Source organism: Salmonella sp. SAL00670 (assembly GCF_046552235.1).
GTDB classification, from domain to species: Bacteria; Pseudomonadota; Gammaproteobacteria; order Enterobacterales; family Enterobacteriaceae; genus Salmonella; species Salmonella enterica.
Map to the genome: position 1 here is coordinate 1,310,654 of NZ_JBGDUO010000001.1, position 115,343 is coordinate 1,425,996.

Consider the following 115,343-nt stretch of genomic DNA (forward strand, 5'->3'; position numbering starts at 1 on the left):
GTACGCCGCCAGGCACGGACTAAATGATCGCTGGATGCTTTTGACGCAGAATAGGGGCTACTTGGCGCATATGCCGTCGTTTCAGTAAATAACGGCAGCGTAACGCTGTTTTCAACTTCATCAGGATGCGGTAAATCGCCGTAAACTTCATCAGTGGAAATATGATGAAAACGAAAATTATTTTTTTTATCTTCGCCAAGGGCAGACCAGTATTTACGCGCAACTTCAAGAAGTGCATAGGTGCCGACGATATTGGTTTCAATAAATGCTGCTGGCCCGGTAATCGAACGGTCCACATGACTTTCCGCAGCCAAATGCATCACCGCGTCCGGCTGGTACTGCTCAAAAATACGCGTTATTTCAGCGGAATCACAAATATCCGCGTGTTCAAAATTGTAGCGATTACTTTCAGAAATATCAGAAAGGGATTCAAGATTACCGGCGTAGGTTAATTTATCAATATTAACTACAGTGTCCTGTGTATTCTTAATAATATGGCGGACAACAGCTGATCCAATAAAACCTGCCCCGCCAGTAATAAGTATCTTCACTTTTCTATTCCATAAGGCGTATTTAATGTGGTATTTAATTTGCCAATAAAAATTAATTGCTCAAGTCGTTACACACGCTACCGCCCCTGGCTCATCAGCTACCAGTGCACTGCGTACATATCGACTTGTTACAGACCTCGCCCGGCAGGGCAAAGCTCACTAAAACTTAAACGCTAATTGTCTTATTAATTGCATCCGGAAACAAGGATTAATCTTATAAAATCAGCATTAAAATGCTCCAGATAACCCCTTGTTACTTAAGCCCTTTATACAAAACTAAAACGGCAGTCAACATTCGTTTCAGCCAACTTGCCGCTTCGAATGTTCACTGCCGTTATTATGTTTATCACCAACCATTTATCACGGTTGTTAATACTTATTCATGCAAAAGCTGCTCTATGCTCTTACGGAACTTGGCTCCTTCTTTCAGGTTGCGCAGCCCGTACTTCACAAATGCCTGCATGTAGCCCATTTTTTTACCGCAGTCATAGCTGTCACCCGTCATTAGCATCGCGTCAACCGACTGTTTTTTCGCCAGTTCTGCAATGGCATCGGTGAGCTGGATACGGCCCCAGGCGCCCGGTTCGGTTCTTTCCAGTTCCGCCCAGATGTCGACTGAAAGCACATAACGGCCTACCGCCATCAAATCGGAATCCAGCGTCTGCGGCTGATCCGGTTTTTCGATAAACTCCACAATCCGGCTGACTTTGCCTTCATTATCCAGAGGTTCTTTCGTCTGGATAACGGAATACTCCGATAAATCACCTTTCATGCGCTTCGCCAGCACCTGGCTGCGACCCGTTTCATTGAAACGCGCCACCATCGCCGCAAGGTTATAGCGCAGCGGATCGGCGGTAGCATCATCAATAATAATATCCGGGAGTACCACAATGAAAGGGTTATCGCCCACGACCGGACGCGCGCACAGAATAGAGTGCCCCAGCCCTAACGGCTGCGCCTGGCGAACGTTCATAATCGTCACGCCCGGTGGGCAGATAGATTGCACTTCCGCCAAAAGCTGGCGCTTAACGCGCTGCTCAAGAAGTGATTCAAGTTCATAAGAGGTGTCGAAGTGGTTCTCAACGGCGTTTTTAGACGCGTGAGTCACCAGCACGATTTCTTTGATCCCTGCAGCCACAATCTCATCGACAATGTACTGAATCATTGGCTTGTCGACGATCGGTAGCATCTCTTTTGGGATTGCCTTGGTGGCAGGCAACATATGCATACCCAAACCCGCTACCGGTATAACTGCTTTCAAATTCATCATTGTTTCTTCCACCTGTAAAATGGTTGCTGAATTATAGCTCTTTAGCTTGTTTTCGCCAGCATGAATTACTCTGCTGCCAGGGATAATGATGGCACGCTCTACATTACGTCTTAGTCGGCACCATGACATTAAGTATGAACAACTTTTTCCCAGGAATTTTCGTAAAAATAGCGGTACTTACCCTCCCCGCTTCGGCAGCGAAAAATTCACTGCTTCGACATTCACGGTTTGGTGATTAATCCTGTCGATATCCACGGAACTCTGCCCGTTTTCATTGATGGCATGAACATTAGCGAGGGAAAGCAGCGTGTCCTGGCGGGCCATAAATTGACCACGGACATCTTTACGCAAATCGAAATGCATTTTTAACGCCGGGCCAATCGCTGAAGTTTGCATCACGTTGATATTACGCAAAAAGAGGTGCTGCGGTTGATTATGCAGTTCCAGCGTAGCACGCGTCATCCGTACATTGGTGATGGCAACAAATGAGGGGGCGTTACCGGATGAAATTTGAATGCCGCGTAATTTATAAGCAACCTGGCGATTATCCAACCGAATAGCGTTTAATTTAAAGTTTTGCGGAATTGACAGGTATTTTCCTTTAACGACGCCATAGCCGATGAGCATCCCGGCACTATTCGTCATATCAATATTATCAATGACGAAATTATCACAGCCATAAATTGCGATCGTTGCGTTATCAATACCCGCATTTTTACTGAAATCGGGCGTGATGTTTTTGGCTTTGACATTGCGAATGACGAAATGTTTGCCATTTTCTACGTGCACCAGCTGTCGGCAATCAGATCCGGTAATATTGGCCACCACAAAGTTTTTTACTGCCTGGTCTTCAGGATAACTGTTGTCATAGGTGCTACCCGCCAGCCCGATGCCGATCCCCCAGTTGATTTTGCCATTGGTACAATCAATGCGTTCGATGACATGATCGGAAATCAGGATGTCGCGGTCGTGAATCGCGACATTCCACTCAATGGCGTCCCCCTGCAAATCGCTAAAGCGGCTATGCGTAATCCGCGCGCCGTCCATTTGGTTATGAAATCCCTGGCGGAGAATGGCGTAGTTGGCGTGGGTAACGGTGATGTCATCGATAATGAGATTACGCATCACCTGCGGTTCCTTACCACCGATGAAAATTTGCGCGACGGGGCCAAAGCCGCTCATCGCCACGCCTTTAATCACACAGTCCGACCCGCGAACATCCAGCGTCACATTGTGCAGACTGCCGCCCTGCTCCCCCACCACCTGACACCCGTCCTGCAAAATAAACCGTCCCCGGCCATTCCCACGCACCGCGCCCTGTACCCGCAGAGTTTTTCCCGCCGGAATCGTTATCGCCGCATTGATATTTTCACACACCCATCCTGGCGGTACGACCACGGTCTGTCCGTCGGCGAAGGCCTGTTTGAACGAGGCGATACCGTCATCCGCCGGATAATCCTTAATATCGACGGTCTCGCGAGGTTCACGCGCCTGTACCGGCAAGGCGCGCAGAAAAGGAAGAACAGCAAGCGCAGAACCTGCCGTCAGGAGAGTACGTCGGGAGAATTTAGTCGCGGGCATACCACCTCGTTTATATCGTTTGTAGCAGGCAGGCTAACTGGCGATTAATCACCTGCTGATTAAAATCTTGCGCCACTTTTTCACGGGCGCGCGTGATCACCGACTCCAGCGTGTCGTGGTCAATCCGGCTGAACTCAGCGAGTCGGGCCGCCAGCGCCTGCGCATCGTTTTCCGGCACCAGCCAGCCGGATTTGCCGGCCTCCACCAGTTCCGGAATACCGCTATGCACGGTAGATACCACGGGAATCCCTACCGCCATCGCCTCCATCAGCGCTACCGGAATACCTTCCATATCGCCATCCGTACCGGTAATCGACGGCAGCAAAAAAACATCGGCGTCATCCAGCATCGCCTTCACTTCATGGCTCGGTTTAAACCCCAGCATCTCAATGACATCCTCTAGCTGATACTGCTCGATGAGCGTGCGCAGCCGACGTTCCCACGGGCCAATCCCCAGAATGCGGTAGCGAAACGCCACGCCCTGCGCTTTCAGTTGCCGACAGGCTTCAATCGCCACATGCAGGCCTTTTTTCTCGGTCAGGCGCGCGACGGAAATCATCTCCAGCGGCATCCCTGGCGCTTTCACCGGACGATGGGTAAAACGCGTCATGTCGACGCCCATGCGCGAAACGGCAATCTTTTCCGGCGGACAGCCCATACTTTTCAGGCGACCGGCCCACAGATCGCTGATGGGCAGCATCAGATCGCCACGACGAAACAACTGCTGATACTCCGGCGTGTAATGACTGAGCACTTCGCGGCTGGAAATATCAATCCCGTGGAAAATAGTCGCGATTTTGCCGCGAAGCACGCCCAGTTCGCGTAGTTTGGCCGCCGTCACGCCCGCCGGACCAAAGTGCGCGATGAACACATCCGCCACAAAAGGGTGGCTCACCTGCGCGCAAATCGCGGAAAGAATCAAATTGCGTGATTCATCGCCATAGCGGGTAAAATTGAGCGCTTTCCAGGTCGCCGCCCGATGCAGCCCCGGCAGCGTTTTACATGCCCGGTAGCGCAGTTTCGCCAGCCGTCCCTGGGGCTCATCCTGTAACCAGCGGGTTTTCGCCGCCAGGCCATACTTCTCCCAGGCGGCGTGAGTATGTTGGGTATCGCCTTTTTGTAACGCGACAATCTCCACCTCATGGCCCATATCAATAAACGCAGTAATCTGATTCAGCACAAAGGTTTCCGATGAGAGTGGAAATTTCAGCAGAAAAAAGCTGACTTTCATTGCGCCTCCCGAATTCTGTCGAGAACGGATTTGATCATCGTGAACCCTTTCGCCCGCTCCTCGGTAACGGCGTTAGCCACTTTTGCCTTTAGCGCAGGCAATTGATTGAGCGTATCGGCCACCACGCTTTGTAATGAACCGTTCAGCAAGTGACGGATATCGATAGCCAATTCCGCCAGGCCTAGCTGCTGCATAATCCCGGCGGATTTATGTTCATAATTAATGGCGATAGCGGGCGTGCCAAAATTCATGGAGATAATGGCGGAATGCAGGCGCGTCCCGATGGTCAGTACGCAGGAGGCGAGGATCTTTCCGATTTCCACGTCATTGAGTTCGTCCATCGCGATATGGAAATGTTCTGAGTCGTTTACATACTTCGCCATCCGTAACGCAACCATCCGGTCATCGCGGTTATAGCGATCGATACTGGTGCAGGTCGACAGCGCCAGTACCTGATAACCGTCCGCAATCAGGCGATTCACGACCTGAGCAAATGCCTGCTCATAGGCCTGCTGAGTGGTGCCCAGGCGTTTATCAAACGGATCCAGATCGCGCAACGTAATCGCGACGGTTTTGCGGCGCGCGGTGACGTCCAGCCAGTGCTGCACAGCATAACTGGCAACAAACTCGTCGTGACGGCGTTCGACTAACCAGGCGGTATCCACCCCCTGCTCCACTTTCCGGGTATCGATCTGCGCGGCGGTCATCATATCGCGGCTGACGGTTTCACGCAGGATCAGCGCACTGGTGCGGCCAAAAACATAATTGGCGAGCTGGTTAAAGTCAGGATTCTGGAAAGGGCCGACGCTATGTCCCACCATATAAATTGGTTTGTTCGCCATAAACGCGCACAGCGGATATTCAAAGTGAGTCAAACCGTATAAGTCGACATAGTTTGAACCGCCCACCTGAATGACGGCGTCATACTGCGCAATAAATTGCGCGAATTCGGCAAATTCCGGCGCGATAGCAAAATTACGCAGCGATCCTTCCTGGGCGACTTTAGACAATAAAATTTTATGCTGAAAACGACGGCGTAATATTTTTTTCACCCGACCGTTAAGCCCTGCCGCCGCCTGCTGTTTCTGGCTTAACTGATACAGCGGGTCGGCAATAATCGGGCGCCCCTGCAACCAGGCGGAACTCACCGGGAAACGGCTCATCACATCCATCTCCGCCTCTGGCGCCTGTTGACGGATGGCATCAAGCAAACCGCGCATAATGGCGCTATCACCACGGTTGCCGCATGTGTGGTTGCCTAAAATTAATAATTTCATAAATAGCCTCTTATATCCCCGTCATCCGACACGTAATAACTTTTTCAGTTTTGCACTGCCAACAAGCTGATTTTTAATTTCCATCACCAGCGCATTGCGTGAAAAAATAATCATTAAAATAAAACTCAAAATACCGACCATAACCTGTAGTGCGAATACCCCCGACAACGGTAAATAACCGTCGACCAGCTTTCCTGCGCCGTAGCTGGTAATAAATGTTGGCAATGAGAGATAAAACGGTAGCCACAGGCTGAGAATATACTGACGATAGCTGGAGCCGAGTACCGGCTTAATCATCACGAAATAGCTCAGAATGGTGTTGATGATTTGCACCACCAGGAACCCCAGCGTCACGCCAATCGCCCCCGCCAGATGGCCGCCAATGAGAATTGCCGGGATAAACAGAAACGTTTTAAAGACGTTGAATTTAAAGCTGATATCCACGCGCGCTTTCGCCATCAGCAGCGAACCAATCGGGTTGCCGACCGAGCGCAACAGCCCCACCACGCACAGCAATTGCAGGATCGGGATAATGCTGTTCCACTTCTCGCCAAACACTAACGGCACAAAATTGTTTGCCACTACCATCAGGCCCAACAGCGCGGGAAAATTGATAATTCCCACCACGGAAAGCAACTTATAGAAGTTGACGCGCAGCTTCTCGGTATCGTCCTGGATTTTGGCGAATGCCGGAAATAGCACGCGAGTAATGATGGGATTAAGCTTCGCCGGCGGCACAACCGCCACGTTGTACGCGAGGTTATATCCCCCGGCGACGCTTGCGCCGAGAATTCTCGCCAGTACCAGCGTCGATAAATTCGTGTTGATGTAATTGACGATACTGTCCGCCGTCAGCCACGCGCCAAAACGCAGGTTCGTGGACACCGATGCCAGCGAAAAATGCAGCCCCGGACGGTAAATCTTGCGGCCAAAGTAACCAAACAGCAGCGTTCGCACCGCACTGTTCACCAGATAGCCGAGAATCGCGGTTAACGCCAGCGGCCAGTAATGGGCGCTAATCACCGTAAAGGTGAACCCCGCCAGCACGGAGGTCGTTTCGATCATGCCGATCTTATTGAACTCCAGCTCTTTTTGCATTAGCGCGCGGAACTGCTGCCCGTGAGGGATCACGATGAACGCCAGCGACAACGTTTTGATTAACGGCGCGAGATCCGGGTTATGCAAAACATGGGCAATCGCATCGCTCAGCCAAAAGACCACCGCAAATACCACAATCCCAAGCCCAACGTTTAGCCAGTAGAGCGTGGTCAGCTCCAGATGCCCAATCGTTTTACGCTGGATAATCGAGTTCGCGATGCCAAAGTCCGAGATCGTGTCGGCCAGCGCGATAATCACCAGCGAGACGGTCAACAGGCCAAACTGGTGGTTGTCGATGATCCGCGCCAGCACCGTCATCTGAATTAACCCCAGACCGATAATCACTATCGTGGCGATAGCCGACCATTTAGCGCCGCTGATCGTTTTTTGTCGTAAACTCATTCTTTTCTCCAGAACCTGCTCACAAGGCGTCATTGGCGCAGCCAGATTGAGCACTGCCCTGGTGCAATATGGCAAGTAAAATACCCTTGTGGGTCAGGTTCTTAATACGCCGCTTTATTAACAAACCCTTTAAAAATCGTCAGAAAAACGATTTTGATATCGAACCAAATACTCCATTCGCGGATGTATTCCAGGTCGAATTCCACGCGTTTTTCCATTTTCTCCAGCGTATCGGTCTCACCGCGCCAGCCATTAATTTGCGCCCAGCCGGTGATGCCCGGCTTCATCTTGTGGCGTAGCATGTAACCTTCAATCAACTGACGATACTGTTCGTTGTGCGCCACCGCGTGAGGACGAGGACCGACGATGGACATCCCGCCGGTTAACACGTTGATAAACTGCGGCAATTCATCCAGCGAGGTACGACGCAAAAAGTTACCTACCCGGGTGACGCGCGGATCGTTTTGCGTCGCCTGGGTAACGACCTTATCGTTCTCCATCACCTTCATTGAGCGGAACTTCCAGACCTTGATCGGCTTGCCGTCCATCCCGTAGCGCGTCTGACGGAAAATCACCGGCCCGGGCGAGCTCAATTTGACCGCCAGCGCAATGCAGCACAGTACCGGTGAGATGAGCAGCAGAATCAGCGACGCCAGCACGATATCTTCTGCCCGTTTAAGCAGACGGTTAATCCCTGATAGCGGCGTGTCATACAGCGGAACGACCGGAACGCCGCTCATCTCCTCCACGCGCGAGTGGAGAATATTAAAGGTGAACACATCGGGAATAAGGATCACCGAGCAGGTGGTGTCGGCCAGCTCGCGCACCAGTTTTTTCACCATGGCGCCGTCGCTCATTGACATGGCGATATAAACATTGTGAATTCGCGAGGCTTTCGCATCGTCAATTAACTGCTCGAAGTTCCCGGCCCAGTCAGCAGAGACGCCGCCCGGTTTGGGATCGTGATAGACGCCCACCACCTCAAAACCCAGCCACGGCTCATTACGGAAGCTATCCAGCAACGCCTGGCCCGCAGGCAAATCCCCGGCGACGGCGACCCGGCGAGTGTTATAACCACGATTGCGTAGCCAGCCCGCGCCGAAACGAATAAATGAACGGCATAACACTAAGCCCAGGCTGGACAGCGCATACCAGGCCAGCCAGGTGGCGAGGCGGTTGTCAAAGTCATCATTAAACGCCACCAGACCGGCGCTGAAGATCAGGCTCAGCGTCCAGTTTTGCAGTAACAGCGTTAACTCTGTCGACATTTTGACGCCGCGCCAGGAGCGATAAAAATCGGTCATCCCGCCCAGCATTTGAAAAACAACCAGCGTAATCAGCGCCACCAACAGGTGCATGTACAGGAATGGCAGTCCACTGACTTCACAGATGAACCACAGCCCGCCAAACATGATGGTGATATCTGAAAAGCGTTGCACCATAGAGATTAACGATGCATTGGTTTTGGCTCGTTCGCGCTTTTTTAGATTTGTCATCGTTGTTCCTGTGATTGGCCCCTTACCCGCAGGCGGTAAGGGGAGATCTGACGTTACTGATTCAGCAGCGCCAGCAGAGTGCGTGTTCGCGCTTCCATCAGCGGAATATCGCCGCGTGATTCCACATTCAGGCGCACCACCGGTTCGGTGTTTGACGAGCGCAGGTTGAAACGCCAGTTGGCGAACGACATGCTGAGACCGTCCGTGCGGTCCACTGCCTGCGCCTCTTCCGCGAAGTGCGCTTCCACCCGCGCCATGGCCGCCGCCGGCTCCGCCAGCCTGCTGTTGATTTCCCCGCTCGCCGGGAACGCCGCCATCCGGTCGCGGACCAGCTCACCCAGCGACTGCCCCTTCAGGCACACCAGCTCCGCCACCAGCAGCCACGGGATCATCCCGCTGTCGCAGTAGGCAAAATCACGAAAATAGTGATGCGCGCTCATTTCCCCGCCATAAATGGCATCCTCCGTACGCATCCGCTCCTTGATAAAGGCATGTCCGGTTTTTGACATCACCGGCGTCCCGCCCGCCGCCGTCACCACTGCCTCCGTGTTCCAGGTCAGGCGCGGGTCGTGGATAATCTTCGCCCCCGGGTGTTTTTCCAGAAACGCTTCCGCCAGCAGCCCGACGATGTAGTACCCCTCGATAAACTGCCCTTTCTCATCGAACAGGAAGCAGCGGTCGAAGTCGCCGTCAAAGGCGATGCCCATGTCCGCCCCGTGTTCAATAACGGCCTTACGGGTGTCGTCGCGACACTCCGGCAGCAACGGGTTGGGAATGCCGTTCGGGAAGGTGCCGTCCGGGGTGTTGTGGATTTTGATGAACTCCACCGGCGCGCCCAGCGCCTTCAGACGCGCTTCGATGGCGTCAATGACCGGCCCCGCCGCGCCGTTGCCGGAATTCACCACCAGCTTCAGCGGGGTGAGATTGCTGACGCTGATATAGCCGAGCAGGTGGCCGATGTAGGCGTCGCGCAGGCTGATTTGTCTGTAGCTGCCGCGCGCGGCCTCGTTCACCGGCGGGAAGTCGCCCGCTTCCGCCAGACGCTGAACGTCGCGCAGACCGGTGTCGCCGCTTATCGGGCGGGCGCCCTCGCGTACCAGCTTCATACCGTTGTAGTCCATCGGGTTATGGCTGGCGGTCACCTCAATACCGCCGTCCACGCCAAGGTGGAAGGTGGCGAAGTAAATCTCTTCGGTGCCGGACATACCGATATCCAGCACGTCGACGCCCGCGTCCTGTAACCCTTTCGCCAGCGCCAGCTTCAGCGCCTCGCTGGTCAGGCGCACGTCGCCGCCCAGCACGATGGTTTTCGGTTTTAAATATTCGCCGTAGGCGCGGCCAATCCGCCACGCGATATCTTCATTGAGCTCTTCGCCCAGCCTGCCGCGAATGTCGTAGGCCTTGAAACAGGTTAATTTTGTCATGTTCTTACCCTTCTTCAGGCAACAGTTAGCCCTGACCGTAAATGGCCAACATCGTTATTGTTATTCATTGCCGGATGGCGCGTTGCGCTTACCGGGCATAATTGCAGGCGTCAGATCCGCCCGTAACGATCCTCGAACCGCACCACGTCGTCCTCTTCGAGATACGAGCCGGAACGCACTTCAATTAAATCGAGCGGTATTTTTCCCGGATTTTCCAGGCAGTGGGTCGCCCCCAGCGGAATATAGATGGACTCGTTTTCACCGAGCAGCTTAACCTCGCCGTTGATGGTGACTCTGGCGGTCCCCGCCACCACCACCCAGTGCTCGGCGCGGTGATGGTGCATCTGCACCGACAGTCCTTCCCCCGGCTTGACGGTAATGCGCTTCACCTGATAGCGCTCGCCCGCGTCGATGGAGTCGTATTTGCCCCACGGACGGTAAACCTCGCGGTGCATGTGGTGCTCATGGCGTCCGTCGGCCTTGATCTTCTCCACCACCTTTTTCACGTCCTGCACCGCGTGGCGATCGGCAATCAGCACGGCGTCTTTGGTCTGCACCACCACCAGATCCTTCACGCCGACGGTGGTCACCAGGCCGGATTCGGCGTAAACGTAGCTGTTTTCCGTTTTATGGCTGATGACGTCGCCGTGGTGGACGTTTCCCTCCGGGGTGTGGGCGCTGATTTCCCACAGCGAGGACCACGAGCCGACATCGCTCCAGCCCGCGTCCATTGGCATCACCACCGCGTCCGCCGTCCGCTCCATCACCGCATAGTCAATGGACTCTTCCGGACAGGCGAGGAAGGCCTCTTCATCCACGCGAATGAAGTCAAGATCCGGATCGACGCCGCGCATCGCCTGCTCACAGGCGGCCAGAATATCGGGGCGGAACTTTTTCAGCTCTTCCAGATAGCGTCCGGCGCGGAACAGAAACATGCCGCTGTTCCAGTAGTAATCGCCGCTGGCGACGTAGGCTTGAGCGGTTTCCAGCCCCGGCTTCTCAACGAACTGCGCCACCTCAAAAGCCACCGCATCCGTCGCGCCCGGCACGACATCACCGCGCCGGATATAGCCATAGCCGGTTTCCGGCAGATCCGGCACGATACCGAAGGTCACCAGTTTGCCCGCGTCGGCATAGGGCATGGCGCCGCGCACCGCGTCGCGGAAGGCCTCTTCATTGGCGATCGCATGATCCGCCGCCAGTACCAGCATCAGCGGATCGCAGTCCGTATGCTGGCGCGTCGCTGCCAGCGCCGCCAACGCAATCGCCGGCGCGGTATTGCGCCCGGCGGGCTCAAGAATAATGTTCTCCGTCAGCTTATTGAGCCGGCGGAGCTGTTCGGCAACGATAAAACGGTGCTGTTCGTTGCAGATCACCACCGGGCTTTCGCACTCCACGCCGTTCAGACGGCAAATGGTGGTTTGCAGCATGGTGAGATCGCCTTTCAGGCACAGAAACTGTTTTGGATAAAGCACGCGAGAAAGCGGCCACAATCGGCTACCGGAGCCACCGGCCATCACAACCGGGTAAAGTTTTGTCTGACGCATTATCATCCCCGAATATCTGCAATAAATTGGCGTAGCACGTTCTCTTTATTGAGCGTGCGTTCGGCGTATTCACGTGCCGTCGTGTTGTTTTTCGGCATGGCGAGCGCCTGGCTAATCCCGTCGACCAGCGCGTCGGTCGACTCCGGCTCCACGCAAACGGCGATGCCCGGATAGCGCGCGCAAAGTTGTCCTAATTCGGTGTGCGGCTCAGCGGTAATCACCGCATTACCGCCGACCGCCAGAATGTTAGTCAGCTTGGAGGGCAGTACCGCATCCGCTGCGCCGCGCTTTTGCACCACCAGATGGCAGTCGCCCATTTTCAGCAGCGCGGGTAAGGCGTCGTAAGGCTGCAGCGGGAGGAATTTAATATTTGCCAGGCCGCGTTCGCGGGCCATGTTCTCCAGCCGCGCCTTGCCGCCCCCCTGGCCGACAATCGCAAAAATCAACGGTCGATCGCGTAATCGTTCCGCGGCGTCAATTACCTTTTCCAGCCCTTGCTTTTCGCCGATATTGCCGGAATAGAGCACAATTTTTTTGCCCTCTGGCAAGCCAAGCTGCTGACGCAAAGCCGTCACGTCAGCGTCATTAACGTCCTGAAAGCGCGCCACTTCCGACCAGTTCGGAAAAAAGAGGATTTTTTCCGCCGCGACGCCTTTTTCCCGCGCTTTATTCATCATGGAGCGAGAAATGGTCGAAACATTATCAACGTTACGCAGCGCGCTGCGTTCAAAGGCCGTCGCTAACCGCGCTACGCTGCCGCGCTTGCCTTTTCCCGCCATTCCTAAGCCGAGCATGGCGTCCACTTCGTAATCCTGAATATGCAGAACGGTACGTGCGCCGGAGAGTGTCGCCAGCAGGCGCATTCCCGGCGTACAAAAGAGCGTCGGTACAACGCCGATAATCCGATCCGGCTTCCAGCGACGCTGCGCCATCAGTGGGAAAAAACTGCTCAATGCAAAGCTCCCCAGATGAAGTAGTCGTTTTAGGGTGGAGGGCTGTTTCGGCACATACAGCGGGCAACGCCAGACGGTAGCCTCGCCCTCTTCCCGGCGATAGCGCCAGGCGGAATAGCGCTCGCCGACCTTCCACTGCGGGTAGTACGGCGGCGCAGTAATGACCCGCACCTCATGGCCTTCCTGCGCCATCCACGCCACCATTTCACCGGTATATTTGCCGATACCGGTCAGTTCCGGCGAATAGTTAATGCCATAGACCAGGATCTTCATAGGCCCACCGCCGGCGCGTCAGGAAAGAAGTAGGCCCGACTGTTCTCATGAACATTGTCGCTTGCCAGAAGCTGTTCCGGCGTCAGCCAGCGGTAACTGCCATGCTGGGTGTCAGGCAGGCGTAAATCGCTCTCCGCCACGCGCAGACGAAAGCCGAGCACGATGTAGTGAGTTGAAAAATCCTCACCGGAAAAGTTGTCGTCATAGAAGTGCTGCCAGACGCCATAAAACGTCCCTGCCGCCAGCGGCAGACGCACGCCCAGTTCCGCCTGCGTCAGGCGTGCAAAGGCGGCCTCCAGCGTTTCGTCTTTGCACACCCGCCCCCCCGGCACAAACCAGTAGCCCTGCGCCGGACGGTTGAGACGCTGACCCAGTAAAATTTCCCCCTGGCCGTTTTCCACAATGAAATCGAGGGAGATGAGGGGCGTGGTCCGCACCACGGCGGCGAAATCTTCCTGACGTAAAAACATTGTCACCCCCGGAACCGTTGCTGATTCTCAAGGAACCACTGGTAAGTACCGGCAAGCCCTGCCTCCAGTGAAATTTCGTGATACCAGCCAAGCTGATGCAGGCGCGTGACGTCGAGCAATTTACGCGGCGTGCCGTCCGGCTTCGCGGCGTCGAACACCACCCGGCCCTGGTAACCCACCACCTTTGCGATGGTCTGCGCCAGCTCGCGAATGGTGCAGTCCACGCCAGTGCCGACGTTAATGTGCGACAGCATCGGGTCGGTGTTCTCCTGCCACACTTCGCGCGCCAGCTCCATCACGTGAATGCTGGCCGCCGCCATATCGTCAACGTGCAGAAATTCGCGCATCGGCGTGCCGCTGCCCCACACCACCACCTCCGGCGCGTGGCTCTGTGCGGCCTCATGAAAGCGGCGCAGCAGCGCCGGGATCACATGTGAATTGTCCGGATGGAAATTATCATGCGGGCCGTACAGGTTGGTTGGCATCACCGAACGGTAGTCGCGACCGTACTGCCGGTTGTAGGACTCGCACAGTTTAATCCCGGCGATCTTGGCGATGGCATACGGCTCGTTGGTCGGCTCCAGCGTCCCCTGCAGCAGCTCGCTTTCCGCCATCGGCTGCCTTGCCAGTTTCGGATAGATACAGGACGAACCGAGAAACAGCAGTTTGTTCACGTTGTGCAGGTGCGCGGCGTGAATAATGTTGCTCTCTATCATCATGTTTTCATAAATAAAATCCGCCGGATACGTGTTGTTGGCGACAATGCCGCCCACTTTCGCCGCCGCCAGATAAACCTGGTCGATACCCGCCCCGGCAAAGAACGCCTGTACCGCGCGCCCGTCGAGCAGATCCAGCTCATCGCGGGTGCGCAGCACCAGTTCCACGTCGCCGCGCGGCGCAAGCTGCCGTACAATGGCGGAGCCCACCATTCCGCGATGGCCCGCCACAAAAATTCGTTGCTTATTCATTCTCAGGACTCCAGCGCGATGGCCACCTCGTAACCGTGAGATTTCAGCAGTGAGTGTTTTTTCGCGGCCTCCAGATCGTTCGCCACCATCTCCGAGACCATCTCCGACAGGGTGATTTCCGGTTTCCAGCCCAGTTTCTCATGCGCTTTGGACGGATCGCCCAGCAGGGTTTCCACTTCCGCCGGACGGAAATAACGCGGATCAACGGCCACAATCACATCGCCCGGTTTCACGCCCGGCGCATCGTGTCCGGTAACGGATACCACAATCCCTTTCTCATTAATGCCTTCGCCTTCAAAGCGCAGTTTTATCCCCAGTTGCGCCGCCGCCAGCTCCACAAACTGGCGTACGGAATACTGCACGCCGGTGGCAATCACGAAATCTTCCGGCTGCTCCTGCTGTAACATCATCCACTGCATCCGCACGTAATCTTTCGCATGACCCCAGTCGCGCAGCGAGTCCATGTTGCCGAGATACAGGCAGGACTCCAGTCCCTGGGCGATATTGGCGATGGCGCGGGTGATCTTACGGGTGACGAAGGTTTCGCCGCGACGCGGGGACTCATGGTTAAACAGAATGCCGTTACAGGCGTAAATACCGTAGGATTCACGGTAGTTGACGGTGATCCAGTAGGCGTACAGTTTCGCCACCGCATAGGGGGAACGCGGGTAGAACGGCGTGGTCTCTTTCTGCGGAATTTCCTGCACCAGCCCGTACAGTTCAGAGGTGGAGGCCTGGTAGAAACGCGTTTTCTTTTCAAGACCGAGGAAGCGAATCGCCTCCAGCAGGCGCAGCGTGCCCATCGCATCCACATCGGCGGTATATTCCGGCGACTCAAACGACACCGCCACGTGGCTCATCGCGCCCAGGTTGTAGACCTCATCCGGCTGCACTTCCTGTAAAATGCGGGTCAGGTTGGAGGCGTCGGTGAGGTCGCCGTAATGCAGATGAAATTTCGGGTTGCAGCTGTGCGGGTCCTGATAAATATGGTCCACGCGCTCGGTATTAAACGATGACGCGCGACGCTTGATACCATGCACCTCATACCCTTTTTCCAGCAGAAATTCTGCCAGGTAAGACCCATCCTGTCCGGTTACGCCAGTAATGAGAGCGACTTTTGACATTTTCATTTCCTCAAATAGTCCCGTTAGGGAGTAACTTTCTGAACGCGCTGGCGCGTTACCACTGCGGGATTGCCCCGACAAATCGCATTTGCCGGTAATGATTTAAATACGCTGCTGCGCGCGCCGACGACGGTGCCATGACCTATCATCACGCCGGGCGCGACAAAAACATCGGTTGCCAGCCAACATTTTTCGCCAATAACAATCGGCGCGGCGTTAATATCGAAATGGGCGCTGGTATAATCATGGCTACCGGTACACAAATACCCTTTTTGTGAAATGACCGCATGTGCGCCAATTTTAATTTCACCCAACGTATATAACACCGCGTCGTCGCCTACCCAGGCATAATCGCCGACGGTTAATTTCCACGGATAGGTAATTTTTACTGACGGTCGAATAACCACATTCTTTCCAATTTTGGCGCCAAACAGACGCAGCAAAAAGGCTCGCCAGCGATACAATATTTGCGGCGATCCGGCGAATAATGTCGCCTGTACCGCCCACCATAATTGTACTTTTAGCGCATTAGCGCCGCGGAACCCTTTCGGCACCGTAAAGCCGCTAAGATCCTGCATAATAACTCCCGGTGATTAGACTTTGTTATACCGCGCTTTTGTTTTACCCGTCGTTTTCAGACGTAATAAATAGGATAATTGCGCCCAAAACCCTGGCACACGTAATATTTTTCGCTGTACGTTTTTTGCATCCTGACATAATTCCAGATTATTCGAGGTTGACACGCCGCCCATCGAAAATTCAGATACCAGTCCGTTAATTCGCCGAAAAGGATAGCCTGCTTTATAGAGACGGGCCGCCAGCGCATAATCTGAAGAGACATGATATTGCAGATCATAAGGATACTTTTTTAACGCTACCGTCGGGAAAAATATCGCCTGATGGCTGGCTGGCAAACTATGGTAGATATAATACCCGGGTTTAGCCTTCCGGCGTATTTTATGCCCGCCGCCGAAATCCAGCAGCGCGTCGCCAATATACATCGCCTCGCCCTTTTGTCGCGCCAGTTGGCGGACAAACAGCGCGGCATCATCATGGAACGCATCACCGGAATTAAGAAACAGGGTATAGCGCCCCTGCGCCAGCGCAATGCCTTTGTTCATGGCATCATAAATACCGCGATCCTTTTCACTGATAAAACGCAGGTTAAACTCACCGTGACGTTTTTGCAGAAATTCGCGCGTGCCGTCCTCCGAACCGCCATCCACTACGATCCATTCAAATGACAGACCCGGATCGCGCGCCAGATTGCGCAGCGAGCGCCAGGTTTTTACCACCCCTTCGTAATTGCGAAAGGCGACGGTAACGACGCTTAAAAACATGCAACCACCCCGTTATGAAATTTTTAACGCCTTGCGCAAAATGAACGGACAGACGATTAAAAAAGCATATTCCGGGCTAAATATTGAACCGGTAAAAAACAGCGACACCGGCGTAAAAAGATAGAGCTGCACCCGAAAATTGCGATTATCGCCAAACGCATTTAGCGCCATTTTTAAAACTTTCCCCATATACCACAGCGTCATTAGCACTGCGAACCAGGAAAAATAAATAATCAGTAGATACAATCCATTGTCTATGGTTTTCCCGACATCCGCACCGTTAAAGATTCCGAATGATGCAACATATTCATAAAGTGAGCCAAATCTGACTACACCATCAATATGGGTCAAGGAATATCCGACCATGACTAAGGGGCCCACAATACGATAATAAGAAGATGAGCCTTCCGTCCCTAAATCGCCAAGTCGTGTCGCGATATAAGGAAATGCAATAATTACCCCAACCAAAAACAGGGTTAATGAGACCAGCGCCAGTGGAAGTTTTTTCTTTATCGCATCCTTATTCAAATATTGGAACGCCCACTCCAGAAGGTAAAACAGGATAAAGGTCATTACCCCTGAAAATGATCCTGATAATATTATCCCTGCCAGAATCATAGCATCGCTTTTCGGTGTTTTGATACCAAACTGTTTGATGCTCAGCCAAATTGAGATTAGTGCCAAAGCGAAAAATGCCGGTTCAAAATAAAGCGCAGTGGTACGCTTACCGCCAAATTTTATGAAGTTCAGTACGTAGCTATTACTGTAAATGAGATATTTCGAAATTCCTTCCATAATACTGCTGCCGCCGGTAAGGATAATTTGCGCCATCTCCACCGCGGCGAGCGCGACCACCATACCCACCACCAGATAAAAAAAACGCAAAATCTTTCGGTGGTTATGCGCGGAAATGGTTTTGAATCGGATACTCCAGACCATCCCGATAATGACCACAATATAGACAAACAGCATCGTGGACGTGACATATTTACCGGCATTCAGCGTCTGGCCGAACAGGAAGTTAAATGCCGTAAGCCCCGCGCCGATGCCTAAGGCGATCATCAATTTTTTTACGCTAATGCGTTCCACAAATAACAGCAGCAACAGCGGTAAAAAAGTGACGATGGTAATGGGAAAGCTTTCCCCCAGTTGGGCAATCTTGACATTGACCAGTAGGTAGATCAGCGGCAGCAGCAGATAGCTACAGATTCTGATAGAACGAGACATACTCCTCCAGCATCTGTTGACCGCTGTACGCGACGCGGCTACGCATACGAAAGGCGTCCAGCGTTGTGCCAAATACCGCCTGAGCAATCTCTGGCTTACGCCGCTGCGCCAGGCGCAGTACATCTGTAGCGGCAAAAGTCTGGCCGCCGGATTTCACCAGCACCTCCTGCGCCGCCTCGCTGTGGGTGGCGATCACCGGTACGCCGATCGAGAGCGCTTCACACAAGATCAGCGGATAGTTATCGACCCGCGAGCTAAAGACCAGCGCATCCATCTCATTGAGTGCGCTCATTAATTTGCGCTTATCGGTTTCAAAACCGTGATTAACAACGTTTTGGCCGGTAAAAGGCGAAAATTTACCGAAGGTATGCAGTTCAATTTTTTCGCCCAGCGCCATCATGTCGTGTACCAGACGCTGGTCAGTTTTGCCGTCGTAACGCAAGTCATGCGCCACAATGGCGATCCGCGGTTTGCCCGGATTCAGCGGCACAGGTGATAGTTGCGCGAGAATCGCCTCGGTCGCCAGATCGATACCGTTGTTAATCACCCGGCAGAGTCCCGCGCCATAAACGCTGTTAAAGGCCTCGGCCACATGCTGGCTCGGTGAAATAAACCGGCAGCCCAGCCGCAGCATGTCCCGAAAGCGCTGACGTTTGCCGTCAATAAGCTGGTGCGCCCGATCCACCCTGACCGGCGGATAATTGCTTAGGGTCGGGCATTTTTGGCAGCCGCTTTTCCAACCCTCGCAACCGTCGGTGAAGGCGCAACGCCCGGTGACGCTCCAGTGATCGTGCAACGTCCAGACCAGCGTGACGTCTGGTTTTTGCGCTTTGACTTTTTCGCAAAACGTCACGATGTCCTCCAGGTTTAGCCAGTAACTGTGGAGAACATGAAAATGCAGCACCAGCGGGCCGGATGTCTGGATAACCGTGCGGTAAAGATTGTCGAGATTGCCAAACAGATCGCGATTCAGGAAACGAAACAGCGCGATATTAGCGATTGCCGTGCCGCGCGGCGTCTGTTTTATCACCTGCGGATAACGGTGGTGGCTGACGCTTTTTTTTCCGCCTTTGCCATAACCATAGACAAAACGCGACGTCAGCCCTTTTTGCAGCGCCCGCAGATGGAGATCCAACGCCACTCCCGCCGCGCCGCCTTCCGCCAGCCGTACATTAAATTGCAGAATATTCATGTGCTGACCTTCACCCGTGCTTTTTCTCCCACCACCAGCGCATGGTCCGGAATACTGTCAAGCACCACGCTACCCGCGCCAATCGTGACGTGATTACCGATAGTAATATCGCCAAGCAGGATGACATTCGCCCCCAGCTCAACGCCGTTACCAATCACCGGACAAGCCAGGCTGTCCGCGCCGCGATTGCCAATGGTGACGCCGTGGCGAATGGTAAAATCGTCGCCGGCGACGACATGTTTGTTGATCACTACCGCGTAACCATGATGGATAGTGAACCGCCGACCAATGGTCGCGGCGGCCTGGATTTCATACCCGAACAGGCATTCCGTGATCACGCGATACAGCACCAGCACCGGCGCGGCCCACAGATTATTCAGCACATTCTTTTTGCGCCAGACGGAACAAAAATGAGCGATACGGTAGGCCAGCACCATGCAACAGGGGCGTAAGCTCCAGCTATTCGCGCGTAAGTCTTCCAACATCGTTATCGCCCCCGCAGCCCGGCCGCCAGGCGTTTGCTGTTACGCACGGAGAGCAACGTCAGCAACGTGCGCCAGGTCATTCGCTTATTGCGAATTTGGTACAGCGTAAAAAGCTGGTATTTTTTGCTGGCGCGATCGAATTTATCTTTGTGCTTACGATAAAAATGGAAATAGCCGGAGAACTTTTTCGGCGAAGAGGTAATCTGCATCTCGCCGTGGTTGATATGTAAAATTTGCGTCGCCTCTTCAACTTTCCACGGTTCGCCATACTCCACCACCATGCGCAGAAAAATGTCGTAATCCTGCGCCGCCTTGAGTTCGGTATCGAACAAACACGCTTTAAAACGCCAGGCCCAGGTAAAAACCTGATTGCCAATAATATTGCGCTTGTAGAACAAGCGGCGCGAATAAGGGGATTTCGGATACAGCGGCAGGCTGGCAGGCTGAGAGTAGACCTCGCCCTCGCACACATAGTCGTTGGCATACAAAAAGGCGTGCGTAGTCAACTGGTGTTTATGGGCCAGAAACACGCTCAGACGGTTTGGCGTCCATTCATCGTCATCATCAATACCGGTAATGTAGTGTCCTTGCGCCTGCATAATGGCCTGGTTGCGAACCGCGCAGGCGCCGGTATTCCTGGCGTTATGGGTATAACGGACGCGCGGGTCGTTCAGCTCCTCAACAAATTGTTGTAGCTGCTGATAAGACGAGGAGCAATCATCCACGATGATCATCTCCCAGTGGCGGTAGTCCTGACGTAGTACTGATTTAATCGCCCGGATAGCCAACTGCTGCCTGTTCCAGGTTGGCATATAAATTGAGATCAGCGGAGTGTCTGTTGTCATGCTTATTCCCCAGATAGTTTTGCCGCATGGCGCTACGCTTGTCCGGCCTACAGTCACAGGCCGCGCCATCCGGCACGCCTTATTTTTTATTTGGAATCTGACTGGTATTCATACTCGTAATAGCCATAATCCTGGTAACCCGTCGCCCGGCGGAAAATGGAGTTGAGAATGACGCCTTTGACCTGAATGCCATTCTGGTCAAAACGGCTCAGACTGGTTTCCACCTCTTTTAAGGTGTTGACGGCATAACGCGCCACCATCAGCGTCGTCCCGACGTGACGACCCACAATCGCGGCGTCCGTCACGGCCAGAATCGGCGGCGTGTCGATTAATACCAGGTCGTAGCGGCTGCTTGCCCAGGCGATCAGCTCGCCGAAGCGCTCGCTCATCAGCAGTTCCGATGGATTAGGCGGCACCTGACCGCGCGGAATAAGATCAAAATTAGCGATCGCCGTAGGTTTCGCGCAGGAGGCTATCTCGCCTTTGCCCGCCAGAATGTCAGATAAGCCGTCCACGTTATTGGTGCCGAGCAGTTCATGGGTGTAGCCCTTGCGCATATCGCAGTCGATCAGTAATACCCGTTTATGCGTCTGGCTGATGACGGCCGCCAGGTTGGCGCAAACAAAGGTTTTGCCGATAGAGGGGCTGACGCCTGTGAGCATGAGTACATTATTTTGCGCCTGCATCATGGCGAAATGCAGGCTGGTGCGCAGGCTGCGAATCGCCTCAATCGCCAGATCGGTCGGATTGCCCACCGCCAGCAGTTGGCTCTGCTTGTAACGCTTAATCCCTTTAATGGTTTTGACGCTATCGCGCGCTTTTTGCCATTCCGACAGCGGAATACTGGCATAGACGCTGATCCCGTGCTCCTCCAGCGCCTGCGGGCTTTCGATACCGCGATTAAACAGCGAGCGCAGCAGCACGCCGACAATCGATAACATTAATCCCAGAATAATGCTGCCGAGAATAATCAACGCCTTTTTCGGCTTCAGCACGCCCGGCTGGGTAATCGCCGGGTCAACGATGCGCACGTCGCCAACGGTGCTGGCTTCGGTGATTTTCAGCTCCTGCTGTTTATTAAGCAGTTGCATATAAACCTGCTGGCCGGACTCCACATCACGGGTCAAACGCACAATCTCCTGCTGGGTTTTCGGCATTGCCGTCACCCGCCCGTTCAGTTTGGCTTTTTCATCTTCCAGCGCTTTACGTTTTTCCAGCAGGGTGCGGTAAGCCGGATGCGCTTTGGTAAAGAGCTTGGAAATTTCCGCCTCTTTAAACGTCAACTCATTCAACTGGGCGTCGATATTAACCATCGAATCGAGCACCGCCTTCGCCTCCAGCGGTAAATCCACCGAGTCTTTATCCTGGCGGAAAGCGTTTAGCTTGTTTTCCGCCACATCCAGACGGCTGCGGACTTCCGGCAGTTGTTTTGCCAGAAACGCCAGGCTCTTCCCCGCCTCTTCAGATTTCCGCGCAATATCCTGTTGCAGATAGTTACGGGTAATACTGTTGAGAATTTCGCGGATCTGGTCGCGATCCTCTCCCGTGAACGTCAGGCTCAGAACGCCGGTATCTTTGCCGGTTTCCGTTACGGTGAGGTTATTTTGCAGGTTATTAATCATGCCAAGCGTTGAGAATTTACTCACCGTAAATTCTGTATCAGGACGGGCGTCAATCGCCTCTACCCGCATCGTCACGCCGTCTTTATTGAGTGGCTGGCCCACAACGCCCTGCGCGCTAAATCCGCCGTCGCTAACCAACTGATAACGTTTGTCGCCCAGCACTTTGAGGGTGAAGATCTGTCCGCTCATCGTCTCTGGTCGGGTGAATGTCGTGACTTTCACCATTTCATTGTGACGCCCCATCAGCCGCTCCCACCCGGCGCCGAACAGCGGAAAGGTGTTTTTGGTGACGGCAATATCCAGATCCAGATCGTCAACGGTCTTCCCAAGCACCAGGCGCGATCGAATGAGCTGAATTTCTGCATCGGAAGCCGGCGGCTTATTCGCTAATGCGCTGTTGATATCCTGTACCAGCGAATTACCGGCGTTTTGTTCAATCTGCACCAGCGCATCGGCGCTATAGATGGGCGTGGCGAAGAACGTATAAATTACCGCGCACAGCGCAAATATGGCCGTCGTCCCCAACACCCACCAACGCGCTTCAATCACCGTTCCGACCAGGCGCCCGATATCGATTTCATCGCTACCCGTAACCGCCGCAGATTGTTTTGCTTTTTCTGTCATGGTTTTCCCTGCTCTGCATTCAGTGCCTGCGCCCACTGGCGGGCAGACCTTTCCAGTAATGTGTACACCGCCTCAAACGCATCGCGGCTTTTGCGATACGGGTCCGGTATTTCACGCTCGCTGTCCCAGTGACCAAACAGCATTACCTTGCCGCGCATTTCCGGCGCAATGTCGCACAGGGCGGCGATGTGACGTTTCTCCATCGTCAGAATCAGGTCATATTCCCGGCACAGACGCGCGGAAATTTGCCTTGCGCAGTGATTTTCCAAAGACAGATCGTGGGCGCTCGCCACGCTCGCCGCCGCAGGATCGGCGCCTTTGCCGACCAGTGCGCCTAATCCTGCGGACGCAACCGTCAGCGAGGGATGAAAGCGTTTTAGCAAACGTTCCGCCGTCGGGGAACGGCAAACATTCCCCACACAGACCACTAAGATTTTGTTAAACATAACGATTACCAGGAATGAATGTCGCTGGCCGTATCCGTCATATAACGGACACCGCTAATGGTTGGCAGCAACTGATTGATCAGACGGTTCCAGCGAGCAACCGGCGCGGTCGTGACGTACACCACATCGTAAGGCTGAAGTCGGAATTCCGTCGCCATCACCAATGACGTGGCGTCAGACATATCAAGCTGGTAGATATTGGCGATCTTGCCGCCGCGTCCCCCCTCGCCTTTCAACGGACGAATCACAAAAATGCCGCTGGCGTTGGAGGTGGTCAGATCAATGCCTTCCGCATTGCCTAATGCTTCGGTGAGCGTCATGCCGCTGAAATCCATTTTGAGGGTGCTCTGTTTTTTCACTTCGCCCATGACAAAGACTTTCAGATCGTCATTGCGCGGCACATACAGAATGTCGCCAGGGTAGAGCAAGCGGTTCTGGCTAAGATCGCCATTTTGCATCAGCGCCTGTAGCGAAATGCGCTGTTCTTTGCCGTTGTGCGTCAACACGACGTTGCGCCAGTCCGCCATATCGGTCAGGCCGCCCGCAGCGTTAATCGCATCCAGGACGGTTAGCGGTACGTTAGTAATAGCCTGCTGACCGGATTTATTCACCTGGCCGGAGATGTACGCTTTTTGCGAGCGGAAAGCGGCGATATTGACATCCACCTGCGGGTCCGCAATGTACTTCGCTAAACGCCCGGTAATATCGCTACGAATCTCTGACAAAGTTTTACCGACGACGCTAACCTTGCCAATGTAGGGATAAAACATGGTGCCGTCCGGCTGTACCCAGTTGCCGGTATCGCTTGAGCTACGGTACTGGCCTGCTGGCGTGGTCAATTCCGGGTGATCCCAGACGGTGACATTCAGCACATCGCCAGGCCCGACGCGATACTGATAGCTGGCGATCTCCTGGTCCAGCGACATATTCGGTTGCGCGACATTGGGCCGCGGGCGTAATTGCTCAACCAACCGTGGCGTCAGCGGATACACATTGACCATCCGGTCGAGATCAAAGTCAGCGTCTTGCTGTTTGATCACATCTTTCCCCATCGTAGACATATTGCTGCCCGGAAGTACTGTGCAACCACTTATCAAGCTGAGCGACGCCAATAATGGCATCAATTTCATTTTGGATTTCATCATTGATTATTTATCACTTTGGCAGAGTCATTATCCTGTGCAATTTAAATAGCGGCTTCGTCCGTGCACATTTACCTTGCAGTTAATAGCAGAGAAAATTAACTGGCATCATTCTGAAAAAAAATCAATTCATCCGCAGGCTATTGACAGAATAATAAAGGCTTATATTCAGGCTTTCAGGCACGCTACCGCCCCTGGCTTCTTAGCTACCAATACACTGATTATTCTAAATTTTCGCATTCCCCTCCGATTTCATCCTCGTTCAGATAAAAATCTTCAGCGAAATAAAGGTTACGTATTAATAGTTTTCTCGATGTCGTGACAGGATATTTAAGCGCGCTATCTTAATCCTGCAAGAATTGTTGCAGCTAACCTAATGACAGGCAAGGTAACAAACCCGCCATTCTATATTTTTAAGATTAATATTAAATGAATTAACAGATGATTTTAGGATTTTATTGATGTTGACAATATTTATTTACTCCACTCCACCTGCGATATTTCCTAAATATATTCTTGACATTATTTAGTTTCTGACAGAAACATTACGGCTATTTTAAAGTTATTTTATAGCCGCGTAACAAAGATAAATTGCGCTGCGGCATTGCATTTTTCCGCCGTATTATCCATGATCGAATTGTGACAATTGTCATATTACAGAAGGTATTGCTCTTACTATGGAATGGATTGCCGATCCGTCAATCTGGGCCGGACTGGTAACGTTAATCGTTATCGAACTTGTTCTCGGCATTGATAACCTGGTCTTTATTGCCATCCTCGCTGAAAAACTACCGCCGGGGCAGCGCGACCGCGCGCGCATTACCGGCCTGATACTGGCGATGATCATGCGCCTGCTGCTGCTGGCGTCAATCTCGTGGCTGGTCACCTTGACTAAGCCGCTTTTTAGCGTACAGGCGTTAAGCTTTAGCGCCCGCGATCTGATTATGCTGTTCGGCGGCTTCTTCCTGCTCTTTAAAGCCACCATGGAGCTCAACGAACGGCTGGAAGGGAAAGATAGCGCCAACCCTACCCAGCGTAAGGGGGCGAAATTCTGGGCGGTGGTCGCGCAAATCGTGGTGCTGGACGCTATCTTTTCTCTCGACTCCGTGATTACCGCCGTGGGGATGGTCGATCACCTGGCGGTCATGATGGCGGCCGTGATAATCGCCATTAGCCTGATGCTGCTCGCCAGCAAGTCACTGACCCGATTTGTGAACAACCATCCCACCATTGTCATTTTGTGTCTTAGCTTCCTGCTAATGATCGGCTTTAGCCTGGTGGCGGAAGGGTTTGGTTTCCACATTCCGAAAGGGTATCTGTACGCGGCTATCGGCTTCTCGGTGATGATCGAGGCGCTCAACCAACTGGCTATTTTTAACCGCCGCCGTTTTCTTTCCGCTAACCATACGCTGCGCCAGCGCACAACGGAGGCCGTGATGCGGCTGATTAGCGGTAAAAAAGAGGATGCCGAACTGGATGCGGAAACCGCCGCGATGCTGGCAGACCATGACGACAGCCAGATTTTTAATCCGCAGGAGCGCAGGATGATTGAGCGGGTGCTGAATCTCAACCAGCGCACCGTAAGTAGCATCATGACGTCGCGTCACGATATCGAGCATATCGATCTCAACGCGCCGGAAGCGGAAATCCGCGCTCTGCTGGAAAAGAACCAGCATACGCGTCTGGTCGTGACGGGTGAAAATGAACAGGAAGATTTACTCGGCGTCGTCCACGTCATCGATCTGTTGCAACAATCGCTGCGCGGCGAACCGCTCAACCTGCGGGCGCTGATTCGCCAACCGCTGGTTTTCCCGGAAACATTGCCGCTGCTGCCTGCGCTGGAGCAGTTCCGTAACGCCAGAACCCATTTTGCCTTTGTCGTAGATGAGTTTGGCTCGGTTGAAGGCATTGTGACATTAAGCGATGTCATGGAGACTATTGCCGGTAATCTGCCGAATGAAGTCGAGGAAATTGACGCCCGCCACGATATTCAGAAGAACCCGGACGGTTCCTGGACAGCAAACGGCCATATGCCGCTGGAGGATTTGGTGCAGTACGTGCCGCTACCGCTGGATGAAAAACGGGAATACCATACGATTGCCGGATTATTGATGGAATATTTGCAGCGCATACCGCAAACCGGTGAAGAGGTTCAGGTGGGCGATTATTTGCTGAAAACATTGCAGGTAGAAAGCCATCGAGTGCAGAAAGTGCAGTTAATTCCGCTGCATAACGGCGAGCCAGACCAGGAGATGTAACGTCTGTTCGCCTGCCCCGGCCTGCTTACCAGGCAGGCCGGAAGCGCGTTAGCCTCGCCATCCGGCTCTGCCCTTTGGCCAAAAACTACAGCTTATTCAGCAGTTTCTTCACATCTTTACCGTTGCGGGTATCTTTATTGCGATCCGCCCAGTCGTTGAGCCGACGCTTCGCCTCATCCTGTAAATGCTTGCGCAATAACTGATCCACTTGCAGGGTATAGTTCAGCTCCTGCCACTTGCCATAGACGCGCAGCGGCACCGGCGTCTCTTTCAGGAAGGTGATCAGGTTGCTATCGCCGTTCCAGCCGCCCAGCACACGCAGATTAAATTGTGTATCACAGCTCTGCTTAACCAGATCCAGCGTTCCGCTGCCGGTTAACGCCAGCATAGAAGATTGCCCGACCATGTCGTCGAGCGTCAGCGTGCCCTTATTTAGCGTCAGATCGGTCGTGAAGCGATCCAGTCGGGTCGCGTTGTCCATATTTTCCTGCGACTGCTGCGCGTCGCCGCCGCTTCGCTCTACGGCCTGCTGCACCAGTTGCTGGAAATTCATTCCTTCGAGGCGCGTATTGCTCATGTCAACATGCGCTTTTCCTTTCCAGCTGTGGCGAAATGCCTCCGCGTCAATATCCGCCCCGGAGAAATCGCCAACCAGCGACATCTTACCGGTCAGGCTAATCGGATAATTGAAGGCTTTCAGGATAGTCCCAATCTCAACATGGTTGAGGCGAGGGTGGAATTCGATGCGCGGACTGGCGGTGCGGGCGTCCAGCGTGCCGGGCAGCGACATCTCTCCGTCGGCCAGTTTCCCCTGCAACTCAGTAATATCCAGCAATCCGGCCTGATTAGACATCTTCGTCGAAACCTGGGTAAAGTCCATTCCCCGCCAGCGAACTGAATCCGCCTGTAAAGCAATCTCCGCCGTAAAGCTTTGCAGCCCCTTATAAGGCGGCGCACCAACACGCGACGCGATAACTGGCCTGGTCAGGGGGAGCGTATTTTGCCCCTGCGACACCGCGCCGCCTGTCTGAGCCACGGCGCTATGATGCGGCAACAGGTTGTCCAGATTAAGCTTGCTGGACTGGAGGTCAATTTGCCATTCCGGCTGCTCCGCCAGCGTTACCTGAACTTGCCCGGTCAGAGAACTGTCATTCGCCGTTAAATTTAAGTGGTTAAATGAAAGACGTTTTTGCGCCTCCTGCCACTGCGCCTGCAATTGTCCCTGCCCCTCAATCCCCTGCGCTGGTAGATCCGCGCCCTGCAATTGCCAGCGCAGTTGCTCAATACCCGCGGTTAAATTATGCGGGTAATCGGAAGCATCCACCGTTCCGCTGAACGATAAAGCAAGATCCCGCTGATCGCGGTTTACGCGTCCCGAAAAATCAAACGTGCCGCGATGCTCGGCATCTTGTTCCATATTCAGACGAATATCGCGCACCGTGACCTGATCATCATTTTCATGCTGGAAAACCAGCACGCTGTCGGCAACGCGCAGGCTACGAATATCAAACGACCAGCCGCGATCTTCCGCTACGTCCGGCAAGGTATTATCTTTCGGCGCGACCGGCGCATCATCGCTGCGTACCGCTTCCGTTTGCGGCGTCAGTTGAATCACCCCGCCTTTCAGCATCACCTGCTTAACATGAAGCTGATGACTCAACAGCGGCCATAAAGCGACATCCAGGCGCATATTGTCAGCCCGCACCAGCGGTTCGCTGGCGCCTCGCGCCGTTAGCGTCATTCGCCCGGAAAGGATGCTGAGTTGCGGCCATACGTGCCAGCGCAGCGGCCCGTCCAGTTGCAACTGATATTCACTACGCGCGGCAACCTGCTGCACCATATAGGCGCGGAAATCATTCGGATTGACCAACAATACCAACGCAGAGAATCCGGCCACCAGCACGACCAGGAGAATCATCAGCGTCGTCAGAAATCGTCTCATGCTACCCTCAATGGACCGGCAGTATTGCGCCGAATGGCTCAGTCTTTATCAATCCGGCTGGCGACAGCGCCCTGCTGATCGCGATATTTGGCATCCTGACGGCGGTTATAAGGCCGCGCCGCCGGGCCGGACAGCGGCTCAAAGCTCAGCGCGCCGATGAGCATACCCGGACGCAACGCCAGCGGCAGCTTCCCGGAGTTGTAAAACTCAAGCACAATGCAGCCCGACCAGCCGGGATCAATACGGTGCGCCGTCACATGCACCATCAGCCCCAGACGCGCCAGCGAGGAACGACCATCCAGCCAGCCCACTAAATCCGGCGGCAGGGTAACGGATTCAAAGGTGACAGCCAGCGCCAACTCGCCCGGATGCAGATAAAATGCCTCGCCGTCCGGCAAAACGATTTCATCGCTCATCACGCGATCCAGCGCCGCGCTGACCTCGTCTTTCGGCCCGCTCAGATCGATAAACGCCGCCGTATGGCCACGGAAGGTTCGAAATTTATTGCCAAGACGTACATCGACCGTCGCGCCGTTAATGCGCTCTACGGGAGGTCGCGGGGTGATAGACAAACGGCCTTCATCCAGCCAGGCTTCAATATCTCGGTCGCATAAACGCATGGCACTTTCTCCTTTCGCGCATCAAGCCCTTAAATCAAGCACATCAAGGGCTAACCAGGTTATCACTGAACGGTACACAATTCGCCAGATTTATTCAAAGAACTGGCTGATTTTCGCTTTCAGAATATCAATAGCGATGCGGTTTTTACCGCCGCGCGGCACGATAATATCCGCATATTGTTTGGAAGGCTCAATAAATTGCAGGAACATCGGACGCACCGTTTTCTGATATTGCGCCATCACCGAATCCATTGAGCGACCACGCTCGTTCACATCGCGTTTGATACGGCGCATCAAACAGATATCCAGCGGCGTATCGACAAAAATAGAGAAGTTCATCTCTTCACGCAAACGCGCGTCGGTCAGTAACAGAATACCTTCAAGAATAATCACTTTCTTCGGTTCTACGCGAACCGTTTCCTGCATACGGGTATGCTCAACATAACTGTATACCGGTAATTCAATCGCCGAACCGCGCTTGAGCGCCTGAAGATGCAGAAATAGCAGGCTGTGATCCATCGCATTCGGATGGTCATAGTTGGTTTTTACGCGTTCTTCCATCGACAGATGGCTTTGATCTTTGTAATAACTGTCTTCGGGAATAACGCCAATATGTTCGTCACCCACTTGTTCACGCAATTCGCGGTAAAGGGTACTGGCAATAAGACTCTTGCCGGAAGCCGATGCGCCAGCGATACCGATAATGACGCACTGATGAGACTGATCAGTCATAAATTTAGCGACCTGATTAACCTGGATGTAAGGAAGGGGGGCGCCGAAACGCCAAACGCGGCAATTATAGGGATTTCAGCAGCGCGATACCAGTCCGGCGCTATGCCACGGTGAATTTGTTGGCGGCGCATTCGACGTCGCGACGTAAAAGCGTTCAGTTTTAACGCGGGCAGCGGTTTTATCGACCCGTCTGGAGGAGGAATACGCCGGGAGCCACAATTTATATTCAGCCAGCGTATAAATCATTACGCGTTTATACTAGCATAATCACAGAGTAAACTGACGCGTCCGGTATTCCGCGACGTTACCGGCGATTCGGATAGAGTGGTAATGAGTAAACCATCCCAACATGTTTTCGTTACCGTCCCCCACCCGCTATTGCGTCTGGTCAGTTTAGGCCTGGTCGCGTTTGTCTTTACGCTCTTTTCGCTCGTATTATCGCGTGTCGGCACCCAACTCGCGCCGCTGTGGTTCCCCACCTCCATTATGATGGTCGCGTTTTACCGCCATGCGGGCCGTCTGTGGCCAGGGATCGCGGTCGCCTGCTCGCTCGGCAGCATCGGCGCCTCACTGACTTTATTTCCTGCCGCCTCGCTTAACTTTAGCTGGACGGCAATAAATATTATCGAGGCGGCCACTGGCGCGATACTGCTGCGAAAACTGCTCCCCAGCTACAACCCCTTACAAAATTTGAATGACTGGTTTCGTCTGGCTATCGGCAGCGCCGTGATTCCGCCGCTACTCGGCGGCCTGTTATTTTGGCTGATAGCGCCGGAAGCGGTCGCCTCGAAAGCGTTTCTGATTTGGGTATTATCGGAAGCCATCGGCGCGCTGACGCTGGTGCCGTTAGGTTTACTGTTTAAACCACACTATCTGTTGCGTCATCGCGACCCGCATCTGTTGCTGGAAACGCTATTGACGCTGGTCATTACGCTGGCGCTAAGCTGGCTCGCTATGCGCTATATTCCGTGGCCGTTTACGTGCGTTATCGTCCTGTTGATGTGGAGTGCGGTGCGCCTGCCGCGAATGGAGGCGTTTTTAATTTTTTTAGCTACCGTTATCGTGGTCTCGCTCATGCTGGCCAATGACCCCACGCTGCTCGCCACGCCGAAAACCGACGTGATGGTCAATATGCCGTGGCTGCCTTTTTTAATGATCCTGCTGCCTGCCAATATGATGACGATGGTGATGTACGCGTTTCGCACGGAGCGTAAACATATCACCGAGAGCGAATCCCGCTTTCGCAACGCGATGGAGTATTCCGCCATTGGTATGGCGCTGGTCGGTACGGAGGGTCAGTGGCTACAGGTCAATAAATCACTGAGCCATTTTCTTGGCTATAGCCAGGATGAATTACGCACGATGACATTTCAGCAATTGACCTGGCCGGAAGACCTGAATAATGACCTTGAACAGCTAAACATGCTGGTGCGCGGCGACATCAACAGCTATTCCATGGAAAAACGCTACTACACCCGCAACGGCGATGTCGTCTGGGCGCTGCTGGCCGTCTCACTGGTTCGTCATAAAGACAATAAACCTCTCTATTTTATTGCTCAGATTGAAGACATTAACGATCTCAAGCAAAGCGAGCAGGAAAACCAGCGGTTGATGGAGCGTATTACACAGGCGAACGAGGCGCTGTTTCAGGAAAAAGAACGGTTGCACATCACGCTTGACTCTATCGGAGAAGCGGTGGTGTGTATTGATGTCGCGATGAATATCACCTTTATGAACCCGATCGCCGAGAAGATGAGCGGCTGGCGGCAAGAGGATGCTTTAGGCACGCCATTATTAACGGTTCTGCGCATTACGTCAGGTGATAAGGGGCCGCTGCTGGAGGATATTTATCGCGCCGACAGGTCGCGATCGGACATGGAACAGGAGATAGTGCTCCATTGTCATAACGGCGGCAGCTACGATATTCATTACAGTATCACGCCGCTCAGTACGCTTGATGGCGATAAGATTGGTTCGGTTCTGGTTATCCAGGACGTTACCGAATCACGAAAAATGTTACGCCAGCTCAGCTACAGCGCAACGCATGACGCCCTCACCCAACTTGCCAACCGCGCCAGTTTTGAAAAACAGCTTCAACAGCGCCTGCAAACAATACAGGAATCGCCTCAACATCATGCGCTGGTGTTTATCGATCTGGACCGTTTTAAAGCGGTTAACGACAGCGCGGGACATGCCGCCGGCGATGCCTTATTGCGCGAGCTCGCGTCACTGATGCTCAGTATGCTTCGATCCGGCGATCTCCTGGCCCGTCTGGGTGGCGATGAGTTTGGCCTGTTGCTGCCGGATTGTAATAGTGACAGCGCGCGCTTTATCGCGACGCGGCTTATCAACGCCATTAATGAGTATCACTTTATGTGGGAAGGACGCCTGCATCGGATCGGCGCCAGCGCCGGGATCACAATGATAAATGAACATAACTGCCAGCTCACAGAGGTCGTGTCTCAGGCCGATATTGCCTGCTACGCCGCGAAAAATAGCGGTCGAGGCCGTCTGACCGTGTACGAACCGCAGCACGCATTAACCTCCTCAAAGGGAATGATGCCGCTGGAAGAACAGTGGCATATGATTAAAAATAACCACCTGCTGATGCTTGCCAGAAACGTCGCGCCGCCGCGTACGCCGGAGGCCACCAGCTTTTGGCTGGTCTCACTCAGGCTGTGGACCAGCGAAGGGGAAGTGTTGGAAGAGCGCGCGTTCCGGGCAGGGTTAGCCGACTCCGCGCTGCATCACGCGCTTGACCGACGGGTATTCCATGAGTTTTTCCACCATGCGGCGACCGCCGTCGCCAGCAAGGGATTAAGCGTTGCGCTGCCGCTGTCCGCCGCGGGATTATACAGCGCGACCCTTATTGATGAGCTGCTGGAACAACTGGAGCATAGTCCACTGCCGCCACGGTTATTACACCTGATTATCCCGGCTGACGTTATCGTTAAGCAGGCGCAGACCGCCGCTGCGACTCTGCGAAAACTGCGGCAACGCGGCTGCCAGGTGATTCTCAGCCATGTCGGGCGCGATTTACAGCTGTTTAATTTACTGCCCCTGCATATCGTCGATTATTTACTGCTGGATAGCGACCTTATCGCCAACGTTCATGAAAGTTTAATGGATGAAATGCTGACCTCGATCATCCAGGGACACGCCCAGCATCTGGACATCAAAACGCTCGCCGGGCCGGTACAAAACCCACAGGTGCTGGATACGCTCTCCCGTATTGGCGTGGATCTAATTTATGGCGACGCTATCGCCGAAGCGCAACCGCTGGATTTGTTACTGAATACCAGCTATTTCGCTATCCATTGACGGTTGCCAGCCGTGGGTATACCAGATATGCAGTAGCGCGTAGGAACGCCACGGTTTCCAGCGCTCCGCGTAGCGACGGATCTGCGCGGGCGTCATCCCGGCGAAGCGCTGCTTAATTAAGTAATCATCGGGTAAAAAGATATCTTTTGCCTGCCAACCGCGCAGGGCGAAATAGTTCGCCGTCCAGCGGCCAATTCCCGGAAACGTTTGTAAATTTTTAACGCTCTGCTCAATATCCGGCGGCGCGGCGAGCGCCAGTTTTCCCGCCAGCGTCGCCTGCGCCAGATGAATCAGCGCTTCGGCGCGCCGCAGCGGCATCCCCAGAGCTTTCAGCGCCAGCGGATCGGCCAACGCCAGCGTTTCCGGACCGGGAAAACAGACATAATCGGGCGCATCCGGCAACGCCTCGCCATAGCGGCGCGCCACTTTCGCCGTCAACCTGGCCGCCATCGCGACACTCACCAGTTGCCCCAGTATCGCCCGCACGCCTTGTTCAAACGTATCAACCGATCCCGGTAAACGCAGCCCCGGTCTGTCCTCGCCCAGTGGCCCCAGCACGGCGGCAACCTGCGCGGGCTGGCAGTCAAGATCAAACAGACGCGAAACCTTCGCCAGACACGCCGGCGCGACGGGAAGTAATCCGGCGCTCACGCTAACCTGCACAGTGTGGGTGGGCAGATGGGGCCTCACGCTGACCAGTCCGCGATGCTCGCCCACCACCAGGCTGCGCGCATAAAAGCCCTCGCCTACTGTTTCCACGCCGTCCACCGCACGCGCGGCAAGAAAGCCCAACATCCACGACCAGTCGTAAGGCGGCTGCCAGCTCAGGGTAAACATACTTTTCTCCTTTATTTGACCTTTCAGCATAAACGCTAATCGCACGTAACGCCTTGCTTTCATATTCCAGTTGTCGCCGCGACGACATTTCGCTAAAGTCACGCCCCTTCTTCACTGGCATGGGGATTTTAAGGTGTTTATCGGATTTGATTACGGTACGGCAAACTGCTCGGTCGCCATTATGCGCGACGGGCATCCACAGTTGCTGACAATGGAGAATAACAGCGCATTACTGCCGTCTATGCTGTGCGCGCCGACGCGCGAAGCGGTGAGCGAGTGGCTGTATCGCCATCATGATGTGCCGGCAACGGACGAAGAAACCCAGGCGCTGCTACGCCGCGCGATACGCTACAACCGCGAGGAAGATATTGAGGTTGGCGCGCAAAGCGTACAGTTTGGTCTGGCGTCGCTGGCGCACTATATTGACGATCCCCAGGAGGTCTGGTTTGTCAAATCGCCGAAATCCTTTTTAGGCGCCAGCGGCCTGAAACCGCAGCAGGTCGCGCTGTTTGAAGATTTAGTCTGCGCCATGATGGTACATATTCGTCATACGGCGCACAGCCAATTGCCGGAGGCCATTACCCAGGCAGTGATCGGTCGCCCGATCAACTTTCAGGGACTGGGCGGCGATGACGCGAACCGCCAGGCGCAGGGTATTCTGGAGCGGGCGGCAAAACGCGCCGGTTTTCAGGAGGTGGTATTCCAGTACGAACCGGTTGCGGCGGGCCTGGACTACGAGGCTACGCTGCGGGAAGAGAAGCGTGTGCTGGTCGTGGATATTGGCGGCGGCACCACCGACTGCTCCATGCTGCTGATGGGGCCGCAGTGGCGTCAGCGCGCCGATCGTGAAAACAGCCTGTTGGGGCACAGCGGTTGCCGCGTGGGCGGAAACGATCTGGATATCGCGCTGGCCTTTAAAAATCTGATGCCTTTGCTGGGCATGGGCGGCGAAACCGAAAAAGGTATCGCCCTGCCGGTGCTGCCGTGGTGGAACGCCGTCGCGATTAACGACGTCCCGGCGCAAAGCGATTTTTACAGTAGCGCGAATGGTCGTCTGTTGAACGATTTGGTTCGCAACGCGCGTGAAGCAGACAAGGTCGCGTTGCTGCTCAAGGTCTGGCGTCAGCGGCTTAGCTACCGCCTGGTACGCTGCGCGGAAGAGAGCAAAATCGCCCTTTCCGGCCAGGCGGATGTTACGGCGAGGCTGCCATTTATCAGCGACGACCTGGCGGTCGCTATCAGCCAGCAAGGACTGGAAGCGGCGCTGGATCAACCGCTGACGCGCATTCTGGAACAGGTGCAACTGGCGCTGGACAGCGCGCAGGAAAAACCGGATGTCATCTATCTGACCGGCGGCAGCGCCCGTTCGCCATTGATTAAAAAAGCGCTTTCCGAACAGTTACCGGGCATACCCGTCGCTGGCGGCGATGATTTCGGCTCCGTCACCGCAGGACTGGCGCGCTGGGCGGAGGTCGTTTTCCGCTAAGCGCCTCGCAAGCCCAGCGCTGATGGATTGACATTATTCTTGATGTGGCTTAACGTCAGGAGTGAGGGTAAGGGAGGATTCCTCCTCCCCCTGGTGTCTTAGTAAGCTGGTAGGCTAATCACTAAGAGTATCACCAGTATGATGACTACCTTCATCATAACCCTTTCCTTATTTTGGCCCCTTCCTCGGGAGGGGCTTTCCCGTTTCAGCGTCCTGCTGAAATCGGTGGCTTACCTTCATTGCCGTGCCGCCACTTTACCGCACTCCGGCGCGTTAACGATTTTCACCGATGAGAGTTGCGTAGCGCCTCGCAAAGCGGGTCGCCATTCAGAATAATCCCGACCGTGTTCCATAATTCCTCCATTTTTCTCCCTTCCCTGCTGACTACAATAGAGGGAGCAACATTCCGCAAAACGTTTCAGGATGAGAAACTTATACCGATGAAAGGCAGTAATACTTTCCGCTGGGCAATAGCGATTGGGGTTGTAGTGGCCGCCGCCGCATTCTGGTTCTGGCATAGCCGTAGCGAAAGCCCGACCGCCGCGCCGGGCGTCACCGCGCAAGCGCCGCATACCGCCGCCGCAGGTCGCCGCGGTATGCGCGACGGCCCTCTGGCGCCGGTACAGGCCGCGACCGCGACCACGCAGGCCGTACCGCGCTATCTGAGCGGGCTGGGTACCGTGACCGCCGCGAATACCGTTACGGTGCGTAGCCGCGTGGATGGTCAACTCATCGCCCTACACTTTCAGGAAGGTCAGCAGGTCAACGCAGGCGATCTGCTGGCGCAAATCGATCCCAGCCAGTTTAAGGTCGCCCTGGCGCAGGCTCAGGGACAGTTGGCAAAAGATAACGCTACGCTGGCGAATGCACGTCGTGATCTGGCGCGCTATCAGCAACTGGCAAAAACCAATCTGGTTTCCCGTCAGGAACTGGATGCGCAACAGGCGCTGGTCAACGAAACCCAGGGAACCATTAAAGCGGATGAAGCCAATGTCGCCAGCGCGCAGTTACAGCTCGACTGGAGTCGTATCACGGCCCCGGTCTCGGGACGCGTGGGTCTGAAACAGGTGGATGTCGGCAACCAGATTTCCAGCAGCGATACCGCAGGTATTGTCGTCATTACGCAAACGCACCCGATTGATCTCATTTTTACTCTGCCGGAAAGCGATATCGCGACCGTAGTTCAGGCACAGAAAGCGGGGAAAGCGCTGGTCGTAGAAGCCTGGGATCGGACTAACTCGCACAAATTGAGCGAAGGTGTGTTGCTCAGTCTGGACAACCAGATTGATCCCACGACGGGAACGATCAAAATTAAAGCGCGCTTTACCAATCAGGACGATACGCTGTTCCCCAATCAATTTGTGAACGCCCGGATGCTGGTCGATACCGAACAAAATGCCGTTGTGGTGCCTGCCGCGGCGGTGCAAATGGGCAATGAGGGCCACTTTGTGTGGGTGCTGAACGACGAAAATAACGTCAGCAAGAAGCGGGTAAAAATCGGTATTCAGAATAACCGAAACGTGGTGATCAGCGCTGGCTTGTCGGCAGGCGATCGCGTCGTTACCGATGGTATTGATCGGCTGACGGAAGGCGCAAAAGTCGAGGTCGTTGAGCCGCAAACCACCGTGGCGGATGAAAAATCCCCTTCCCGCCATGAAGGTCAAAAAGGAGCGCGCGCCTGATGCAGGTATTACCTCCGGGCAGCACGGGCGGCCCTTCGCGTCTGTTTATTCTGCGCCCCGTGGCCACCACTCTGCTGATGGCGGCGATTTTACTCGCCGGGATTATCGGCTATCGCTTCCTGCCCGTCGCCGCTTTGCCGGAGGTCGACTACCCCACTATTCAGGTTGTTACGCTCTACCCTGGCGCCAGCCCGGATGTCATGACCTCCGCCGTCACCGCGCCGCTTGAGCGCCAGTTCGGCCAGATGTCAGGGCTGAAGCAGATGTCGTCGCAAAGTTCCGGCGGCGCATCGGTGGTGACGCTACAGTTTCAGTTGACGCTGCCGCTGGACGTTGCCGAGCAGGAAGTACAGGCGGCGATTAACGCAGCCACCAATTTATTGCCTTCCGACCTGCCAAATCCGCCGATTTATAGCAAAGTCAATCCGGCGGACCCGCCGATTATGACGCTTGCCGTCACCTCAAATGCGATGCCGATGACCCAGGTAGAGGACATGGTAGAAACCCGCGTGGCGCAGAAGATCTCGCAGGTCTCCGGCGTCGGGCTGGTGACGCTTGCCGGCGGGCAGCGCCCTGCGGTGCGTGTAAAACTGAATGCTCAGGCTGTCGCCGCGCTCGGTCTGACCAGCGAAACTATCCGTACCGCAATTACCGGCGCCAACGTCAACTCGGCGAAAGGCAGTCTGGATGGCCCCGAACGAGCGGTGACGCTTTCTGCTAACGATCAGATGCAGTCTGCCGACGAATACCGCAAGCTTATCATCGCGTATCAAAACGGCGCGCCGGTACGGCTGGGCGATGTCGCCACCGTCGAACAGGGGGCGGAAAATAGCTGGCTCGGCGCATGGGCGAATCAAGCGCCGGCTATCGTGATGAACGTTCAACGCCAGCCTGGCGCCAATATCATTGCGACAGCGGACAGCATTCGCCAGATGCTGCCCCAGCTTACCGAAAGCCTGCCGAAATCGGTGAAGGTCACGGTCCTGTCCGATCGCACTACCAATATTCGCGCTTCCGTGCGCGATACCCAGTTTGAACTGATGCTGGCGATCGCGCTGGTCGTCATGATTATCTATCTGTTTTTACGTAACATTCCCGCCACAATTATTCCCGGCGTCGCCGTACCGCTGTCGCTTATCGGCACCTTTGCGGTGATGGTATTTTTGGATTTTTCCATTAATAACCTGACGCTGATGGCGCTCACTATCGCCACGGGTTTCGTGGTGGACGATGCGATTGTGGTGATCGAGAACATCTCGCGCTACATCGAAAAAGGAGAAAAACCGCTGGCGGCGGCGCTCAAAGGCGCGGGCGAAATCGGCTTTACCATTATTTCCCTCACCTTTTCCCTGATTGCGGTGCTGATCCCGTTGCTCTTTATGGGCGATATTGTTGGTCGACTGTTCCGCGAATTTGCGGTGACGTTGGCGGTAGCGATTTTAATCTCCGCCGTCGTCTCTTTGACGCTCACGCCCATGATGTGCGCGCGTATGCTCAGCCAGCAGTCTCTGCGTAAACAAAACCGCTTTTCCCGCGCCTGCGAGCGGATGTTTGACCGCGTGATCGCCAGCTACGGACGTGGATTAGCGAAAGTGCTCAACCATCCGTGGCTTACATTGAGCGTGGCATTCGCCACGCTCCTGCTCAGCATTATGCTGTGGATAGTCATTCCGAAAGGGTTCTTTCCGGTACAGGATAACGGCATTATCCAGGGAACGCTGCAGGCGCCGCAATCGTCATCGTATGCCAGTATGGCGCAACGTCAGCGCCAGGTGGCGGAGCGGATATTACAGGACCCGGCGGTGCAAAGCCTGACGACTTTTGTTGGCGTAGACGGCGCTAACCCCACGCTGAATAGCGCGCGCCTGCAAATTAACCTCAAGCCGCTGGATGCGCGTGATGACCGCGTGCAGCAGGTGATCTCCCGGCTGCAAACCGCCGTGGCGACGATTCCCGGCGTGGCGCTGTATCTCCAGCCGACGCAGGATTTAACCATCGACACGCAGGTCAGCCGCACACAGTATCAGTTTACCCTGCAGGCCACGACGCTCGATGCGCTCAGCCACTGGGTGCCAAAACTGCAGAACGCGCTACAGTCGTTACCACAGCTCTCTGAGGTAAGCAGCGACTGGCAAGATCGAGGATTAGCGGCCTGGGTGAATGTCGACCGCGACAGCGCCAGCCGTCTGGGTATCAGCATGGCGGATGTGGATAACGCGCTGTACAACGCGTTCGGACAACGCCTGATTTCAACGATTTATACCCAGGCGAACCAGTACCGCGTCGTGCTGGAACATAATACCGCCAGCACGCCGGGCCTGGCGGCGCTGGAGACGATTCGCCTGACGAGCCGCGACGGCGGCACCGTACCGCTCAGCGCGATTGCCCGCATTGAGCAGCGCTTCGCCCCGCTCTCCATCAATCATTTAGATCAGTTCCCGGTTACGACATTTTCGTTTAACGTGCCGGAGGGCTATTCGCTCGGCGATGCGGTGCAGGCGATTCTCGATACGGAAAAAACGCTCGCCCTGCCAGCGGATATTACAACGCAGTTTCAGGGCAGTACGCTCGCCTTCCAGGCGGCGCTGGGCAGCACCGTCTGGCTTATTGTCGCCGCCGTGGTGGCGATGTATATCGTGCTCGGCGTGCTGTATGAGAGTTTTATCCATCCGATCACGATTCTCTCAACGCTGCCTACGGCGGGCGTCGGCGCGCTGCTGGCGCTGATCATCGCTGGTAGCGAGCTCGATATTATCGCCATTATCGGCATTATTTTGCTGATCGGCATCGTGAAGAAAAACGCCATCATGATGATTGACTTCGCCCTCGCCGCCGAACGCGAACAGGGGATGAGTCCGCGCGACGCTATCTTCCAGGCCTGTCTGCTGCGTTTTCGACCGATTCTGATGACCACGCTGGCGGCGTTGCTCGGGGCATTGCCATTAATGTTGAGTACCGGCGTTGGCGCGGAATTACGTCGCCCGTTGGGGATCGCGATGGTGGGCGGCCTACTGGTCAGCCAGGTATTAACTCTGTTTACCACACCGGTGATTTATCTCCTGTTTGACCGCCTGTCGCTGTACGTGAAAAGTCGCTTTCCGCGCCATAAAGAGGAGGCGTAGATGCGCTTTTTCGCCCTTTTCATCTACCGCCCGGTCGCCACCATTTTGATTGCCGCCGCCATTACGCTGTGCGGCATTCTGGGCTTTCGTCTGCTGCCGGTCGCCCCGCTGCCGCAGGTCGATTTCCCGGTGATTATGGTTAGCGCCTCGCTACCGGGCGCCTCGCCGGAAACCATGGCTTCGTCGGTGGCGACGCCGTTGGAACGTTCTTTGGGACGCATTGCAGGCGTCAATGAAATGACCTCCAGCAGCTCGCTCGGTAGTACGCGCATTATTCTCGAATTTAATTTCGATCGTGATATTAACGGCGCGGCGCGCGACGTGCAGGCCGCCATTAACGCCGCGCAAAGCTTGTTGCCAAGCGGAATGCCCAGCCGCCCGACTTATCGCAAGGCCAACCCGTCCGACGCGCCGATTATGATTTTAACGCTCACCTCGGAGAGCTGGTCACAGGGCAAACTGTATGATTTCGCCTCTACCCAACTGGCGCAAACCATCGCGCAAATTGACGGCGTCGGCGATGTTGACGTCGGCGGCAGCTCCCTGCCCGCAGTACGTGTAGGCTTAAACCCGCAGGCGCTCTTTAACCAGGGCGTCTCGCTGGATGAGGTCCGCGAAGCGATCGACAGCGCCAACGTACGCCGACCGCAAGGCGCAATTGAAGATAGCGTCCACCGCTGGCAAATCCAGACCAACGACGAACTGAAAACCGCCGCCGAATATCAGCCGCTGATTATTCACTATAACAACGGCGCGGCGGTACGCCTGGGCGACGTCGCCAGCGTCACCGACTCGGTGCAGGATGTCCGTAACGCCGGGATGACGAACGCTAAACCCGCTATTTTGTTGATGATCCGCAAGCTGCCGGAGGCCAATATTATTCAGACGGTCGACGGCATCCGGGCAAAACTGCCGGAACTGCGGGCAATGATCCCCGCCGCTATCGATTTACAAATCGCCCAAGATCGTTCGCCGACGATTCGCGCGTCGCTGCAAGAGGTAGAAGAGACACTGGCTATCTCTGTTGCGCTGGTGATCCTGGTGGTGTTTTTATTCCTGCGCTCCGGGCGCGCCACGCTAATTCCCGCCGTCGCCGTTCCCGTTTCGCTCATCGGCACCTTCGCCGCCATGTATCTGTGCGGCTTCAGCCTCAACAATCTGTCGCTGATGGCGCTGACTATCGCGACCGGATTTGTCGTTGATGATGCCATTGTGGTGCTGGAAAATATCGCCCGCCATCTGGAGGCGGGAATGAAACCTTTGCAGGCGGCATTACAGGGTACGCGAGAAGTTGGGTTTACGGTCATCTCCATGAGTCTGTCGCTGGTGGCGGTATTTCTGCCGCTGCTGTTAATGGGCGGCCTGCCAGGACGATTATTACGGGAATTCGCCGTTACCCTCTCGGTGGCGATTGGCATTTCGCTGGTGGTCTCGCTCACACTGACGCCGATGATGTGCGGCTGGATGCTTAAATCAAGCAAACCGCGCACCCAACCGCGTAAACGGGGCGTTGGCCGTTTGCTGGTCGCCTTGCAACAGGGTTACGGCACGTCGTTAAAATGGGTGCTTAACCATACGCGTCTTGTCGGGGTGGTTTTTCTTGGCACCGTTGCGCTGAACATCTGGCTTTATATCGCCATCCCTAAAACATTCTTTCCGGAGCAGGACACCGGCGTGTTGATGGGCGGTATTCAGGCTGACCAAAGCATCTCTTTCCAGGCCATGCGCGGCAAGCTGCAGGATTTTATGAAAATTATTCGCGACGATCCGGCGGTGAATAATGTCACTGGTTTTACCGGCGGATCGAGGGTGAATAGCGGCATGATGTTTATTACGCTGAAGCCGCGCGGCGAACGCAAAGAGACGGCGCAGCAAATCATTGATCGACTGCGGGTCAAACTGGCAAAAGAACCTGGCGCCAGGCTGTTTCTGATGGCGGTACAGGATATTCGCGTCGGCGGGCGGCAGGCTAACGCCAGTTACCAATATACGTTGCTGTCTGACTCTCTCGCGGCGCTGCGCGAATGGGAGCCGAAAATACGCAAAGCGCTCTCGGCCCTGCCGCAACTGGCGGACGTAAACTCCGACCAGCAGGATAACGGCGCGGAGATGAACCTTATCTACGACCGCGACACCATGTCACGGCTGGGTATTGATGTTCAGGCCGCAAACAGTCTGTTAAATAATGCTTTCGGCCAGCGGCAAATTTCCACCATTTATCAGCCGATGAACCAGTATAAAGTGGTGATGGAAGTCGATCCGCGCTATAGCCAGGATATCAGCGCGCTGGAGAAAATGTTCGTTATCAACCGTGACGGAAAAGCGATTCCCCTCTCTTATTTCGCCCAATGGCGGCCCGCCAATGCGCCGCTGTCGGTGAACCATCAGGGACTTTCCGCGGCGTCCACGATTGCCTTTAACCTGCCGACCGGCACATCGTTATCGCAGGCGACAGAGGCCATTAATCGCACCATGACGCAGCTTGGCGTCCCCTCGACGGTACGCGGCAGTTTTTCCGGAACGGCGCAAGTCTTCCAGCAGACCATGAATTCACAGCTTATTTTGATAGTGGCGGCGATCGCTACCGTCTACATTGTGCTGGGGATACTGTACGAAAGCTACGTCCATCCACTGACCATTCTCTCTACTCTACCATCGGCGGGCGTTGGGGCGCTTCTGGCGCTGGAACTCTTCAATGCCCCTTTCAGCCTAATCGCCCTGATAGGGATCATGCTATTAATTGGCATTGTGAAGAAAAACGCCATTATGATGGTCGATTTTGCGCTTGAAGCGCAACGAAGCGGCGGCCTGACGCCGGAACAAGCCATTTTCCAGGCCTGCTTGTTACGCTTCCGTCCAATAATGATGACCACGCTGGCGGCGCTGTTCGGCGCACTGCCATTGGTGTTATCTGGCGGAGACGGTTCGGAATTACGGCAGCCGCTGGGGATAACCATTGTCGGCGGTTTGGTCATGAGCCAGCTCCTGACGCTCTATACCACGCCGGTGGTGTACCTCTTTTTCGATCGTCTGCGGCTACGTTTTTCGCGTAAAAATAGCAAACCGGTAGTAGAGATATGACAGAACTTCCTGACAACACCCGCTGGCAACTCTGGATTGTGGCATTCGGCTTTTTTATGCAGTCGCTGGATACCACCATCGTCAACACTGCGCTGCCCTCCATGGCGAAAAGCCTGGGGGAAAGCCCGCTGCATATGCACATGGTAGTGGTGTCATATGTTCTTACCGTCGCCGTGATGCTCCCCGCCAGCGGCTGGCTGGCAGACAAAATCGGCGTGCGTAATATTTTCTTTGCCGCCATTGTGCTGTTCACGCTGGGTTCGCTGTTTTGCGCCCTTTCCGGCACGCTTAATCAACTGGTATTAGCGCGGGTTTTACAAGGCGTAGGCGGCGCGATGATGGTGCCGGTCGGACGCCTGACGGTCATGAAAATCGTGCCGCGCGCGCAATATATGGCGGCGATGACCTTCGTCACCCTACCGGGACAGATCGGGCCGTTACTCGGCCCCGCGCTGGGCGGGGTGCTGGTGGAATATGCTTCATGGCACTGGATCTTTCTGATCAATATCCCGGTGGGAATTGTCGGCGCTATGGCAACCTTTATGCTGATGCCAAACTACACCATAGAGACCCGGCGCTTTGATCTGCCGGGGTTCCTGCTGTTAGCTATCGGCATGGCGGTACTCACGCTGGCGCTGGACGGTAGTAAAAGCATGGGGATTTCGCCCTGGACATTAGCCGGACTTGCTGCGGGCGGCGCGGCAGCCATTCTGCTCTATCTCTTCCATGCCAAAAAAAACTCAGGCGCGTTATTCAGCCTGCGATTGTTCCGCACGCCCACGTTTTCACTGGGGTTGCTGGGCAGTTTTGCCGGGCGTATCGGCAGCGGTATGCTGCCGTTTATGACGCCGGTCTTTTTGCAAATTGGTCTTGGTTTTTCACCGTTTCATGCCGGTTTGATGATGATTCCCATGGTGCTGGGCAGCATGGGAATGAAGCGGATTGTAGTGCAGATAGTTAACCGTTTTGGCTATCGTCGGGTTCTGGTGGCGACTACGCTCGGACTGGCATTGGTTAGCCTGTTGTTTATGTCGGTCGCGCTGCTCGGCTGGTATTATCTCCTGCCGCTGGTACTGCTTTTGCAGGGAATGGTGAACTCGGCGCGCTTTTCTTCCATGAATACCTTAACGCTAAAAGACCTTCCCGATACGCTGGCCAGCAGCGGCAATAGCTTATTATCGATGATTATGCAGCTCTCGATGAGTATCGGCGTCACTATTGCCGGAATGCTGCTGGGTATGTTTGGCCAACAGCATATCGGGATAGACAGTAGCGCCACACATCACGTCTTTATGTACACCTGGTTATGTATGGCGGTTATTATCGCGCTACCGGCGATAATTTTTGCCCGCGTGCCGAACGATACACAGCAAAACATGGTCATTTCACGGCGTAAAAGGAGCCTGTAATGAAAGTCTGGCGGCCCGGAATCACCGGCAAGCTGTTTCTGGCGATTTTCGCCACCTGCATCGTGCTGCTGATCAGTATGCATTGGGCCGTGCGCGTCAGTTTTGAACGCGGATTTATTGACTATATCAAACACGGCAACGAGCAGCGGCTACAAATGCTGGGCGATGCGCTGGGCGACCAGTACCAGCAACACGGCAACTGGCGTTTTTTACGCAACAACGATCGCTTCGTTTTCCAGATTTTGCGTTCATTTGAGCATGACAACGACCGCGATAAACCCGGCCCCGGTATGCCGCCGCACGGTTGGCGCACCCAATTCTGGGTCGTCGATCAAAATGGCCGGGTGCTGGTCGGCCCACGCGGTCCGGTGCCGCATGACGGTACTCGCCGCCCCATTCTGGTCAATGGCGCCGAAGTCGGCGCGGTTATCGCCTCTCCTGTCGAGCGGCTGACGCGCAATACGGATATTAATTTTGATAAGCAGCAGCGGCGCGCCAGTTGGATGATCGTGGCGTTATCAACGTTGCTGGCTGCGCTGGCGACGTTTTTGCTGGCGCGTGGCCTGCTCGCCCCGGTCAAACGGTTGGTCGAGGGTACGCACAGACTGGCGGCGGGGGATTTTACCACGCGCGTGACCCCAACCAGCGCCGATGAGCTGGGAAAACTGGCGCAGGATTTTAACCAGCTTGCCAGCACGCTGGAAAAAAACCAGCAGATGCGCCGCGACTTTATGGCGGATATTTCCCACGAACTGCGCACGCCGCTGGCGGTATTGCGCGGCGAACTGGAAGCCATTCAGGATGGCGTTCGCCAGTTCACGCCAGAATCGGTTACCTCGTTACAGGCGGAAGTCGGTACGCTTACCAAACTGGTTGACGACCTGCATCAGCTTTCGTTGTCTGACGAGGGCGCGCTGGCTTACCAAAAAACGACCGTCGATCTTGTCCCCCTGTTGGAAGTCGCTGGCGGCGCGTTCAGAGAACGCTTTACCAGCCGGGGGCTAACGCTACATTACGCGTTGCCGGATAGCATGACCATCTTCGGCGACCCGGATCGCCTGATGCAACTGTTTAATAATCTGCTGGAAAACAGTCTGCGCTACACCGACAGCGGCGGTGGCCTGCATATTTCCGCCGAACAACGCGACAAATCATTATTCCTGACCTTTGCCGATTCTGCACCGGGCGTCAGCGATGAACAGTTACAAAAGCTTTTTGACCGTTTTTACCGCACGGAAGTGTCCCGTAACCGCGCCAGCGGCGGTTCTGGACTGGGGCTGGCAATATGCGTCAATATTGTACACGCGCATAACGGTCATCTTCACGCCGCTCATTCGCCTTTTGGCGGGGTTAGCATTACAGTAGAGTTACCGCTGGATCGCGATTTACAGAGAGAAGTATGACTGAATTACCCATTGATGAAAACACGCCGCGCATTTTGATTGTTGAAGATGAACCCAAGCTGGGACAGCTGCTTATTGACTACTTACGCGCGGCGAGTTACGCCCCCACGCTCATCAATCATGGCGACAAGGTACTGCCGTATGTGCGTCAAACGCCGCCGGATCTGATCCTGCTGGATCTGATGCTGCCGGGTACCGATGGTCTGACGCTATGCCGGGAGATTCGCCGTTTTTCCGACATCCCCATTGTGATGGTCACGGCCAAAATCGAAGAGATCGACCGGCTGCTTGGGCTGGAAATCGGCGCCGATGATTATATCTGTAAGCCTTACAGCCCGCGCGAAGTCGTGGCCCGCGTGAAAACCATTTTGCGCCGCTGTAAACCGCAGCGCGAACTCCAGCAGCAGGATGCCGAAAGCCCGTTAATGATTGATGAAAGCCGCTTTCAGGCCTCCTGGTGTGGTAAAGCGCTGGATTTAACCCCCGCTGAATTCCGTCTGCTAAAAACCTTATCGCTTGAACCGGGTAAAGTTTTTTCCCGCGAGCAGTTGTTAAACCACCTCTACGACGACTACCGTGTGGTGACCGATCGTACTATCGACAGCCACATTAAAAACCTGCGCCGTAAACTGGAATCGCTGGATGCCGAACAGTCATTTATACGCGCGGTGTACGGTGTAGGGTATCGCTGGGAAGCGGATGCGTGTCGCCTGGTATAATGATTATTGGCATAACAATAACAAGGTCGTAAGACGATATTTTCCGCCAACGCTATTCTGGCGGAATTAACACACAGTCCTCTTTCCTTTGGCCGAGCGGTATCCCGAAAACCATGACGAACGCGATCGGGGACAATAAATTATTTGGCCGCTCTTTTTAGTTTACCGATATACTGTGAGTAGTTTTTTAAACTTATTGCGCATTAATTCATTAAGTGAATATAAAAATACATAAACATAATACCAGCTTAATTATACATGGATTTTTATGACAGAAACGTCATCTCACCGCTATAAACCACGCAATATAATAAATGCGCCAAATGTAAAATCGTCTATTTTTTCCCGGAGCCAACAACGCGGCGACAGCGAAATTATCCAGCGCTGGTTAAGCAACCATTTTTATCGTTGGATCATTGGTGACTTTCCTCATGTTTATCCTGTGCGCTCCGTCGCCGATTATGCCGTTTATTTTAGCGCTGATGCAGAAATCCCCGCCTGGCTGGCGCCAAAGCTGGGTGGCGATGAGCGCTTTTACTACCTTAACGTTCAGCACCCGCAACTTGTGGCGATGGAAAGAGATTTAGTGGAATTTCTTTCGCGTCAGGAAGGAACGCGGCTGGAAACTAAACTACAGCGTATCAACTGCTTTACCGTGCTGGCAATGCGCGAAGCGGAGCATCAAAAAATGCAGCGCCTGCGTGAACAAGGTTGGTATCCCTCCAACAGCGAGGCGCTAAAACCGGTGATGACGGTGAATAACGGCGTACTGGTTGAACTTGATGCAACAAATCCCGGCCTGCGCAGTGAGATGGCGTATGAATCCTGGCATATGCAACACTGCGTCGGAGATTTTGATAATAAAGGCGCGCTTTCCGGCGGCTACGGCGATTACTACGCCCGGCAAATTGAACAACAAAAACTTCGCCTGTTCAGCCTGCGCGACGGCAATAATATTCCCCACGTCACAATAAGCCTGGTGGTTGGTAATAACGGCCTGAGCATTGATCAGATTAAAGGTAAGCAAAATCGCCACCCTATTAAGAAATATGCTAACGATGTTTTATCTCTGTTACGCCATCTGCAACCACTTCCTGAGCGCCACGCCGATTGCGAAGGGATGGGAATAGTTTATGAAGCAACGCCGGAATATTCAGGTTGGAAATTTATTACTCATATTCATGACCTCAATTTTCTGCTCAATGTGCTGCATGACAATTTTCATTTAATGGAACACTTCCCTACGCCTCCGGTGGCTTTACAGTGGCTGCTGCTGCACAGCGCCCCGGAGGCACTGCGCTACCTTCAGGTTGTTGATCCTAACGTGGCGACGGCTGCGGAAATGCTGTTTCCGCAGCATGAATGGCATCCTACGCTTGCCGGGAAAAACACCAGTAGCGAACCTTTCGAAATTGAAAGCCTGACGCTACAAACCACGCGCTATCTTTCTGCAACCAGGGAGGAGCGCTAATGTTCTGGATTGTTCTTATTATTGCCGCCCTATTTTTTAGCTGGCGCAACTACAAAAAAAACAAACCGCTGATTGCGGCCCGTATCGCCGAGGAGAAAGAAAAAGATCGTCTGAAGGATCTGCGTCGCGATACCCGACGGCGGCAATGGGCGCTGGCGCTAGCTGATATCCTCGCCCGGCGCAACGGGCTACCGATCAAAGGCGTTGAGCTGGTCTTCAAACTTGACGATGACAAACGCCGCTATCTGGCACAGCAGGTAAAAAAAGAGCTGGGCTTGAGCGAAAACCTCGACGGCGCGGCGTTACGCCACAAGGTCGAGGATATCTTACGCCGCTGGCCTGCGGGCATCGGCAGCTCGCCGCGCACGTTTTATCATCATCTGGCGGCCCAGGGCCAGGTCCGCGACGCGCTGGCTTTCGACTGCATGCGCACCGCCTTTCTGACCCGCTGTATCGCCGGGCTCGGCTGGTGCGACGTACATCAGGCCTGGCTGGTGTTATTACTTAACGCCCAGCGCGCTCAGGACTGTTTTGATTCCTGGGAGGATTACGCCACCGCCTACGTTCGTGCCCGCCGGGTATGGCTCACGCTACGTGACACGCCAACAGCGCTTGCCGGACGGGATTTACAGGAAGCCACCCATTATCTGCAAGACCCTGTCAGCCGCTGGCGACAACTGCCGTGGAATGAATTCAAAATTTTCGAGCCGATTTAAAGGACTATTTATGGAACAGGATGATCGTCTGCTCAACGCTATGTTTGAGATGTGCAACCACAAAAATCCCCTCAATGACGGGCAACGAGAGTGGCATATCGCCGATATTTCCGGCCTGCTGCGCGAAGAACGCTATGACGAACTGGACGAACGTTACAACCAGGCGCTGATGGAGAGCTTTACCAGCCGCGAAGCGGAAAAGCGCTATTTCTTCGCCTGGAATCAAATGGACAACCCTTTTTACGATATGGACACGCTGGTTGAGGCTGGGCCGCAAGGATTAGCGCTGATCAAAAACTGGCAGCGCGCTCGTCCCCGCTCCACTCACGCCTGGCTTGCCGAGGCGCAATACTGGAATCACCGTGCGTGGCTGTACCGCAGCTATGGCTGGGCGAGAGAAACCACCCGAGCGATGTGGATCTGCGCCGCCGCCTGCAACGAACGGATGGTCATCGCCGCGCTCAATGCTATCGACTGTGAACCGCGCCAGTGGATGGCGGCGGCCCTGACCAGCACCAACTCAAAAGTCTTCGGCCAGCCCGACTGGCTGGTTGAGTTCCTCGTGGGCGCGGATGTTGCCGGGCAGCCATTAATGGAAGATCTGGCTGAATATCATCGCCATTCACCGCAGGAGGTGGACGCGCTGATGGCCCATTCCGGGCTGTCGTTTGCCGACGCGGTTTGCCCAAATTTGCCTCGCCCGTCCGTGCTGCCGGAGTGCAATGACGATGCCGGGCAAAAATACTGGCTCGCCGTCTGCCTGGCTATTTTCCCGACGGCATTTTACGTGCTGGATGAATATATCCCGTTTCGTATGCCACGCTGGAGAGGGTCTCACGAGGAGATCCGCGAATTTCTGGAATCAAGCGTATGCGATCACCTTTCTGCCGCAGAACGTGAACATCTGGAGCTATTGATCTGGTGGGACGATCACCGCGATCTGCGCATCAAAGAGGTTGACTCCCCGGCAGAACAGGAACGTATTATCGCCAAAGCCGAAGAGATTAGCCTGCGAGCGCATATCCAGGAATCTCGCCACAACGCGCTGGAGTGGCTGCGGGTCTGCTATAGCGATCTGGACGATAATGACGCGCTCTGGCGAACCCTTCAGCGTTCGATCGTGGAAAAAGTTAAGCTCAACAATTACTTCTCTGATGACACGATAAAGTTCGCCCTGCGCGATTTTCCTGACACCTGGTGGATGTATAATTTTCTCTGTCAGAATGCGCAGCAAACGGAATTCGCAGTGCCGAAAATCCGTCGTGGCTACTTTCAGTACGCCGGGTTATTGGGTTTCGAAAAGGATGAGGCGCAAGGCCTCGCCTGGCTCGATAGCGTCGCCGACATTCAATATAACCATAGCTGGCGGGCGGCGATTAAAAATTTCAACTGGTTCGGGCTCCCGGAACATTTCGTGCCGCTGGCAGAGCTGGGCGCACAAAGAAATATACCCGCCGCGCTAAACCTGCTGGGCCTTGAACACAATAATAAAGAGAACAACGGCCTACTACCTTACGATCCTGCCATCGCGTTAGGGTATTTTCAGCGCGCGGCGGAGATTTTGCACCGGCAGTTAGCGCTGCGCGAGAGCACCCCGTACAAATTAATAGATAACGGAGGCTATACCGACTATGAAAATGACCTGCAAAATATTCATTTCAGCATCGGCGTCTGCAACCAGCGTCTGAGTAAACAAGAACCTGATACCGAAAAACGTTCCGCTTATGAAAAAGAACTACTCGATAATCTCTGGCTGGCGCATCAGTTCGGGCATAAAGAGGCCTGGGGCTTGTTCCTGCTGAATATTTTTGAAGTGAAGGATATTACGCTGGCGCATAAGCATCTGGAACTGGTGCAACAAGAGGCCAACAAAGGCACGCTACATGCTATGGTGACCCTATCGCGCCTGCACGGTAATAAACACGATCGAACGCTGTTTAATATGAAGCTAAGCGCACGCTGGGCGCATTTTGCCTTCACACTTTACCCGGATAATGAAATCGTTATGGACTGCCTGGACCACCTGCATTTCGATTCTTTCTGGAAACGCTTTCGTTTCGCCTGGTATACCGTCCGTATCCCGAATTCAGAGCTGCCGGGACAGGTCAACTCAATGGTGTAAGGTGGTTTACTCCCCTCTCCCACGGCGCTACAATGCCCGCCCTTAAAGTGAGGACTCTCCTCAAGCCGCCTCATCAGGTGAGGCGGATCTGACCTGTCATCAGAACGAGAAAATGATGTTTAAACCAGAACTCCTTTCGCCGGCGGGAACGCTGAAAAATATGCGTTACGCTTTCGCTTACGGTGCCGATGCCGTCTATGCGGGCCAACCACGCTACTCTTTACGCGTGCGTAATAACGAATTCAATCACGAAAATTTGCAGCTTGGCATCAACGAAGCCCACGCGCTCGGAAAAAAATTCTACGTGGTGGTGAACATCGCCCCGCATAACGCCAAGCTCAAAACCTTTATCCGTGACCTGAAACCCGTCGTCGAGATGGGCCCGGATGCGCTGATCATGTCCGATCCAGGGTTGATTATGCTGGTACGCGAGCACTTCCCGACAATGCCGATTCACCTGTCGGTACAGGCTAACGCCGTAAACTGGGCGACGGTAAAATTCTGGCAGCAGATGGGGCTGACCCGTGTGATTCTCTCCCGCGAACTGTCGCTGGAAGAGATTGAGGAAATTCGCCAGCAGGTGCCGGATATGGAAATAGAAATTTTCGTCCACGGCGCGCTATGCATGGCCTATTCCGGCCGCTGCCTGCTTTCCGGCTACATCAATAAACGCGATCCGAATCAGGGCACCTGCACCAATGCCTGCCGTTGGGAATATAACGTGCAGGAAGGAAAAGAAGACGTTGTCGGCAACATCGTGCATAAGCACGAACCGATTCCGGTACAGAACGTTGAGCCGACGCTCGGTATCGGCGCGCCGACGGATAAAGTGTTTATGATAGAAGAGGCCCAAAGACCGGGCGAATACATGACCGCGTTCGAAGACGAGCATGGCACCTATATCATGAACTCAAAAGATTTGCGCGCTATCGCCCACGTGGAGCGCCTGACGAAAATGGGCGTCCACTCGCTGAAAATCGAAGGCCGCACCAAATCCTTTTATTACTGCGCCCGTACCGCGCAGGTCTACCGTAAGGCCATCGACGACGCCGCCGCGGGTAAACCCTTCGACCCTACGCTGCTGGAAACGTTGGAAGGTCTGGCTCATCGCGGCTATACCGAAGGTTTCCTGCGTCGCCATACGCACGACGATTACCAGAATTACGAGTACGGGTACTCCGTTTCCGAACGCCAGCAATTTGTCGGCGAGTTCACCGGCGAGCGTAAAGGCCAACTGGCGGCCGTGACGGTGAAAAATAAATTCTCCGTTGGCGATAGTCTGGAGCTGATGACACCGCAGGGAAATATCCATTTCACCCTGGAACAGATGGAGAACGCCAAAGGCGACGCTATGCCGGTGGCACCTGGCGATGGCTATACCGTCTGGATGCCCGTCCCGCAGGACGTTACGCTGGATTACGCACTATTGATGCGTAATTTCTCAGGCGAATCAACGCGTAACCCCTATGCTAAGTAGTTAATTGCGGTTATTTTTTCATGGCGGGAAGATTCTTAGAAATTGATCACATACCGCTTCGCTCAATGCGGGTATTATTCAACGCGCTGAAAAACATAACCCATAAATGCTAGCTGTACCAGGAACCACCTCCTTGGCCTGCGTAATCTCCCTTACGCAGGCTTATTTTTTGCGTATAATCCATAAAAAAGTGGTACTTCCCGCCATATCCAAAATTGACCACACTAACCAAAGCGCAAATGGGCGCTTAGGTTTAGAGACCTCCCCTATCCATTGCCAGCCAGCAAGTCACAATCCTCCCCGCATCCGGTCGGACTCAGGACTTAGCATTGTGACGTTAACGTTTAAAATCAGTGAATTAAATCAATAACTACTTTGTGAGCACTTACACAAAAAGTTTCCAGGTTATTAAATTAAGGTTAAAAACTGATAATTTAAGCGTGTAAAAATATGGCACGTTTTAATGCCGCTTTTACAAGGATTAAAATAATGTTTTCCCGGATTAGAGGTTTGATTTCATGTCAAAGTAATACTCAAACCATCGCACCTACGCTCAGTCCACCTTCATCAGGCCATGTAAGTTTTGCTGGGATTGATTATCCTCTATTGCCACTAGATCACCATACGCCGCTCGTTTTTCAGTGGTTTGAACGCAATCCAGATAGATTTGGTCAAAACGAAATTCCCATTATCAATACGCAGAAAAACCCTTATCTTAATAATATTATCAATGCTGCTATAATAGAAAAAGAAAGAATTATCGGTATTTTCGTTGATGGCGATTTTAGCAAGGGACAAAGAAAAGCATTGGGAAAATTGGAACAAAATTATAGAAACATAAAGGTTATTTACAATTCTGACCTTAATTATAGCATGTATGATAAAAAGTTAACGACGATTTATTTAGAAAACATCACCAAACTGGAAGCTCAGTCAGCAAGTGAACGAGATGAGGTCTTGCTTAACGGGGTAAAAAAAAGCCTGGAAGATGTCTTGAAAAACAATCCGGAGGAAACGCTTATTTCATCTCATAATAAAGACAAAGGTCACTTATGGTTTGACTTCTACAGAAATCTTTTCCTGCTAAAAGGAAGCGATGCCTTTCTGGAAGCTGGTAAACCTGGTTGTCATCATCTGCAACCAGGCGGTGGGTGCATATATCTTGATGCAGATATGTTACTTACTGATAAACTCGGTACTTTGTATTTACCTGATGGTATCGCTATCCATGTAAGTCGTAAAGATAATCATGTTAGCCTTGAAAATGGGATTATTGCTGTTAACCGCAGCGAGCATCCAGCATTAATAAAAGGACTCGAAATTATGCACAGTAAACCTTATGGCGATCCCTATAATGACTGGCTCAGTAAAGGGTTGAGGCATTATTTTGACGGTTCTCATATACAAGATTATGACGCATTTTGCGATTTCATTGAATTTAAACACGAAAATATCATTATGAACACAAGCAGTTTAACTGCCAGTTCTTGGAGGTAATCATGATAGCCTTGTTTTACTCACCCTTCCCACCGTCACGTATAATCGGTATCCAGAGTTATTCCTTTATCCTGTAAAATGTGATACAGATTCTCCATTGATCTAATAACTACCTCAATTTCACATTCAAGTTTCTCTACAGAACTTTCATTGAGTGAGAAGTTGAGAGCCAGTAATAATGATTGTGAGTTATTATCATAACACAAATGTGGTCCATTATTCTCTGCAAACCATAAATTAGCATTGAGAAATTCAAAAGCAAGATTATTATTATCCGGAGGTTTTCCGCAAAAACCGTATATCATTATATACTCACTGTTAGTGCTTGTTAGTAAGATACGGTAACGGTTATCTATAATAAATGAGCATAATCTGTTTTCGTCAAAGACAATTGAATCGGTATTTAATTTTAGTGAAAACTGTCTTAATAAGCGATCGGCTCTTGAATACATAACACCCCATACTCTATCTAAAGCGTTTCTATATAAGTCATAAGCCTCTGGTCTGGACGATTAACACCCCGTGTCATCGTCGGAATTCGTCTTTTCCCTATGACTTGCTGTGTTTGCTCATTTATGGCCAGGCTGGCCGGGTTCTGATGCCATTTGCGCTAAGGTATAGTCCGGCGCATATTCCCATCATACCAATTCCCCCCATGCCAAACGATGCGCCTAAAACCGTCAGAGCGGTAGTATATGCCGCACCACTACTGACACTGGCGACAGCCCCTGAGCATACCCCACTGAAAACACTTGTAAACAATGCCGTGGTTCCCACGCATATTAAACATCTGGGTTTATTGCCGTAAGCGTTAAACTCAACGATTTCAGCTACCGGTTTTTCGTCATTACCCCGTTCAGAAGGAGGGAGCAATGGCGTTTGCGCATTCACGCCTGAAGTGACATTCATATAAACCTCTTCATGCACATGCCTGTTTATGTTTATGAGAAAAGCGATACATCAGGCAACGGTACGACTATAGGACACCGCGCTAAGCCATCATCTAAATAGGTTTTATTTGATATATAGTAGCGTGCTTCTAATTGTGCGCCGTGTTTCTGCTAAAGAGTCTAAAGAACATTTCGATTTTATGCTATTAAAAAGTATGTTTGGTAATAAATATCAGGTTTTTATCTGATACTATGGTGTTTGAAATTAATACTGATAACTGACGTATGTTCGTCTTGTTAATTCTCCGTTTCGTTATCAAAGGCGCTATATCGGAAAGCGTCTGACTACCCCTTGTGATTTCCTTGCACTCTCACAAGTGCTACTCAATGCGCATAACGGCATCTCTCTTGTCGCCATTTGCCTTAAACCATGCTTCGCTTACCGCTGCGTACAGCAGGAAGAAAAACGGTAAAGCAATAAGTGCGCAACGTTTCAATTTTCATCCTGTTCTGACCTCGCTTTTTCATTTCTGCTATACACTTTCTGGAGATTGTTGTTCAACCTATTAAGGCATAACGGATGGCTAACTTTCCCGCCAGCTTACTGATCCTCAATGGCAAAAGCGCTGATAACCAGCCGCTACGTGAGGCCATTACTCTACTTCGCGACGAAGGTATACAGATTCACGTTCGGGTAACCTGGGAAAAAGGCGACGCGCAGCGTTACGTTGATGAAGCCCGTAGACTGGGCGTTGAAACGGTGATTGCCGGCGGCGGAGACGGTACCATTAATGAAGTGTCGACCGCGCTCATCCAGATCCGCGACGGCGTAGCCCCTGCACTGGGCCTTTTGCCGCTCGGCACTGCCAACGATTTTGCCACCAGCGCCGGTATTCCTGAAGCGCTGGACAAAGCGCTGAAACTGGCGATTGCCGGAAACGCGATGGAAATTGATATGGCCAGGGTCAATGATAAAACCTGCTTTATCAATATGGCGACGGGCGGTTTTGGCACCCGCATTACCACCGAAACGCCGGAAAAACTTAAAGCCGCATTGGGCGGCGTCTCCTATCTTATCCACGGTCTGATGAGAATGGATACGCTGACCCCTGATCGCTGCGAAATACGTGGCGAAAACTTTCACTGGCAGGGCGATGCGCTGGTGATCGGCATCGGCAACGGTCGTCAGGCCGGCGGCGGGCAGCAATTATGTCCCACCGCGCTGATTAACGACGGACTGTTACAGCTACGGATTTTTACCGGCGAAGAGCTGCTGCCGGCGCTGTTTTCCACACTCACGCAGTCAGATGACAATCCGAATATTATTGACGGCGCCTCAGCGTGGTTTGATATTCATGCGCCGCATGAAATCACGTTTAATCTGGATGGCGAACCACTCAGCGGACAAGAATTTCATATTGAGGTGCTGCCTGGCGCATTACGCTGTCGGCTGCCGCCGGACTGCCCGTTGCTACGTTAATAACACCAGTCGCTGGCCGGATGCGCTCACATCCGGCTTTTCTTCGTTGAACTCAGGCGATGGTGACTTTGCTATCCAGATAGACATCCTGTACGGCATTAATCAACTTCACGCCATCAGCCATCGATTTCTTAAAGGCTTTACGTCCCAGAATTAGCCCCATTCCACCGGCTCGTTTGTTGATCACCGCGGTACGAACCGCGTCGCCGAGATCAGTGTCACCGCCGTCCGCGCCGCCGGAGTTGATAAGCCCGGCGCGTCCCATATAGCAGTTCGCCAACTGGTAACGAACCAAATCAATCGGGTTATCGCTGGTCAGTTTGCTGTACACGCGATCGTCGGTATAGCCGAAGTTGACCGCTTTATAACCGCCATTATTCTCGGCCATTTTCTGTTTCACAATATCCGCGCCAATCGTAGCGGCCAGATGGTTGGCTTGCCCCGTCAGGTCAGCGGATACATGGTAATCAACGCCGTCTTTTTTAAAGGAAGAATTACGCAGGTAAGCCCACAATACGGTCACCATACCCAGCTCATGCGCACGCTCAAAAGCGGCGGAGATCTCTTCAATCTGGCGACGAGACTGTTCCGAACCGAAATAGATCGTCGCCCCTACCGCCACAGCGCCCATGTTGAACGCCTGCTCAACGCTGGCGTACAGGGTCTGATCGTACTCTGTCGGATAGCTCAATGTTTCGTTGTGATTCAGTTTGACCAAAAACGGAATACGGTGCGCATAGCGCCGTGAAACCGAGGCCAGTACGCCGTAGGTAGAGGCCACGCAGTTACAGCCGGCCTCAATCGCCAATTCAACAATGTTTTTTGGGTCAAAGTAGCGCGGGTTGGCCGCAAAAGAGGCGCCGGCGGAGTGCTCCACTCCCTGATCGACGGGCAGTATCGAAAGGTATCCTGTTCCCGCCAGGCGTCCAGTATTATAGAGCGTCTGCATATTACGCAGAACGGCTGGTGGACGATTATTGTCAATCATCACCCGGTCAACGTAATCCTTGCCGGGTAGATAAAGCTGATCGGAAGGAATGGTCATACAACGATGCTGTAAAAGGCTGTCGGCGTCTTTGCCAAGCAACTGCGCAATATCAGTCATAGCTATGCTCCCGTAAGTTCCGATAGGGTATCGGAAGATGAATAGTCCTGCCCCGCAGATTGCGGGTCGCAATAAGCCTGGTACTGACCGACCATTTTTGCCAACTTTAGCGCATTTTTTCGGCGCTATCTGCTGACTCGATTCACGTCCGAAAAAGTGTTAGATCGGTCAAAATTAATGCTCAATGGTATTTAAAAGGTATTATTAAATGGTATTGTCATGGCGTACCTTACCTGTCATGAAGGATTCAAAAATGAAAACGACCTTTAAACTGTCGTTCATGATGTTCGTGGAGTGGTTTATCTGGGGCGCCTGGTTCGTCCCCCTGTGGCTATGGCTAAATAAAAGCGGGTTTTCCGCCGGTGAAATAGGCTGGTCTTATGCCTGTACCGCCATTGCGGCGATCCTGTCGCCGATTCTGGTCGGCTCCGTTACCGACCGTTTTTTCTCAGCGCAAAAAGTCCTGGCGGTACTGATGTTTGCAGGCGCCGTGCTGATGTATTTCGCGGCGCAGCAAACCACCTTCGCCGGATTCTTTCCGCTGCTTCTGGCCTATTCATTGACCTATATGCCGACCATCGCGCTGACAAACAGCATTGCCTTCGCTAACGTACCGGACGTTGAACGCGATTTTCCACGCATTCGCGTTATGGGAACCATTGGGTGGATAGCCTCCGGCCTCGCCTGTGGATTCCTGCCGCAAATGTTAGGCTATAACGATATTTCCCCCACCAACATTCCACTGCTCATAACCGCCGCAAGTTCAGCGTTGCTGGGCGTATTTGCGTTCTGTCTGCCAGACACGCCGCCAAAAAGCACCGGCAAGATGGATATTAAAGTGATGCTGGGGCTGGATGCGCTGGTTCTGCTGCGCGATAAAAACTTTCTCGTTTTCTTCTTCTGTTCCTTCCTGTTTGCGATGCCGCTGGCCTTCTACTACATCTTCGCTAACGGCTATCTGACAGAAGTGGGAATGAAAAACGCCACCGGCTGGATGACGCTCGGCCAGTTCTCTGAAATCTTCTTTATGCTGGCGCTACCCTTTTTCACTAAGCGCTTTGGTATTAAAAAGGTATTATTACTTGGTCTTATTACCGCCGCGATCCGCTACGGCTTTTTTGTCTATGGCGGCGCGGAAACGTACTTCACTTATGCCCTGCTGTTCCTCGGTATTTTGCTGCACGGCGTGAGTTACGATTTCTACTACGTCACCGCCTACATTTATGTCGATAAAAAAGCGCCGGTTCATATGCGTACCGCTGCGCAAGGGCTTATCACCCTCTGCTGTCAGGGATTCGGCAGCCTGCTGGGCTATCGTCTCGGCGGCGTGATGATGGAAAAAATGTTTGCTTATCCGCAACCGGTTAACGGTCTGACATTCAACTGGGCGGGCATGTGGACGTTTGGCGCAGTGATGATTGCCGTCATCGCGCTACTGTTTATGATTTTCTTTCGCGAATCGGACAAAGAGATCACTGCTATTGACGATCGCGATATTGCGTTGACACAAGGGGAAGTAAAATGAAAGCAGAACGTATTCTCGGTGCTCTTTACGGGCAAGCGTTAGGGGATGCGATGGGAATGCCCTCTGAGCTGTGGCCGAGAACGCGCGTCAAAGCGCATTTCGGCTGGATTGACCGCTTTCTGCCCGGGCCAAAAGAGAATAATGCCGCCTGCTATTTTAACCGCGCGGAGTTTACGGATGATACCGCAATGGCGCTCTGCCTGGCCGACGCGCTACTCGAATGCGAAGGCAACATTGATCCCGAGATTATTGGGCGTAACATCCTCGCCTGGGCAGAACGCTTTGATGCGTTCAATAAAAATGTACTCGGCCCGACGTCAAAAATTGCGCTGAATGCGATTCGCGACGGCAAACCCATCGCGGCGCTGGAAAATAACGGCGTGACTAACGGCGCGGCCATGCGCGTTTCGCCGTTGGGCTGCTTGTTGCCGCCAACTAACCTGACAGCCTTTATAGCAGAAGTAGCGTTAGCCTCCAGCCCGACGCATAAATCCGATCTGGCGGTGGCTGGCGCCGTGGTTGTCGCCTGGGCCGTCTCGCGAGCGGTTAACGGCGACACGTGGCAAAGTATTGCCGACTCGCTCCCCGCCGTCGCCCATCAGGCGCAGACAGCGCGTATTACCACGTTTAGCGCCTCGCTATCGGCACGTCTGGAACTGGCGCTAAACATTGTCCGCCACGCCGACGGCGTCGAATCTGCCAGCGAACAGCTCTATCAGATCATCGGCGCGGGAACCAGCACCATTGAATCGGTTCCCTGCGCTATCGCCATGGTGGAACTGGCGAATACCGATCCTAACCGCTGTGCCGTGCTGTGCGCTAACCTCGGCGGCGATACCGACACTATCGGCGCGATGGCTACCGCCATTTGCGGCGCGTTGCACGGGGTAAGCGCCATTAACCCCCAGTTAAAGCAAACGCTGGACGAGGTTAATCAGCTGGATTTTGCGCGCTATGCCGTTGCGCTGGCGAGCTATCGTCAACGGCGGGAGGCACTATGAACGGCGCACGGTTGCTGACATTATTACCGACCCTGCATACCCGGCGTCCGCTCACCGTTATCGGCGCGGCAGTGATCGATATCATTGCCGACGCCTGGACGTTGCCGCGTCGCGGAGGCGATATTGAACTGCAACAACAGAGCGTCAATGTCGGCGGCTGTGCGCTGAATATTGCCGTGGCGTTGAAACGACTGGGGATTGACGCCAGCAATGCGCTGCCGCTGGGCCAGGGCGTGTGGGCGGAGAGGATTCGCCGCCGTCTGGCAAAAGAGGGATTATCCAGCGTGATTGACGCGGTTGAAGGAGATAACGGCTGGTGTCTGGCGTTAGTCGAACCGGATGGCGAACGCACGTTTATGTCTTTTAGCGGCGTGGAAAACCAGTGGAATGCGGACTGGCTGTCGCAGCTCAGGACACCGCGGGGCAGTCTTGTCTACCTGTCCGGCTATCAACTGGCCTCGTCCTGTGGCGAGCCACTGATCCAGTGGCTGGAAACCGTCGACGATGTAACGCCTTTTATCGATTTTGGCCCGCGAATCGGTGATATTACAGACGATGCAATGGCGCGCATTATGGCCTGCCGGCCCATCGTCTCCCTCAACCGCCAGGAAGCCATCATCGCTGCGGAACGCGCCGGGCTTGCGACCGATACGCGCACTTTCGGCGAAGCATGGGTAAAACGCTTTTCCGCGCCGCTGGTGGTGCGCCACGATAAAGACGGAGCGTGGTATTTTAGCGCGCAATCTTCCGGCGTTGTGCCAGCGTTTCCGGCAACCGTGGTGGATACCATCGGCGCAGGCGACAGCCATGCTGGCGGCGTGCTGGCAGGACTGGCGTCAGGCTGGTCGCTCGCGGATGCCGTACTGCTGGGAAATGCGGTGGCGAGCTGGGTGGTCGGGCATCGCGGCGGCGACTGCGCGCCCACACGCGAGGCGCTACTCCTCGCACACAAAAACGTATAGGTCGCTACGACAATAACTGATGCTGTATTCAATAGGCCGCTGCTGCTGATCGAGCGCCACCTGCTTAATCACCAGCACCGGCACTTTACCATCCATTTGAATATGCGACTGAAACTCATCATCCGGCATCCGGGCGCTAACGCGGGATCGGGTACGCTGAGGGTAAATGTGCTGGCGACGAAAATAGTCATACAGAGAAATGCCAATCGCGTCGACATCATGAATCAGATGCGCGGGCACCCAGGACTCTTCAATCGATACCGCGTCCTCATCAACATAACGAATGCGTTTGAGTAAAAAGACGTCGCTGCCTGCGGGGATCGCCAGATGCTGCGCGACCTCATCCGGACAACTTACCACGCGTTTGTTAACCCATAGCGTATCCGGTTTTTTGCCGCGCAAGACAACCTGCTGAGAAAATCCCCGCGCCTCTTTCAGGGAATATTCAAAGATATTATTGATTTGCGTACCGTAGCCGCGGGCGCGCGTGACGACACCCTCTTCTTCCAGCGCCTGCATCGCTTTCCGTACCGTGATGCGCGAGACGCCGGTAAGCTGGCTGAGATCGCGTTCGCCAGGCAAAATATTACCGTGCTCAAGAATACCGCTGCGCACGGCATCCTTTACCGTCTGGGCGAATTTCATGTATAGCGGCGTATTATCCGCCGCTGAAATTCGTTCATTCAGTTGCGCGATGAGCCGGGTATGCGCTTGTTCCATTTATCTTTCCTGACGACGGGTCTGTAGGCAGTATACTACCACCACGCGTGGAAATGATGTACCGGACCAATGCCCTTCCCCACTTCCAGCGTGCCCGCCTGCGCCAGCGCCGCCGAAAGCCATGCCTTCGCCTCGTTTACCGTCTCTCCCCAACTGCGATGCCGGGGCCGTAACGCCGCCAGCGCCGCCGACAGCGTACAGCCCGTCCCATGCGTATTTTTGGTGTTCACACGCGGCGCGCTAAAACGCTGCTCGCCCTCGCGGGTAAAGAGCCAGTCCGGGCTTTGCGCATCCTCTAAATGCCCGCCTTTCATCAATACCGCTTCACACCCCATCGCCAGTAACGCCCGCCCCTGCACCAGCATCTCCTGTTCCGTACGCGCATGGGGCGCATCCAGCAACGCTGCGGCTTCCGGCAAATTAGGCGTAATCAGCGATACCTGCGGCAACAGCCGGACGCGTAATGTTTCTATCGCAGAGGGCGAGAGCAGCGGATCGCCGCTTTTCGCCAGCATCACCGTATCCAGCACCACATTACGTACATGATGGCGCTGTAACCGTTCCGCCACGGCCTCGACAATATCGGTTTCCGCCAGCATGCCGATTTTTGTGGTATCAATGCGCACATCGCCGAACACGGAATCAAGTTGAGCGGCGACAAAGTCCGGCTCTATCCGGTACACCGACTGTACGCCACAGGTATTTTGCGCCACCAGCGCGGTGATGACCGAACAGCCATATGCGCCCAGCGCGGAAAAGGTCTTGAGATCCGCCTGGATACCGGCCCCGCCGCTGGGATCGGTGCCGGCAATCGTCAGCGCGTTAATTCGTTGCATTGGCCGCCTCCACATCCAGATGATAGAGCGCATCAAGAAAAGCCGGGATGAAGCTGCCCGGTCCTTCGCTACGCTCTGCCGCGGCCTGTCCAGCCAGTTTCATCCAGCAGCAGGCCGACGCGACATTGTCCAGCGCGGCGCCCGGTAACGCGCAACTGGCGGCGACGACCGCCGACAACGCGCAGCCGGTGCCTACAATGCGAGTCATTAACGGATCGCCGCCGGGAATGCTCAGCGTGCGCTGACCATTAGTGACGTAATCTACCTCTCCGGTAACCACAACGATGCAGTCTATCTGACGCGCCAGCGCCTGCGCCGCAGGCAGTGCGGCCAACGCCGCCTCGGTGGTATCTACGCCGCGTCCGCCCAGCGCCATGCCGGATAACGCCAGGATTTCCGAGGCGTTGCCGCGTATTGCCGCCGGGCGCAGGGACAAGAGATCCAGGCAAAATCGCCGACGAAATTCCAGCGCGCCCACCGCGACAGGATCAAGCGTCCACGGCGTTTTGGCATCATAAGCGCTTTCTACCGCCGCACGCATCGCGTCAGCGCGTGAGGCAGTTAATGTTCCGACATTAATCAGCAAGGCGTTGGCGATGGCGGCAAACGGTCTGGCCTCGACAGGATCAATCACCATGGCGGGTGAAGCGCCCAGCGCCAGCAACGTATTGGCGGTAAACGTTTGTACGACGTCATTCGTCATACAGTGCGTAAGCGGGGAGAGCGCGCGAAAGTGTTTTAACGTATGCGCCGCAAGCGTGCGGCAGTGCAGGTCAGGCTGCATGGTTCAGCTCCTGCCCGCGTGAAGAAGGGACACGAGCAGTGTCAGACTTCCCTACGCTGGCATTATCCAGATCAGGTGGTACGGGTATTTCTCAGCCTTCACAAAGAAGGGCACCCCGAGTCGTCAAGCCCCACCGTGTTAAGCGGGGTTTCGCTATTAAGCATACTGTCTGCGCCAGACAATGTAAATTTACAGTCAGCGGCGGACGATAATTTCAGCGTTATCAGATAGTTCTCAAAACCTATTCGGTTCTGGCAAACTTGCTGGCGGATATGTTGCTGCACGACGCTTTCGTTTACACTTTTTACGAAAAGGGGCGTGAGATAACAAAATAGCGCTTGTCAGATACGCCACCAGCAGAAATGATACACACGATGTTAACTGACCCGCATATGTGGAGGGTAAAAGTATGAAAAGTAAGTTGCTGCCTTGCGCGCTGTTGCTTGCAACCAGTTTTGCATGGGCCGCCCCCGCGACAACGGGCATTGATCAATATGAGTTAAAAAGCTTTATCGCCGACTTCACCCACTTCAAGCCCGGCGATACCGTTCCGCAAATGTACCGCACCGATGAGTATAATATTAAACAGTGGAAATTACGTAATCTGCCCGCGCCAGATGCCGGTACTCACTGGACCTATATGGGCGGCGCGTATGTACTGATTAACGATACCGATGGAAAAATCATCAAAGCCTATGATGGCGAGATTTTTTATCATCGATAATGATATACGCACTCTTTCTATAAAGAGTGCGTACCGCATAAATTTAATTATAAGATACCACGATTAATGCTTTCGATTGTAATGGCCCCGCTTTAACTTTTGCAGGATCGAGAACATAATATGTGGCAAAGACAGGAATAGCTTCCACCGAATTCACTGCGCTGCCTTTGGCATAGGTTTTGAAAATACTATTTATCGCTACTCCTTTGTTTATTTTAAGCAGGCTCCGATTTGAATCTCTTAAGATAAACCCAACGCCATTATCGTTATCCGGTTTCAGGACTGCTTCATTCTCATCCCAGACTAAATCACTACGTAGATTTACCGCTATTTGCCGTGATGTCAGCATCGCATTCCGCACCTGATTTTTGCAATCCAGAATAATATCACCCTGCTTAGAAAACTCACTAACCTCTCCTTTAGCACGGAGTTTAGTCATAGGCACCGGGTCCAGTGTGATGGTGAGATTCTGGGGGGCGCAGGTAGTTTCTTTACGGTTGTAATTTATCGTTAAACTGGCTTTATAAACGCCTTTCCCATTCAGATCAGTGATAACGTTTGCAACACACTCTCTATTCCCCCAACAGCCAATATATCTTAAAATAAATACCACCCAATCGCTACTGCTCCATTGATTCTTTGCACCCGACATCACCGTTATATTATCTATCGTAACCGAGTACCCCCCCCTGGCAGACACAGTCACCGCCTCCAGTGAGTTTATTTCTGAAATCGTTATCTTATAGGGGGCTTCAATTACACCGTTTTGATTGCGCATATTTATCGCACTACTGCTCTGCCATTCAACTTTTAACTTTAACTTAACACTGTCATTCGGTCCCATACCGATAATATGATCGGATGTCTCTAATTTAGTCACAACATCACTATTAGAACAATTGGCATCTGTGAAACCATTTGTAATAATGGCTGACTCCTCCCCCCCCAGCATTAAGCTGTCGGATTGAATCGTATAATCCTTCGTGTTGGTTAAGGTCGCATTACACGCCGCGTAACCCAACTGCGTAAACTGCATCATCATTAATAAAAATAGTAGTCTTTTCATGGCGTCACCTAAAGATTACCGACAAATATAAACGTTATTTTCATCAATCTGTTTATCAAAAGTGATCTTACAGAAAAGACCCTGTTGTTTATCTGTTGCGATTTTTACCGAAATGGGAACCTTTTCAGTACGAATAAATACCCGGCTCCCCTGACCTACCAGTCCTACATTATTTCCCTCGTCATCTTCCACTTCATAACCAAATGTTAAAGGCTCGCCATCTGCGCGCCGCGCCAGGAAATAAAAAGGTTTACTGGTCTCTGTTTCAAAATGAACCAATACTACGGCTCCGCGATAAGGCACTGTAACTTTTCGATTTCCCAACAGGGCGACATCGCTTTCACTCTCAGAGACATCAAGAGAGATAAAATTTTGCCGGTATGGCGTCAATGCTTCAAATACGGCATAACCTTTTGCATTGGTACGTAAATAGGGACGCCCCTGCACCGCCGCGCCTTCCAGGTACGGCGCGTTAATAATCGCGATAGTATCATTAAGGCGAGAGGCTAAATGCACGCCATCGGCCCATGCAACCAGCCCTCCCTGAATATTTCCGCCCACCTGATGGTATTTATTGGACTGGCTGTAACTGCCGCCGACTGTCGCCAGCGGGGCGTTCCAGGTTACCGATCCCCCGAATGTCGTTTGGTGTTCCTGTCGCTGCTGGCTGAGGTTAGTCGTATAATTAAACTGATCGCGATTACCGAACGTGCCGCTAAGGCTGGTGTTATTCGCCTCATAACCTTGATCGTCAAAGGTGGTAGAATTCGATAAATGGATATCACGATTTCCCCCATTCTCCTTTAATCCCCATGTTAAGGGAATCGATAAATAGATATTAAAGCGCTTATCTTCACGGTTATTGCTGTCATACGTCTGAGTTGCCGATAGCGTAAAACTGAGCCGCTGCCAGGTATTACTGTAGCTTAACTGATAATCCTTTCCCGTGCCGCTACGCCCCCAATAGTCGCGCCACAGAGCGCTGGCAGTAAAATATCCCCACCCATCGGGTAACGTCTGATTAATATTGAGAGTGAAAGTATTTTTACGCCCAAAGTCATTCTCATAATAATCAGCAATATCATAAATATCGTCATCATCGCGACGATAGTTATCCCGGTTATTAGCCCAGACATGATCGTTAAAAGTGCGATAATCACGTGATGAGTAGCGATACGCTGCCAGAGAAAAATGGGTGGCCGATTGCGGGAGATATTTATTCCAGGCAACCTGGTAGCTTTCCCCATCAAAAACATCGCCATTATCCTGCTTGCTATGAGACAACGTACCGTCGACAGATACCGCGCCAATCAGCGTGTTCCATCCGGTGCCAAGGGTAAATGAGCGATAATCGCTGGCTAACATCGTTCCGCCATACAACGTTAGCAGGTTATTGACCCCGTACTGATAGGTTCCCTGGAGAAAATCAGTTTGCTGAGAGGCTCCTTCAATTCTGCTTCGTCCGGCGGCGAAATCATATTTTGCTACGCCGGGCTGCACCATATTGGGAACGGAAGAATACGGAACAATAAACCGTGAAACAGTACCGTCAGCCTCTTTAACGCTCACGTCCAGATCGGCTCCCCCCCCTGCCAGCTGAAGATCTTCAAATACAAAGGGGCCAGGCGGAACTTCTTTTTGATAAACAATGAAGCCATTCTGTTCAACCGTCACCAGGGCGTTACTTTGCGCCACGCCACGCACAACCGGAGCGAAATTTTGCTTAGAGTGCGGCAGCATTTGCATATCACGCCAGAAGCGCACCCCGCGAAAGCGCACCGTATCAAACATATCCCCGCTGGTGTACTGTTCCCCCAGACGCATTGTCCCCAGTACCGCCGGGAAATCACGTTCCAGATACAGAGTATTGCTCTGCCATTTACCAGCTGAGTTTTCACTTTTGGAAAAGTTAGCATTAGAATGTAATTGCCATCCAAGCAGATTCAACCCGCTGACAAAATTTGCGTAAGTATTTTTCTCACTACCACCACTTTTATAATGGCTGTAATATTCACTAGCATAGTAGGAAGTATAAAAAGCGTTAATCCCGCGGTCCCATGTCTCTGGAGACGCATAGCCCGCTTCATATTCCAGCACATAAGCCTGAGGGACGCTCAGATAAAGGTTAAATGCGGCAGTGTCATAAGAAACGCTACCTCCATGGACCACCGTTTTCAGCGCAATACATTCATTTTCTACTGTTGTACTCTGCGGGGTAAATTTAATTCCCAGGCTGGCGATCAGGTCCGGAGAAATACAGGTGCTATCGTGGTCATCCTGAATATTAACCTCATAAGTTCCACGCCATTCTTTATTGACATAAACGTCCATTTCATAAACGCCAGCCATGGGTTTGGTGCTATCAATCTGATAACGAGACACCTTTTCACCTTTCAACCCACCGAACATAAAGTTAGTATCGAATGTTTCTTCTTCAGCCCAGGCGGGTGAAATAAGTAATGCTGCAAAAAGTGACAGCGTGATGGCGTTTAACTTTTCCATTATCTATCCTTAGGTGAATTCCCCGCTTTTAATTTTCTATTTTGATAGTCTCGTTTAAATAATTACCAGAATCATCAATTAACGTCACGGTATAGCTATTTACGACTACCGTTGTGGTGATACTCTGCGATGACCATGGAGCCAGTAACAATGTTTCTTTATTTACTTTACTTTTTGCTTTAACTTCTGGAATAGTGATCCAGTTTGCGGAATTATTTTTCACGCTAATACTCCCTGGCGCACGAAGCAACTGCAAGCGGGAAAATGTCGCTTTATCAACTTTCTGTATCCCCGGTGGGCGATAGATCAACTTTATCCGGTTTTGTAGCGCAAATTTAATGATATTTTTATCTTTGTTCTCGTCTGAATTTGGTGGAATATCCAATACATTGAGGTAGAAAAGACTTTCACGATCGCCAGGCAAGTTATTAGCGAGCTTCTTTATTTTTAATTGCTGACCTGAATTTGCCGCAACTCTAATTACAGGGGGGGTCATAATAAATGGAACCTGTAATTTTTCTGGCGGCAGGCTGGTATCACCGTTATCAATCCACGCCTGGATGAGTGAACTTCGTTTACCGTCATTCATTAATTGTACGGTAATATCTTTTTTCTGCGCCGGATAAATAATACGTGTACCGTATATATAAATGCCGCTCCACGCAGGCATAGCGGCACAAGCCAGGCATAATGCAATCATCCATTTCATGGCCGATAACCTTATAAAAGAGATACAAGCGGCTAAAAGCTTAGCCGCCAAAAAACGATTGTTAATCAGTTAATACCGTCATCGTCAGTACAGATTCAACAGAACCTGGTGTTACAGTATTTTCAACGGCGGCATAGCGGGCAGAAAAGTTCAGGGTATATACACCATTTTCAAACTTACTTGAATTCAGAGTGTAATTCCCCGCCTCATCCGGTTTCACCTGAGTACCATCAAGATAAACAGCGAAGCCCGCACCATTATTAGTAGCATTATTTTTGGTGATTTGCATATTATCCACAAATTGAGAACGGTTAAAACTAATTCGTGGATTAGCTGTATTCGTACATTTTACTTTTAAAATCGCCTCTGGGCTAGTGTATCCTGTATATATATCGCCAGGGTTTAAGTCAGTCAATCTATCAACACCTACCTGGGATAATTCAATAGTCGCGCTATTTGCACCTTCGAAAGTACAGGATGTTCCCACCACTTCTCCGTTTATTTTTAATTCTCCCATATCTTCATCAGCAGCAAAAACCCCAGCGCTCATAAATACAGCAGACAATACAGAAGCAGCAATAAGTGAACGTTTCATAATCTCTTCCTTAATGAAGTAATTTCTATTTGTTAAGAGTTATTAACCCTTGCAAAGAAAATTCTCATAGACAGGAGGTTATCGCAATGTAAACACGATGTTTTGTTGATTTAAAACAATTTACAGATTGCAATATAATTGCAACAAATAATCATTGCTTATCATTATTTTGTAAACTTATTAATTTCCGAAATTTACTGCCCTTAAATATAAACACAACAAATAAAAAAGCCCATATCATTGATATCAATGATATGGGCCTGCGGAATTAATAAGAATTAATCGTAATGATTAACAACTATCTGTCGGGTGCTATCACCAGGCACCGTGTATAGCTGCGTTGTCACACCTCTCATCGGCGTAACGGCGGGTGTTTGCAGAGTTGAAACGTGGATAGTGTTGCCGCAACGCTGCTGCAACTGTGCGTTTACCACTTCTGTACTGCACGTTGGCGCGGTCACTTTTCCACTGATGGTTAATGTTGCGGTGTCGGAGGCAAAAACGGGTACGCTTATCCCATAAGCCGAAACTATAATTCCCATCAGCAAATATTTTTTCATAGTGAGCAATTGTTCCTCTGGTGAACGTCAAACAGTATGCAGGCCGTCCTGATGAGCAGTATGAACGTATCGATACCTTAAAACCAATTGAAAAAATAAATCAGTAGGATAGGTATGATCAATTCAAATAATGTTTTTGCCGATTATTTCAGATAAACACCTGTCTGTTTAAGCAGGAATTAACAATGCGGGGGCTATTATTTTATTAATACATTCACTGCATCAATATATATTAATGCAGTGAATGTCATATTCTCTTTGGAATACGTCAGGAGGATTACACCGCGCGGAAGGCGATTTCTCCCGGAATCACTTCACCCTGCCAGTAAAGCTGTGCCGCAACGCGATCGGCCAGTTCGCGATAGATCGCGGTAAATTCGCTCTCCGGACGGCTAACCACCGTCGGCGTACCACGATCGAGATCTTCGCGCAGACTAATATGCAACGGCATCTGACCCAGAAGCTGAGTATGGTATTTTTCCGCCAGCTTCTGCGCGCCGCCCGTGCCGAAGATCGGTTCGTGATGGCCGCAGTTGCTACAAATATGCATACTCATATTTTCCACAATGCCGAGCACCGGCACTTCCACCTTCTCGAACATCACGATACCTTTTTTGGCGTCGATCAGCGCGATATCCTGCGGCGTAGTCACCACCACCGCGCCGGTAACAGGAATGTTCTGCGCCAGCGTTAGCTGAATATCCCCGGTTCCCGGCGGCATATCCAGTACCAGATAATCCAGATCCGGCCACAGCGTCTCCTGCAACATCTGCATCAGCGCCTTACTGGCCATTGGGCCGCGCCATACCATCGCGTTATCGTCAGTCACCAGATAGCCGATCGAGTTGGTCGCCAGGCCGTGAGACATAATCGGCGCCATATGCGTACCGTCTGGCGATGTCGGGCGCTGATCTTCTGCGCCAAGCATGGTTGGGATCGACGGACCGTAAATATCGGCATCGAGAACCCCGACCTTTGCGCCTTCAGCCGCTAACGCCAGCGCCAGGTTTACCGCCGTGGACGATTTCCCCACCCCGCCTTTACCGGAGCTCACGGCAATGATGTTTTTCACGCCATTAATGCCAGGCTGATTTTTGACGCGTTTCAGCGTCGCAATGTTGTACGACAGTTTCCAGTCGATCGCTTTTGCGCCCGTAATACGTAACAGATCGGCGCTGCATTGCTCTTTTAATACCTCAAACGCGCTGTTCCAGACGAACGGCATGACCAGCTCAACGTGCAGCGTATCATCCATCCAGGCGACGTGGTGCAACGCCTTAAGCGTGGTGAGGTTATGCTTCAGGGTTGGGTGCTGAAAATTCGCCAGCGTCCCGGCGACCATCGCTCGCAGGGTATCTGGTGATTTGGCCTGGGATTGTTCGTTCATCCCGACTCCTTTTGTAGTTCTGAAAAGTACGATTGTAACTTTGTAGTTTACTCCAGCGGTAACAATTATTCATTTACGGATAAATGCCCTTATCGATTGGCGCAGTAATTACCATTTTGGTACTATCAAAGCCCTTTTTTACAACAGAAGAAGTAATACCCACTATGACTCAAGTCGCGAAGAAAATTCTGGTAACGTGCGCGCTGCCGTACGCCAACGGCTCTATCCACCTCGGCCATATGCTGGAGCACATCCAGGCTGATGTCTGGGTCCGTTACCAGCGAATGCGCGGCCATGAGGTTAACTTCATCTGTGCCGATGACGCTCATGGCACGCCGATCATGCTGAAAGCGCAGCAGCTTGGTATTACGCCGGAGCAAATGATCGGTGAAATGAGCCAGGAGCACCAGACCGATTTCGCTGGTTTTAATATTAGCTACGACAACTACCACTCAACGCACAGCGACGAGAATCGCGAGCTGTCCGAGCTGATTTATACGCGCCTGAAAGAGAACGGTTTTATTAAGAACCGCACTATCTCTCAACTCTACGATCCGGAAAAAGGCATGTTCCTGCCGGACCGATTTGTGAAAGGCACCTGCCCGAAATGTAAATCCGCGGACCAGTACGGCGATAACTGTGAAGTCTGCGGCGCAACTTACAGCCCGACCGAACTTATCGAGCCGAAATCCGTGGTGTCCGGCGCGACGCCGGTAATGCGTGACTCCGAGCACTTTTTCTTTGATCTGCCGTCATTCAGCGAAATGCTGCAGGCGTGGACCCGCAGCGGTGCGCTGCAGGAGCAGGTGGCGAACAAAATGCAGGAGTGGTTTGAATCCGGCCTGCAGCAGTGGGACATTTCCCGCGACGCGCCGTATTTTGGTTTCGAAATCCCGAACGCGCCGGGCAAATATTTCTACGTCTGGCTGGACGCGCCGATTGGCTATATGGGTTCCTTCAAAAATCTGTGCGATAAGCGCGGTGACACGACCAGTTTTGATGAGTACTGGAAAAAAGACTCCGATGCCGAGCTGTACCACTTTATCGGCAAAGACATCGTCTATTTCCACAGCCTGTTCTGGCCTGCCATGCTGGAAGGCAGCCACTTCCGTAAGCCGACCAACCTGTTCGTTCACGGTTACGTGACGGTGAACGGCGCGAAGATGTCTAAGTCTCGCGGCACCTTTATTAAGGCCAGCACCTGGCTGAAACACTTTGACGCCGACAGCCTGCGCTACTACTACACCGCGAAGCTTTCTTCACGCATTGATGACATCGACCTGAACCTGGAAGACTTTGTCCAGCGCGTCAATGCCGATATCGTCAATAAAGTAGTCAACCTGGCCTCGCGTAACGCCGGTTTTATCAATAAGCGTTTCGACGGCGTGCTGGCGGCTGAACTGGCCGATCCGCAATTGTATAAAACCTTTACTGACGCCGCTGCGGTGATTGGCGAAGCATGGGAAAGCCGTGAATTCGGTAAAGCTATCCGTGAGATTATGGCGCTGGCCGACATCGCTAACCGTTATGTTGACGAGCAAGCGCCGTGGGTGGTGGCTAAACAAGAAGGCCGCGACGCGGACCTGCAGGCCATTTGCTCAATGGGCATCAACCTGTTCCGCGTGCTGATGACGTATCTGAAACCGGTACTGCCGACGCTTTCTGAACGCGTTGAAGCCTTCCTGAACAGTGAGTTGAACTGGGATGCCATCGAACAGCCGCTGCTCGGTCACAAGGTCAACACCTTTAAGGCGCTCTACAATCGCATCGACATGAAGCAAGTTGAAGCGCTGGTTGAAGCGTCTAAAGAAGAGGTGAAAGCCGCAGCTGCGCCGGTTACCGGCCCGTTAGCCGACTTCCCGATTCAGGAAACCATCACCTTTGACGATTTCGCCAAAATTGACCTGCGCGTAGCATTGATTGAAAATGCTGAGTTCGTAGACGGTTCTGACAAATTGCTGCGCCTGACGCTGGATCTGGGCGGCGAGAAGCGTAACGTCTTCTCCGGCATTCGTTCCGCCTACCCGGACCCGCAGGCGCTGATTGGCCGCCAGACGGTAATGGTCGCCAACCTCGCGCCGCGCAAAATGCGCTTTGGCGTCTCCGAGGGAATGGTGATGGCCGCAGGACCTGGCGGGAAAGATATCTTCCTGTTAAGCCCTGATGACGGCGCGAAGCCTGGCCAACAGGTGAAATAAGCAACAAGCCGGAGCATGCTCCGGCTTTTTTAACCGCTTAATCCTGACTGGCATATCACCCCATCCGCGTGTTTTAACTTTTTCCTTAATAAGCAATAGCGTTAAGACTCCATATCCGGACTGCTAAATAACGGCTAAAAGTCATATTCTATCTCTCCCTGATACATTGCTATTACTGGGTTAAATTAATTCATTGAAATTATTTTAAAAACCCAATCATTATATAAAATGGAGTTTTAGATGAAAATTTCTGGCAAGTTATTGTCCGCGGCTTTGGCTTCCGTACTGGTGTTCTCTCTTGCTGGCTGTGGCGATAAAGAAGAATCAAAGACCTTTAACGCAAACCTGGCGGGGACAGAAATTTCAATTACCTACACCTATAAAGGTGACAAAATCATTAAGCAGACGTCTGAAAGTAAAATCAGCTATGCCACTGTAGGCGCTAAAACGAAAGAAGATGCCGCCAAAATTCTCGATCCGCTGAGCGCGAAATATAAAAATATCGCCGGAGTGGAAGAAAAATTAACCTATGAAGATACCTATGCCCAGGAAAACGTCTCTGTGGATATGGAAAAAGTGGACTTTAAAGCGTTACAGCAAATCTCAGGGACAATGGTGTCCGGCGATACCAGCAAAGGTATCAGCATGAAACAAACCCAGACGCTGCTGGAAGCTGCTGGTTTTAAAGAAGCGAAATAACTGGCAGGCATAATGTATTGCATCGACTGGTAAAGTCGCTCAGGGCGCTGCTTCGGCAGCGTCTTTTCTTTATGAATTCCGAAAAAAGACAGCCTCGCTGTAAGTCCCCTCGCCAAAGCCTATAATCCCTGAATTCCTGGCCACACCAATACTTAACGACAAGGAATTGTTATGCAGGTTCTACGTCTTATGGCACTGCCACTATTCGCGCTCTCTCTATCGGTTAGCATAACTGGCTGCGATCAGAAAAACGATACTCTCCAGGGAAAGCAAAATAACATGACAGCGTTTATCAAGAAGATAGCCGCTAGCAAAGAGTCAGAGGAAACACAACGCTATGTAGGTAATCTCAACGGTATTGAAATCAAGTTAACCTATTACTACAAAGGGGATATCGTTTTACGTCAAATATCTGAACATAAACTACTTTATAAGACCCTGAAAGCCAATAATAAAGAAGAAGCACAAAAAATGCTGAGTCAAGTCGGCGAAGCTTATCAGGGTATGCCGGGTTTGACTGAACGAATCGACTATTATGATAGCTATGCTACGGAATATGTGGATATTGATTTTACCCAAGCAAAAATAAGCGACCTCTGTAAATTGCCAGGATCATCAATTGACAACTGTTCCGCGTACTATCTGTCAATGATTCGCTCGCAGAAACTGTTGGAAGAGAGCGGGTATCATAGAATCAATTAGTATAATAATGCGTTTTCCCGGTCAGACAGGACGCTGCCGGGAACAATACCGCAGAATTACTTCGCCGCGTGTTCACGGGCCGCCAGACCGCGCAGAAAATAACGCATAAACTGATCGCCGCATTCGCGGAAGTTCTTATGGTCCGGCGCGCGCATCATCGCGGTGATCTCTGGCATTGAGACACGAAACAACTGACCGGTAAGTATCGACAGGATATCATCTGTTTTTAGCGAAAAGGCAATACGCAGCTTTTTCAGCACAATATTGTTGTTGATACGACGTTCCGCCGTCAATGCAGGCGCCGCCTCATCTTTGCCGCGTTTTTCATAAATGAGGCCATTGAGAAATGAGGACAACACGATATCCGGGCAACGCTGAAACCCCTCTTCCTCTTCTTTGCGCAACCAGATTGCTATCTGCTCCGGCGTAGCATCAACGTTACCCAGCGCCAGGATACGCGCCAGATCGGTATTATTAGCTTTTAAAATGTAGCGCACGCTACGCAGAATATCGTTACTCAGCATGAGGCCTTCGGTCGTTTCTATGGCAAAACGATATTCTAACAGTCTTTTACAGGCCAATCGCCTCTTTTAAACTTTTCAGATAGCGACGGCTTACCGGCACCGTCAGGCCGTTGCGTAAAATCAGCTCTGCCTGCCCATTATCCTCCAGCCGAATTTCCTGCAAATGGGCCATATTCACCAGAAACTGACGATGACAACGCAGTAGCGGCGTCCGGCTTTCCAGCGTGCGCAGCGTCAGCTCGGTAAACCCCTCTTTACCTTCACTGCTGGTCACATAAACGCCGCTCATACGGCTACTGACAAAGGCGACATCATCCATTTGCAACAAATAGATCCGGCTGTGTCCGGTACAGGGAATGAATTTAAGCGCCTGCTGGTTTTCCGGCAACAACGAAACATCCTGTTTACTGCGCTCCTGACGCAGACGATGTAACGTTTTCTCCAGCCGTTTCTCCTCTATCGGCTTGAGCAGATAATCAAAAGCGTGTTCTTCAAAGGCTTTGATGGCGTATTCGTCAAACGCGGTTAAAAAAACGATATACGGGCGGTGTTCCGGGTCAAGCATTCCTACCATCTCCAGTCCACTGATACGCGGCATCTGAATATCCAGAAACAGCACATCAGGTCGCAGCTTATGTACCGCGCCAATCGCTTCTACCGCGTTCGCGCACTCTCCCACAATCTCAATGTCATCCTGCCCCTGGAGCAAAATCCGCAGATTTTCCCGCGCTAACGGCTCATCATCCACAATCAGCACTTTAATCATGCGTCCTCCTCCAGTGGAAGTCGTAATGTAATTCGGGTAAAACAGTCCGGCTCGCAGGCCACGCTAATACCATAATCATCGCCAAAGTGTTCGCGCAGACGTTTATCAACCAGACTCATCCCCAGCCCGCTACTGCCGGCGGAAGGCTGATACAGTCCCGCATTATCTTCAATATCTAACATCAAATGCTGCCCTTCGCGCCGGGCGCGAATAGCGACGTTGCCGGTATCAAGCAGTTGCGACGTGCCATGTTTAATGGCGTTCTCAACAATCGGCTGTAATGTAAACGCAGGCAATTTCTGACGTGAAAGCGTCGATGGAACATCAAGCTGTACCTGCAGACGCGACTGAAAACGCGCTTTTTCAATTTGCAGATAAGCGTTCACGTGTTCAATCTCATCCGCCAGCGTGACGATTTCCGACGGGCGTTTTAAATTTTTGCGAAAAAAGGTCGACAAGTACTGCACCAGTTGGCTGGCCTGTTCGCTGTCGCGACGAATCACCGCTTTAATGGTATTGAGCGCGTTAAACAGAAAATGCGGATTCACCTGCGCGTGCAACAGCTTGATCTCTGACTGCGTCAGCAACGCCTTCTGCCGTTCATACTGCCCGGCCAGGATCTGCGCGGATAAAAGCTGCGCAATACCCTCTCCCAGGGTGCGGTTAATTGAGCTGAACAGTCGGTTTTTCGCTTCGTACAATTTAATGGTGCCCATGACTCGCTGATTTTCGCCACGCAGCGGGATCACCAGCGTCGAACCGAGTTTACACTGCGGGTGTAGCGAACAGCGATACGGCACTTCGTTGCCATCGGCATAAACCACCTCTCCGGTTTCAATTGCTTTCAGCGTATAACCTGATGAAATGGGTTTGCCCGGTAGATGGTGATCGTCGCCAATACCAGTAAAAGCCAGCAGTTTTTCACGATCGGTGATGGCGACGGCGCCAATATCCAGCTCCTGATATAACACCTGCGCCACCTTCATACTGTTCACTTCGTTAAATCCCTGACGCAGAATCCCCTCCGTTGACGCGGCGACCTTCAGCGCGGTAGCAGAAAATGCCGAAGTATATTTTTCGAACATGGCGCGCTTATCGAGCAAAATACGCATAAACAGCGCGGCGCCAACGGTATTCGTCACCATCATCGGCGCAGCAATATTACTGACCAGATGCAGGGCATCGTCAAACGGCCTGGCTATCAGTAAAATGATCAGCATCTGCACCAGTTCGGCAACACACGTAATTGCTCCCGCCGTCAGCGGGCTAAACACTTTGTCCGGGCGTCCGCGACGTATGAGAACGCTGTGTACCAACCCGCCCAGCAGCCCTTCGACGATGGTGGAAATCATACAGCTCAGCGCCGTCATGCCGCCCATAGAATACCGATGTAACCCACCGGTCAGGCCGACCAGCCCGCCGACGACCGGCCCGCCGAGTAGGCCGCCCATCACCGCGCCAATCGCGCGGGTATTGGCAATCGAATCTTCGATATGTAGCCCAAAATAAGTGCCCATAATGCAGAAGATAGAAAACGTGACGTAACACAGAAGCTTGTGCGGCAGACGAACCGTGACCTGCATAAGCGGGATGAACAGGCGCGTTTTACTCATTAGCCACGCAATGACCAGAAACACGCACATCTGCTGAAGCAGCAGCAACACCAGATTAAACTCGTACATACCCGCAAACCACACTTCAATTAAAAGCGCGTAACATACATTGAGTACGATTAACTTTCTTTGAACTGTTGCATAAAAATATGAATTCGTGAATACGATCACTTAAACGCCGCGCCGCAACCCGCTACTTCGCGTTTTAATGCATAAAAAACAGGCAAAACTTCCTGGTTCCTAAAAGAGCGTCTAAAGTTAAACCGGGACCTCGCGAGCAAGGGTGAAACGATGGCGCTTTACACAATTGGTGAAGTGGCTTTGCTTTGTGATATCAATCCTGTCACGTTGCGCGCGTGGCAGAGACGTTATGGACTTTTAAAACCACAGCGAACGGATGGCGGTCATCGTCTGTTTAACGATGCCGATATCGACAGAATCCGCGAAATCAAGCGCTGGATAGATAACGGCGTCCAGGTCAGCAAAGTCAAAGTGCTGCTCAGTAGCGACAGTAGCGAACAACCTAACGGCTGGCGCGAACAGCAGGAGATCCTGCTGCACTACCTGCAAAGCAGTAATCTGCACAGTTTACGGTTATGGGTCAAAGAACGCGGTCAGGATTATCCTGCCCAAACATTGACCACTAACCTGTTCGTCCCACTGCGGCGACGATTACAGTGCCAACAACCCGCCCTTCAGGCGCTGCTCGGCATTCTTGACGGTATCCTGATCAACTATATTGCGCTCTGCCTGGCGTCTGCGCGTAAGAAACAGGGAAAAGATGCGTTGGTGATCGGCTGGAATATCCATGATACCACCCGCCTGTGGCTGGAAGGTTGGGTCGCCAGCCAACAGGGATGGCGAATCGACGTGTTGGCGCATTCGCTTAGCCAGTTCCGCCCGGAACTTTTTGACGGCAAGACGTTACTGGTATGGTGCGGAGAAAACCAGACGCTGGCGCAGCAGCAGCAACTTTTGGCCTGGCGCGCCCAGGGACACGACATTCATCCCCTTGGCGTTTAAACAGCAGCTAACAAATTCGCTTTAATGTATACTCCTTTTATTAACATAAGGAGTACATAATGCGCGTAGCGAAAATCGGGGTGATCGCCCTTTTCCTGCTGATGGCTATTGGCGGTATCGGCGGCGTGATGCTGGCAGGTTACAGTTTTATTTTGCGTGCCGGGTAAGCGCGCGCGTCAGCCTTTCAAACAGGCGATCGATAATGATCGCCGCCAGCGCCACCAGCAGCGCCCCCTGGATAACATAGGCCGTATTAAAGCCGCTAAGCCCGATAATGATCGGCGTGCCTAACGTACTGGCCCCCACCGTTGAAGCGATGGTCGCCGTACCAATATTGATAATCACCGAGGTTCGGATGCCCGCCAGAATCACCGGCGCGGCCAGCGGCAGCTCAACCTGATACAACTGTTGGCGATGGCTCATTCCCATACCGCTGGCAACGCTCATCACGCTGGCAGGCACCGCGCCCAGCCCGGCCAGGGTCGCCTGCAGGATGGGCAACACCCCATACAGGATCAAGGCGATAATGGCCGGTTGCTGACCAAAACCCATGACGGGTACCGCGATCGCCAGTACCGCGACCGGCGGAAAGGTCTGCCCGACGGCGGCGATAGTCTCCACCAGGGGACGAAACTCTTTCCCACTTTCTCGCGTGACCGCAATCCCTGCGCCGACGCCCACCACGACGGCAAACAAACTTGAGATGCCCACCAACCAGAAATGGGCGAGCGCGAGGGCGGCAAAACTCTCCTGTTGGTAGACCGGGCGCGGTAAATCGGGAAACAGCGCGGCGAAGAACGGCTGGCTATAAGGCAATCCAAACAGCAGAAGCAAGAACAGAACAATAAGCCAGAGAAGCGGATCACACAGTCGTTTCACGGGGGGACGTCTCCGAAAGTAGATCGCGGAAATGGAGCGTACCGCAGGGCTCGCCCTGCTGATTCGCCACCGGCAGGACGTCGCACCGACGGGCGACAAACATCGATAGCGCATCGCGTAGCGTCATCTCTTCCACCAGCGCGTCGCCGCTGAGCTGTTCATGCCGACGTACATAATCGCCTACGCTACGTAACGAAAGCAGCCTTACGCCCAGCTCGCTGCGGCCAAAAAATGCCTGCACGAAATCATTTTCCGGCGAGGTCAGCATAGAAAGCGGCGATCCCTGCTGGATAACATTGCCCCCGTCCATCAGCACCAGATGGTCGGCGAGGCGTAGCGCCTCGTCGATGTCGTGCGTCACCAGTACGATGGTGCGCCCCAGCAGCTGATGAATGCGGGTCATCTCCTGCTGCAATGCGCCGCGCGTTACCGGATCAAGCGCGCCGAAAGGCTCGTCCATCAGCAATACCTGCGGATCGGCAGCCAGCGCCCGCGCAACGCCGACCCGCTGCTGTTGCCCGCCGGAAAGCTGATGCGGATAGCGATCGCGCAGCGCGCTTTCCAGACCCAATAATGCCATCAGTTCATCAATACGATCGTTAATCCGCGCACGCGACCACTTTTGTAGTTGCGGTACGGTGGCGATATTTTGCGCCACCGTCCAGTGGGGAAAAAGGCCGATAGACTGAATGGCATAGCCCATGCGACGGCGCAGTTCAAGCACCGGCAGGCTGCGGATCTCTTCCCCGGCAAAACGGATCGTTCCGCTATCATGCTCTACCAGCCGGTTAATCATCTTCAGAGTGGTCGATTTTCCCGAGCCGGAGGTGCCAATTAACACCGAAAAGCTGCCTTCGCTAAAATGCAAATTGAGGTCGCTAACAGCCTGTTGATCGCCGAAGGTTTTACTGACATGGTTAAATTCAATCATCGGTTGCTCCCTTCAGAAACGCGATCCATAAATCAAACAGCGCGTCGATCACTACCGCCAACGCAATCACCGGAATGACGCCCAACAGGACTAAATCAATGGCGCTGCTCAATAGCCCCTGAAACACCAGGGCGCCGAAACCTCCCGCGCCAATCAGCGCGGCGACGACGGCCATTCCCACTGTCTGGACCATTACTACCCGCAGGCTACGTAAAAAGACCGGCAGCGCCAGCGGCAGTTGCACATGCCTGAAGCGCTGGCCGCTACTCATTCCCATGGCTCTTGCGCTCTCCAGCACATCGCGCGGCACCTGATTGAGCCCGGCGACCACGCCGCGCACCAGCGGCAATAACGCATAGAGCACCAGAGCTATCAGCGCAGGCGTCATGCCGGTTCCCGCGACGCCGAATTCGGCAAGCCACGGAAACTGTTTCACCAGCCCGGCCAACGGCGCAATCAGCAGGCCAAACAGCGCGACGGAAGGGATAGTCTGGATCACATTCAGCACGGTAAACACCGGCCCCTGGCGTGAGGCGGAAAAATAACACCAGACGCCCAACGGTAGTCCGATCGCCAGCGCCGGCAGCACCGTGCCCGCCAGTAACATCAAATGTTGCACCAGCGCGGCATCGAAAACATCCTGGCGGTTGGTATACTCTTTCAGAAGCGAGAGGTTGTCGAACGTGCCTGAAAACAGCAGCACCAGCGGGACAATGACAATTTGCGCGTGCAGCAACCAGCGCCACAGCGGCCCAACGGTAATACGGCGGATCGCATCGCTACAGGCCAGCAGCATCAGACCGAGGCCCAGCCACAATCCACTTCCCAGACTGGTACGCGCCAGCGGACTGCCCTCCTGCGCCAACTGGGTCGCCGCCCTGCCGACTCCCCACAGCATGACAATAAAAAGCGTCTGCGCCATCATCAGCGTCAGTACGCTACCGCGTTTACCGGGTACAAAGCACAGCGTAAACAGCGCGCATCCCGCGCCAGTCAGCATCCAGATTGTCGCCGGCCAGATCTCCCATAACTGGCGCCCCTCGCCGCTCACCAGACGATTCGGGGCGTAATTAATGAAAGGCAGCGCGACAGCAAGCAAGGTCAGAACAACCAACAGCAACAGCACACGATTAACCGTGATTTTTTTGGCAGCATCACTCACAGATTACTTCACCCACCCTTTTTGTCGGAGGTAATCTGCGGCGACTTTTTTCGCATCCAGCCCTTCTACGGCGATTCTGGCGTTCAACTGTTGCAGCGTTTTCTCATCAAGGCTGGCGAAAACGGGCTGCAGCCAGTCGGCTATCTGCGGATAGGCCTGTAACACCGATTCACGCACTACCGGCGCGGGCGCATAGATAGGCTGGACGCCTTTCGGGTCGCTCAGGGTTTGCAGACCCAGCGCGGCGACCGGGCCGTCGGTGCCATACGCCATCGCGGCGTTAACGCCGGATGTTTGTTGCGCGGCGGCTTTGATCGTGACCGCCGTATCGCCGCCCGCCAGCGACAAGAGCTGGTTCTGATTCAAGGTAAAATCATAGGCTTTTTCAAATGCCGGCAGCGCATCCGCCCGTTCGATAAATTCCGCAGACGCCGCCAGTTTAAAAGTGCCGCCCTCTTTCAGATAACGGCTGAGATCGGCAAGCGAGGAGAGTTTATTTTTTTCAGCGATGTCCTGGCGTACCGCGATGGTCCAGGTGTTATTTGCCGGCGCAGGCGTCAACCAGACCAGCTTATTCTGCTCCGCATCCAGTTTTTTGACTTTCTCAAAGCCTTGCTTTGCATTTTTCCATGCCGGATCGTTTTCATCTTTAAAAAAGAACGCCCCGTTACCGGTGTATTCCGGATAGATATCCAGCTCTCCGGCGGTAATCGCGCCACGAACGACTGGCGTCGTCCCGAGCTGAATTTTATTGACCGTTTTAACGCCGTGGCTTTCCAGTACCTGCAAAATCATGTTGCCGAGCAGTGCGCCTTCGGTATCAATCTTTGACCCGACCGTCACGGGCGATGCCGCCTGTAGAGGTAAACTCACCGTCGCCAGCAACGCCAGCGAACTTACCCATAGCTTTGAGATCGTCATGATGCTTTCCTCATCCTTTTACGGCCTTTTTCAGAGACTTGAGAAAAAAGCATAGTTGAAAAGTCTGCGTTTAACCTGGGATTTTCCGGCAGTTTAAGTGACGTGGCAGGCAATAAAAGGGGGGACAGGAAAAGTCATTGCCAGACAGGGCGCTGCTATCGCGCCCTGTTGACGGCAGGCTTACAGTAGCTCGAACGATCCTTGTTTAACGCGAGCGGAATCCACGCCGATAAAGACGTTGAACTTGCCGGGTTCCGCGTCATATTTCATCTGCTGATTCCAGAACTTCAACGCCTCGATATCAATCGGGAAACTCACGGTTTTACTTTCGCCGGGCTTGAGGGTGATTTTTTCAAAGCCTTTTAATTGCTTCACCGGGCGGCTCATTGACGCCGTGACATCCTGTAAGTACATCTGGATGACCGTGGCCCCTTCGCGTTTACCGGTGTTCGTGACCTCTACGCTGGCCGTGACTTTGCCGTCGCGTTGCATTGTCGGTGAGGAGAGCGTGACGTCAGACACCGTAAATGTGGTGTAGCTCAGACCGTAACCAAACGGATAGAGCGGGCCATTCGCTTCGTCAAAATAACGTGAGGTGTATTTGTTTGGCTTTTCAGGATTATACGGGCGTCCCGTATTGAGATGGCTGTAATAGACCGGAATTTGTCCCACCGAACGCGGGAAGGAGATCGGCAGTTTGCCTGACGGGTTGTAATCGCCAAACAGCACATCGGCAATGGCGTTGCCGCCTTCCGTCCCGGCAAACCAGGTCTCCAGAATCGCATCGGCTTGTTGATCTTCTTTTACCAGCGCCAGCGGTCTGCCGTTCATTAATACCAGTACCAGCGGCTTACCGGTGGCTTTCAGAGCGGTGATTAAGTCGCGCTGACTCTGCGGAATGGTGATATTGGTACGGCTGGAGGCTTCATGCGCCATCCCCTGCGACTCGCCTACCACCGCGACCACCACATCGGCCTGTTTCGCCGCCTGCACCGCCTCATCAATCATCGCCTGCGGTGAGCGCGGATCGATTTTCACCGCCTCTTCATACAGGTTTAAGAAATCGACGATATCTTTATCGTTAGTGATATTCGCCCCTTTGGCATAGAGGATCTTCGCCCCGTCGCCGACGGCATTTTGAATACCCGCCAGCACCGTCACCGACTGATTCGCGACCCCAGCAGCAGACCAGCTTCCCATTACATCACGTTGACTGTCGGCCAGCGGCCCAACAACGGCAATGGTGCCCGATTTTTTCAGCGGCAGCGTTTCCAGCCGGTTTTTCAGCAGTACCACACTTTCCCGCGCCACTTCCCGCGCCTCTTTACGATGCAGGCGGCTTTCGGCATTGGTGTCCACCGGGTCGCTCTCTTTCGGCCCCAGATGGCTATAGGGGTCGTTAAACAATCCCATGTCATATTTTACGTTGAGCACATGGCGCGTCGCGTCGTCCAGTTCCGCCATCGTCACTTTGCCCGACTTAATCAGACCCGGCAGATATTTGCTGTAATACTCATCCGCCATGCTCATATCCACCCCTGCCTTTAGCGCCACGCGCACCGCATCTTCCGGGTCGGCCGCGGTACCGTGTTTAATCAGTTCTTTAATAGCGCCGTGGTCGGAAACGGTAATTCCCTTAAAGCCCCACTCATCGCGCAGGACATCTTTCAATAGCCAGGAATCTGACGTCGCAGGCGTGCCGTTCAGCGAGTTCAGCGCCACCATCACCGCGCCGCTCCCCGCATCCAGCCCCGCTTTGTACGGCGGCATGTAGTCATTAAACAGACGCTGGGAACTCATATCCACGGTGTTGTATTCTTTACCGCCTTCAACGGCGCCATAGGCGGCAAAATGTTTCACGCTGGTCATCACCGAATAGCGGTCCGCCGGGCTTTTGCCCTGCATCGCTTTCACCATGGTTTCGCCCATGATAGAGGTTAAATATGTATCTTCGCCAAAGCCTTCGGAGGCGCGTCCCCAACGCGGATCGCGGGAGACATCCACCATCGGCGCCCAGGTCATATTCAGGCCGTCGTCCGCCGCTTCATACGCCGATACGCGTCCTACGGTTCTTACCGCATCCAGATTAAAAGAAGAAGCCAGACCGAGGCTTATCGGGAAGACGGTTCGCTGGCCGTGTACCACGTCATAGGCAAAAAAGAGAGGAATTTTCAGGCGGCTCAACGCCATCACCTGATCCTGCATTTGACGGATATCCTGGCGGGTGACGGTATTGAAAATCGCCCCTACCTGCCCGTCTTTGATCATCTCGCGAATCGCTTCTTTCGGGTTATCAGGGCCGACGCTAATCAGACGTAACTGACCAATTTTTTCATCAACAGTCATTTTCTTGAGTAAATCCGTGACGAACGCGTCGCGCGCTTCGGGCGTCAGCGGGTGATTGCCAAACAGGTTTTCCGCCAATGCTGGCTGCATCGCCAGACTCACAGCAACACCTACTGAACATAACCATTTCATGTTGAGTCTCTCTTTATCTTTATCCCGACGAGGCGGTAAAAACAGAATAAAAACCGCAGTTTGCCATAAGCCTAAACGCGAGAGGAGAAGAAAGCGAAGGTTATTCTCCTAATTTTCCGCACAGTCGAATACACAACCGCCAGCAAATGGTATCAAGGCGGCAAATGAATACCACCAACACAGAAACAATTTGAATGAGAAAGCGTATTGTCATACAAAGCGCTATGCTTAACGCTGATATTTTGTCCCACCACAAGGAGTGGAGAATGTCTTCCATAACAATGACTGATAATAAAACGTTCCTGAATGAGCTGGCCCGCCTGGTAGGCCATTCTCACCTGCTGACAGACCCCGCCAAAACCGCCCGCTATCGCAAGGGTTTCCGTTCCGGTCAGGGCGACGCGCTGGCCGTTGTTTTCCCGGGTTCATTACTGGAACTGTGGCGTGTGCTCAACGCCTGCGTTAACGCTGACAAAATTATTCTGATGCAGGCCGCCAACACCGGTCTGACGGAAGGCTCCACGCCGAACGGCAACGACTACGATCGCGATATTGTGATTATCAGCACCCAGCGGCTGGATAAGCTGCACTTACTGGATAACGGCCAACAGGTTCTGGCCTGGCCCGGTACGACGCTCTATGCGCTGGAAAAAGCGCTTAAACCGCTGGGCCGTGAACCGCACTCGGTGATTGGTTCGTCGTGTATCGGCGCGTCGGTCATCGGCGGCATCTGTAATAACTCCGGCGGCTCGCTGGTGCAGCGCGGCCCGGCCTATACCGAGATGTCGCTCTTTGCCCGTATTGACGAGCAAGGCAAACTGCAACTGGTCAATCATCTGGGTATCGATCTTGGGCATACGCCGGAGCAGATCCTGAGCAAGCTGGATGACGAACGGATTAAAGATGAGGATGTGCGCCACGATGGTCGTCATGCGCACGATCACGACTACGTGACGCGGGTACGAGATATCAACGCCGATACGCCCGCCCGCTATAACGCCGACCCGGACCGTTTGTTTGAATCTTCCGGCTGCGCCGGAAAACTGGCGGTTTTTGCCGTTCGCCTTGATACCTTTGCAGCGGAAAAAAATCAGCAGGTTTTTTATATCGGCACCAATCAGCCCGCGGTACTGACTGAAATCCGTCGGCATATTCTGGCGAACTTCGACAATCTGCCAGTGGCGGGAGAATATATGCATCGCGATATCTACGATATTGCGGAGCAGTACGGTAAAGATACCTTTCTGATGATCGATAAACTCGGCACCGACAAGATGCCATTCTTTTTCACGCTAAAAGGCCGAACCGATGCGATGCTGGAAAAAGTAAAATTTTTCCGACCGCATTTCACCGACCGCGCGATGCAGAAATTCGGCCACCTGTTTCCCAGCCATCTGCCACCGCGAATGAAAAACTGGCGCGATAAATATGAGCATCATCTGCTGTTAAAAATGGCGGGAGACGGCGTCGCAGAAGCGCAACGCTGGCTGAATGAATTTTTTAAATCCGCTGAGGGCGGTTTCTTTACCTGTACGCCGGAAGAAGGCAGCAAAGCCTTCCTGCACCGCTTCGCCGCTGCTGGCGCAGCGATTCGTTACCAGGCCGTACACGCTGATGAAGTGGAAGATATCCTGGCGCTGGATATCGCTCTGCGCCGCAACGATACCGACTGGTTCGAGCATCTGCCGCCGGAAATCGACAGCCAACTGGTACATAAACTCTATTACGGTCACTTTATGTGCCACGTTTTTCATCAGGACTATATCGTGAAGAAAGGCGTCGACGTCCACGCGCTGAAAGCGCAAATGCTGGAGCTGTTGCAGGCGCGCGGGGCACAATACCCGGCGGAGCACAACGTTGGACATCTGTATAAAGCGCCGGAAACGCTGACGCGTTTTTATCGGCAAAATGACCCAACCAACAGTATGAACCCCGGTATCGGCAAAACGAGTAAGCGGAAATTCTGGCAGGAAAATACGCCCGACGAAACGCATTAACACCGAGTGGTTTACCGTGAATGCCCGGCGGCGCGATGCCTGCCGGGCCTGCGGCGACTTAATCGTTCTGTGCGGTTTGCGCTCCGGCGCTGGCGCTGGCTGCCGCCATTTGCGCGGCTTTTTGCTTTTTATAGCTCAGCGCGGCAGCCGGAACGGGCATGACTTTACCGGTTTCAATCCATGTACGCAGGCGACTGGCGTCCGCAAAGTGGGTATATTTGCCGAACGCGTCCATGACCACCAGCGCGACCGGTTTGTTATTGATCACGGTACGCATCACCAGGCAATGCCCCGCCGCATTGGTAAAGCCGGTTTTCGTTAACTGGATATTCCAGTTATCACGATAGACCAAATGGTTGGTATTGCGAAACGGCAGCGTATACGCAGGATGCGAGAATGTCGCCATATCTTCGCGCGTGGTGCTTAGCTGGCCAATCAGCGGGTATTGCTTCGTGGCAATCAGCAATTTTGTTAAATCCCGCGCGGTCGAGACGTTATGAATCGACAGCCCCGTCGGCTCAACGAAGCGGGTATGCGTCATGCCCAGCGCTTTCGCCTTCGCATTCATTGCTTTAATAAACGCGTTATAACCGCCAGGATAATAGTGCGCCAGGCTTGCCGCCGCACGGTTTTCGGATGACATCAACGCCAGCAGCAACATATTTTTGCGGCTAATTTCGCTGTTCAGGCGCACGCGGGAGTAAACCCCTTTCATTTCCGGCGTCTGGCTGATATCGACCTTCAGTATTTCATCCAGCGGCAATCGCGCGTCGAGCACGACCATCGCTGTCATTAATTTGGTTATCGAGGCAATCGGACGCACCAGATCCGGGTGGTTCGAATAGATCACTTTATTGGTGTTGAGATCAACAATCATTGCGCTACCGGAGGCAATCTCAGGTTGAGACGCCGCGGTTGTCGCTGCCGTTTTCGCCACAGCCTGCGGGGCAAAAGGAACGGCCAACATCAGAGCAAGGCTCAGGAATGAAGCTCGGAATTTCAGCATGATGAGATTTCTGATAATGATTCACGCGCGTCGTAACGCACACCGCCTGAGCTAAGATTATACTCAAGCTAGCAGTGGCATCATAGCGGCACGCCAGCGTTGCCGCTACAGAAGAATCGTCAGCAAATGCTGCATTGCTGGCTTTTGCGCCAGCCCTTTTTCGCATCAGAACAGGCGGTAGCCGTATCCCCACAGGATCACGGTGATCGCCAGTAGCACCTCCAGGACCAGTACGCCGATAGCGAGCGTCGAACTGGAGAAGCTTAATCCTTCCTCTCTATTAATGTTAAGGAAAGTCGGAATACCCAAATACAACAAATAGCCGGTGTAAAAAAGCGCGACAGCGCCGACCAAAGCGCATAGCCATACCAGGGGATAGAGCGCCACCAGACCACTTAAAAACAGCGGCGTCGCGACATAGCCGGCAAAAACCATACAGCGCGCAAGCGATGGCCGTTGCGGATAGTTTCGCGCCATCCACCAGATGACGCGTCCCATCACCGCGACGCCCGCCAGCATCACGCCGTAGAACAAGACCGCCAGCGCAAAAGCGGTAAACAGCGAGAGTTGTAACACGTTGCCGTCGCCAAAATTCCAGCCGATTTGCGTCGTGCCGATAAAGGCGCAGACGACGGGAATCGCCGCCATCAGCAAAACATGGTGCGTATAGTGATGCGAAACGGTTTCGTTTTCGCTTTTGATCACCTGCATTTCCCGATCGGGATGGGAAAAAAGCCCCCATACATGGTTCATACTGCCCCCTTCTGCTGCCTCAGATGCCAGTATGTTCAAGTATAATTCAGTTTCTGGTTATTTTATGAGCAATGGCAAAATAGTCTCCGGCAAAACGTCGGCTTTGCCGCGCACGCCTCTTGCCAGGGTGTATGCTTAATGCCGGAGGTGGTTTACGCATGGATATCAACACGCTTATTACGCATTATGGCTATGCGGCGCTGGTTATCGGCAGTATGGCCGAAGGTGAAACCGTTACCCTGTTGGGGGGCGTCGCGGCGCATCAGGGATTACTCAAGTTTCCGCTGGTGGCGGCGGCCGTCGCGCTGGGAGGGATGATGGGCGATCAGCTACTTTACCTGTTAGGACGATGCTATGGCGGGAAGATCCTGCGTCGTTTCCCGCGTTATCATACGAAGATTCGTCGCGCGCAGAAAATGATCCAACGCCATCCGTATCTGTTTGTGATCGGCACGCGTTTTATGTATGGCTTCCGGGTGGTTGGCCCGCTGCTGATTGGCGCCAGCCGCCTGCCGCCTAAAATTTTTCTGCCGCTGAATATTGTAGGCGCGCTGATCTGGGCGCTGCTGTTTACCACGCTGGGATATCTTGGCGGCGAGGTGATCGCGCCATGGCTGCACGACCTCGATCAGCATCTCAGGCACGGAGTCTGGCTGATTCTGGCCATCGTCCTGGTGGTGGGCGTGCGCTGGTGGCTGAAAAGACGCGGCAAAGCGGAGGCCCGTTAAACCCGATGGTATCCGGATGGCATAACGCCGCCATCCGGCCCCGGCGTTTATTTTGCGTTGAATTGCGGATTCGCCAGCATAAACCCGCCGTCGACAATCAGCGACTGACCGGTGGTATAGCTTGCGCCTTCCGAACACAGCCAGGCGACGAGGCTGGCTATTTCATGCGTAGAACCCGGTCGGGCGATAGGGATCGAGGGTTCCGATCCCGGCTCAATGTCGCTGTCATCCATATCATTCATCGGCGTGGCGATAGCGCCTGGCGCGACGGCGTTGACCAAAATATGATGCTCAATCAGTTCCAGCGCCATGGATTTAGTCAATCCCCCCAACGCATGTTTCGCCGCGGTATAGGCGCTGGCTTGCGGAAGCGGCGTATGCTCATGGACGGAGGTGATGTTGATAATGCGCCCTCCCTCTCCTTGTTTAATCATATGCCGGGCGGCGATCTGCGCGCAGAGAAACGCGCCATCGACGTCCACGGTAAAAATTTGCCGCCACTGCGTAAACGGCATATCAATAAACGCGGATTTGGTCATCGCCCCGGCATTATTGACCAGCACGTCAACGCGCCCCAGGCGCTGAATAAGATGTTCAATGGCCTGCGCGCCCTCGGGTAACTGGCTCAGGTCAAGATGAATGGTCTCTGCCCGCACACCAAACTGCGCCGCTTTTTTTGCCGTCTCCTGCGCGCCGCGTTCATCGGAATGCCAGGTGATACCAATATCAAAACCGTTTTGTGCTAATAACAACGCACACGCTTTGCCAATTCCCGAATCTGATGCCGTTACAATTGCGACTTTGGTCATATTCCTCTCCGGATGAATCATACACAGCCTAAGTATAGGAACCCTGTCTGAATCATCCGGAAAAATCAGGAATGATAACCGCCGCCCAGCGCGCTGGTAAGCTGAATAGAGGCATCCAGCCACTGGCCCTGCAACAGCAAGCCGTTACACTGCTCGCGCAGTGCCGGGATTTTGGCCTCGCTCACGCGGGAACCCGCAATAATACCGGCATTAAAGCGCGCTTGCGCCAGACCGACCACACGCTGCGCGTCATGCTCAATCTGCTGCTGATGCTGATTTTTCTGCGCCAGCGTCTCTACCTGACTGGCGGCGCGCGCCACATCATTAACCGCATCTACCACCGCTTTGTTGTAGTTGGCGATAGAAAGGTTGCTTTGCGCTTTGGCGATATCGAGGTTGGCATTCAGCCTGCCGCTGTCGAAAATCGGCAGCGTCAGCCCGCCGGTAATGCCATATTGCTGTGCGGAATGGCGGAACAGATCGCTCAGATGTAACGCATCCTGCTGTAAAAAAGCCATCAGATTGATATCGGGATAAAACGCGGCCTTCGCGGCGTCAATGCTGCTCAACGAGGATTCAATGTACCAGTGCGCGGCCTGTAGATCCGCCCGGCGCGCCAGCAACGAATAGCCCAGTTGCGACGGTAACTGGCTTTCAACGGCGGGGAGACTCACCTGACGCAGCTTGAGCGCCGCCGATTGCGTATTGGTTAACGCGCTGAGCCGCGCTTCAATAACCTTCATTTTACCGTTAACGTCATTCAACTGCTGCTGGGTTTTGCTGGCGTCGATATCGGTCTCGACCCCTTCAACAGAAGAAGTAATGCCGTGTTGATACAGCTCCCGGTTTACCGTCACCACGTTTTGCTGCTCATGCTCGATTTGCATCAGCACATTTTTCAGCGCCGCCTGCGTCTGCCACTCCCAGTAGAGTCGCGCCACGCCGCTTGCCAGCAATTGTCGGGTCTGCTCCTGCTCCGCTTCGCGCGCTTTGACCGCCCCGATCCGCGCAGTAACTTCAGCGCGGTTTTTCCCCCATAAATCCAGATCCCAGCCCGCCGTCAGGCCGAATGTACCGTTGGTATACCACGGCCCGGTCGTTCCCGCCGCAGGGTCGGTAATCGCGAATGGCCCCATCAGCCCTTCCGCGGACATTCGCTGGCGCTCAATGTCGGCAGAAAAGTCGAGCTGCGGGCCGTCCTGCGCCTCAACCGCTTTCGCCTGCGCTTCCGCCAGTTGAATACGCTGTTCAGCCACCTGCATATCCGGCGAATGCTGTATGGCATTATCAATCAGCGCGTCAAGCTGCGCATCGTGATACGCCTTCCACCACTGGCTATCCGGCCAACCGTTTTTCAATGCCGCCGGCAGGCTGGAATCAACATGAGAAGAGGGCGTCTGCTGGGTCAGCGACTGGCGGGTATCGTGCATAGGGGCGCAGCCCGCCAGCAAAATAAAAAGCGGTAAGCTCGCTGTCGCGGCAAGGAAAGAATTACGATTCATGGAGGTGTTCTGATAAAAAAAGGTGCGCAGAGAGTACGTCTTACGGCGATCTATTTTTTAGTTACGCGTGGCAATACATCATCAGACAACAAAAGACATATTTTGAAATTTATATGATTAGCAAATAATTTCATCTGATACATTTTTTGATGTAATGATTCAATGTAAAGCCCCATTAACCCGTTAATAAATGAACGATTTTGCTGCAATACGCGCCAGCAGCCTTCATGAGTTAAACGTCGCCGCGCCCAACAAAGCAGCAGATGGCTTAATACTTTCCTATACTTTGTTTGTATTTACCAATAAAGGGACAAACAATGAAAATTCTTCTATGGGCAATCTTAATTATTTTTCTGATTGGGTTGTTGGTGGTAACGGGCGTGTTTAAGATGATTTTCTGATTCCTGCGCCGGGCAGCGATAATGTCTGCCCGGCACACGTTCTGGACGCTGTAGAGATTAGGTTTTAATAGCCTGAATCGCCCGCGCAATCTCGGATGAACGGTTTAACGCCCGAATCGACTGAAAGAGTTCCGTCGCCTCAATATATTCCTTACGTAAATATCCCAACCACTGTTTAATACGCGCGACATGATATAAACCGGTATCGCCCTGCTTTTCCAGTCGGGTATATTTTTGTAATAACGTCACCACTTCCGGCCACGGCATACGCGGCTCGTTATACTTCACCACCCGGCTCAGGTTAGGAATATTTAACGCCCCACGGCCGATCATCACCGCATCGCAGCCGCTGGTCGCCATACATGCCTGCGCGCTCTGCCAGTCCCAGATTTCGCCATTAGCGATAACCGGAATAGTCAGACGCTGGCGTATTTCGCCGATCGCCTGCCAGTCGATATGCTCGGCGCGGTAGCCCTGCGCTTTGGTACGACCATGCACCACCAGTTCACTGGCGCCAGCCTGCTGCACCGCATCGGCGATTTCAAATTTTCTATCGCCGCTATCCCAGCCGAGACGCACTTTTACCGTCACCGGCAGATGCGACGGTACCGCGGCCCGCATCGCTTTCGCGCCCTGATAGATGAGTTCGGGATCTTTGAGCAATGTCGCGCCGCCGCCGCTGCCGTTCACCACTTTTGACGGACAGCCGCAGTTCAGGTCCACGCCATACGATCCCAACGCCGTCGCCCGCGCGGCGTTTTCCGCCAGCCACTGCGGATGCTGGCCCAGAAGCTGAATACGCACCGGCGTACCGGACGGCGTGCGGCTGGCGTGATGCAACTCCGGGCAGATGCGATGAAACACTTTTACCGGCAGCAGCTGATCCACCACGCGCACAAATTCGGTGATGCAGAGATCGTAATCATTCACTTCGGTCAGCAGCTCGCGCACTAACGCGTCGAGCACGCCTTCCATCGGCGCCAGTAAAACACGCATATCGGTATCCACAGCAAAAAAAGAGGCGCTATCATAACGCCTCTCTGCGATGAGCAAAACTTTTTGCCGGGTGGCGGCGCAAACGCTACGCTACGTCACGTAAGGCGCTCAACGCGGCTCAAGACAGTTATCTTCTTTCCAGCCGTACAGCCATTCGATACCGCGATAAAACGCCTCCTGCGATTTCCCTTTCCACAACAGATTACGCACCTGACGCTCCACCCCGGCGGCGTGATAGAGACGCCCCATCTCGCGGGTAGACCAGACGATACGCGCCGTGCGGGGAATACGCACCGACTCATACAGCGCAAATGCCTGCTGCGCGTCGCCGTCGCAGCGTTCCAGCGCTTTGCCTAGCGTGACGGCGTCTTCCAGCGCCATACAGGCGCCCTGGGCCATATATTGCGCCACCGGATGCGCGGCGTCGCCCACCAGAGTGATACGCTCGGTTCCCCATTTCGCGACCGGCTCGCGATCGGCGGTCGACCAGCGGCGCCAGGAGGTCGGCTTATCCAGCATCTGGCGCGGGCGGGGATGAATGCCGGCAAAATAAGAGAGCACCTCTTCTTTACTGCCGTCTTTCACGCCCCACTCTTCTTGCTGGCGGCTGTGGAATGTCACCACCAGATTGTACTGTTGACCTCCGCGTAGCGGATAATGGACCAGGTGACAATGCGGGCCTGCCCACAGCACCGGCGCATTAATACGTAAATCGTCCGGCATATCGTCGCAATCAATCACCGCCCGATAGACTACATGCCCCGTTACGCGCGGCGCGTCGCCGAGTAAACTTTGCCGCACGACCGATTTAACGCCGTCGCAGCCCACGAGAATATCCGCCGTCCAGCTATTTCCCTGCTCATCAAACACCGTAACGTCATCCGGCGTCTGGCGGATATCGACAATATGGGTCGAGGTACGATACTCCACGCCAGGGTGCGTCAGCACCGCTTCCCATACCGTTGCATGAATATCTACCCGGTGAATTACCGCATACGGCCCGCCAAAATGGTCGCGGAACGCCTGTCCGGTTTCAATGCATACCACTTCTTCGGCATTCACGGCATCCATCATGGTAATGTGATCGGTAAACACCGCACGCTGGCGGGCAACATCGCCCACACCGAGACTATCCAGCGCCGAAAAAGCGTTCGGCCCAAGCTGAATACCCGCGCCAATCTCGCCAATTTCGTGCGCTTTTTCCAACAGCATGACTTTTATTCCCTGGCGCGCCAGCGACAGCGCGGTCGCCGCGCCGCCGATTCCGCCACCTACAATAATTGCGCTTGTCACGTGAGTCATGGTCATTCTCCTTTTCAGGCCGGGATTTTATCTTGTTGATTTTCCGGCGCGGCGGCAATAAACGCCGGTAGCTGTACGCAGGCGTCATAAACGGCTTGACAGCGCGGATAGCCTGATAAATCGCAGCCCATCCTGAGCGCATTCGCCCACTGAGGAATCAGGCAGCAGTCCGCAAGGCCTGGCGCGTCGCCCACGCAGAATCGTCCGGACTGACTTTTACGCAATAGCTGCTCTACCGCGCTTAACCCTTGCTGTATCCAGTGGGCGTACCAGCGTTTTTTATCCTCTTCGCTAACCTTCAGCTCATCGGTCAGGTAGCGCAACACGCGCATGTTATTGATTGGGTGTATATCGCAGGCGATAGCGTAGACAATTTCCAGCGCCTGGCTGCGCGCCGGGTCGCTCGTCGGCAGCAGCGGCGTTTGCGGAAAATGTCGGTCCAGCCAGTCGACGATGGCCAGCGATTGCCCCAACGATTCGCCGTCATCAGTGACCAGCGTCGGCACCAGGCCTACCGGATTCATCCGTCGGTAGGCCAGCGCATTCTGCTGGCCGATACGAATATTGACGCCCACCGTCTGGTAATCAATCCCCTTTAACGCCAGCGCAATACGTACACGATAAGACGCCGAACTATTAAAGAAACTGTACAGCTTCATCGTTCACCTCAGACAATTTTCACAGCAATCGGCGTCAGACCTTCTACGTTCCCGGTGATGACATCCCCTTTCACCACTGCGCCCACCCCCTCTGGCGTACCGGTGAAAATCAAATCGCCTGGCTGCAATTCAAAGAAGCCGGACAAATAGCTGATGGTTTCATTCACCGACCAAATCAGATGACGAATATCGCTGCGCTGATGGTCTTCGCCGTTAACCTGTAGCCAAATAGGGGCGTTATCCACATTATGCGTTTCAGCGGCTTTGTGTAATGGCGCAATGGGCGCGGAGAGATCGAACGCTTTGCCGATTTCCCACGGGCGTCCCATCTGACGCATTTCCATCTGACGATCGCGACGCGTCATGTCCAGACCGGTGGCGTATCCCCAGACATATTCATGGGCTTTTTCCAGCGGAATATCGCTCCCTTTTTTACCAATCGCCACCACCAGCTCAATTTCATAATGGTAGTTATCAGTCTGCGCCGGATACGGCAGTTCCAGGGTATCCCCCGCCGCTACCGGGACGACAGCGTCCGCTGGTTTACAAAAGAAGAACGGCGGTTCGCGGTCGGGATCAAAGCCCATTTCACGGGCATGGGCGGCATAGTTGCGACCCACGCAGTAAACGCGACGTACCGGAAACTGCTCATCACTGCCCGCCACGGGTACTGTTACCGGAGCCTGCGGCTGGAATACATATTTGGTCATGTTCTCTCTCCCTAATTAATAACGTGCTTCGCGGAACAGCCCCAGGGCTTCCTGAACCGGCTTGTCCGAAAAACTGAATAACACTGTGTCTTCGCTGCTGCGAAACGACACCTCATGCCAGGTCGGCGCCACAAAAATGTCTTTTGCGGAAAAATGAAAAGTTTCGTTGCCGATAGTGACCAGTCCTGCCCCTTCAACGACGTGGTAGATAGTGCTGTCGGTGCTCCGCGCCACACGCGAGGCAAAGCCTTTTGGCAACAGTTGCAGGAACGCGCCCATCGACGGCATCGGATAACCGCCGGTGACGGGATTAACGTAACGCAGCTTGTAACCTTCCCACTCATCCGGATCGCCCATACGGGTCAGATCGTGCAACGCCTCGCGACTGCGGTCGTAACGGTAGTTGAAAATCGGCGACGAGTTCCCGCGCTGGTGGCGCAGCGGCAGCATATTCGCTGCATAGCGCGGCAGATAATCGCCCTCTTTTCGCGTCACCGGCTGCTGATCTTCGGGATAGTCTTCCGCAAAACCACAGCCCAGGAGATTGACTAACGGCAGATCCAGACCATCCAGCCATACCACCGGCTCTGATCCCGGATTACCATGATCGTGCCAGCGCCACTGCGGCGTCAGGATAAAATCGCCGGTATGCATTGGCGTGCGCTCGCCGTCCACCGCGGTAAATGCGCCTTTACCTTCGACGATAAAACGCAGCGCCGACTGGTTATGGCGATGACTCGGCGCGACTTCGCCGGGCAGGATCAGCTGTAAACCAGCGTATAAGGTCGCCGTAATCGACGACTGACCGCGCAATGCCGGATTTTCCAGCACCAGCACCCGGCGGATCGCCTCTTTCGCGCCAATGACATTGCCGCTTTCCATCAGTAGCGGACGAATTTCCTGATAATTCCAGTAGGCCGGCGCGCAGTTGGCGTTTGGCGTCTGCGGTACCAGGTGATGTAACGACTCCCACAGCGGCGTCAGATTCTGCCCGGAAATATGCTGGTAATACTGTTGACGGCTATCTTTTACGTTCTGATTTATTTCAGACATGGAGATTCTCCTTATTCGTTTACGACGCTGGCACGCGGCAGGTCGTCAGGTACAGAAATCGAAAGGCGGACAACCACCGTCAGCAGGGTAAGCATTACCGCGCTGATAGCCGCCGGAATAGCAATGACAAAAAACAACGTATCGAAAGAGAAATTGAGGGCCATCATCATGCCGCCGGAGAGCGAACCGACAATCGCCCCGCAGCGTCCAATGGCGTTCGACCAGCTCACGCCCGTCGCCCGGCTTTGGGTGGGGTACAGCGTCGCCGTCAGAGCATTAAGCCCTACCTGGGAACCGCTAATACCGATGCCGGTACCAAAAATCGCCAGCGCCATCAGCCAAAGGCCGTTTTCGCTCAGGCCTATCATGACAATGCAAACTGCGCCCAGCGCATAGCTCACCGCCAGTACCCGGAACGGGTTAAGCCGGTCCATCAACACGCCGAGTAACAGCGCGCCAAGCGTGCCGCCAACCTGGAATGCGGCAGTCACCCACGACGCCTGTTGCAGATCAATACCGCGATGGTTAAGTAACGTCGGCATCCAGCTGGAAAGCAGATAGATAATGAGCAGGCTCATAAAGAACACCACCCATAACATCAGGGTAATGACAAGCTGTCGCCCGGCAAAAAGCTGGCGAATACTGCCTTTGGCGATGGCTGCCGTCTCATGCAGAAAGAATTGCGTATCGTGATAGCGCTCGCCGGTAATGGCGCTGACCGTCCGGGCGACAACGGCTTGCGGTAGTTGGCGGCGTACCTGCCAGCGGGGAGATTCCGGCAGCGCGAACAGCAGGCCGAAAAACAGCATCAAAGGCAAGATGCCGCCTAGCGCCAGAATTCCGTGCCAGCCAATCAGCGGCACCAGTTGCGCGCTCACAATCCCGCCCATCGCCGACCCCAGGGTAAAACCGCAGAACATCAGCGTGACCAGCGCTCCGCGTCGACGAGCGGGAAGGTATTCCGACGTCATGGTGATGGTATTCGGCATCGCTCCGCCCAGTCCCAGACCGGTTAAGAAGCGCAGCAACACCAGGGTTTCTATATCCGGCGAGAAAGCGGAAAGCAGGCTCAATGCGCCGAATAGCGCCACGCAAAGCTCAATGACCCGCTTGCGGCCAAAGCGATCCGCCAGCGGCCCGCATAGCAGCGCGCCGGCCGTAAGCCCCAGCAGCCCTGCGCCAAACAGCGGCGCAAGTTCGCTGGCGCTTAGCTGCCAGTGAGTACGAATATCCGGGGCGATGAAGCCAATCGCGGCGGTGTCGAAACCGTCGAGCATAACCACCAGAAAACAGCAGATGATAACGCGCCACTGCATTTTGCCGACGGGCGCGGCATCAATAAGGGCTTGTAGATCACGTCGTTGAGTCATAGCTAATGCCTCAGTGCAGGGAGATAGATGTTGTTTTTATGTTTGCTATGTTACGAGTTTGTAGAGTGAGCGATAAAATGTACAATGGCTTTTCAGGCAGAGACATAACCTGGAGGTTATAGCGAATGGCGAACTGGGCGCAGAAATTGAAATTACATCACCTGCAAACGCTGGTTGCGCTGGGCGAACAGGGCAACCTGACGCATGTCGCCCGGATGATGAATATCTCCCAGCCGGCGCTATCGAAGTGGTTATCTCAACTCGAAGATGAGATAGGCATCACGCTTTTTGAGCGCCACAGTAAAGGACTACGGCCCTCGGAAGGCGGTAAATTACTGCTCCAGCACGCCCAGCGCCTAATTAACGATCTGGAGCGTTCACAGTATGAAATCGCCCGTTTCAAGCAGGGCGGCCTGGTTGGCAGCCTGAAGATCGGCTGTTCGCCCGTGGCGACTGACTGCGTATCACAGGCGATTCTGAGCCTGCTTAACGAAATGCCGACGCTGCATCTGAATATTGAAGAAAAGGTAATGACGCCGCTGCTGCACGATTTGCTTGCCGGTCAGGTGGATGTGGTGGTAGGGCGTGTCGGCGGCCGCGCCCTGCAACTGCCGCTTAATTATCAGGTACTTTATACCGAGCCGGTCTGCTTTGTGGCGCGTCCGCACCATCCGCTGGCCGCGCGAGCGCAGATCGCCTGGAGCGATCTGGCACACTGGCGGTGGATAGTCTGGCCAACCGGCACCCCTATTCGCATCAGTATTGATAACGCCCTCGTCGATAATGGCGTCATGCTCCCGGAAAACACCATTGAATCGGCGTCAATGAACGTCAGCACCAATTTGCTGCAAAGCAGCGATATGATCTCTATTCTTTCTTTACGGCTGGCGCAACGCTATGCCAGCCAGGGGCAACTGGCGATTTTAAACTTGCCAAAAATTGAGCAAAAAGGCAGCGTAGGGATGTTCTGGCGTAAGAATGAGACGCCGTCTTTGGCCCTGAGTCGCTTTTTGTATTTTTTAGCCCAGGTTTAACGCCGCCGACCAGGGGCATTGCCCGATGTTCCTGCTGTCTATACCCACTATGCTAAGAATTCATGATGTGATCGGTAGCACGTTTTAACGTTTAATTGTATGATGAATCCATCTCATCAAGGGCTTTAAACATGAGTAAGTCACTGAATATTATCTGGCAATATATACGCGCTTTTGTATTGATTTATGCCTGTTTGTACGCAGGCATTTTTCTTGCATCACTGCTTCCTATCACTATTCCCGGCAGCATTATCGGGATGTTAATTCTGTTTGTGTTGCTGGCGCTGCAAATTCTGCCGGCAAAGTGGGTTAACCCCGGCTGTTATGTGCTGATTCGTTATATGGCGTTGCTGTTTGTGCCGATTGGCGTTGGGGTCATGCAATATTTTGATTTACTGCGCGCGCAATTCGGCCCGGTGGTGGTCTCTTGCGCTATCAGTACGCTGGTCGTTTTTGTGGTCGTAAGCTGGAGTTCACATCTGATACACGGTGAGCGTAAAGTGGTTGGGCAGAAGGGAACGAAAAAATGATGACATATATCTGGTGGTCGTTACCGCTGACGCTGGCGGTATTTTTCGCCGCCCGCAGACTGGCGGCGCATTTTAAAATGCCGTTGCTGAATCCGCTGCTGGTGGCAATGGTAGTCATTATTCCTTTTCTGTTGCTGACCGGTATTCCCTACGAGCACTACTTCAAAGGCAGCGAAGTACTTAACGATCTGCTGCAACCGGCGGTGGTGGCGCTGGCCTATCCCCTTTATGAACAGTTGCACCAGATTCGCGCGCGTTGGAAATCCATTATTAGCATCTGTTTTGTCGGCAGTCTGGTAGCGATGATTACCGGAACATCCGTTGCCTTGCTGATGGGCGCAACGCCTGAAATCGCGGCATCGGTACTGCCTAAATCCGTGACTACGCCTATCGCGATGGCGGTGGGCGGCAGCATCGGCGGCATCCCTGCGATCAGCGCGGTATGCGTAATTTTTGTCGGTATTCTGGGCGCGGTGTTTGGCCACACGCTGTTAAACGCGATGCACATCCGTACTAAAGCCGCACGCGGGCTGGCAATGGGGACCGCCTCACATGCGCTCGGTACTGCGCGCTGCGCCGAGCTGGATTACCAGGAAGGCGCGTTTAGCTCCCTGGCGCTGGTAATCTGCGGCATTATTACCTCGCTGGTAGCGCCCTTTTTGTTTCCGCTCATTCTGGCGGTAATGCGCTAACGACGGGACAAAAGACCGGGTTAAAATTTGCGATACGTCGCGCATTTTTCATTGAAGTTTCACAAGTTGCATAAGCAATGAGATTTAGATCACATATTAAGACATAGCAGGCCCGTAAACTACGGTTCCATTACATTGTTATGAGGCAACGCCATGCATCCACGTTTTCAAACTGCTTTTGCCCAGCTTGCGGATAATTTGCAATCAGCGCTGGCCCCTATCCTGGCGAACCACCATTTTCCCGCCATGCTGACCGCAGAGCAGGTCTCGACGCTTAAAAATACGGCGGGACTGGACGAAGACGCGCTGGCTTTCGCACTGTTACCTCTGGCGGCGGCCTGCGCCCGTACCGATTTGTCCCATTTTAACGTCGGCGCGATTGCGCGCGGCGTTAGCGGCAACTGGTATTTCGGCGCAAATATGGAGTTCCTGGGCGCCACCATGCAACAAACTGTGCATGCTGAACAAAGCGCGATTAGCCACGCCTGGCTACGCGGCGAAAAAGGGCTCGCCGCCGTCACCGTTAACTACACGCCTTGCGGCCACTGTCGCCAGTTTATGAACGAGCTGAACAGCGGTCTGGATCTGCGCATTCATCTGCCGGGCCGCGCGCCGCATACGTTACGCGATTATCTGCCTGACGCTTTCGGGCCAAAAGATCTGGAGATCAAAACGCTGCTGATGGACGAGCAGGATCATGGCTTTACGTTAACGGGCGATACGCTAACGCAAGCGGCGATAACGGCAGCCAATAAGAGCCATATGCCTTATAGCCACTCACCGAGCGGCGTGGCGCTGGAATGTAAAGATGGCCGTATTTTCACCGGCAGCTATGCGGAAAACGCCGCCTTTAACCCTACGCTTCCCCCGCTGCAAGGCGCGCTAAACCTGCTGAGTCTCAATGGCTATGACTATGCGGATATTCAGCGTGCGATTCTGGCGGAAAAAGGCGATGCGGCATTAATTCAATGGGATGCCACCGCCGCAACGCTGAAAGCGTTAGGTTGCCATAATATTGACCGCGTGCTTCTCGGCTAAGCAAATGTGCCGGATAGCGACGCACTGGCGTCTTATCCGGCCTGACTCTCCTCTCCCGCGACCCGATACAAGGGAAATCATGCTGAAAATCTCCGCAATCAGACGGCGGTTTCTTGCGCTACGCCTTCGGGTACAGTAGCCTGATCGTACTTTCATCCTGGTATCGAGTTTCCTGCATGTTAAAGCGCGTGTTTTACAGCCTGTTGGTCCTGGTAGGCTTGCTGCTGTTGACGGTGCTTGGCCTCGATCGGTGGATGAGCTGGAAAACAGCGCCCTACATCTATGACGAGCTACAGGATCTTCCCTACCGCCAGGTTGGCGTCGTGTTAGGGACGGCCAAATACTATCGCAAGGGTGTCATTAATCAGTACTATCGTTATCGTATCCAGGGCGCGTTAAACGCTTACAATAGCGGTAAAGTCAATTACCTGCTGCTCAGCGGCGACAATGCCCTGCAAAGCTATAACGAACCGATGACCATGCGCAAAGACCTTATCGCGGCGGGCGTCGATCCTGCGGACATTGTGCTTGATTACGCTGGCTTCCGTACGCTTGACTCCATTGTGCGTACCCGCAAAGTGTTTGATACCAACGACTTTATTATCATCACTCAGCGCTTCCACTGCGAACGCGCCTTGTTTATTGCGTTGCATATGGGCATTCAGGCGCAGTGTTACGCGGTACCTTCGCCCAAAAATATGCTGACAGTGCGCCTGCGCGAATTTGGCGCCCGCTTTAGCGCGCTGGCGGATCTCTATATTTTTAAACGCGAACCGCGTTTTTTAGGCCCGCTGGTACCTATTCCCACGCAGCATCAGGTGCCGAATGACGCCCAGGGATATCCGGCCGTTACGCCGGAACAATTGCTTGAACTGGAAAAGAAAAAAGGGAAATGATCATGGATGTACAGACGATATTTGTCATATTAGCCTTTCTGCTACTCCCGCTTTTTTGCTTCCGTGAGGCCTGGAAAGGCTGGCGAACCGGCGCGGTAGATAAAGTTGTCAAAAATGCGCGAAAACCGGTTTATGTCTATCGCCATGCCGATCCCGTACAATATTGGTCTTATCTTTTTCTTTATACCGGTTGCGGTTTTTTATTTACTGGAATGATTATTTATCTTCTTTTTTATCGTTAATCTATTTATTATCCCTTTAAAATTGAGAATAGTTATTATTATGATATAAGGAACAAATGCTGTTTTGCATTCTGGTTTCATTTTTTTGTGAATTCTTTCACAGAATACCCTTCTTTCAATGCTTAGGCTGGCGGTAGATTTTAGATCATTAAAACGCGTTATTTGCGTTTCGCCTTAATTTATTCAAGCATTAAGGAAGATTATATGCCGCAACAAAATTATCTGGATGAACTCACGCCTGGTTTTACGCCATTACTGGCAATAAAAGAGGCTTCACGTTGTTTATTATGTCACGATGCGCCCTGTAGTCAGGATTGCCCGGCGCAAACCGATCCGGGGAAATTTATTCGTTCTATTTACTTTCGCAATTTTAAAGGCGCAGCGGAAACTATCCGGGAAAATAATGCGCTTGGCGCCGTCTGCGCCAGAGTCTGTCCGACGGAAAAATTATGCCAGCGCGGATGTACACGTTCCGGAATAGATAAACCTATTGATATTGCACGCCTGCAACGTTTTATTACCGATTTTGAACAGCAGACTGCCATGCAGATTTATCAGCCCGGGAGTAAAACACGCGGGAAAGTCGCGATTATTGGCGCGGGTCCGGCAGGTTTGCAGGCAAGCGTGACGCTCACGCATTTAGGCTATGACGTCACCATTTACGAAAAACAGCCGCAGCCCGGCGGATGGCTGCGTCACGGCATCCCGGCATTTCGTCTGCCGCAAAGCGTACTCGATCAGGAAATTGCCCGCATTGTAGAAATGGGCGTCAATATTAAATGTAATTGTGACGTGGGCGGGTCGCTATCGCTTGCGCAACTCAAAGCCGAATATCGCGCCGTGCTGATGACCGTCGGGATGTCCTGTGGCTCTGATTTACCGTTATTTGAGCAAGCCAGTCACGTAGAGATTGCCGTTGATTTTTTACAGCGCGCCCGTCAGGCCGACGGCGATATTAGCGTTCCGCGTAGTGCATTAATTATTGGCGGCGGCGACGTAGCGATGGATGTCGCCAGTACGTTAAAAATTCTCGGCTGCCCTTCCGTCACCTGCGTGGCGCGGGAAGAATTAGCCCAATTTCCCGCCAGCGAAAAAGAATTTACCAGCACGCAGGCATTAGGCGTATCGATTATTGATGGTTTTACGCCTGTCGCCGTCAGCGGAAATAAAGTGACCTTCCACCATGTACGCCACTCAGGAGAACTGACGCTGGAAGCGGAAAATATTATTTTGGCCGTGGGGCAGCACGCGCGACTGGATACCTTTGCGGAGATAAAAGCGCAGCATAATATTATCGACACGCATAATTATCAAACCGACGACCCGGCGATCTTTGCCGCTGGCGATATTGTTAAAGGTGATAAGACCGTCGTTTATGCGGTAAAAACCGGAAAAGAAGCCGCTCAGGCTATTCATCATTATTTAGAGGAGACCTGCTCATGTTAACAAAAGATTTGTCTGTTACCTTTTGCGGCGTTAAGTTTCCCAATCCGTTTTGTCTTTCTTCTTCTCCGGTAGGCAATTGTTATGAGATGTGCGCCAAAGCCTATGATACCGGCTGGGGCGGGATCGTTTTTAAAACCATTGGTTTTTTTATTGCCAACGAAGTCTCTCCACGTTTTGATCACCTGACGAAAGAAGATACCGGTTTTATTGGTTTCAAAAACATGGAGCAAATTGCTGAGCATCCGCTGGAAGAGAATCTGGCCGCCATTCGACGGCTAAAACAGGATTATCCGGATAAGGTGCTGATTGCTTCCATCATGGGAGAAAATGAACAGCAGTGGCAGGAACTGGCGCGTCTGGTTGAAGAAGCCGGCGCGGATATGATTGAGTGTAACTTCTCTTGCCCGCAGATGACCTCGCACGCCATGGGAAGCGATGTGGGACAAAGCCCGGAACTGGTTGAAAAATACTGCCGCGCCGTAAAACGCGGTTCATCTTTGCCAATGCTGGCGAAAATGACACCGAATATTGGCGATATGTGCGAAGTCGCGCTGGCCGCCAAACGCGGCGGAGCCGACGGTATCGCCACCATCAACACCGTGAAATCCATCACTAACATCGACCTGAACCGCAAAATCGGGATGCCGGTGGTTAACGGTAAATCCAGTATCTCCGGTTATTCAGGAAAAGCGGTGAAACCCATTGCGCTGCGTTTTATCCAGCAGTTGCGAATGCACCCTGAACTGCGCGATTTCCCGATTAGCGGTATCGGCGGCATTGAAACCTGGGAAGACGCTGCCGAATTTCTGCTGCTGGGCGCGGCGACCCTACAGGTGACGACAGGCATTATGCAATACGGTTATCGCATTGTAGAAGATATGGCGAGCGGCCTCAGCCACTATCTGGCCGATCAGGGATTTGCCTCATTACAGGAGATGATCGGGCTGGCGAATGGCAATATTATCCCGGCGGAAGAGCTGGATCGCAGCTATATCGTCTATCCGCGGATTAATCAGGAGAAATGCGTCGGCTGCGGACGTTGCTATATCTCCTGCTATGACGGCGGTCATCAGGCGATGGAGTGGGATGAACACAGCCGCACGCCGCATTGCAATACGGAAAAATGCGTCGGTTGTCTGCTGTGCGGTCATGTCTGCCCGGTCGCCTGTATTGATTTAGGCGAGGTCAAATTTAAAAAAGGTGAAAGAGAGCACGCGTTAACGCTGTAGCTCGCGGTATGAAGCCCGGCGCGCAGTTTCGCTGCGCCGGGTTATCTGATAAGCAAGGCAATAGGTCTGGATAACTACTTCTTACGCGCGTATTTCAGCGAGTCCAGCGCCACGGCGAAAATGATAATGCCGCCTTTGATAATGTACTGCCAGTACGGGTTTACCCCGATATAGGTCAGGCCGTAGTTGATGACGGTAAAGATAATAACGCCGGTCACCACGCCGAAGACCGTACCCACTCCGCCGCTAAACGATACGCCCCCGACCACGCACGCGGCAATCGCATCCAGTTCATACATAAAGCCGAGGTTGTTGGTGGCAGAACCAATACGCCCTGCTTCCAGTAAGCCGCCGAAGGCATAAAACACGCCGGAGAGCGCATAAATCATCAGCAGGTTCAGCGCCACGTTTACGCCAGAAACTTTTGCCGCTTCCGGGTTGCCGCCAATAGCAAAAATGTTTTTACCAAAGCGGGTCTTATTCCACAGCACCCAGACAAACGCTACCGCAATCAGGGCGTAAAAGGTGATGTAGGAGAGCCGGAAACTGCCCATCGCCACAAAGCCCTGCGCAAAGGTGGAAAAGCCGCTGTCAAAGCCGGAAATGGGCGAAGCGCCGACAAAGTCATAGTAAAGGGAGTTGATTCCATAAACGATAATCATCGTGCCAAGCGTGGTAATAAACGGCGTCACATTCAGGTAAGCAATGATGATGCCGTTCACCAGGCCAATCACCGCGCCAATCGCGCAGACAATCAGGATGACCAGAGCAATCGGCATGGTCGCCATTTCCGGAAACACTTTGTTGGCGTTTTCCATTGATTGCAGTAATGTTGCCGCCACGACCGCCGCCAGCCCTACCTGACGCCCCGCCGACAGGTCTGTCCCCTGGGTGACGATGAGTCCCGCCACGCCCAGCGCGATAATAATACGTACCGAAGATTGCGTCAGAATATTACTTAAATTCAGCAAACTTAAAAAAGTCGGGTCCTGGAAAATAATAATCGCCAGCAACACTAAAAGAACGACGTAAATTCCGCCCTCTTTCAGCCAGGTCAAAAAGCTTTTCTTGTTTAACGCACTCATAAGGAGCCCCTGATCTTAAAGGTGCAAAGAAGCAAGACGCAAAATTTCGTTTTGCGTTGTTGTTTTAGTATCGACAATGCCGGAAACGAGACCGTTACTCATCACCAGGATACGATCGGTAATCCCTAACAGCTCCGGCATTTCAGAAGAGATAATGATGATCCCCTTGCCTTTTTTCGCCAGTTCCGCAATAAGCTGATAAATTTCAAACTTTGCGCCGACATCAATTCCGCGGGTCGGTTCGTCCAGCATTAATATTTCCGGCTGCGTTAATAGCCAGCGACCAATGATCACCTTTTGCTGATTGCCGCCGGAAAGCGAACCAATTTGCGTGCGATGCCCCGGCGTTTTTACCCGCATGGAATCAATGACCCATTGGGTGTCGCTTTTCATCCGGGAATTATCCAGTAACCCCACTTTGTTTTTATAATTACGGATATTCGAAATTAATGAGTTAAATCCGATATCCAGATAGGCATAAATTCCGGTGGAACGACGCTCTTCCGTCACCAGCGCAAAACCGTGGTTAATCGCTTCGTTCGCAGTGTGATTATTAATTTTCTTGCCATGTAAAGTGATTGTCCCGGACGACTTCTCACGAATGCCAAACAGCGTTTCGACGATATCGGTACGCTTTGCCCCAACCAGACCGGCAATGCCCAGAATTTCGCCCTTGTGCAAATCAAAGGAGACATCGCGAATGGAAGGCTGGCGCAGCGAGGTCAGGTTACGTACCTCCAGAATCACGTCGCCCGGCTTATTTTCTTTATCCGGGAAACGCTGGTTCAGGGAACGCCCGACCATCATCGCAATGATCTTATCCATATCCAGCCCTTCCAGCGGCTGGGTGGCAATCCACTGACCGTCGCGCAAAATAGTAATTTCATCGCACAATTGAAAAATTTCTTCCATTTTATGCGAGATATAAACAATACCGCAGCCGCGTTCTTTCAGCTTGCGAATAATCGTGAACAGATGATTAACCTCTTTCTCAGTTAACGATGAGGTCGGTTCATCCATAATAACGATCTTAGCGTTATAGGAAAACGCCTTCGCAATTTCGATCATCTGCATTTGCGAAACGGATAACGTTCCTACGCGCGCGCGTGGGTCAATATCGATATCCAGCTCATCAAATATCGCTTTGGTATCCTGGTACATTTTATCCTGGTCGACAAACATACCTTTGGTGGGATAACGTCCCAGCCACATGTTATCCATGACCGAACGTTGTAATACCAGGTTTAACTCCTGGTGTACCATCGAAATCCCATTCTCCAGCGCTTCTTTCGCCGAATGGAAGTCCACTTCTTTTCCCTGAAATACAATGCTGCCGGAATCTTTTTGGTAAATACCGAAAAGACATTTTAATAATGTTGATTTGCCTGCGCCGTTTTCGCCCATTAATGCATGAATAGAGTGCGGACGAACGTTTAAGTTGACATTATCAAGCGCTTTCACGCCGGGAAATGATTTGTTAATGCCACGCATTTCCAACAAATATTCACCCGACGGCGGAGAAATCGTGCTGCCCATAATGATACCCTGTCGGCCTTTTTAATTATGACTATCCGCGCCGGATGGCAAAAGAAATACGTTATCCGGTCTGCGGCGCGTCACCCTTCCACGGTTTCAGGGCGCAACAAAATTGCGCCCACAGACGGAAAAGTTATTTTTGGGTAAATTCGCTCAGATTGTCTTTGTCCACGCCGACATAAGGCACGCGCACGATTTTGTTCTCAATCTTCCAGCTGGTGCCGTCAGCCGCGCCCTTGCCTTCGGCGAGGTTTTTCGCCAGATCGAATGTCGCTTTCGCCTGATTGTTGGCGTCATTCAGTACCGTACCGGCCATCGCGCCCGATTTCACCAGCGCCAGGGCTTCCGGTAACGCATCGACGCCAAAGACCGGAATCGACGATTTATTATGCGCTTTCAGCGCCTCTACCGCGCCCATCGCCATCGCATCGTTATTCGCGATAACCACTTCAATCTTGTTAGCGTTCGGGCCAGACAGCCAGGCATCCATCTTATCTTTTGCCTGCGCGGTATCCCACATAGCGGTGTCTAACGCCAGTTGCTCGGTCTGAATACCTTTAGCATTTAACTCTTTCACCACATACGTCGTACGGGCTTCAGCATCCGGATGCCCCGGCTCGCCTTTCAGCAGAACATACTGAATTTTACCGTCTTTATTCAGATCCCAACCCTGATTCGCTTGCCAGTGTTTGGCAATCAAGTCGCCCTGAATCACACCGGATTCTTTAGAGTCAGTCCCGACATAATACGCCTTGTCATAGCTGTCCAGCGCTTTGCGGGAAGGCTCTTTGTTAAAGAACACCACCGGCACATTTTGCCCGCGAGCTTTCTCAATCACCGTACCGGCGGCTGCCGGGTCGACCAGGTTAATCGCCAGAGCTTTAACCCCTTTCGCCAATAAAACGTCAATTTGATCATTCTGTTTGGACTGATCGTTTTGCGAGTCATTCATCAGTAGCTGAACATCCGGCGCGGATTTGCCATCTTTTTCAATAGCCTTACGCACCACGGACATAAAGTTATCGTCATATTTATAAATCGTCACGCCAATACGAGTATCAGCCGCGTGCGCGTGCGCGCCGAATAACAGACTTGCCATCACGGCAGAAAGGGTCAGTACCTTCTTATTCATGGTAGCTCCGGTTTTATTATGTAGGGTATAGCGTAAAAAAATGCCCGGCTGTTCAGCACGTTAACGCGTGTTACTGAACGCCGAAGCGTATTTAGAGCCTATCCCACCAGACGTTATTGGCGCAGCCAGTTTGGACACGGACAGCGCGCAAAAACCGGAGCGTACACGTAGTACGTGAGGTTTGACTCGCTACGCTCGCCCTTCGGGCCGCCGCTAGCGGCGTTCAAAACGCTAACGCGTTTTGGCGAGCACTGCCCAGGTCCAAAATGGCAAGTAAAATAGCCCTAATGGGATAGGCTCTTATTCAACTCTTTATTTTTGTCCGGTAGTCGCGGGATATTGTGATAACGGTTTTTATAAGCGAAATACCCCAGCAAAACTGACAACTAACTGTTACACATTAGTTACAATGCGACAAACGTTGTCATCATAGCTATCACAATGTTAATAAACTGTGAATTTACTCACAGATTGAAAACGGTTACATGCGGTGCGTAATCAGTTAGTGATCAGTACCGCATTCTGTCGCCACGCCACCGAATGGCGCCGTACCAGCGTCGGCATGAAGCAGTGCGTCGCCGTGATATCCAGCGTGCCTGCGGCCCCCTGTAACGCCAGCTCGGTCGCGATTTTCGCCATAGAAGCAATAGGATAGCGCACGGTAGTCAACTGAGGATCGGTATAACGAGCAATAGGGATATCATCGAAACCGATGACAGACAGATGCAAGGGAATGGCGATGCCGTTATCTTTTAACGCCGTCAGCGCGCCCGCCGCCATGTTATCGTTATAGGCAAATACCGCCGTCAGTTGCAGATTGCGTCCCAGCAACTCAACCATTGCCGACTCGCCGCCCTGCATATCCGGCGTGCCGGTGCCAATCCAGCTCTCCGACGCAGCAACCCCCTGCTCTTGCAGCGCGTGTAACCACCCTTCTCTGCGCATCGCGTCATCTTCAATACGGTGGCTGGAGGCCAGGTAGCCGATGCGTTGATGTCCATTATTCAGCAACATTCGGGTCGCCATTCTGGCGCCGCTCACATTGTCGAGACAGACACAACGATGCGCATAACCCGGCACGATACGGTTAATCAGCACCATACCAGGGATCTGATCCATAAAGTCGCTCAGCTCGCGATCGGTTAAGGCTTTTGAGTGAACAATCAATGCGTTACAACGCTGACGGATCAAGACTTCAATCGCATGGCGCTCTTTTTCCGCCTCATGATAACTGTTGCCAATGAGAACATATTTCTGGTGCTGCTGCGCGACCAGATCTACGGCTTTCACCAGAGCGCCGAAAAAGGCATCGGAAACATCCATGACCACGACGCCGATGGTGTCGCTCACCTGGGTGGCCAGCGCTTGCGCATTCGCATTTGGCCGATATCCCAGCAGGGTGACGGCCTGCATAACGGCGTCACGGGTGTCGGGACTGACCAACGCGCTGTTATTCAGTACGCGGGAAACGGTCGCTACAGACACGCCAGCCTGGCGCGCTACATCACGAATGGTGATCATATTCACTGCCCTGTTTGAGTTCAAAAATGCTCACAAATGCCCCGTTAGCAGGCGGCTATTTTGTCAGCACCCTGCCCAGGGCTGCGTGAGAAACATCACAGGGATGGAAACGGTTACAGCCATTTTGTTAATGAATGTGATCCAGATCGTTATCTGAGCGATCCTGACGCGCGCAACGTAAGTTGACGCCATAACCACTCGACCGGTCCCTGTCGCCAGAAACGTAGCCAGATGACGGAAAAGAGAAGGTTTATTGCCCATACCGGAACGACAAAGAACAAGAGTTCCAGTCGATTGAATTTCATAAATAAGCCAAACTGATAAAACAGCGTGGTACAGATGATCGTCTGCAGCAGATAATTGGTCAGCGCCATTCGCCCTACGCAGGCAATGGCAAGCGTCAGTCTGCATCGGCTAAGCTGCGGCCAGAAGCCAAACATCAGCGCGGCATAGCCCAGCGTTTGCAACGGCGCGCTCAGTTCGCGCGGCGCCTGCAATAAGAAGGCGCACCAGCGGTACGCCCAGTCCAGCCGCCATTGTAAGATGACCGCAGGCAGGTTGATCATTAGCCCTAACGCCACCAGCAGAGCCCCGGTACGGCGATAGTGCCGCAGACTGTACTGACCTTTCAACCAGCCGCTACGCATTAGCGCAGCGCCCAGCAGCATCATACCCGCCAGTTGCCAGCCATACTGCGCGCCGAGCGCCAGTAAACTATTCGACAGCATCTCTGCCCGGTTGCTGATAGCCTCCATGCCGCCATTCAGCTTCCAGTATTTTTCATACAATATTGCCGACGCATCCGGCGTCCAGGCGCGGCTGGTTTCGCTACTCGATACCACGCCCAGCAGCAGTAGCACGCCAATCCCGACCAGATAAAGGAGTATGCCAGTATTGAACAGGCTTTTTACCGAAGGCGCGTCGCGTACCAGTCGCCAGCAAATTAACCCGACCAGACCGTAGGCCAGCAGAATGTCGCCGTCCCAAAAGAATAACGCATGGATAAAACCTAACAGTACCAATAGCGTTAAGCGCGACTGAATCCACTGTTTACCACGCGGAAGCAGCATTTGTAGCCCCGCGCCAAACAACAACGCGAACAGAGTAAGAAACTTAGCCTGCGCCACAATATCGAGAATCGCCCAGGACCAGGCGTCTTCGGGAACGATCGCGCCGTACCAGGCGGGATTGAGATAAGCCGCCTTCGGCAATCCAAAGGCGCTAATGTTAAGAAGCAGGATACCGAGGATAGCGACGCCACGTACAAAATCCAGCGTGACATTACGTTCCATCGTCTCCGCCTTAATCATGGATGATGGCGAACGGCACGCAGAAACTCCTGGCGCGTATTCTGGCTGGACTTAAACAATCCGCCCAGCGACGTCGTCGTCGTGGCGCTGGTTGCGTCACGAATACCGCGCGCTTTCACGCAGTAATGCACCGCATCAATCGATACCGCTACATTATTGGTGCCGAGCAAGGTTTGCAGCGCCGTCAGAATTTGTTGGGTCAAACGTTCCTGAACCTGCGGACGCTGGGCGAAGAATTGCACGATGCGGTTAATTTTCGACAGGCCGATCACGGAATCTTTGGGGATATACGCGACGGTCGCTTTGCCATCAATGGTCACGAAGTGATGTTCACAGGTGCTGGTCAGCGTGATATCGCGGACGGTGACCATTTCATCCACCTTCATTTTATTTTCAATGAGGGTAATTTTCGGGAAATTGGCATAGTCGAGGCCGGCGAAAATCTCGTCAACGTACATCTTAGCGATACGATGCGGCGTTTCCATCAGACTGTCATCGCTCAAATCGAGATTCAGCAACTGCATAATCTCAGTCATATGCCCTGCGATAAGGCTTTTTCGCGTTTCATTATCCAGTTCATCCATAGGCGGGCGCAGCGGCGTTTCCAGCCCCCGGGCAACCAGCGCGTCATGAACCAGGGCCGCTTCTTTACTGAGTGATGGCATTAATCGTGTTCTCCTGCAGGTGTGGCGCCTCTGCCCTGCATGGGGCAAAGTTTGTCAATATTGTGACAGTGTGATTATTGTGCGTGAGGTAGCGCACATAATCCAGTATTCACGCCCATAATTGTTGAAATTGTCGCTGCCTTTCATGACATCTTTTCCGGTGCGAGAATGATGGCAGGACAAAGGGCATATTTGTTAACGCAACGTTATTTAAATGATGAAGCATGTTTATGTATTACGGAAGTGAAAGTTACTCACAACGCGGTGAATAATCTGTATTATGAAGAATCTGCATACCTTATCAGGTTCACTATAAAAGGAGCCCCCGCATGGAAATGCTCGAAGAGCACCGATGTTTTGGCGGCTGGCAGCAGCGCTGGCGTCATCATGCCGCCACGCTAAACTGCGCCATGACATTCAGCATTTTTCTTCCGCCGACTCAGGATAATGAACCGCCTCCGGTACTGTACTGGTTGTCCGGGTTGACCTGCAATGATGAGAACTTTACCACCAAAGCAGGCGCGCAGCGTATCGCAGCAGAACTGGGCATTGTATTGGTGATGCCGGATACCAGTCCACGCGGTGAACAGGTCGCTGACGATAGCGGATACGATTTAGGCCACGGCGCCGGGTTTTATCTCAATGCCACACAGCCGCCCTGGGCCAGCCATTATCGCATGTACGATTACCTGCGCGATGAGCTTCCGGCGCTTATCCAGACACAGTTTAACGTCAGCGACCGTTGCGCCATCAGCGGGCACTCGATGGGCGGCCACGGCGCATTAATCATGGCGCTGAAAAATCCGGGCAAATACACCAGCGTCTCTGCTTTTGCGCCTATCGTCAACCCCAGCCGCGTGCCGTGGGGAATCAAAGCGCTTACCGCTTATCTCGGCGAAGATGAATCAGCCTGGACTGAGTGGGATAGCTGCGAATTAATGCTGGCCAGCCAGCCGCAGGACGCCATTCCTGTGCTCATCGATCAGGGCGACAGCGATCAATTCCTCGCCGATCAGCTTCAGCCCGCCGTACTGGCGGAAGCCGCGCGGCAAACCGCCTGGCCGATGACGCTACGAATCCAGCCTGGCTACGATCATAGCTATTATTTTATTGCGTCCTTCATCGAGGACCATCTGCGCTTTCATGCCCGGTATTTACGGGACGAGCGTGAGACGTCACCAACATAATGAATTTTCCAGCGCCGCGCTGTAATTCACCTCCTCCGACTGCGGCACGGAAGATTTATTATTTAAATCCGCGGCCTGCTGGCGTACCTGAAGGCGGCCGCTCCCCTCTCCGCCTTCATAACTTTCGTGAAAATTACGCAGCTCGGATTCAAACAGCACCGCATCGAGATTATGCAACTTATCCAGCGCCCGCAGGAGAGAAATTAACGTATCAAGATTGAGCCCTCCCCCCTTCTCGATACGCTTGATGGTAGCGATGCCAACGTGCGCGCGATCGGCAAGCTGCTGCTGGGTCATCGAAAGAGACAGACGCGTCTCCTTTAAGCGGGCGCACAACGACAGGATAATCTCGTCGTTATTCATCGTATTGTATTTCACGCTGTTACCCTCTCTTGCGCGGCTGAATTTTCCCCAGCGAACCATGATACGTTTCACGGTATTTAGCGCTCATGTCTTTACCGGTCTCGTACATCGCAGCAATGATCTCATCGAGCGAAATACAGGGTTCGCTTACGCGACTCATCGCCATCGTCGCCGCGTTTATCGCTTTCACGGCAGAGATGGCGTTTCTCTCTATGCAGGGAATTTGTACCTGCCCACCCAGCGGATCGCAGGTCAATCCCAGATGATGTTCCATGGCAATTTCAGCGGCGCTCAGCGTTTGCTCCACGGATGCGCCCATCAGTCCAGCCAGGCCCGCCGCCGCCATTGAGCACGCCACGCCGATTTCCCCCTGACAGCCAACTTCAGATCCCAGAATAGAGGCGTTTTGTTTAAACAATATCGCGATAGCGGCAGCGGTCAGGAAGAAACGAGTCAGAGCACCGGGCTCCAGCGGCGTGACAAATTTATCATACCAGCAGAGCGCTGCCGGAATGATGCCGCACGCGCCATTGGTTGGCGCGGTAACAATCTGTCCGCCGCTGGCATTTTCTTCGCTTACCGCAATCGCGAAGGCATTGACCCAGTTCAGCGCGGTTAAAAAATCGCTGGCGGAACGGTTCGCCTGTAACGTCTTATGTAACGCACAGGCGCGCCGCGGTACCTGATAGGGGCCGGGTAATACCCCCTCAGTATGCAGGCCGCGATAAACCGCCTGCTGCATCACGTCCCATATTTGCGCCAGATAATTCTGCAACGTCTGTGGCGAGTGGCGGCACAGCTCATTTTTCATCATCAGCGCCGCTACGGACAGGCCGTTACGCCGACACAGCGCCAGCAACTGCGCGGCATGACTAAATTCAAAGGGCGACACTGTACGCAAAGGAAGCGATGGCGTCAGCGGCTCG

At 53.1% G+C, this 115,343-nt stretch carries 101 protein-coding genes and 1 riboswitch (2 of these 102 running past the window's edge); of the genes, 36 read left to right on the forward strand and 65 right to left on the reverse strand.

The window, feature by feature from the left end; translation table 11 throughout:
* From rfbB to ACLJRS_RS06800, 22 genes are all read right to left on the reverse strand, one after another.
* On the reverse strand, positions 1 to 551 hold the 5' portion of the coding sequence (gene rfbB, locus ACLJRS_RS06695; protein WP_000697840.1) for a dTDP-glucose 4,6-dehydratase. Its footprint begins 535 nt before the window's first position; the window shows 551 of its 1,086 coding nt (coding positions 1–551); the start codon lies at positions 549 to 551; its stop codon lies off the left edge, out of view.
* Positions 552 to 927: 376 nt separating this feature from the next.
* Positions 928 to 1,821: a GalU regulator GalF gene (gene galF, locus ACLJRS_RS06700; RefSeq protein ID WP_000981471.1), complete on the reverse strand. Its 894-nt coding sequence runs from the start codon at positions 1,819 to 1,821 to the stop codon at positions 928 to 930.
* Between the two features lie 177 nt (positions 1,822 to 1,998).
* On the reverse strand, positions 1,999 to 3,402 hold the full coding sequence (gene wcaM, locus ACLJRS_RS06705) for a colanic acid biosynthesis protein WcaM (protein WP_001111837.1): 1,404 nt from the start codon (positions 3,400 to 3,402) through the stop codon (positions 1,999 to 2,001).
* A gap of 10 nt (positions 3,403 to 3,412) precedes the next feature.
* Positions 3,413 to 4,633 carry a colanic acid biosynthesis glycosyltransferase WcaL gene (gene wcaL / locus ACLJRS_RS06710; protein WP_000868507.1) on the reverse strand — a complete coding sequence of 407 codons (1,221 nt, stop codon included), beginning with the start codon at positions 4,631 to 4,633 and terminating at the stop codon, positions 3,413 to 3,415.
* Positions 4,630 to 5,910 (reverse strand): colanic acid biosynthesis pyruvyl transferase WcaK, encoded by a 1,281-nt coding sequence (wcaK, locus tag ACLJRS_RS06715; RefSeq protein ID WP_000770896.1) that lies wholly within the window; start codon positions 5,908 to 5,910, stop codon positions 4,630 to 4,632. Before wcaK ends, wcaL begins: the two co-directional genes overlap by 4 nt.
* A gap of 21 nt (positions 5,911 to 5,931) precedes the next feature.
* On the reverse strand, positions 5,932 to 7,410 hold the full coding sequence (gene wzxC / locus ACLJRS_RS06720; RefSeq protein ID WP_000058681.1) for a colanic acid undecaprenyl disphosphate flippase WzxC: 1,479 nt from the start codon (positions 7,408 to 7,410) through the stop codon (positions 5,932 to 5,934).
* A 101-nt stretch (positions 7,411 to 7,511) separates the two neighbouring features.
* Positions 7,512 to 8,906, reverse strand: a complete 1,395-nt coding sequence (gene wcaJ / locus ACLJRS_RS06725) for an undecaprenyl-phosphate glucose phosphotransferase (protein ID WP_000183163.1) — start codon at positions 8,904 to 8,906, stop codon at positions 7,512 to 7,514.
* A 53-nt stretch (positions 8,907 to 8,959) separates the two neighbouring features.
* Positions 8,960 to 10,330: a colanic acid biosynthesis phosphomannomutase CpsG gene (gene cpsG, locus ACLJRS_RS06730; protein ID WP_000164202.1), complete on the reverse strand. Its 1,371-nt coding sequence runs from the start codon at positions 10,328 to 10,330 to the stop codon at positions 8,960 to 8,962.
* Between the two features lie 110 nt (positions 10,331 to 10,440).
* Positions 10,441 to 11,883, reverse strand: a complete 1,443-nt coding sequence (gene cpsB, locus ACLJRS_RS06735; protein ID WP_000605957.1) for a mannose-1-phosphate guanyltransferase — start codon at positions 11,881 to 11,883, stop codon at positions 10,441 to 10,443.
* Positions 11,880 to 13,103, reverse strand: a complete 1,224-nt coding sequence (wcaI, locus tag ACLJRS_RS06740; protein WP_000699631.1) for a colanic acid biosynthesis fucosyltransferase WcaI — start codon at positions 13,101 to 13,103, stop codon at positions 11,880 to 11,882. The genes cpsB and wcaI overlap by 4 nt, the downstream gene beginning before the upstream one ends.
* Positions 13,100 to 13,573 carry a GDP-mannose mannosyl hydrolase gene (locus tag ACLJRS_RS06745; RefSeq protein ID WP_001669238.1) on the reverse strand — a complete coding sequence of 158 codons (474 nt, stop codon included), beginning with the start codon at positions 13,571 to 13,573 and terminating at the stop codon, positions 13,100 to 13,102. The genes wcaI and ACLJRS_RS06745 overlap by 4 nt, the downstream gene beginning before the upstream one ends.
* 2 nt (positions 13,574 to 13,575) lie before the next feature.
* Entirely contained in the window at positions 13,576 to 14,541 is a 966-nt protein-coding gene (locus ACLJRS_RS06750) for a GDP-L-fucose synthase family protein (protein WP_001041688.1), read from the reverse strand.
* A gap of 2 nt (positions 14,542 to 14,543) precedes the next feature.
* Positions 14,544 to 15,665 carry a GDP-mannose 4,6-dehydratase gene (gene gmd, locus ACLJRS_RS06755; protein WP_000048160.1) on the reverse strand — a complete coding sequence of 374 codons (1,122 nt, stop codon included), beginning with the start codon at positions 15,663 to 15,665 and terminating at the stop codon, positions 14,544 to 14,546.
* A gap of 23 nt (positions 15,666 to 15,688) precedes the next feature.
* Positions 15,689 to 16,243 carry a colanic acid biosynthesis acetyltransferase WcaF gene (gene wcaF, locus ACLJRS_RS06760; RefSeq protein WP_001153598.1) on the reverse strand — a complete coding sequence of 185 codons (555 nt, stop codon included), beginning with the start codon at positions 16,241 to 16,243 and terminating at the stop codon, positions 15,689 to 15,691.
* A gap of 15 nt (positions 16,244 to 16,258) precedes the next feature.
* Positions 16,259 to 17,005 (reverse strand): colanic acid biosynthesis glycosyltransferase WcaE, encoded by a 747-nt coding sequence (wcaE, locus tag ACLJRS_RS06765; protein WP_000480134.1) that lies wholly within the window; start codon positions 17,003 to 17,005, stop codon positions 16,259 to 16,261.
* 12 nt (positions 17,006 to 17,017) lie between these two features.
* Positions 17,018 to 18,232 carry a colanic acid polymerase WcaD gene (gene wcaD / locus ACLJRS_RS06770; RefSeq protein ID WP_000091403.1) on the reverse strand — a complete coding sequence of 405 codons (1,215 nt, stop codon included), beginning with the start codon at positions 18,230 to 18,232 and terminating at the stop codon, positions 17,018 to 17,020.
* Positions 18,207 to 19,424 carry a colanic acid biosynthesis glycosyltransferase WcaC gene (gene wcaC / locus ACLJRS_RS06775; RefSeq protein WP_001023848.1) on the reverse strand — a complete coding sequence of 406 codons (1,218 nt, stop codon included), beginning with the start codon at positions 19,422 to 19,424 and terminating at the stop codon, positions 18,207 to 18,209. Before wcaC ends, wcaD begins: the two co-directional genes overlap by 26 nt.
* On the reverse strand, positions 19,421 to 19,909 hold the full coding sequence (gene wcaB, locus ACLJRS_RS06780) for a colanic acid biosynthesis acetyltransferase WcaB (protein WP_000888725.1): 489 nt from the start codon (positions 19,907 to 19,909) through the stop codon (positions 19,421 to 19,423). Before wcaB ends, wcaC begins: the two co-directional genes overlap by 4 nt.
* 2 nt (positions 19,910 to 19,911) lie before the next feature.
* The gene (wcaA, locus tag ACLJRS_RS06785) at positions 19,912 to 20,754 is read right to left on the reverse strand and encodes a colanic acid biosynthesis glycosyltransferase WcaA (RefSeq protein WP_000205974.1); all 843 of its coding nucleotides are present in this window, start codon (positions 20,752 to 20,754) and stop codon (positions 19,912 to 19,914) included.
* An 86-nt stretch (positions 20,755 to 20,840) separates the two neighbouring features.
* Positions 20,841 to 23,000: a tyrosine-protein kinase Wzc gene (wzc, locus tag ACLJRS_RS06790; protein WP_000136406.1), complete on the reverse strand. Its 2,160-nt coding sequence runs from the start codon at positions 22,998 to 23,000 to the stop codon at positions 20,841 to 20,843.
* Positions 22,997 to 23,446: a low molecular weight protein-tyrosine-phosphatase Wzb gene (wzb, locus tag ACLJRS_RS06795; RefSeq protein ID WP_000482224.1), complete on the reverse strand. Its 450-nt coding sequence runs from the start codon at positions 23,444 to 23,446 to the stop codon at positions 22,997 to 22,999. The genes wzc and wzb overlap by 4 nt, the downstream gene beginning before the upstream one ends.
* 5 nt (positions 23,447 to 23,451) lie before the next feature.
* On the reverse strand, positions 23,452 to 24,591 hold the full coding sequence (locus ACLJRS_RS06800) for a polysaccharide export protein (RefSeq protein WP_000978077.1): 1,140 nt from the start codon (positions 24,589 to 24,591) through the stop codon (positions 23,452 to 23,454).
* Positions 24,592 to 25,265: 674 nt separating this feature from the next.
* Between ACLJRS_RS06800 and ACLJRS_RS06805 the strand changes: the two genes are divergently transcribed.
* Complete coding sequence (locus ACLJRS_RS06805; RefSeq protein ID WP_000454713.1) at positions 25,266 to 26,846, forward strand: TerC family protein; 1,581 nt, start codon at positions 25,266 to 25,268, stop codon at positions 26,844 to 26,846.
* 85 nt (positions 26,847 to 26,931) lie between these two features.
* Here the strand turns inward: ACLJRS_RS06805 and asmA are convergent, their stop codons facing one another.
* From asmA to udk, 3 genes are all read right to left on the reverse strand, one after another.
* Positions 26,932 to 28,788 (reverse strand): outer membrane assembly protein AsmA, encoded by a 1,857-nt coding sequence (asmA, locus tag ACLJRS_RS06810; RefSeq protein WP_001252269.1) that lies wholly within the window; start codon positions 28,786 to 28,788, stop codon positions 26,932 to 26,934.
* Between the two features lie 38 nt (positions 28,789 to 28,826).
* Positions 28,827 to 29,408, reverse strand: coding sequence for a dCTP deaminase (gene dcd / locus ACLJRS_RS06815; RefSeq protein WP_001234783.1), 582 nt, complete (start codon positions 29,406 to 29,408; stop codon positions 28,827 to 28,829).
* 90 nt (positions 29,409 to 29,498) lie between these two features.
* The gene (gene udk, locus ACLJRS_RS06820; protein WP_000132080.1) at positions 29,499 to 30,140 is read right to left on the reverse strand and encodes a uridine kinase; all 642 of its coding nucleotides are present in this window, start codon (positions 30,138 to 30,140) and stop codon (positions 29,499 to 29,501) included.
* Between the two features lie 330 nt (positions 30,141 to 30,470).
* Between udk and ACLJRS_RS06825 the strand changes: the two genes are divergently transcribed.
* Complete coding sequence (locus tag ACLJRS_RS06825) at positions 30,471 to 33,461, forward strand: MASE1 domain-containing protein (protein WP_000042953.1); 2,991 nt, start codon at positions 30,471 to 30,473, stop codon at positions 33,459 to 33,461.
* On the opposite strand, the gene alkA is transcribed toward ACLJRS_RS06825, so the two are convergent.
* Positions 33,429 to 34,298, reverse strand: coding sequence for a DNA-3-methyladenine glycosylase 2 (gene alkA / locus ACLJRS_RS06830; RefSeq protein ID WP_000494714.1), 870 nt, complete (start codon positions 34,296 to 34,298; stop codon positions 33,429 to 33,431). The two genes, ACLJRS_RS06825 and alkA, sit on opposite strands and share 33 nt — an antisense overlap.
* A 133-nt stretch (positions 34,299 to 34,431) precedes the next feature.
* Between alkA and yegD the strand changes: the two genes are divergently transcribed.
* Complete coding sequence (gene yegD, locus ACLJRS_RS06835) at positions 34,432 to 35,784, forward strand: molecular chaperone (RefSeq protein WP_000469629.1); 1,353 nt, start codon at positions 34,432 to 34,434, stop codon at positions 35,782 to 35,784.
* Between the two features lie 98 nt (positions 35,785 to 35,882).
* Here the strand turns inward: yegD and ACLJRS_RS06840 are convergent, their stop codons facing one another.
* On the reverse strand, positions 35,883 to 35,942 hold the full coding sequence (locus tag ACLJRS_RS06840) for a type I toxin-antitoxin system Ibs family toxin (protein WP_105887528.1): 60 nt from the start codon (positions 35,940 to 35,942) through the stop codon (positions 35,883 to 35,885).
* Between the two features lie 282 nt (positions 35,943 to 36,224).
* On the opposite strand from ACLJRS_RS06840, the gene mdtA reads away from it, so the two are divergent.
* The 11 genes from mdtA to sseK2 all read left to right on the forward strand — a co-directional run bounded on the left by mdtA (position 36,225) and on the right by sseK2 (position 54,483).
* A complete protein-coding gene (gene mdtA, locus ACLJRS_RS06845) occupies positions 36,225 to 37,466 on the forward strand; it encodes a multidrug efflux RND transporter subunit MdtA (protein ID WP_000678827.1) in 1,242 nt (413 codons plus the stop codon).
* On the forward strand, positions 37,466 to 40,588 hold the full coding sequence (gene mdtB, locus ACLJRS_RS06850; RefSeq protein WP_001197787.1) for a multidrug efflux RND transporter permease subunit MdtB: 3,123 nt from the start codon (positions 37,466 to 37,468) through the stop codon (positions 40,586 to 40,588). Before mdtA ends, mdtB begins: the two co-directional genes overlap by 1 nt.
* Entirely contained in the window at positions 40,589 to 43,669 is a 3,081-nt protein-coding gene (gene mdtC / locus ACLJRS_RS06855; RefSeq protein ID WP_001210108.1) for a multidrug efflux RND transporter permease subunit MdtC, read from the forward strand.
* Positions 43,666 to 45,078 (forward strand): MFS transporter, encoded by a 1,413-nt coding sequence (locus ACLJRS_RS06860; RefSeq protein ID WP_000137818.1) that lies wholly within the window; start codon positions 43,666 to 43,668, stop codon positions 45,076 to 45,078. Before mdtC ends, ACLJRS_RS06860 begins: the two co-directional genes overlap by 4 nt.
* The gene (baeS, locus tag ACLJRS_RS06865) at positions 45,078 to 46,481 is read left to right on the forward strand and encodes a two-component system sensor histidine kinase BaeS (protein WP_000870074.1); all 1,404 of its coding nucleotides are present in this window, start codon (positions 45,078 to 45,080) and stop codon (positions 46,479 to 46,481) included. Before ACLJRS_RS06860 ends, baeS begins: the two co-directional genes overlap by 1 nt.
* Positions 46,478 to 47,200, forward strand: coding sequence for a two-component system response regulator BaeR (baeR, locus tag ACLJRS_RS06870; protein WP_000137854.1), 723 nt, complete (start codon positions 46,478 to 46,480; stop codon positions 47,198 to 47,200). Before baeS ends, baeR begins: the two co-directional genes overlap by 4 nt.
* 268 nt (positions 47,201 to 47,468) lie before the next feature.
* Positions 47,469 to 48,671, forward strand: coding sequence for a hypothetical protein (locus ACLJRS_RS06875; RefSeq protein ID WP_000141049.1), 1,203 nt, complete (start codon positions 47,469 to 47,471; stop codon positions 48,669 to 48,671).
* Positions 48,671 to 49,387: a DUF1266 domain-containing protein gene (locus ACLJRS_RS06880; protein WP_000498586.1), complete on the forward strand. Its 717-nt coding sequence runs from the start codon at positions 48,671 to 48,673 to the stop codon at positions 49,385 to 49,387. Before ACLJRS_RS06875 ends, ACLJRS_RS06880 begins: the two co-directional genes overlap by 1 nt.
* 10 nt (positions 49,388 to 49,397) lie before the next feature.
* Complete coding sequence (locus tag ACLJRS_RS06885; RefSeq protein ID WP_000434251.1) at positions 49,398 to 51,509, forward strand: DUF4034 domain-containing protein; 2,112 nt, start codon at positions 49,398 to 49,400, stop codon at positions 51,507 to 51,509.
* A 115-nt stretch (positions 51,510 to 51,624) separates the two neighbouring features.
* Positions 51,625 to 52,986: a tRNA 5-hydroxyuridine modification protein YegQ gene (gene yegQ, locus ACLJRS_RS06890; protein ID WP_001669237.1), complete on the forward strand. Its 1,362-nt coding sequence runs from the start codon at positions 51,625 to 51,627 to the stop codon at positions 52,984 to 52,986.
* A gap of 450 nt (positions 52,987 to 53,436) precedes the next feature.
* Positions 53,437 to 54,483 (forward strand): type III secretion system effector arginine glycosyltransferase SseK2, encoded by a 1,047-nt coding sequence (sseK2, locus tag ACLJRS_RS06895; RefSeq protein ID WP_077906093.1) that lies wholly within the window; start codon positions 53,437 to 53,439, stop codon positions 54,481 to 54,483.
* A gap of 35 nt (positions 54,484 to 54,518) precedes the next feature.
* Here the strand turns inward: sseK2 and ACLJRS_RS06900 are convergent, their stop codons facing one another.
* On the reverse strand, positions 54,519 to 54,935 hold the full coding sequence (locus ACLJRS_RS06900; protein WP_001669236.1) for a CesT family type III secretion system chaperone: 417 nt from the start codon (positions 54,933 to 54,935) through the stop codon (positions 54,519 to 54,521).
* Between the two features lie 121 nt (positions 54,936 to 55,056).
* Positions 55,057 to 55,392 carry a type III secretion system effector SteD gene (steD, locus tag ACLJRS_RS06905; protein WP_001624968.1) on the reverse strand — a complete coding sequence of 112 codons (336 nt, stop codon included), beginning with the start codon at positions 55,390 to 55,392 and terminating at the stop codon, positions 55,057 to 55,059.
* 561 nt (positions 55,393 to 55,953) lie between these two features.
* On the opposite strand from steD, the gene yegS reads away from it, so the two are divergent.
* Complete coding sequence (yegS, locus tag ACLJRS_RS06910) at positions 55,954 to 56,853, forward strand: lipid kinase YegS (RefSeq protein WP_001273393.1); 900 nt, start codon at positions 55,954 to 55,956, stop codon at positions 56,851 to 56,853.
* Positions 56,854 to 56,905: 52 nt separating this feature from the next.
* Here the strand turns inward: yegS and fbaB are convergent, their stop codons facing one another.
* Entirely contained in the window at positions 56,906 to 57,958 is a 1,053-nt protein-coding gene (gene fbaB / locus ACLJRS_RS06915; protein ID WP_000129590.1) for a class I fructose-bisphosphate aldolase, read from the reverse strand.
* Positions 57,959 to 58,211: 253 nt separating this feature from the next.
* On the opposite strand from fbaB, the gene ACLJRS_RS06920 reads away from it, so the two are divergent.
* From ACLJRS_RS06920 to ACLJRS_RS06930, 3 genes are read left to right on the forward strand one after another with little or no spacing between them, the layout of a single operon-like run.
* Positions 58,212 to 59,483, forward strand: coding sequence for a nucleoside permease (locus tag ACLJRS_RS06920; protein ID WP_000858692.1), 1,272 nt, complete (start codon positions 58,212 to 58,214; stop codon positions 59,481 to 59,483).
* A complete protein-coding gene (locus tag ACLJRS_RS06925) occupies positions 59,480 to 60,484 on the forward strand; it encodes an ADP-ribosylglycohydrolase family protein (protein WP_000642793.1) in 1,005 nt (334 codons plus the stop codon). The genes ACLJRS_RS06920 and ACLJRS_RS06925 overlap by 4 nt, the downstream gene beginning before the upstream one ends.
* A complete protein-coding gene (locus ACLJRS_RS06930) occupies positions 60,481 to 61,446 on the forward strand; it encodes a PfkB family carbohydrate kinase (RefSeq protein ID WP_001012656.1) in 966 nt (321 codons plus the stop codon). The genes ACLJRS_RS06925 and ACLJRS_RS06930 overlap by 4 nt, the downstream gene beginning before the upstream one ends.
* Here the strand turns inward: ACLJRS_RS06930 and ACLJRS_RS06935 are convergent.
* From ACLJRS_RS06935 to thiM, 3 genes are read right to left on the reverse strand one after another with little or no spacing between them, the layout of a single operon-like run.
* Positions 61,420 to 62,166 carry a GntR family transcriptional regulator gene (locus ACLJRS_RS06935; protein WP_000434062.1) on the reverse strand — a complete coding sequence of 249 codons (747 nt, stop codon included), beginning with the start codon at positions 62,164 to 62,166 and terminating at the stop codon, positions 61,420 to 61,422. The two genes, ACLJRS_RS06930 and ACLJRS_RS06935, sit on opposite strands and share 27 nt — an antisense overlap.
* Positions 62,167 to 62,201: 35 nt before the next feature.
* Positions 62,202 to 63,002, reverse strand: coding sequence for a bifunctional hydroxymethylpyrimidine kinase/phosphomethylpyrimidine kinase (thiD, locus tag ACLJRS_RS06940; protein WP_001188952.1), 801 nt, complete (start codon positions 63,000 to 63,002; stop codon positions 62,202 to 62,204).
* A complete protein-coding gene (gene thiM / locus ACLJRS_RS06945) occupies positions 62,989 to 63,786 on the reverse strand; it encodes a hydroxyethylthiazole kinase (RefSeq protein ID WP_001182158.1) in 798 nt (265 codons plus the stop codon). Before thiM ends, thiD begins: the two co-directional genes overlap by 14 nt.
* Before the next feature lie 31 nt (positions 63,787 to 63,817).
* Positions 63,818 to 63,914, reverse strand: a riboswitch (TPP riboswitch).
* A 281-nt stretch (positions 63,915 to 64,195) separates the two neighbouring features.
* Here thiM and rcnB point away from each other — a divergent pair.
* Positions 64,196 to 64,510, forward strand: a complete 315-nt coding sequence (gene rcnB / locus ACLJRS_RS06950; protein WP_000837534.1) for a Ni(II)/Co(II) efflux transporter accessory subunit RcnB — start codon at positions 64,196 to 64,198, stop codon at positions 64,508 to 64,510.
* 43 nt (positions 64,511 to 64,553) lie between these two features.
* Here rcnB and ACLJRS_RS06955 read toward each other — a convergent pair whose 3' ends face one another.
* The 6 genes from ACLJRS_RS06955 to apbC form a co-directional block, all read right to left on the reverse strand.
* A complete protein-coding gene (locus ACLJRS_RS06955) occupies positions 64,554 to 65,576 on the reverse strand; it encodes a fimbrial protein (protein WP_000825916.1) in 1,023 nt (340 codons plus the stop codon).
* Positions 65,577 to 65,591: 15 nt separating this feature from the next.
* Positions 65,592 to 68,078, reverse strand: coding sequence for a fimbrial biogenesis outer membrane usher protein (locus tag ACLJRS_RS06960; RefSeq protein ID WP_410957765.1), 2,487 nt, complete (start codon positions 68,076 to 68,078; stop codon positions 65,592 to 65,594).
* A 28-nt stretch (positions 68,079 to 68,106) separates the two neighbouring features.
* Positions 68,107 to 68,787, reverse strand: a complete 681-nt coding sequence (locus ACLJRS_RS06965) for a fimbrial assembly chaperone (protein ID WP_000871806.1) — start codon at positions 68,785 to 68,787, stop codon at positions 68,107 to 68,109.
* A 61-nt stretch (positions 68,788 to 68,848) separates the two neighbouring features.
* Positions 68,849 to 69,382, reverse strand: coding sequence for a fimbrial protein YehD (yehD, locus tag ACLJRS_RS06970; RefSeq protein ID WP_000830689.1), 534 nt, complete (start codon positions 69,380 to 69,382; stop codon positions 68,849 to 68,851).
* Between the two features lie 278 nt (positions 69,383 to 69,660).
* Positions 69,661 to 69,942, reverse strand: coding sequence for a DUF2574 family protein (locus ACLJRS_RS06975; protein ID WP_000760407.1), 282 nt, complete (start codon positions 69,940 to 69,942; stop codon positions 69,661 to 69,663).
* A 277-nt stretch (positions 69,943 to 70,219) separates the two neighbouring features.
* Positions 70,220 to 71,329, reverse strand: a complete 1,110-nt coding sequence (gene apbC / locus ACLJRS_RS06980; protein ID WP_001005424.1) for an iron-sulfur cluster carrier protein ApbC — start codon at positions 71,327 to 71,329, stop codon at positions 70,220 to 70,222.
* A gap of 164 nt (positions 71,330 to 71,493) precedes the next feature.
* On the opposite strand from apbC, the gene metG reads away from it, so the two are divergent.
* The 3 genes from metG (at position 71,494) to ACLJRS_RS06995 (ending at position 74,928) form a co-directional block, all read left to right on the forward strand.
* Positions 71,494 to 73,527, forward strand: coding sequence for a methionine--tRNA ligase (gene metG, locus ACLJRS_RS06985; protein ID WP_000195330.1), 2,034 nt, complete (start codon positions 71,494 to 71,496; stop codon positions 73,525 to 73,527).
* 240 nt (positions 73,528 to 73,767) lie between these two features.
* Positions 73,768 to 74,226, forward strand: a complete 459-nt coding sequence (locus tag ACLJRS_RS06990; RefSeq protein WP_000703137.1) for a YehR family lipoprotein — start codon at positions 73,768 to 73,770, stop codon at positions 74,224 to 74,226.
* A 171-nt stretch (positions 74,227 to 74,397) separates the two neighbouring features.
* Positions 74,398 to 74,928 carry a YehR family lipoprotein gene (locus tag ACLJRS_RS06995; RefSeq protein ID WP_001197951.1) on the forward strand — a complete coding sequence of 177 codons (531 nt, stop codon included), beginning with the start codon at positions 74,398 to 74,400 and terminating at the stop codon, positions 74,926 to 74,928.
* A gap of 56 nt (positions 74,929 to 74,984) precedes the next feature.
* Here the strand turns inward: ACLJRS_RS06995 and ACLJRS_RS07000 are convergent, their stop codons facing one another.
* The 3 genes from ACLJRS_RS07000 to ACLJRS_RS07010 are packed head-to-tail and all read right to left on the reverse strand — an operon-like array spanning position 74,985 to position 77,900.
* Complete coding sequence (locus ACLJRS_RS07000; RefSeq protein ID WP_410957766.1) at positions 74,985 to 75,452, reverse strand: DUF1456 family protein; 468 nt, start codon at positions 75,450 to 75,452, stop codon at positions 74,985 to 74,987.
* Between the two features lie 46 nt (positions 75,453 to 75,498).
* Entirely contained in the window at positions 75,499 to 76,218 is a 720-nt protein-coding gene (gene btsR, locus ACLJRS_RS07005; RefSeq protein WP_000598637.1) for a two-component system response regulator BtsR, read from the reverse strand.
* Positions 76,215 to 77,900 (reverse strand): sensor histidine kinase, encoded by a 1,686-nt coding sequence (locus ACLJRS_RS07010; protein WP_000272850.1) that lies wholly within the window; start codon positions 77,898 to 77,900, stop codon positions 76,215 to 76,217. Before ACLJRS_RS07010 ends, btsR begins: the two co-directional genes overlap by 4 nt.
* Positions 77,901 to 78,122: 222 nt before the next feature.
* On the opposite strand from ACLJRS_RS07010, the gene mlrA reads away from it, so the two are divergent.
* Positions 78,123 to 78,854, forward strand: a complete 732-nt coding sequence (mlrA, locus tag ACLJRS_RS07015; RefSeq protein ID WP_001240417.1) for an HTH-type transcriptional regulator MlrA — start codon at positions 78,123 to 78,125, stop codon at positions 78,852 to 78,854.
* 59 nt (positions 78,855 to 78,913) lie between these two features.
* Entirely contained in the window at positions 78,914 to 79,021 is a 108-nt protein-coding gene (locus ACLJRS_RS07020; RefSeq protein ID WP_001261696.1) for a protein YohO, read from the forward strand.
* Here the strand turns inward: ACLJRS_RS07020 and ACLJRS_RS07025 are convergent.
* The 5 genes from ACLJRS_RS07025 to bglX all read right to left on the reverse strand — a co-directional run bounded on the left by ACLJRS_RS07025 (position 79,002) and on the right by bglX (position 85,225).
* The gene (locus ACLJRS_RS07025; protein ID WP_000824851.1) at positions 79,002 to 79,733 is read right to left on the reverse strand and encodes an ABC transporter permease; all 732 of its coding nucleotides are present in this window, start codon (positions 79,731 to 79,733) and stop codon (positions 79,002 to 79,004) included. The two genes, ACLJRS_RS07020 and ACLJRS_RS07025, sit on opposite strands and share 20 nt — an antisense overlap.
* On the reverse strand, positions 79,717 to 80,664 hold the full coding sequence (locus ACLJRS_RS07030; RefSeq protein ID WP_000569168.1) for an ABC transporter ATP-binding protein: 948 nt from the start codon (positions 80,662 to 80,664) through the stop codon (positions 79,717 to 79,719). Before ACLJRS_RS07030 ends, ACLJRS_RS07025 begins: the two co-directional genes overlap by 17 nt.
* The gene (locus ACLJRS_RS07035) at positions 80,657 to 81,826 is read right to left on the reverse strand and encodes an ABC transporter permease (RefSeq protein WP_001278121.1); all 1,170 of its coding nucleotides are present in this window, start codon (positions 81,824 to 81,826) and stop codon (positions 80,657 to 80,659) included. The genes ACLJRS_RS07030 and ACLJRS_RS07035 overlap by 8 nt, the downstream gene beginning before the upstream one ends.
* Before the next feature lie 3 nt (positions 81,827 to 81,829).
* On the reverse strand, positions 81,830 to 82,747 hold the full coding sequence (locus ACLJRS_RS07040) for an ABC transporter substrate-binding protein (protein WP_000155876.1): 918 nt from the start codon (positions 82,745 to 82,747) through the stop codon (positions 81,830 to 81,832).
* 180 nt (positions 82,748 to 82,927) lie between these two features.
* The gene (bglX, locus tag ACLJRS_RS07045; RefSeq protein WP_000871555.1) at positions 82,928 to 85,225 is read right to left on the reverse strand and encodes a beta-glucosidase BglX; all 2,298 of its coding nucleotides are present in this window, start codon (positions 85,223 to 85,225) and stop codon (positions 82,928 to 82,930) included.
* A 266-nt stretch (positions 85,226 to 85,491) separates the two neighbouring features.
* Here bglX and dld point away from each other — a divergent pair, with 266 nt between their 5' ends.
* Positions 85,492 to 87,222 (forward strand): D-lactate dehydrogenase, encoded by a 1,731-nt coding sequence (dld, locus tag ACLJRS_RS07050; RefSeq protein WP_000095234.1) that lies wholly within the window; start codon positions 85,492 to 85,494, stop codon positions 87,220 to 87,222.
* 58 nt (positions 87,223 to 87,280) lie between these two features.
* Here dld and pbpG read toward each other — a convergent pair whose 3' ends face one another.
* Positions 87,281 to 88,228, reverse strand: a complete 948-nt coding sequence (pbpG, locus tag ACLJRS_RS07055; RefSeq protein WP_000911555.1) for a D-alanyl-D-alanine endopeptidase — start codon at positions 88,226 to 88,228, stop codon at positions 87,281 to 87,283.
* Between the two features lie 165 nt (positions 88,229 to 88,393).
* Positions 88,394 to 88,981: a Yip1 family protein gene (locus ACLJRS_RS07060; RefSeq protein WP_001017057.1), complete on the reverse strand. Its 588-nt coding sequence runs from the start codon at positions 88,979 to 88,981 to the stop codon at positions 88,394 to 88,396.
* 158 nt (positions 88,982 to 89,139) lie between these two features.
* Between ACLJRS_RS07060 and ACLJRS_RS07065 the strand changes: the two genes are divergently transcribed.
* Positions 89,140 to 89,709 carry a DedA family protein gene (locus ACLJRS_RS07065; protein ID WP_001523476.1) on the forward strand — a complete coding sequence of 190 codons (570 nt, stop codon included), beginning with the start codon at positions 89,140 to 89,142 and terminating at the stop codon, positions 89,707 to 89,709.
* Between the two features lie 47 nt (positions 89,710 to 89,756).
* On the opposite strand, the gene ACLJRS_RS07070 is transcribed toward ACLJRS_RS07065, so the two are convergent.
* Together ACLJRS_RS07070 and mdtQ are read right to left on the reverse strand one after the other, a co-directional pair.
* Positions 89,757 to 90,518: an SDR family oxidoreductase gene (locus tag ACLJRS_RS07070; protein WP_000169608.1), complete on the reverse strand. Its 762-nt coding sequence runs from the start codon at positions 90,516 to 90,518 to the stop codon at positions 89,757 to 89,759.
* A gap of 65 nt (positions 90,519 to 90,583) precedes the next feature.
* Positions 90,584 to 92,020 carry a multidrug resistance outer membrane protein MdtQ gene (gene mdtQ / locus ACLJRS_RS07075; protein WP_001081457.1) on the reverse strand — a complete coding sequence of 479 codons (1,437 nt, stop codon included), beginning with the start codon at positions 92,018 to 92,020 and terminating at the stop codon, positions 90,584 to 90,586.
* A gap of 317 nt (positions 92,021 to 92,337) precedes the next feature.
* Here mdtQ and yohP point away from each other — a divergent pair, with 317 nt between their 5' ends.
* A complete protein-coding gene (gene yohP / locus ACLJRS_RS07080; protein ID WP_000698460.1) occupies positions 92,338 to 92,421 on the forward strand; it encodes a small membrane protein YohP in 84 nt (27 codons plus the stop codon).
* Between the two features lie 57 nt (positions 92,422 to 92,478).
* Here yohP and dusC read toward each other — a convergent pair whose 3' ends face one another.
* From dusC to ACLJRS_RS07110, 6 genes are all read right to left on the reverse strand, one after another.
* Entirely contained in the window at positions 92,479 to 93,417 is a 939-nt protein-coding gene (dusC, locus tag ACLJRS_RS07085) for a tRNA dihydrouridine(16) synthase DusC (RefSeq protein ID WP_001264840.1), read from the reverse strand.
* A 108-nt stretch (positions 93,418 to 93,525) separates the two neighbouring features.
* On the reverse strand, positions 93,526 to 94,719 hold the full coding sequence (locus ACLJRS_RS07090) for a 3-hydroxybenzoate 6-monooxygenase (RefSeq protein WP_000150103.1): 1,194 nt from the start codon (positions 94,717 to 94,719) through the stop codon (positions 93,526 to 93,528).
* 14 nt (positions 94,720 to 94,733) lie between these two features.
* Entirely contained in the window at positions 94,734 to 95,378 is a 645-nt protein-coding gene (maiA, locus tag ACLJRS_RS07095; protein WP_000781185.1) for a maleylacetoacetate isomerase, read from the reverse strand.
* 8 nt (positions 95,379 to 95,386) lie between these two features.
* Entirely contained in the window at positions 95,387 to 96,088 is a 702-nt protein-coding gene (locus ACLJRS_RS07100; protein ID WP_000170621.1) for a fumarylacetoacetate hydrolase family protein, read from the reverse strand.
* Positions 96,089 to 96,103: 15 nt separating this feature from the next.
* On the reverse strand, positions 96,104 to 97,141 hold the full coding sequence (gene gtdA, locus ACLJRS_RS07105) for a gentisate 1,2-dioxygenase (protein WP_001289853.1): 1,038 nt from the start codon (positions 97,139 to 97,141) through the stop codon (positions 96,104 to 96,106).
* An 11-nt stretch (positions 97,142 to 97,152) separates the two neighbouring features.
* Positions 97,153 to 98,511: an MFS transporter gene (locus ACLJRS_RS07110; RefSeq protein ID WP_000194218.1), complete on the reverse strand. Its 1,359-nt coding sequence runs from the start codon at positions 98,509 to 98,511 to the stop codon at positions 97,153 to 97,155.
* Between the two features lie 125 nt (positions 98,512 to 98,636).
* Here ACLJRS_RS07110 and ACLJRS_RS07115 point away from each other — a divergent pair, with 125 nt between their 5' ends.
* From ACLJRS_RS07115 to preA, 8 genes are all read left to right on the forward strand, one after another.
* Positions 98,637 to 99,545: a LysR substrate-binding domain-containing protein gene (locus ACLJRS_RS07115; protein WP_000024658.1), complete on the forward strand. Its 909-nt coding sequence runs from the start codon at positions 98,637 to 98,639 to the stop codon at positions 99,543 to 99,545.
* Between the two features lie 131 nt (positions 99,546 to 99,676).
* Positions 99,677 to 100,075 (forward strand): CidA/LrgA family protein, encoded by a 399-nt coding sequence (locus tag ACLJRS_RS07120; protein WP_000045719.1) that lies wholly within the window; start codon positions 99,677 to 99,679, stop codon positions 100,073 to 100,075.
* Complete coding sequence (locus tag ACLJRS_RS07125; RefSeq protein WP_000989296.1) at positions 100,072 to 100,767, forward strand: CidB/LrgB family autolysis modulator; 696 nt, start codon at positions 100,072 to 100,074, stop codon at positions 100,765 to 100,767. Before ACLJRS_RS07120 ends, ACLJRS_RS07125 begins: the two co-directional genes overlap by 4 nt.
* A gap of 153 nt (positions 100,768 to 100,920) precedes the next feature.
* Positions 100,921 to 101,805 carry a cytidine deaminase gene (cdd, locus tag ACLJRS_RS07130; RefSeq protein ID WP_000553538.1) on the forward strand — a complete coding sequence of 295 codons (885 nt, stop codon included), beginning with the start codon at positions 100,921 to 100,923 and terminating at the stop codon, positions 101,803 to 101,805.
* Between the two features lie 176 nt (positions 101,806 to 101,981).
* Complete coding sequence (gene sanA, locus ACLJRS_RS07135; RefSeq protein ID WP_000920081.1) at positions 101,982 to 102,701, forward strand: outer membrane permeability protein SanA; 720 nt, start codon at positions 101,982 to 101,984, stop codon at positions 102,699 to 102,701.
* Positions 102,698 to 102,943: a DUF2542 family protein gene (locus tag ACLJRS_RS07140; RefSeq protein ID WP_000605187.1), complete on the forward strand. Its 246-nt coding sequence runs from the start codon at positions 102,698 to 102,700 to the stop codon at positions 102,941 to 102,943. Before sanA ends, ACLJRS_RS07140 begins: the two co-directional genes overlap by 4 nt.
* A gap of 204 nt (positions 102,944 to 103,147) precedes the next feature.
* Positions 103,148 to 104,389, forward strand: coding sequence for an NAD(P)-dependent oxidoreductase (locus ACLJRS_RS07145; protein WP_001136421.1), 1,242 nt, complete (start codon positions 103,148 to 103,150; stop codon positions 104,387 to 104,389).
* Positions 104,383 to 105,618 (forward strand): NAD-dependent dihydropyrimidine dehydrogenase subunit PreA, encoded by a 1,236-nt coding sequence (gene preA / locus ACLJRS_RS07150; RefSeq protein ID WP_000956098.1) that lies wholly within the window; start codon positions 104,383 to 104,385, stop codon positions 105,616 to 105,618. The genes ACLJRS_RS07145 and preA overlap by 7 nt, the downstream gene beginning before the upstream one ends.
* Positions 105,619 to 105,692: 74 nt before the next feature.
* On the opposite strand, the gene mglC is transcribed toward preA, so the two are convergent.
* The 6 genes from mglC to folE all read right to left on the reverse strand — a co-directional run bounded on the left by mglC (position 105,693) and on the right by folE (position 112,867).
* The gene (gene mglC / locus ACLJRS_RS07155) at positions 105,693 to 106,703 is read right to left on the reverse strand and encodes a galactose/methyl galactoside ABC transporter permease MglC (protein ID WP_001275101.1); all 1,011 of its coding nucleotides are present in this window, start codon (positions 106,701 to 106,703) and stop codon (positions 105,693 to 105,695) included.
* A 15-nt stretch (positions 106,704 to 106,718) separates the two neighbouring features.
* Positions 106,719 to 108,239 carry a galactose/methyl galactoside ABC transporter ATP-binding protein MglA gene (gene mglA, locus ACLJRS_RS07160; RefSeq protein ID WP_000535908.1) on the reverse strand — a complete coding sequence of 507 codons (1,521 nt, stop codon included), beginning with the start codon at positions 108,237 to 108,239 and terminating at the stop codon, positions 106,719 to 106,721.
* Between the two features lie 133 nt (positions 108,240 to 108,372).
* Positions 108,373 to 109,371 (reverse strand): galactose/glucose ABC transporter substrate-binding protein MglB, encoded by a 999-nt coding sequence (gene mglB, locus ACLJRS_RS07165; RefSeq protein WP_001036938.1) that lies wholly within the window; start codon positions 109,369 to 109,371, stop codon positions 108,373 to 108,375.
* A gap of 498 nt (positions 109,372 to 109,869) precedes the next feature.
* A complete protein-coding gene (galS, locus tag ACLJRS_RS07170) occupies positions 109,870 to 110,892 on the reverse strand; it encodes an HTH-type transcriptional regulator GalS (RefSeq protein ID WP_000628634.1) in 1,023 nt (340 codons plus the stop codon).
* Between the two features lie 149 nt (positions 110,893 to 111,041).
* Positions 111,042 to 112,184 carry a DUF418 domain-containing protein YeiB gene (gene yeiB, locus ACLJRS_RS07175; protein WP_001520237.1) on the reverse strand — a complete coding sequence of 381 codons (1,143 nt, stop codon included), beginning with the start codon at positions 112,182 to 112,184 and terminating at the stop codon, positions 111,042 to 111,044.
* Between the two features lie 14 nt (positions 112,185 to 112,198).
* The gene (folE, locus tag ACLJRS_RS07180; protein WP_001139611.1) at positions 112,199 to 112,867 is read right to left on the reverse strand and encodes a GTP cyclohydrolase I FolE; all 669 of its coding nucleotides are present in this window, start codon (positions 112,865 to 112,867) and stop codon (positions 112,199 to 112,201) included.
* A gap of 329 nt (positions 112,868 to 113,196) precedes the next feature.
* Between folE and fghA the strand changes: the two genes are divergently transcribed.
* Positions 113,197 to 114,054 (forward strand): S-formylglutathione hydrolase, encoded by an 858-nt coding sequence (gene fghA / locus ACLJRS_RS07185; protein WP_000425488.1) that lies wholly within the window; start codon positions 113,197 to 113,199, stop codon positions 114,052 to 114,054.
* On the opposite strand, the gene ACLJRS_RS07190 is transcribed toward fghA, so the two are convergent.
* Positions 114,043 to 114,432: a helix-turn-helix domain-containing protein gene (locus ACLJRS_RS07190; protein WP_000876819.1), complete on the reverse strand. Its 390-nt coding sequence runs from the start codon at positions 114,430 to 114,432 to the stop codon at positions 114,043 to 114,045. The genes fghA and ACLJRS_RS07190 overlap by 12 nt on opposite strands.
* 4 nt (positions 114,433 to 114,436) lie before the next feature.
* Positions 114,437 to 115,343, reverse strand: partial view of an L-serine ammonia-lyase gene (locus ACLJRS_RS07195; protein WP_001673731.1) — the 3' portion only. It continues 461 nt past the right edge of the window; the window shows 907 of its 1,368 coding nt (coding positions 462–1,368); the start codon falls outside the window, past its right edge; the stop codon is at positions 114,437 to 114,439.

What these genes read in the sequence shown, in the direction of transcription:
- wcaK (WP_000770896.1), bottom strand. Translation starts at nt 5,910, where the DNA reads ATGAAATTATTAATTTTAGGCAACCACACATGCGGCAACCGTGGTGAT.
- rcnB (WP_000837534.1), top strand. Translation starts at nt 64,196, where the DNA reads ATGAAAAGTAAGTTGCTGCCTTGCGCGCTGTTGCTTGCAACCAGTTTT.
- ACLJRS_RS06960 (WP_410957765.1), bottom strand. Translation starts at nt 68,078, where the DNA reads ATGGAAAAGTTAAACGCCATCACGCTGTCACTTTTTGCAGCATTACTT.
- baeR (WP_000137854.1), top strand. Translation starts at nt 46,478, where the DNA reads ATGACTGAATTACCCATTGATGAAAACACGCCGCGCATTTTGATTGTT.
- mlrA (WP_001240417.1), top strand. Translation starts at nt 78,123, where the DNA reads ATGGCGCTTTACACAATTGGTGAAGTGGCTTTGCTTTGTGATATCAAT.
- fghA (WP_000425488.1), top strand. Translation starts at nt 113,197, where the DNA reads ATGGAAATGCTCGAAGAGCACCGATGTTTTGGCGGCTGGCAGCAGCGC.
- apbC (WP_001005424.1), bottom strand. Translation starts at nt 71,329, where the DNA reads ATGAACGAACAATCCCAGGCCAAATCACCAGATACCCTGCGAGCGATG.
- ACLJRS_RS07030 (WP_000569168.1), bottom strand. Translation starts at nt 80,664, where the DNA reads ATGATTGAATTTAACCATGTCAGTAAAACCTTCGGCGATCAACAGGCT.
- sanA (WP_000920081.1), top strand. Translation starts at nt 101,982, where the DNA reads ATGTTAAAGCGCGTGTTTTACAGCCTGTTGGTCCTGGTAGGCTTGCTG.
- ACLJRS_RS06995 (WP_001197951.1), top strand. Translation starts at nt 74,398, where the DNA reads ATGCAGGTTCTACGTCTTATGGCACTGCCACTATTCGCGCTCTCTCTA.
- wzxC (WP_000058681.1), bottom strand. Translation starts at nt 7,410, where the DNA reads ATGAGTTTACGACAAAAAACGATCAGCGGCGCTAAATGGTCGGCTATC.
- mdtA (WP_000678827.1), top strand. Translation starts at nt 36,225, where the DNA reads ATGAAAGGCAGTAATACTTTCCGCTGGGCAATAGCGATTGGGGTTGTA.
- ACLJRS_RS06880 (WP_000498586.1), top strand. Translation starts at nt 48,671, where the DNA reads ATGTTCTGGATTGTTCTTATTATTGCCGCCCTATTTTTTAGCTGGCGC.
- ACLJRS_RS06955 (WP_000825916.1), bottom strand. Translation starts at nt 65,576, where the DNA reads ATGAAAAGACTACTATTTTTATTAATGATGATGCAGTTTACGCAGTTG.
- btsR (WP_000598637.1), bottom strand. Translation starts at nt 76,218, where the DNA reads ATGATTAAAGTGCTGATTGTGGATGATGAGCCGTTAGCGCGGGAAAAT.
- yeiB (WP_001520237.1), bottom strand. Translation starts at nt 112,184, where the DNA reads ATGGAACGTAATGTCACGCTGGATTTTGTACGTGGCGTCGCTATCCTC.
- wzb (WP_000482224.1), bottom strand. Translation starts at nt 23,446, where the DNA reads ATGTTTAACAAAATCTTAGTGGTCTGTGTGGGGAATGTTTGCCGTTCC.
- ACLJRS_RS06925 (WP_000642793.1), top strand. Translation starts at nt 59,480, where the DNA reads ATGAAAGCAGAACGTATTCTCGGTGCTCTTTACGGGCAAGCGTTAGGG.
- baeS (WP_000870074.1), top strand. Translation starts at nt 45,078, where the DNA reads ATGAAAGTCTGGCGGCCCGGAATCACCGGCAAGCTGTTTCTGGCGATT.
- ACLJRS_RS07120 (WP_000045719.1), top strand. Translation starts at nt 99,677, where the DNA reads ATGAGTAAGTCACTGAATATTATCTGGCAATATATACGCGCTTTTGTA.
- mglA (WP_000535908.1), bottom strand. Translation starts at nt 108,239, where the DNA reads ATGGGCAGCACGATTTCTCCGCCGTCGGGTGAATATTTGTTGGAAATG.
- ACLJRS_RS07060 (WP_001017057.1), bottom strand. Translation starts at nt 88,981, where the DNA reads ATGAACCATGTATGGGGGCTTTTTTCCCATCCCGATCGGGAAATGCAG.
- ACLJRS_RS07000 (WP_410957766.1), bottom strand. Translation starts at nt 75,452, where the DNA reads ATGCTGAGTAACGATATTCTGCGTAGCGTGCGCTACATTTTAAAAGCT.
- ACLJRS_RS06935 (WP_000434062.1), bottom strand. Translation starts at nt 62,166, where the DNA reads ATGGAACAAGCGCATACCCGGCTCATCGCGCAACTGAATGAACGAATT.
- ACLJRS_RS06825 (WP_000042953.1), top strand. Translation starts at nt 30,471, where the DNA reads ATGAGTAAACCATCCCAACATGTTTTCGTTACCGTCCCCCACCCGCTA.
- ACLJRS_RS06745 (WP_001669238.1), bottom strand. Translation starts at nt 13,573, where the DNA reads ATGTTTTTACGTCAGGAAGATTTCGCCGCCGTGGTGCGGACCACGCCC.
- gmd (WP_000048160.1), bottom strand. Translation starts at nt 15,665, where the DNA reads ATGTCAAAAGTCGCTCTCATTACTGGCGTAACCGGACAGGATGGGTCT.
- yegQ (WP_001669237.1), top strand. Translation starts at nt 51,625, where the DNA reads ATGTTTAAACCAGAACTCCTTTCGCCGGCGGGAACGCTGAAAAATATG.
- wcaC (WP_001023848.1), bottom strand. Translation starts at nt 19,424, where the DNA reads ATGAATATTCTGCAATTTAATGTACGGCTGGCGGAAGGCGGCGCGGCG.
- ACLJRS_RS07145 (WP_001136421.1), top strand. Translation starts at nt 103,148, where the DNA reads ATGCCGCAACAAAATTATCTGGATGAACTCACGCCTGGTTTTACGCCA.
- fbaB (WP_000129590.1), bottom strand. Translation starts at nt 57,958, where the DNA reads ATGACTGATATTGCGCAGTTGCTTGGCAAAGACGCCGACAGCCTTTTA.
- ACLJRS_RS07140 (WP_000605187.1), top strand. Translation starts at nt 102,698, where the DNA reads ATGATCATGGATGTACAGACGATATTTGTCATATTAGCCTTTCTGCTA.
- bglX (WP_000871555.1), bottom strand. Translation starts at nt 85,225, where the DNA reads ATGAAATGGTTATGTTCAGTAGGTGTTGCTGTGAGTCTGGCGATGCAG.
- ACLJRS_RS06805 (WP_000454713.1), top strand. Translation starts at nt 25,266, where the DNA reads ATGGAATGGATTGCCGATCCGTCAATCTGGGCCGGACTGGTAACGTTA.
- mdtC (WP_001210108.1), top strand. Translation starts at nt 40,589, where the DNA reads ATGCGCTTTTTCGCCCTTTTCATCTACCGCCCGGTCGCCACCATTTTG.
- udk (WP_000132080.1), bottom strand. Translation starts at nt 30,140, where the DNA reads ATGACTGATCAGTCTCATCAGTGCGTCATTATCGGTATCGCTGGCGCA.
- ACLJRS_RS07125 (WP_000989296.1), top strand. Translation starts at nt 100,072, where the DNA reads ATGATGACATATATCTGGTGGTCGTTACCGCTGACGCTGGCGGTATTT.
- cpsG (WP_000164202.1), bottom strand. Translation starts at nt 10,330, where the DNA reads ATGACAAAATTAACCTGTTTCAAGGCCTACGACATTCGCGGCAGGCTG.
- folE (WP_001139611.1), bottom strand. Translation starts at nt 112,867, where the DNA reads ATGCCATCACTCAGTAAAGAAGCGGCCCTGGTTCATGACGCGCTGGTT.
- ACLJRS_RS06750 (WP_001041688.1), bottom strand. Translation starts at nt 14,541, where the DNA reads ATGAATAAGCAACGAATTTTTGTGGCGGGCCATCGCGGAATGGTGGGC.
- wcaL (WP_000868507.1), bottom strand. Translation starts at nt 4,633, where the DNA reads ATGAAAGTCAGCTTTTTTCTGCTGAAATTTCCACTCTCATCGGAAACC.
- ACLJRS_RS07065 (WP_001523476.1), top strand. Translation starts at nt 89,140, where the DNA reads ATGGATATCAACACGCTTATTACGCATTATGGCTATGCGGCGCTGGTT.
- metG (WP_000195330.1), top strand. Translation starts at nt 71,494, where the DNA reads ATGACTCAAGTCGCGAAGAAAATTCTGGTAACGTGCGCGCTGCCGTAC.
- ACLJRS_RS07090 (WP_000150103.1), bottom strand. Translation starts at nt 94,719, where the DNA reads ATGACTCACGTGACAAGCGCAATTATTGTAGGTGGCGGAATCGGCGGC.
- mdtQ (WP_001081457.1), bottom strand. Translation starts at nt 92,020, where the DNA reads ATGAATCGTAATTCTTTCCTTGCCGCGACAGCGAGCTTACCGCTTTTT.
- ACLJRS_RS06990 (WP_000703137.1), top strand. Translation starts at nt 73,768, where the DNA reads ATGAAAATTTCTGGCAAGTTATTGTCCGCGGCTTTGGCTTCCGTACTG.
- wcaI (WP_000699631.1), bottom strand. Translation starts at nt 13,103, where the DNA reads ATGAAGATCCTGGTCTATGGCATTAACTATTCGCCGGAACTGACCGGT.
- alkA (WP_000494714.1), bottom strand. Translation starts at nt 34,298, where the DNA reads ATGTTTACCCTGAGCTGGCAGCCGCCTTACGACTGGTCGTGGATGTTG.
- dusC (WP_001264840.1), bottom strand. Translation starts at nt 93,417, where the DNA reads ATGCGTGTTTTACTGGCGCCGATGGAAGGCGTGCTCGACGCGTTAGTG.
- maiA (WP_000781185.1), bottom strand. Translation starts at nt 95,378, where the DNA reads ATGAAGCTGTACAGTTTCTTTAATAGTTCGGCGTCTTATCGTGTACGT.
- wcaA (WP_000205974.1), bottom strand. Translation starts at nt 20,754, where the DNA reads ATGACAACAGACACTCCGCTGATCTCAATTTATATGCCAACCTGGAAC.
- ACLJRS_RS06920 (WP_000858692.1), top strand. Translation starts at nt 58,212, where the DNA reads ATGAAAACGACCTTTAAACTGTCGTTCATGATGTTCGTGGAGTGGTTT.
- wcaM (WP_001111837.1), bottom strand. Translation starts at nt 3,402, where the DNA reads ATGCCCGCGACTAAATTCTCCCGACGTACTCTCCTGACGGCAGGTTCT.
- ACLJRS_RS07110 (WP_000194218.1), bottom strand. Translation starts at nt 98,511, where the DNA reads ATGACTCAACGACGTGATCTACAAGCCCTTATTGATGCCGCGCCCGTC.
- ACLJRS_RS07020 (WP_001261696.1), top strand. Translation starts at nt 78,914, where the DNA reads ATGCGCGTAGCGAAAATCGGGGTGATCGCCCTTTTCCTGCTGATGGCT.
- ACLJRS_RS06930 (WP_001012656.1), top strand. Translation starts at nt 60,481, where the DNA reads ATGAACGGCGCACGGTTGCTGACATTATTACCGACCCTGCATACCCGG.
- ACLJRS_RS07100 (WP_000170621.1), bottom strand. Translation starts at nt 96,088, where the DNA reads ATGACCAAATATGTATTCCAGCCGCAGGCTCCGGTAACAGTACCCGTG.
- dld (WP_000095234.1), top strand. Translation starts at nt 85,492, where the DNA reads ATGTCTTCCATAACAATGACTGATAATAAAACGTTCCTGAATGAGCTG.
- ACLJRS_RS06885 (WP_000434251.1), top strand. Translation starts at nt 49,398, where the DNA reads ATGGAACAGGATGATCGTCTGCTCAACGCTATGTTTGAGATGTGCAAC.
- ACLJRS_RS06800 (WP_000978077.1), bottom strand. Translation starts at nt 24,591, where the DNA reads ATGATGAAATCCAAAATGAAATTGATGCCATTATTGGCGTCGCTCAGC.
- mglC (WP_001275101.1), bottom strand. Translation starts at nt 106,703, where the DNA reads ATGAGTGCGTTAAACAAGAAAAGCTTTTTGACCTGGCTGAAAGAGGGC.
- ACLJRS_RS06965 (WP_000871806.1), bottom strand. Translation starts at nt 68,787, where the DNA reads ATGAAATGGATGATTGCATTATGCCTGGCTTGTGCCGCTATGCCTGCG.
- galF (WP_000981471.1), bottom strand. Translation starts at nt 1,821, where the DNA reads ATGATGAATTTGAAAGCAGTTATACCGGTAGCGGGTTTGGGTATGCAT.
- yegS (WP_001273393.1), top strand. Translation starts at nt 55,954, where the DNA reads ATGGCTAACTTTCCCGCCAGCTTACTGATCCTCAATGGCAAAAGCGCT.
- wcaJ (WP_000183163.1), bottom strand. Translation starts at nt 8,906, where the DNA reads ATGACAAATCTAAAAAAGCGCGAACGAGCCAAAACCAATGCATCGTTA.
- cpsB (WP_000605957.1), bottom strand. Translation starts at nt 11,883, where the DNA reads ATGATAATGCGTCAGACAAAACTTTACCCGGTTGTGATGGCCGGTGGC.
- thiD (WP_001188952.1), bottom strand. Translation starts at nt 63,002, where the DNA reads ATGCAACGAATTAACGCGCTGACGATTGCCGGCACCGATCCCAGCGGC.
- cdd (WP_000553538.1), top strand. Translation starts at nt 100,921, where the DNA reads ATGCATCCACGTTTTCAAACTGCTTTTGCCCAGCTTGCGGATAATTTG.
- pbpG (WP_000911555.1), bottom strand. Translation starts at nt 88,228, where the DNA reads ATGCTGAAATTCCGAGCTTCATTCCTGAGCCTTGCTCTGATGTTGGCC.
- wzc (WP_000136406.1), bottom strand. Translation starts at nt 23,000, where the DNA reads ATGACAGAAAAAGCAAAACAATCTGCGGCGGTTACGGGTAGCGATGAA.
- sseK2 (WP_077906093.1), top strand. Translation starts at nt 53,437, where the DNA reads ATGGCACGTTTTAATGCCGCTTTTACAAGGATTAAAATAATGTTTTCC.
- mdtB (WP_001197787.1), top strand. Translation starts at nt 37,466, where the DNA reads ATGCAGGTATTACCTCCGGGCAGCACGGGCGGCCCTTCGCGTCTGTTT.
- wcaB (WP_000888725.1), bottom strand. Translation starts at nt 19,909, where the DNA reads ATGTTGGAAGACTTACGCGCGAATAGCTGGAGCTTACGCCCCTGTTGC.
- thiM (WP_001182158.1), bottom strand. Translation starts at nt 63,786, where the DNA reads ATGCAGCCTGACCTGCACTGCCGCACGCTTGCGGCGCATACGTTAAAA.
- ACLJRS_RS06860 (WP_000137818.1), top strand. Translation starts at nt 43,666, where the DNA reads ATGACAGAACTTCCTGACAACACCCGCTGGCAACTCTGGATTGTGGCA.
- wcaF (WP_001153598.1), bottom strand. Translation starts at nt 16,243, where the DNA reads ATGCAGGATCTTAGCGGCTTTACGGTGCCGAAAGGGTTCCGCGGCGCT.
- wcaE (WP_000480134.1), bottom strand. Translation starts at nt 17,005, where the DNA reads ATGTTTTTAAGCGTCGTTACCGTCGCCTTTCGCAATTACGAAGGGGTG.
- preA (WP_000956098.1), top strand. Translation starts at nt 104,383, where the DNA reads ATGTTAACAAAAGATTTGTCTGTTACCTTTTGCGGCGTTAAGTTTCCC.
- yehD (WP_000830689.1), bottom strand. Translation starts at nt 69,382, where the DNA reads ATGAAACGTTCACTTATTGCTGCTTCTGTATTGTCTGCTGTATTTATG.
- wcaD (WP_000091403.1), bottom strand. Translation starts at nt 18,232, where the DNA reads ATGTCTCGTTCTATCAGAATCTGTAGCTATCTGCTGCTGCCGCTGATC.
- ACLJRS_RS06900 (WP_001669236.1), bottom strand. Translation starts at nt 54,935, where the DNA reads ATGTATTCAAGAGCCGATCGCTTATTAAGACAGTTTTCACTAAAATTA.
- ACLJRS_RS07040 (WP_000155876.1), bottom strand. Translation starts at nt 82,747, where the DNA reads ATGACGATCTCAAAGCTATGGGTAAGTTCGCTGGCGTTGCTGGCGACG.
- dcd (WP_001234783.1), bottom strand. Translation starts at nt 29,408, where the DNA reads ATGCGTTTATGCGACCGAGATATTGAAGCCTGGCTGGATGAAGGCCGT.
- ACLJRS_RS07010 (WP_000272850.1), bottom strand. Translation starts at nt 77,900, where the DNA reads ATGTACGAGTTTAATCTGGTGTTGCTGCTGCTTCAGCAGATGTGCGTG.
- ACLJRS_RS07115 (WP_000024658.1), top strand. Translation starts at nt 98,637, where the DNA reads ATGGCGAACTGGGCGCAGAAATTGAAATTACATCACCTGCAAACGCTG.
- mglB (WP_001036938.1), bottom strand. Translation starts at nt 109,371, where the DNA reads ATGAATAAGAAGGTACTGACCCTTTCTGCCGTGATGGCAAGTCTGTTA.
- steD (WP_001624968.1), bottom strand. Translation starts at nt 55,392, where the DNA reads ATGAATGTCACTTCAGGCGTGAATGCGCAAACGCCATTGCTCCCTCCT.
- ACLJRS_RS07070 (WP_000169608.1), bottom strand. Translation starts at nt 90,518, where the DNA reads ATGACCAAAGTCGCAATTGTAACGGCATCAGATTCGGGAATTGGCAAA.
- gtdA (WP_001289853.1), bottom strand. Translation starts at nt 97,141, where the DNA reads ATGTCTGAAATAAATCAGAACGTAAAAGATAGCCGTCAACAGTATTAC.
- asmA (WP_001252269.1), bottom strand. Translation starts at nt 28,788, where the DNA reads ATGAGACGATTTCTGACGACGCTGATGATTCTCCTGGTCGTGCTGGTG.
- ACLJRS_RS06875 (WP_000141049.1), top strand. Translation starts at nt 47,469, where the DNA reads ATGACAGAAACGTCATCTCACCGCTATAAACCACGCAATATAATAAAT.
- galS (WP_000628634.1), bottom strand. Translation starts at nt 110,892, where the DNA reads ATGATCACCATTCGTGATGTAGCGCGCCAGGCTGGCGTGTCTGTAGCG.
- ACLJRS_RS06975 (WP_000760407.1), bottom strand. Translation starts at nt 69,942, where the DNA reads ATGAAAAAATATTTGCTGATGGGAATTATAGTTTCGGCTTATGGGATA.
- yohP (WP_000698460.1), top strand. Translation starts at nt 92,338, where the DNA reads ATGAAAATTCTTCTATGGGCAATCTTAATTATTTTTCTGATTGGGTTG.